Source organism: Streptosporangium sp. NPDC050148 (assembly GCF_055586505.1).
On the sequence record NZ_JBVJIA010000016.1, the window covers coordinates 98,779 to 197,030 of the forward strand.

Consider the following 98,252-nt stretch of genomic DNA (forward strand, 5'->3'; position numbering starts at 1 on the left):
CGACGGCCTACACCGTCTCCGTGGTGGCCAGGGACGCGGCCGGCAACTCCTCGGCCGCCTCCGAGAGCACCTCGTTCACCACGACCGAGGCCCCGGAGGAGGACACCGTGGCGCCCACGCGGCCGGGCAAGCCCGTCGTCTCGGCGATCACCGGCAGCGGCGCCACGCTGAGCTGGACGGCCTCCACCGACAACGTGGGCGTCAGCGGCTACGACGTCTACCGGGGGACCACGAAGGTCGCCACCGCCACCGGCACCTCCCACTCCCTCACCGGCCTCACCCCGGCGACGGCCTACACCGTCTCCGTGGTGGCCAGGGACGCGGCCGGCAACTCCTCGGCCGCCTCCGAGAGCACCTCGTTCACCACGACCGAGGCCCCGGCCGGCGGCTGCGTCGCCACCTACAAGGTGGGCAGCAGCTGGCAGGGCGCCTTCCAGGGCGAGGTCACCGTCAAGAACGAGGGCACCTCGGCGATCACGGGCTGGACGGTCACCTGGAGGTTCCCGAACGGCCAGACGATCAACCAGCTCTGGAGCGGCACGCACACCCAGACGGGAGCGGACGTGTCGGTCAGGAACGTGGGCTGGAACGGCGCGCTCGCCCCGAACGCCTCGACGTCGTTCGGCTTCACCGCGAGCCAGAACGGCACCAACGGCGTCCCCACTCCGGTGACCTGCACCACCGGCTGAGCTCCGGCCCGCGGTGCCACCCGTCGCGGGCCGGGACCTCGCCTTCCCAGGTCCCGGCTCCGGTGATCCGTGCCGCGGGCCGGGCCCCCGTCCTCCCCCGGGTCCCGGCCCCGGTGACGCGCACCGCGGGCCGGGCCCTCTCCTTCCAGACCTCCCCGCACCTCGGCCCCGGTGATGCGCACCGCGGGCCGTGACCCCGCCCCTCCGGACCTCCCCACCAGATCCCACCCTCCCCAGACCCCGGTCCCGGTGATGCGCACCGCGGGCCGGGATCTCGTCCCGGAATCCCGGCGACGGCTCCCACGAGCCGCCGTCCCCACGCCCCGGCCGGGCGCGACGACCCCTCCGCCCGGCCGGGCACTCTCCACCAGAGGTAGGTCATGCGAACACGACTGGCGCTGCTCGCGGCGCTCTTTCTCTCGTTCTTCGTCTCGATGTCCCCCGCCCACGCCGCCGTCGGCCTGCACGTCAGCGGCACGAAGATCGTCGAAGGCAACGGCACCCCGTTCGTGATGCGCGGCACCAGCCACGCGCACACCTGGTACGCGAGCCAGACCGGTTCGTTCGCGGACATCAAGTCGCTCGGCGCGAACGCCGTCCGGGTGGTCCTCAGCGGAGGCCGGTGGACCGCCAACAACGCCGCCGACGTGGCGAACGTCGTCTCGCTCTGCAAGCAGAACAAGCTCATCTGCGTGCTGGAGAACCACGACACCACCGGCTACGGCGAGCAGAGCGGCGCCTACACCCTCGACCAGGCCGTGGACTACTGGATCGGCGTCAAGAGCGCGCTCGTCGGCCAGGAGGACTACGTCGTCATCAACATCGGCAACGAGCCGATCGGCAACAACGCCACCACCCCGAACTGGACCCAGGCCACCTCCGCCGCGATCACCCGGATGCGCAGCAACGGGTTCCAGCACCTGCTGATGGTGGACGCCCCCAACTGGGGCCAGGACTGGAGCTTCACCATGCGCGACAACGCGGCGACCGTCGCCGCCGCCGACCCGCAGCGCAACACGGTCTTCTCCGTGCACATGTACGGGGTGTTCGACACGGCCGCCGAGGTCACCTCCTACCTGCAGGCGTTCCAGACCGCGGGACTGCCGCTGGTGATCGGCGAGTTCGGCTTCAACCACTCCGACGGCAACCCCGACGAGGACACGATCATGGCCCAGGCCCAGGCCAGGGGCATCGGCTACTTCGGGTGGTCGTGGAGCGGCAACGGCGGTGGCGTCGAGTACCTGGACCAGGTGACCAACTTCAACGTCGCCAACCTCACCCCCTGGGGAGAGCGGCTCTTCAACGGCGCGAACGGCATCGCGCAGACCGCGGTCGAGGCCACGATCTTCGGCGGTACGGGAACCCCTGACACGCAGGCCCCGACCAGGCCCGGCACCCCGGCCGCGTCCCAGATCACCTCCACCGGCGCACGCCTGACCTGGACCGCCTCCACCGACGACCGCGCCGTGAGCGGCTACGACGTCTACCGAGGAACCACCAAACTCGGCTCCTCCACCACCAACTCCATCACCCTGACCGGCCTCGCGGCCCAGACCGCCTACACCGTCCACGTCGTGGCCCGCGACGCCGCCGGCAACACCTCCACCCCCTCGGCCACCACCACCTTCACCACCACCTCCACCCCGCCCACCGGCTGCACCTCCACCTACCGCACCGCGGGCTCCTGGCAGGGCGGCTTCCAGGGCGAGGTCACCGTCACCTGCACCGCAGCCGTCACCAACTGGAAGAGCGTGCTGACCTACCCCGCGGGCGTGAACATCACCCAGAGCTGGAGCTCCACCCTCTCCGCGGCCGCGCCCGTCTTCACCTTCACCAACGCCGGCTGGAACGGCTCCATCCCCGCCGGGGGATCGACCACCTTCGGCTTCATCGGCACCTGGAACGGCACCGGAGCCCCGCCCACCCCCGTCATCTCCTAGTCCTCTCCTGGTCCTCTCCTGCTCCTCCCTCGCGAGCGGCTCCCACGGAGCGGCTCCCCCGGCGGGGTCCCGTACGGCGACGCACCCGTACGGGACCCGCCCGGACGACGGCGGCTCCCTCGCGGAGACCTTCCACGCGGCTCCCCAGGGCACGGCTCTCCCGGGGAGCGCGTCCGGTGAGGGACCGCCAGGAGCCCGGTCCGCCGGGCAAGGGGGCACGGCCGGCCGCCGTGCCCCCTTCCTCGGTTCCGCCTCAGACCTCCCCGCCGACCTCCCGATCGCAGTTCCCGGCCGGATCTCCCCGGCCCCGAGAAAGGACCCCCCGTGTCCGGTTTCCGCACGGCGCTCAGGGCGGCCGCGGCCGCCCTGATCCCGATCGCCACGGCCGCCATGGCGGTGCTCCCCGCCACACCGGCCCATGCCGACTCCCCCCTGCGCGAGCACGCCGAGGCGCGCGGCAAGTTCATCGGCGCCGCGCTCGCCACCGGCCCCCTGGCGAACGAGAGCGTCTACCGCGACATCGCGGGAGGCGAGTTCAACCAGATCACCGCGGAGAACGCGATGAAGTGGACGGACACCGAACCCAGCCAGAACCAGTTCACCTGGGCCGGCGCGGACGCGATCGTCGACTTCGCCACCCAGAACGACCAGCAGGTGCACGGGCACACGCTGGTGTGGCACAACCAGACACCCGACTGGGTGCAGAGCCTCGGCGCCGACGCCATGCGCGCGGCCATGCAGAACCACATCGCCAAGGTCGTCGGCCGTTACGCCTCCAACCCCGCGGTCGTCTCCTGGGACGTGGTGAACGAGGTCTTCGACGACAACGGCAACATGCGCACCTCGTTCTGGTACCAGAAGCTGGGCGAGAGCTACATCGCCGACGCCTTCCGCGCCGCGCGGGCCGCCGACCCCGACGCCAGGCTCTGCATCAACGACTACAACGTCGAGGGCGTCAACGCCAAGAGCACCGCGATGTACAACCTGGTCCGCTCGCTGCGGGCGGCGGACGTCCCGGTGGACTGCGTCGGCTTCCAGGGCCACCTGGCCATCCAGTACGGCTTCCCGGGCCAGGTGCAGGAGAACCTGCAGCGTTTCGCCGACCTCGGCGTCCAGGTGCGGTTCACCGAGATCGACATCCGCATGCAGACACCGCGCGACGCCACCAAGGACGCCCTGCAGGCCACCTACTACACCAACATCGTCAAGGCCTGTCTCGCGGTGCCCCAGTGCGCGGGCATCACGCTGTGGGGCTTCACCGACAAGTACTCCTGGGTCCCCGACACCTTCTCCGGCCAGGGCGCGGCCCTGATCTACGACGAGAACTACGCCGCCAAACCCGCGTACACGGCGGTGCACGACGCCCTGGCCGGGGGGACCGGCACCCCTGACACGCAGGCCCCGACCAGGCCCGGCACCCCGGCCGCGTCCCAGATCACCTCCACCGGCGCACGCCTGACCTGGACCGCCTCCACCGACGACCGCGCCGTGAGCGGCTACGACGTCTACCGAGGAACCACCAAACTCGGCTCCTCCACCACCAACTCCATCACCCTGAGCGGCCTCGCAGCCGAGACCGCCTACACCGTCCACGTCGTGGCCCGCGACGCCGCCGGCAACACCTCCACCCCCTCGGCCACCACCACCTTCACCACCACCTCCACCCCGCCCACCGGCTGCACCTCCACCTACCGCACCGTGAGCTCCTGGCAGGGCGGCTTCCAGGGCGAGGTCACCGTCACCTGCACCGCAGCCGTCACCAACTGGAGAACCACCCTCACCTACCCGGCCGGGGTGGGCGTCACCCAGAGCTGGAGCTCCACCGTCTCGGGTGCCGGAACCGTCTTCACCTTCGTCAACGCCGCCTGGAACGGCTCCGTCCCCGCCGGGGGCTCGACCACCTTCGGCTTCATCGGCACCTGGAACGGCACCGGCGCCCCGCCCACCCCCGTCATCTCCTGACCGCCGTCCTTTGAACGCCGTCCCCTGAGCACCGTCACCCGACCCGGCCCCGCGCGGATCCCACCGGCCCGCGCGGGGCCGTGTCATGCGGATCGCGTGTCATGCGGGCCGTGTCGTGACCGTGTCGCGCGGCTCGCCGGAGCGGACCGCGTGCCGTAGGGGCCTCGCGCGGGCCGTGCCGCGCGGGCCGTGTGCCGTACGGTCCGGGGGCCTCGCTACGACGGGCCGGCCTCGATGCCGTGTTCCCGCAACGCGGCGATCATCCAGCGGGACAGGCGCAGATGGCCGAGGAGGGTGGGGTGCACGCCGTCGGGCAGGACGGCCCCGCGACCCCACCCCCGGCCGTGCGCGTCGAGCACGTCGAGGGGATCGAGGAAGGGCACCTCCAGCCGTTCGGCCGCGATCGCGACGGCCTCCCTGATCCGGTACGCCCACGGCGGCGCCTTGGCCACCCAGATCGGGCCGACCATCACGATCCCGGTGTGCGGCCACCGCCGCCTGATCGACTCCACCAGCCGGACGGCCGCGTTCTCGATCCTTGCGGCCCTGATCCGGCGGTCGTTGCGCCCGCCGGAGACGATCACCAGATCGGGCGCGGGACGCCAGGCGAGCTCCTCCTCGAAGGAGCGCTGGAAGGTCCGCCCCACCCTGCCGGGGTTGACGTAGCCCGTCCCGGCGGCACCCGCGGTGACGAGCTGCCAGCCCAGCTCCCGGGCCACCCGTGCCGCGTAGCCGTTCCATCCCCGTACCGGACCGGAGCCGACCGTGAAGCTGTCACCGATGACCATGACGAGCGGGGCCCGGGACGGCGGCATGGTCACGGCGGAGGAGGGGTGCGGCGTACCGCCCGGGACCGGTACGGCCGTGCCGGTCACAAGGCTGCATCCCGGGACGAGACAGGAGATCAGCACGAGGAACGCGACCGCGGGCGCCCACGGTCGTCTGTGTACGGGCGCGCGCATGCCACCTCGGGAAACGTCGGACTGCCGACATGATGGCAGATACCCGTCGGTTGCCGTGGCCGGAAAGCCGCATCCTCGGGAAGGATCCGGGACGCGGGCCGCGTCTTGATCCACCAGACGACGTACATGAGTACTCATCGGGTGAAAAACCGGGTTTGGGAGTGTCCGTCATGGGCGGGCGGTTCTCGCTAAGCTCGCGAGCCATGGCGGCATCCCTCTGGCGCCGGGTGGCCGGGAGGCGGGCCGTGACGGCCGTGCTCATCCTGGCGCTCGGCACGTCCCCCACCCTCGCGTCCCCCGTTCTCGCCTCCGCGGCCCCCTCGGTGCCCGCGTCCCCCGTCCCGGCCTCCGTGGTCGCCCTCCCCGGCTCCCCGGCGACCTCGGTGGCCTCGGTGTCCACCAGGGGCTCCGTGACCTTCGGGGGCTCCGTGACCTTCGGGGGCTCCGTCGGCTCCGTGGGCCTCGCGGGCTCCGTGCCCGCCGCCGTGCGGGCCGGCAGGGTGACGAGCACGACGGTCCGGCTGGAGCTCCGGCAGGACGGCGTACTGCACGTCAAGGAGGAGGTCGTCTTCGAAGGGCCCCCGCCGTCGCGGAGCCTCGTCGGCCGGACCCGCCACGACGACACCGACGACCGGCTCTACCCGGTCACCGGCCTCAAGGGCGATGCCACGCTGGCCGACGGCGCCATCACCCTGAAGGGCACCGGCAAGGCCACGCTGGAGTACGACGTCGGGGGCACCGTCACCCCGATGGCCGGCGCCCAGGAACTGCGCTGGTACGCCGTGGGCGGCTGGTCGGTCCCGGTCGAGCGGGCCAAGGTCGTCGTGAACGGCCCGGCCGCGATGCAGAGCCTGTCGTGCTTCGCAGGCCCGCCGACCTCGGCGATGGCCTGCACCGAGGCGTCCATGGACCACACCGGCGTCACCGGCGAGTTCGGGCAGCAGGGGCTCGGCGCCGGAGAGGTCCTCACCGTGGTCGTCGGCTATCCCGGCGACGCCAGCAAGGGCGCACCGGTCCTGGAGCGCCGCTTCGAGCTGTCCAACGCCTTCGCCGTGAACACCGTCACCGGCGGCGCGCTGGCCGCCCTGCTGCTCCTGCTGCTCGGCGGCCTCGCCCTGCTGTACTGGACGCGGGGACGCGACGCCCGCGTGGTCGGCCACGAGTCGGGGTCGCTCAGCGGCGTGCGGGACGGTCACTTCGCCCCGCCGGACGGCGTCCGTCCCGGCCAGATCGGCACCCTGATGGACGAGCAGGCCGACGTGGTGGACGTGACCGCCACGATCGTCGACCTGGCCGTGCGGGGCTACCTCAGGATCGACGAGCAGCCCCGGCAGACCTACCAGACGCCCGACTGGAGGCTGGTGCGGCTGCCCGGCGGACAGGTCACCTCGCTGATGCCGTACGAGCGGGAACTCTACGACGCCATCTTCGACGACCGCGACGCCGTGCTGCTCTCGGAACTGCACGGCTCGTTCGGGGCCAAGCTCGGCAAGGTCCGCGAGGCGCTCTACCGCGACGTGGTCTCGCAGGGCTGGTTCGCCCGCCGCCCCGACACGGTCCGTACCCGCTGGACGACCGCGGGCGTGGTGCTCACCGTGCTCGGCGTGCTGGCCACGGTCGCGCTGGCCTGGTTCACCACGTACGGGCTGCTCGGCCTGGCGTTGATCATCGCGGGCGCGGCCCTGGCCGTCGGCGGCCAGTACATGCCCGCCAAGACCGCCAAGGGTGCGGGGGCCCTCGCCCACACGCTGGGGTTCAGGGAGTACCTGTCCACGGGCGACATCGGCCACGACGTCCCGGTGGCCCAGCGGGTGGAGCTGTTCTCCCGCTACCTGCCCTACGCCGTGATCTTCGACAGCGTGGACCGGTGGGCCCGGGTGGTCTCCTCGGTCACCGGCGACGGCCAGGAGGCCGACCACCTGTACTGGTACCACGGCCCGGCCGAGTGGGACCTGTCCAGGTTCGCCGACTCGATGCGCACGTTCACCATGACCACCTCGGGAGCGATCTCCACCACCCGGCAGTTCCGCTCGCTCTGACGCCCCGTCCCCGCCGTCCTCCCCGGGACGGCGGGGACGACGGCGACGGGGGCGACGGGGGCGGGAGGGTCAGCGCACCCGGATCTCGCCCACCGGGCGCCCGCCGCCGAGCACGCTCACGGTGGCGAGCTCGTCCAGCTCGGGTCCCTCGAACCCGAGGGCGGTCAGGGCCGTCACCGTGGCCGGGACCACGGCCCGCTGGCCGCCGTCCTCGATCTTGACGGTTCCCGCGCGCCCGTCGGTGTGGGCGAAGGCCAGGAACGCGTCGGCGCCGCCCTTGACCATCAGGCCGGGGACGGCCCGCATCAGCCGGGCCTCCGGCCGGCCGGTGCCCGAGGTCCACTCGGGATGGGCGCGGAACGCGTCGGCGACGCGGCGCTCCGGGGTGCCCGGTCCCGCCGTGACCATGGCGCGGAACCCGCGGGTCACACCGAGCATGGAGACGAAGAACAGCGGGGCGCCGCAGCCGTCCACCCCGCCGGCCGCGATCCGCTCCCCGGTCAGCTCCTCGATCGTGGCGCGCACGGCCCGCTGCAGCGGGTGGGCCTGGTCGAGGTAGGTCTCCGTCGGCCAGCCGTTGACCACGCAGGTGGCGAGCATCGCCGCGTGCTTGCCCGAGCAGTTCATGTGGACCCTGGCCGGGCCGTTCCCCGAGCGCAGGACCGCGTCGCGGGTGGTGGCGTCCAGCGGCAGGTCCTCCGGGCAGCGCAGCGCGCTCTCGTCCAGCCCGGCCCCGGCGAGGATGCCGCGTACCCCCTCGGCGTGGAACGGCTCCCCCCAGTGGCTCGCGCACGCCAGCGCGAGCGCCTCCCCGGTCAGGCCGAGCCCGGCGCGGACCATGGCGAGGGCCTGCAGGGGCTTCACCGACGAACGCGGCGAGGCCAGGGCGTCCACCGCTCCGTGCACCCTGACCAGCGACCCGTCGGCGGCCACCGCGAGCACCCTGGCCCGGTGGACCGACTCCACGAACCCCGACCGGACGACATCGACGAACAATGACTCAGCAGACACCGTTGTCTCCTTTCGCCCAGAGTCTAGGCAGGGGGCACGACACGGGATGATGGGGACATGCGTGCTGTGGTGCAGCGGGTGAGTTCCGCGTCGGTGACGGTGGACGGTGTGACGGTCGGGGCCGTCGACGAGCCCGGACTGCTGGTCCTGGTGGGCGTGACCCACACCGACACCCCGGCGGAGGCGTCCAGGCTCGCCGCCAAGCTCTGGGGGCTGCGGATCCTCTCCGGGGAGAGGTCCTGCTCCGACGTCGGCGCGCCGCTGCTGGTGGTCAGCCAGTTCACCCTGTACGGCGACGCCCGCAAGGGACGCCGCCCCACCTGGCAGGCCGCCGCGCCGGGCCCGGTGGCCGAGCCCCTGGTCGAGGCGGTCTGCGCGGCGCTGCGCGAGCTGGGCGCCCGGGTGGAGACGGGGGTGTTCGGCGCGGACATGAAGGTCGCCCTGACCAACGACGGGCCGATCACCCTGATCCTGGAGGTGTGACCGCCTCGGCCCCGGCCGGTCCGGAGCACGACAGTACCCGGCCGGGTCCGGGACAGGACCCGGCCGGTCCAAGGCGTGACAGGACCCGACCGGTCCGGGACGGGTCAGGGCCGGGTCAGGGCCGGGACGGGCGTCGAGCGGTCAGCGGATGCGGCGGCGCAGCGCGGGGTCGATCTGGACGTTGCGCCCGGCGTCCGGCGGCACCACCACCTCCTGGGAGGCGGCCACCCCCCCGGCCTCCAGCGTGGCGTCCACCGGCACGGTCCTCTTGATCACGGCCAGCGCGACCGGACCCAGCTCGTGGTGGCGCGCCGAGCTGCCGACGGAGCCGACCTCCGTGCCGTCGTGGGTCACCGGGGCACCGTGCCTGGGCAGGGTGTCGACGCTGCCGTCCAGGTGCAGGAAGACCAGACGCCGTGGCGGGTGGCCCAGGTTGTGGACCCGCGCCACGGTCTCCTGCCCCTTGTAGCAGCCCTTGTTGAGGTGCAGGGCCGTGCCGATCCAGCCCACCTCGTGCGGGATCGTCTTGTGGTCGGTCTCGAAGCCCAGGCGGGGACGGTACTCCTCGATCCGCAGCGCCTCGTACGCCCAGAGCCCGGCCAGGCCCAGGCCGACCCCGACCGCCAGCAGCTCGCGCGGGAGCAGGAGGTCCTGCCCGATGACGACGGTCCCCTCGGGCGGTACGGGACGCGCCTTCGCGCCCACGGAGACGACGGCGTAGCGCTCGGTCACGTCGGTGACCTCGACCCTCAGCATGAACCGCATCCGGTCGAGGAAGGCGGCCAGCGCGGCACCGGTGCCCGGCTCGACATGGGCCCACACGGCCTCGCCGTCGTCGACGAGGACGAGGTGGTGCTCCACCCGGCCCTGGGCGTCCAGCAGCAGCGTCTCGGTCGGCCGGCCGGGTTGCAGGTCGTCGAGTTTCTGCGAGGTGAGGCTGTTGAGCCAGCTCAGGCGGTCGGGCCCGGCGATCCGGACGACCTCGCGGTTGCTCCGGTCGACCATCGCCTCCCCGGCGAGCAGCGCGCGCTGCTCGGCGAACGGGTCGCCGTAGTGTCCGGCGACGTCGGCGTCGGGGGCCTCGGCCGCGACCGCGCCGGGAGTGTCCAGCAGAGGGCTTCGCATACCCCCAGCCTACGAGGCCCCGCCGGGAGCGACGGCCGCGGCTCAGCGGCAGTCGCGGCAGCGACCGAAGATCGTCAGGTGGTGCACGTCGGTGGCGAACCCGAGCTCGGTGTCCAGGTGGGTGACGAAGTTCTTCACCAGGTCCGGGCTGACCTCGCTGATCTCCCCGCAGCCGCGGCAGACCAGGTGCACGTGGTCGGCCTCGGCCGTCAGGTGGTAGGTGGGGGCGCCGTGCCCGAGATGACTGTGGGTGACCATGCCGAGCTCCTCCAGGAGCTCCAGGGTCCGGTAGACGGTCGAGATGTTCACCCCGCGCGCGGTCTCCCGCACCCGGGCACAGATCTCCTCGGGGGTGGCGTGCTCGCAGTCCTTGACCGCCTCAAGCACCAGCTGGCGTTGCGGGGTGACCCGGTAACCGCGCGCCCGCAGTTCCTCATGCCACGACGTCTCGGTCATGGCACGAGTCTAAGAGCACCGGGGCCCTGCTCGCCGTCGTGATCACCGGATCTTCGGCCCTCTTCCCCTCCGGCCTCGCGGACGGTCCGCGCGGTGCCGCGGGCGACCCCGCGGGCGCTTCGGAACCGCGCCGCGACCGGCCTCGTGAGCGGCACCGCGGCCGAGGGAAACGCCTGGTCAGGGGCGGGTCTGAAGATCTTTACGGCCGATGTGGATATTCATTTGCCCTCGGGCCCAGGATTTCATAACGTACAGGCACGCCGAAAGGAGGTGGTCCGAACAATGGTTGATCATAGTTGGGCTAGCGAGGTGGCTGTCCGCTAGGACGCCGCGACCGGACTCTGTCCGGGCGTCTGGCGACGTTCGGCGAATCCAAGACAATCACCGGAACCCCGGGCCGCCGGAGGGCGGGAGCGATCCCGCCTGTAGTCCACCGGCCCCCCTGCCCGGCAGGGGGAAGTGGCCCGGGGTTCTTCCCTTTCCGGCCTTCCTTCCGTAGGCGGCCCCACACTCCGTAGGCGACCGGCCGAACGCTCCGCGGCCCCGCGCCGTCACGACGGTCCCCCACGCGCGGTCACTCCCGGAAGCCGGGGTTGGCGCAGTGCAGCGGGCGTTCCCCGCCCAGCACCCTGACGATGTCCTCGCAGATCATCCTGGTGTGGTTGATCTCGGTGTCGTAGGTGGACGCGCCCACGTGCGGGGTCAGCACCACGTTGTCCATGTCGGTGAGCGGATGACCGGGCTCCAGCCACTCCCCGGCGAACCGGTCGAGACCCGCACCGGCCAGGTGCCCCGTCTTCAACGCCCCCACCAGCGCGTTCATGTCGTACAGGTACGGGTCGGCGGTGTTGACGAAGATCGCTCCGGTCTTCATGGCGGCGAACTGCGCCGCGCCGACCAGCGGGCCCGCCGACGCCGGGGCCTGCACCGAGACCACGTCGGCCTGGGCCAGCAGGACGTCGAGACCGTACCGGTTCTCCTCGGCCTCGGGGTCGTACACCATGACGCGCATGCCCAGCCCCTTCATCCGCCACGCCAGCGCGCGGCCGACCGCCCCGTAGCCGATCAGGCCGACGGTCCGGCCGGCGAGCTCCCAGGCGCGGTGCCGGAGGCGGGAGACCGCGCCCTGCCGGATCTCCCGGTCGCCGACCGCCACCCGGCGGGTCACCGCGAGGATCAGCGCGAGGGTGAGCTCGGCGACCGCGTCGGCGTCCCGCCCCGGGGCGCAGACCACGGGAATGCCCCTGCCGGTGGCCGTGACGAGGTCCACGTTCTCCGCGTCGCCGCGGGCGCACCCCACGACCAGCAGTGGAAGGTCCAGGACCGGGCCGGCCACCTCGTCGGCCTCGGTGACGAGGATGCGCGCGCCGGTGTCCGCCAGGCGGCGGGCGAGGTCGTCCGCCCGGTGGGGGCGGTGCTCGGCCGGGTCGTAGTGGACGTCGACCAGTTCCCTGAGACGGTTCCATTCCGGACCCCGCATGGGCGCCAGGACGAGCGCTCGTGGCTTCACCGCACCTCCCTGTTTCAGGAAATTTTGGTACTCGGAGCTTTCCACGAACGTCACGCAGAGTCTCAGCAGTGACTCGACCGTCATCAACCTCTCACCGGCCGCCCACGGCGGGAACGCCGGGCGCAGTGAGTTCCAAGGAGACCACAAGAGCCCCGGCCCATGATGGCGGCGCACGATCACCGACGAACGGAGAACGACGATGTTCCGGTCATCCACCCGCGTGACGCTCGGCGGCGCGCTGCTCGCGGGGACACTGCTCACGGGCGGCGCCGCCCACGCCGACGAGCCCGCCCCCAACGTGCGGGTCTCCCTGCTCAGCATCGTCGCGTACGAGCTGGAGGAGAGCGGGCACGACGAGATCTACGTGATCGCCCAGAAGGACAAGACGGTGAAGCGGGTCTTCCCGTACAACGACGACGACCTGTCGGTCGCGCGGTTCGACTGCGTCCACGTCGCCGGAGACGCCTGCCCCGAGGGCACCAACACCAGGTCGGTGAACTCGGGTTCGGCGACCTTTCCCGCGAACGGACGGCTCCTGATGGTCGCGCTCATGGAGGACGACCACATCGGCGACGACGTGCTGATCAACGTGCCGCTCTGGCCGAAGCCGATCAGCGAGACGCAGTACCAGCCCCACGAGGCGAACATCAACGGTTACCACTACCGGTTCGTCTTCCGCCTTGAGCCCACCTACGCCTGACGGAGGATCACATGCGCACGCTCCTGTCCGGAGTCGCCGCCACGGCCGCCGCACTGTCACTGGCCGCGTTCCTCGCCGCACCCGCCCAGGCCGCGGCCGATCCCGGCGAGCGGAAGGTCCGGCTGAAGTCCGGCGCGCCCGTCGCGGGCGAGCTCGTCCTGGTCCTCGGCTCGCTCGAGGCGTTCGACCTGGAGGAGAAGGGCCAGGACGAGGTCCGCGTCGAGCTCAAGGACGGCCAGGACAAGTACTACATGTGGCCCACCAACGGCGAGGAGGCCGAGACCAGGCTCGGATACTGCTGGACCTGGACGAGTGCCGCCGCCAAGTGCTCCGGAAGCACCTACAGGTCCGCCGGGCCGTACACCCGGCTGACCGTGACGCCGGGGGCCTCGTTCACCATCGAGGTCTGGGAGGACGACCACATCGGCGACGACCTGCTGCTCAGCATCCCGGTGATCGCGAGCGGCGAGCCCCAGGCCGTCGAGGGCAGGTCGACTCCCGGCAAGGGATTCAACTACGGCCTCACCGCCCGCATCGAGGTCGCCTCCTGAGGGACGTCGCGGGCCGGACCTCGTCAGGCCCCGCCGAACGGGACGGCGTCCCCCGGGCGCCGTGCCCTCCCGGGGCGGACGTGATCTCCGGGTCACCCCGCCCCCCTCGTCCGGCACCCGGGTCCCGGGGGGCCTGCGGTCAGTGCTCGCCCCGGGGCGGGACGCCGAGCTCGGCGCACGCCTCGCGGTAGAGCCGCACCACCTCGGCGCGGACCTGCGCGCGCTCGGTCAGCCTGGTGCCCCACGGGACCCGTACGGTGACCTCCCGCCCGTCGACCACGGCGGCGAACTCGATCGCCTCGGCGTCGACGCCGGTGGTCGTCGCGGCGGTGGCCTCGGGCCGCCCGCCCAGGGCCCGGCAGATCAGCAGCGCGTCGTCGGCGTGGTCGTCGTTCATGTGACGCCTGATCGCCTCGACCACGTCGGGGGTGAAGGGAGTGTCCATCCCGGAAGCCTAACGACGGGTCGTTCCCGGGATCGCGAGGCGTCCGACCTGATGCGTCCTGACGTAGATAATCCACAAGGAAACCAGTTGGTAGACTGAGGCACATGATCGCCATGGCAGTCACCCGCACCGAGCCGGACCTGTCGTTCCTGCTGGACCACACCGGCCACGTCCTGAGGACCCGGATGGCGGCGGCGCTCGCCGACATCGGGCTCACCCCGCGCATGCACTGCGTGCTGGTCCACGCCCTGCAGGAGGAGCGCACCCAGATCCAGCTCGCCGAGCTCGGCGACATGGACAAGACCACGATGGTCGTCACCGTCGACGCCCTGGAGAAGGCCGGGCTCGCCGAGCGCCGGCCGTCCCGCACGGACCGGCGGGCACGGATCATCGTGGTCACCGAGAAGGGCGCCCAGGTCGCGCGGCGGAGTCAGGAGATCGTCGACGGCGTCCACCGGGCGATCCTGGACTCGCTGCCGGGCGACGAGGCCGAGGTGCTGGTCAGGGCCATGAGGCGGCTGACGGAAGGACACCTGGCCACCCCGGTCGAGGCCCCGCAGGCGGCCCGGAGGGCACGGCAGAGCACAAAGTAGATCCGACAAGGATCGTCTACAACAAAACTATCTGCTACGGTCTCTCCTGTTCCCTCTCGGACAGGAGACGACCATGTCACCCACCCCTTCCTCCCTGCCGGACCCGGCCGGCACCGGCAGGTCACGCTGGACGGCGCTCGCCGTCCTGTCGGCCGCGATGCTGATGACGATCCTGGACGGCAGCATCGTCACCGTGGCGATGCCGGCCATCCAGCGGGACCTGGGATTCTCACCCGCCGGGCTCAGCTGGACGGTGAACGCCTACCTGATCGCCTTCGGCGGGCTGCTCCTGCTGGCCGGCCGGCTGGGGGACCTGATCGGCCGCAGGACCATGTTCCTGGCGGGCAACGCGGTCTTCACCGCCGCGTCGCTGCTGGCCGGGGCCGCCGGCGGGCCCGGCCAGTTGATCGGCGCCCGGTTCCTGCAGGGCGTCGGCAGTGCCATGGCCTCCTCGGTCGTCCTGGGCATCCTGGTGACGCTGTTCACCGAGCCGCGCGAGCGCGTCAAGGCGATCGGGGTCTTCAGCTTCACCGGTGCCGCCGGAGCCTCGATCGGCCAGGTGCTGGGCGGGGTGCTCACCGACGCGCTCAGCTGGAACTGGATCTTCTTCATCAACCTGCCGATCGGGCTGGCCACGATCGCGCTGGCGATCCGGGTGCTGCCGAACGACCGCGGGGCCGGGCTCGCCGCCGGAGCCGACGCGCTCGGCGCCGTGCTGGTCACCGCCGGGCTGATGCTCGGCATCTACACCGTGGTCAAGGTCGAGCGGTACGGCTGGCTCGCGGCGCACACCCTCGGCCTCGGCGCGCTGTCGCTCGCGCTGCTGACCGCGTTCTTCGTCCGCCAGGCCACCGCCAGGACCCCGCTGATGCCGCTGCGCATCCTCCGCTCGCGCAACGTCGTGGGCGCCAACCTCGCGCAGATGCTGACGCTCTCGGCCATGTTCGCCTTCCAGATCCTTCTCGCGCTGTACGTGCAGAAGGTCCTGGGCTACGGCGCGCTCGACACCGGCCTGGCGATGCTGCCCGCGGCGGTGTCCATCGGCGGCGTGTCCCTGTTCGTCTCCGCCCGGCTCAACACCCGCTTCGGCGAGCGCACGGTGCTGGTGGCGGGCCTGGCGCTGCTGCTCGGGGCGATGGGCTGGCTCAGCCGTGTCCCGGTGAACGCGGACTACGTCACCGACCTGCTCCCGGTGATGCTGCTCATCGCCGGTGGCGGGCTGGTGCTGCCCGCGCTGACCTCGCTCGGCATGTCCGGTGCCCGGGCCGACGACGCGGGCCTGACGTCGGGGCTGTTCAACACCACCCAGCAGGTCGGCATGGCCGTCGGTGTCGCGGTGCTGTCCACGCTGGCCGCCTCGCGTACCGGGGAGCTGCTGGCCGCCGGTCAGGGCCAGGCCGCCGCGCTGACCGGCGGCTACCGCCTGGCCTTCACCGTCTCCGCGGCCCTGCTGCTCACCGCCCTCGTGGTCGCGCTCCTCACGCTGCGCCGCCCCGGGACCGACGCGGCCGAGGGGACGGGCGGCACCGCCCGGGACACCACCGCGGCGGGGGACGTCACCGCCCGGGACACCGGCACCGGGGACGCGGCTCCCGGACGGCCCGCGGCCCGGTCGAAAAGCGCCTGACAACGCCTGGCAGCGCCTGGCAGCGCCCGACGACGACCGCGAACGGCCGGTGGCCGGGACCGGCCCGCGACACCGGCGGCGCCCCCGGCCGGTTCCCGCGGATCAGCTGTCGGGGACGAAGTCGCCCACCCGCTTGAGCTCGGCCGAGATGTGCGACTGGAGCGGCTGCCCCATCGCCGCCATGTCGTAGGCCCACATCAGGTTGCCGTTGACCAGGCCGTACAGGCGGTGGCCCGCGGTGTACTCCTTGGCGGTCGCGGTACGGGCCACCACGTCGGTCTGGAGCTCGATCTTGTGGAAGACCACCTCCCCGACGTAGATCTCCACGATGCCGGTGGGGTGGGACAGGCACACCTCCAGCTGGCGTCCGGGAAGCTGGCGCCAGAAACCGGTCTCGGTGCCCAGCGGGCGGACCTTGGCGCCCGCCTCGTCGAGCAGCCAGGTGCGGCTGGTGTAGGTCAGGAACGGCTTGCCGTTGTGACCGAAGACGATCTCCTGGCCGAAGTTGAAGCTCTCGATCGTCGGATATCCCCCGACTCCGGCGCCCTCCCACCTGCCCACGAGGAAGGCGATCGGCTCAAGATCGGGATGAAGTTCGGGAACGTCCATGGGTCCGAGCCTAGAGCCGCCCCGGTACGGTTCGCGCCCGCGCGGGGGACCCGCATAGGCTTCGCACATGGCACGATCACTGGTGATCAAGGTGACCGCCGGCGAGGACGCACCCGAGCGCTGCAACCAGGCGTTCACGGTGGCCGCGGCGGCGTTGGCGAGCGGGGTCCCCGTCTCACTCTGGCTGACCGGCGAGGCGTCGTGGTTCGCCCTCCCCGGGCGGGCGGAGACGTTCTCCCTCCCGCACGCGGCCGGGCTGGACGACCTGCTCGGCGCGGTCCTGGCCGGTGGCAGGGTGACGCTCTGCACGCAGTGCGCGGCGCGGCGGGAGATCACGGTCGACGACGTGATCGAGGGGGTCCGCATCGCGGGCGCCCCCACGTTCGTCGAGGAGGTCCTCGGCGAGGGCGTCCAGGCCCTCGTCTACTGAACGGCGCCCACCGGCGAATCCGGCTCATCGCGGTCGTGGGTGTGGTCGCGGCCCGAGGCCGCCGGCGACCGGCGGCGTTGTACACCGTCACTCTGGGTATGGGAGGTTCTTGGCGTGCTCACCTTGGTGACCGTGGCCCCGCTGGTCGACTATCCCGGTGCCGTGCCGACCGAGCCCGTCGGACGCGCCCTGGTGACCGAGCTGCTGCAACGGAACGTCGCCACCCGAGTCCTCGCCGAACCCGGTACGGGCGACTGGCCGAGCCAGGTGGAACTCGTCCCCGGTTGCATCACGCGGTGGGAGGAGACACCGGACGTCTTCGACGGGGTCGGCACGGTGTTCCTGGCGGGGGCGGACCCGGCGACCGTCCACGGCGCCCTTGAGCTCGCCCGATCCCGTGGTGTCGCCAAGGTGGTGAACTTGTCGTCGCACGGCCCCGACATCGAGATCACGCTGCCGCCGGAGTACTGGCATTGGCTGGCGGTGGAGGTGGTGGTGGAGCGGTCCGGCATGGCGTGGGCCCATGTCGTCCCGTCCGCGGTGATGGCCGCGACGCTGACCGGTACGTACCCCCTGGCAGGGGGAAGCTGGATCAGCCGGATCGCGCAGCGGCGCCCGATCCGCGTGCCGTACGCCGACGCCAAGGTGCCGCTGATCCACGAGAGCGACCTCGCCGAGGTCATCACACACGTCCTGCTGGGCGAACGTTTCGACGGCCGTCGGGTCCACGTGGCCGGCCGACCCGTCAGCGCCGTCGAGCGCGTCCAGGCGCTGCGCGACGCGACCGGGCTGCCGATCGTGCTCGACGAGGTGAGCGTGGAGGAGGCGCCTGCGGTACTCGGCTCGATGGGCATGGGAGACCACGACATCGAGCATCTTCTGGCCACACTGCGATGGTTCAGCGAGCACGACGACGACACTCACAAGATCGCGGAGGGGCTGCTCGGTCGCCCGTTGCGCAGCTTCACGACCTGGGCCCGCGAGCACGCGGCGACGTTCGCCACCGGCCAGGGCTCGTCCTGGGCGTAGAGGGTTCCCCCTCGGAGACGGCCACGGCAGGTCCGCGGTGAATGCGGTCACGCGTACCGGAGACGGGCCGTTCCGGACGCGCGGGACCGCGTCCGGTCCGGCCCCGGGCCCACCGCCTCAGCCCGGGCGTACCGCGGCCAGGCGCTCCTCGCGGAGCCGCTCGAACCAGGCGTCGTCGATCGGCGGAAGCTGGGCGCCCACCGCCCAGGTGAGCAGCAGGTCGGCGAGGCCGGGGTTGCGGGCCAGCGCGGGGCCGTGCAGGTAGGTGCCGACGATCTTGCCGATGTGGCAGCCCTCGGTGCCGTCGCCGTTGCCCGTGCCCACCGCGGTACGCGCCAGCGGCCGGACGCCCTGTCCCAGCCGGGTGACGCCCATGTGGTTCTCGAACCCGGTCAGCGTCGGGATGCCGAGCACCGGGTCGGCGTCCCCGGCCAGCTCCCCGACCGCCCGGCCCTCGCCCCGGCCGCTGGCGATGTCGATCAGGCCGATGCCGTCGACCGGCTGGCCCTCCTCGCCGCCGAACGTGGTGCCCATGATCTGGTAGCCCGCGCACACCGCCAGCAGGGCCGCTCCCCGCTGGACGGCCCGGTGCAGGCCACCGTCGCGGCGGAGCCGTTCCGCGGCCAGGATCTGCGGCCGGTCCTCGCCGCCGCCGATGAGGTAGATGTCACCGCTCTCCGGGACGGCGTCGGCCGAGCGCACGTGCGCGGTCTCGACCGGGATGCCGCGACGCCGGGCGCGCTGCTCCAGGACCAGGACGTTGCCCTGGTCGCCGTACGTGCTCAACAGGTCCGGGTAGATCCAGACGAGGCGCAGGGCGCTGTCAGACTGCACGACCGAACTCCGATCGAATCTGCTGGAAGGCGGTGTAGTTGGCGATGACGTCGACCTTGCCCGGCGGCTGCGCGCCGAGCGCCTGTTCGAACGAGCCGACGAGCTGGAACGGCACGTCGGCGACGTCCAGCCGGAGCGCGAGGTCCAGCCTGCGCTCGCCGGTCACGAACACCGGCCTGCCGCGCAGCACCCGGTAGTCGACGTCCCACAGCCACGACGTGTCGCGGCCGTCGGGCCCCTGGGCGTTGACCGAGAGGATGACCGGCAGCGAGGGGTCGAGCACGTCGAAGGCCTCCAGCCAGCCGGCCGGGTTCTTGGCCAGCAGCAGCCGGGCGTGCCGGCCGTCGCGCTCCACCGTGGTGTAGCGGCCCGCGACCGACCTGACCTCGCGCAGCCGGGGCAGCGCCCGCTCGACCGGCAGGCCGAACGCCTCGGCGGTGGCCAGCGCGATCGCCGCGTTGGCCCGGTTGGCGCGCCCGGGGAGCTGGATGTCCAGCACCCAGCGCCGGCCGCGCGGGTCGACGACCGCGTCGTCGTCGAGGACCCAGGACGGCTCGGGGCGGCGGAAGGTGCACTCGCGGCAGGCCCAGTCGTTCTCCCCCGCGACGGAGGGGGCACCGCTGCCCACGCCGCCCGGCGGGACGTACTCCATGCCCTTGCGGTCGAGGGGGCCGCCGCACTCGGGGCAGCACCAGGAGTCCTCCTTCCACGGCTGCCCGGCCGACACCCAGGTGACCGAGGCGGCGGTGGAGGCGCCCCAGGTCACCAGCGGGTCGTCGGCGTTGGCGATGACGTGGGTGTTCCTCCCGGCCAGCGCCCGCCGCCACTTCTGGGCGAGCAGCCAGATCTCCCCGGCCCGGTCCATCTGGTCGCGGCTGAGGTTCATCAGGCAGATGACCCCCGCGCCGGTCGTGTCGATCACCTCGGGCAGGTACTTCTCGTCGACCTCCAGCACGCCGTACGGGGCGTGCTTGGCCGACGACAGCGCCGAGACGTGCCCGGCGGGCATGTTGGCGCCGAAGGCGTTGGTGGCGACGTCGCCGAGCTCCGACAGCGCGGAGGTGATGAGGCGCGTCGTCGTGGTCTTGCCGTTGGTCGCGCTGACCAGCACGAGCTTGCGGTCGTGCGCGAGTTTGCGCAGCAGGTCGGGCTCCAGGACCAGGCTGACCCGGCCCCCGATCACCGACCCGTCCCCGCGTCCGGTGACCCGGGACAGGGTGGCGGCCGTGCGGCCCAGAGCGGTCGCGAGCTGCGCCCGCAGCGGAAGCTGAGTCATGCCGTCTCCTCGCGTGGCGACCGGTCGTGGAACGACCCCGCGGCCCGCGGGCCCCGCCCGGGGACCGGGATCGCCGAATCGTTCATGCCGCAGATCCTAGCCCTGCTTCGGTACCTCCACCTCCGGCCGCGCGCCGTACGCCCGCCCGGAACGGATCATCGGGCCGGACGGGAGCGGAACGGGCCACCCCGGGCCACCCCGGACCACTCCGCGCCGTCCCGGGCCGTCCCGGGCCGTCCCGGGTCCGCGGACGGGACGCCTCACCGTTCGGCGAAGGCGAGCTCGGCCGGTTCCGGTGAGCCGCCGTCGAACGGCAGGACGAACCGGCGCGGCCAGGACAGCACGCTCTCCAGCCAGCCGGCCCCCATCGTCTGGGCCACGTGCCGGAGCCGTTCGGCCGGGTCGATGCCGATCGTGACGGTGTCGACGTCGCGGTCCACCCCCTCGCGCTCGTCGTCGCCCAGGATCGCCCGCCAGGCCAGTTCCCGGTTGCGGTCCACCTCCATGGACAGGGGGTGGTGGCGCAATGCCTTGGCCCGGTGGCCGAGCAGTTCCGAGGCGCCCGAGGCGCGGCTGAACAGCGCGTACTCCATCACCGGTGCGGCTCCGCGCGGGTTGGGCGCGGGCCGGCCGTAGGGGAAGAGCCGGTCCACCTCGTGCAGCCACCGCACCTGCGGGATGACCCACGCGGGTCCCGGCCGCTCGCCGGGCTCGCGGTCGGGGCCGAGCAGCCGGGTCGCGACCGCGGCGACCTGCTCGGTGAGCGTGGCCGGGTCGCCGACGGTCCGCAGCGACCACGCGCGCCGGCCCACGCTCCGTTCCACCGTCGTGGCCAGCAGGCACTCGCGGCGCCGCGCGGGCAGCTCCGACCACAGGTCGGCCAGCGCGCGCGGCACCCCCGGCACCGGGCGGTTGGTGCAGAACGCCAGCACCAGCGTGTCGGTCCAGATCCGCAGCCAGGCCCACTCCGGCGCCTCGGCGAGCAGGTCGGCCTCGCGCAGCTCGACCAGCGTGCACGCCCGGCCCTCCTGGCACTCCTGCCCGCACGCGGCCGAGCGGCGCCCGCAGATCGGCGGCAGGTGGCCGGGCACCGGGCGCTCGCGGTCCTCGCCCAGCGGCACCTGGATGCGCAGCGGCCGGTCCATGCCGTCGGCGAAGACCGCGGCGACCCCCGGCGGGAGCGAGACGACCTGGCGCGACTGCTCCTCGCTCAGGTTGGTCGCCGCGCCGACCAGGTGCCGGTCGTCCTCGGCGGGCAACCGGTGGATGACCTTCAGCGCGGTGTTCTTCACCACGTCGGAGACGAGCTTGGTGGGGATCTGCTCGGCGACCACGATGCCCTCCCCGTACGCGCGGATCTCGGCCAGCATGCCCGCCAGCAGCTCGACCGCGTGCGTGCTGGCCCGCCCGGCGCCCCGGTCGCGGAGCAGCCGGTGCGCCTCCTCGATCACGATGACGTGCCGCAGCCCGCTGCTGCGCTCCTTCCTGGCCCGCATCCGCAGGTGCTCCACGATCCGGATGATCAGCGTGCCCATCAGGAACGCCTTGTCCTCGTCGTTGGCGACGTCCTCGATGGCGAGCACCACGTTGCGCTGGAGCAGGTCGCCGATGTCGGCCGGGTGCCCGCCCTCGAAGAACCGGCCCGCCGAGCCGACCCGCAGCGACCGGAGCCGGAGCGAGATGAAGCCCTCCACGTCGGCCTGGACCTCCCGGCCGTATCCGATCTCCTTGATCACGTCCATCGCGTGCCGCTGGAGCTGTTCCAGGGTCGGCACCGCGGGCCGCACCGCCGCGCCGGGGGCCGCCCAGCCGGTCACCACGTCCCAGCCGTTGGCCTCGTACACCCGCTGCAGGGCCAGCGACATGATCTGCGGGAACGGCTCCTCGGCGTCGAAGGCCGCCATGAACAGCGCCCGCACCATGTCGATGTGCGCCTGGACCGGGTAGCCGGGTTCGGGGGCGAGCGGGTTGACGCTGAACGGCACGCTCTCCGGGGCCGAGGGGTTGATCACGGTCACCGGGGCGAGGTGCTCGATGCGGCCGCCCATCGCGGCGTACTCGGACTTGGCCGGTTCGATGGCCAGCCACGGGATGCCCGCGCCGGTGAGCTGCTCCAGCAGGTGCCGCACGGTCTGGGACTTGCCGGAACCGGTGGCGCCGGTGACGAACGCGTGCCGGTTGAGGGTGGCCAGCGGGACCTTGAACGAGCCGACCGGCCGGTCCTGGCCGTCGAGGATCGACCCGAGCTCGACGGTCAGCGCGCCGGGCACGGTGTCGGCCTCGCTGGTCACGTCGAAGAAGCCCGCGTCGAGCACCCGCACGCCCGGGACCTCCCGGTGCGGCAACCCGGCGAGGGCGGCCAGCGCCCCGGCGGTGGCCGCGAACGGGGCCGCGGCGCCGTCGGCCGGGTCCTGCAGCGTCGTCGCGAGTGCCTCGGCGAACCCCAGGACGGGACCGGACAGCGCGCTGCGCAGGCGGTAGGGGTGGTGGCTCATCTCGGCCGAGCCGACCAGCACCGGGGCGATCTGGCGCAGCTCGTCGGGTCCGGCGGCCCCGGCCAGCACCCGGACGTTCCACAGCCCGGCCTCGCGGAAGGCGTCCAGCTCCTGCATGCGCCGCTCGGCCCGCTCGGCGTCGTAGCGGGAGCGCTCGGAGGCGTCGCCGTACTGCCGCAGCACGTTGAGCTGGGTGCGCAGGTGCGCGACCTCGGCGTCCAGCAGGTCGGTCTGCTCGGCCACCACCAGCCAGGCGAACGGCCGGGACATGAGCGTGACCAGCGTCGACTCGAAGAGCGTGGGCCGCCTGATCTCGTCGGCGTCCGGTTCGCGCCGACCGCCCAGCGGCGGGGCCTGCCGCCCGGGGCAGACGGTCCAGGCCAGGTCCGACAGGTCGCGGAGCCACTCGTCGCCGATCCGCACGCCGCGGGCGCCGCCGGGGAAGAGCAGCGGCTCGGGACCGGCAGGGACGGGCTCGGGCTCGGCGGTGGCGGCCCTGCGGGGCGGGCGCGGCGGGGTCAGCGGCCCCGCGTTGGTGATCAGTTCCAGCGGGGCGCCGGATCCCCGCGAGAGCCAGCCGACCACGAAGGGCCGGCCGCGCTGGGCCGTGGAGAGCACGGCGGGCAGGACGGTGACGAAGTCCCACTCGGCCGAGGAACTGCGCGAGGGCGCCGTGATCGCCTGGATTCTGTACCAGGGCCCGGTCAGGGCATGGGGCGGACGGGACACACTTGGCTGCATTTGGTCTCCACCCGGGGGACCCGGCTCCAGGCCGGAGGGTTGACGCTTCACGGATCGCTCCGCCGTACCGGCCGACGCGTGATCGGGGGTGGGCCACCCCCGTGACCACGGTCGAACCTGACTCGGGGCTCGCACCTCCGCATTGACCATCCCATTACGACATACGGACGCCCCCTTGGCGTACCCACCGGCCCGGCCGTCGTCTCATCGGCGGCGGCGCCAGTCGAGCCTGGCCGGGGGCGGGCCGAGGTTGGGCGGCGCGTCCTCGAACGGGTTCGGCTCGTGCGGGTCGGGCCGCCTGCCCTGTGCCCGCTCCAGCACGGCGTCCCTGATCTCGTCGAACTCGCCCAGCGTCGTCCTGGGGAAGGTCAGTATCGCCGGGTTGGCGTCGGCGAGGCGGACCCTGCGGCCCTCGGCGGTGGCGTCGGTGACGATCACGGAGGTGGTGGGGAGCTGCTGGAGCTGGTGCGGCTCGACCAGGAACTCCCTGGAGCGGTGGAGCACCCGCTCGGTCTCGCCCATCGCCTTGGTCGCGCGCCGGCCCCACTCGGTGGACTCGGTGATGTCCTCCTTGAGGTCGGCGGGTGTCGTCTCGCGCCCGTCCTCGCCCTCCTCGGCCTGGCCGACCGTGGAGACGTAGCCGCCGTCCATCCCGGCCCCGGCGGCGCTGATCGTCTCGGTGAGCTGGGCGAGCTCCAGGCGGTGCTCGGTGCCGACGTGCTCGCTGGCGATCCGGGCGTCCTCGGCGTTGCCCAGCCGCATGAACGTCACGGCCGCGTGCCCCCGGCCGAGCCGCTCCCGTACGGTCGGGGTGAGCGAGCGGTAGGTGAGCACCAGGCCGGTCCTGGAGGTCTCGCAGGCGTCCATGAGCCGGTCCAGCACGTCGCCGCGGAGCTTGTCCGCGCCCGCCACGATGATCGTGTGGTACCAGGGCCGTTCGGAGGCGGGCGACTGGCGCAGGATGTGGGTGAGCGCGGTGGCCACGTAGGTGCCGAGGACCCGGTTGCCGAACACACCCGCCTGGCGGTCCATCGACACGACCCGCAGGCGCGCGGGCGGCAGGCGCACCGCCTCCGAGCCCAGGGTCTCCAGCTTGCGCAGCTGTGACTCCAGCGCCCACGCCCGCTCGATCACCACCCGGTCGCTGACGCCCCGGCCGAACAGGGTGCCGATCCGCTCCAGCTGGGTGGCGGTGATCAGGCCGAGCCGCAGGTCCTCGCGCGGGTCGCCGACCTGGGCCAGGGCGCGCAGCGCCGCGGTGACCTGGTTGATCGTGGCGCTCTCGCCCAGGACCTCCAGGACGCGCTCCAGGATGGCGTTGTCGAACGACAGGTCCCTGGTCGTACGGTGCTCCTCGCTGACGCTCACCACGTGGGCGAGGACGTCGGCGAAGGCCTCGGGGGCCAGCGTGGCGCCCAGGTCGAGCCGGGGCAGGTCGACCGGGAGCACCCAGACCAGCGGTTCGTCGCCGCCCCTGCGCGCCAGCTCGATGAGGTCCTTGGCTACCGCGCCCTCCGACAGGTCGAGCACGGTCAGGTGGCCGCCGCTGTAGAGGCGGGTCGCGCCGAGCAGGGTGATCAGCGCCGACCAGCCGGGCAGGGTGCCTCCGGCGACGTCGATCCGGTCGATCTCGTCGGGCACGGCCACCGCGTACCAGGTGAGCTGGCGGTCGTGCCGCTCCTTCTTCTCCGCCCACTCGCGGTAGCGGGCGGCGTGCTCCTCCTGGGCGAGGAAGAGCTCCCTGTCGCGTTCCTCGCGCAGCCGGTCCCCGGCCGCCTCGCGTTCCCTGATGCGGTGGCGGACCGCCCGGTCGCCCTGGTGCACGGCGTAGCTGCAGAACGCCGCGATGCCACCGGCGGCGATCACCCCGACCGCGGCGAACGACCAGCTCAGCATCTCGGTGACGCCCAGCACGAGGATCAGCGTGGCCAGCCCCGCCATGAACGCGCGCACGATCCTGACCGGCCGGTTCAGCAGGTCCTCGTTCAGGCGCTCCCTGCGGATCCACTCGGGATCGACGGGCTCGGGAGGGTTCTCCAGCGGGGAGGGTCGCTTGGGGGCCGGACCCGGATCAGGGTGCAACAAGGCATACTGCCAGCCCAGGTAGATCCGGTCCGCCTGGAGCTGCGCATGCTCGGGATGCACGTCCGCCACGGAACCTCCGCCATCGGGCTCATCGGAAGCCTCGGAGACAGCGTAAGAGTTCGACCTCCCATTCGGGCAGCGTTCCCGCCAATCCGCTGCATTTTCCCCGGGTTCACCCGTGCTTAAGGGATAAATGAGGCGGATGGGACGGACTCACCGATTACCATCGTCTCCCATGACTGCCTCCCCGGAGGATCCCCCCGAGGGGTCCACCCGCCGGCGGCGTCCCGTCGCGGTCCCCCTCGCCGCCCTGACGGCGGCCTCCTGCCTGGCGATCGTCGCCGCCCTCGGCGGCCTGGCGACCGCTCCGGACCGTCCGCCCAAGCGGCTGGGACCGGGCGCCACCCTGGACCAGGAGCAGTTCACCACCCGGTTCGTCGAGTCCCGGACGGTGAGCGAGCCCGGCGCGTTCGGCGGCCCGGCCAAGCGCCTGCTGGAGATCGAGCTCGAGGTCGTCAACAAGGGCGAGGAGACCGCGTCCATGGGGCTGCCGTACAGCGGCGGGCCGGGCGGCCCGTCCTTCGGCTCGTCCCTGCTGGCGATCACCCCCAGAATCGGCGGGAAGTACGGCCCGTCGGTGTCCGGCCCCGGCGGGGAGGGCGGTCAGCTGCACCCGGCCCTGCCCGCCAGGGTCGTGGTCGCCTACGAGCTGGCGGAGGGGCAGAAGGCCCCCCGGGAACTGACCATCGACGTCGGCAGGTACGAGTTCAGGGAGGGGATCACCCTGACGCCGGGCTGGCACCTGGTGACCAAGGGCGAGGGCGACAGGCTGAAGCCCGTGACCGCCGCCCGGGTGACGCTCCCCGTCGTGCCGAAGGGAACGCGCTCGTGAGCACCCCCGTCCGCCCCCACCCGGAGACGGGACCGCGAACGGAGTCCCGGGAGGGACCGGGGACGCCCGGCCGCCGCGACGGCGAGCGGCCGGGCCGGTGGCGCGCCGCGGGCGCCGTGCTCACCGGGATCGCGCTGGCGGTCGCGGCCGTGGGACTGCACGCCTTCGGCGCGGGCGTCTCCGACCACGACGCACCGCTCACCTGGACCGGGAGCGTCGGCGAGAACGTCACCGGCTCCCGCTTCTCCGCCCGGGTCAAGGCGGTGCACGCCGCCCGGTCCATCGCGAACGCGCCCCCGGGCGGCTCCGGGGACCCCCCTGACGAACAGAAGCGGGTCACCACGAAAGGGATCTTCGTCATCGTGGAGGTGGGCGCCACGGCGACCCGGGAGCCGCAGCGGCTGGGCGCCCCGGTGCTGCTGGCCGACAGCGGGCGCGGCTACGAGGCGACCGACCGGATGGAGGAGACCTCGACCATCGTCCACCCCTTCGTCCAGCCGGGCTGGTGGACCGAGGGCGTGGCGGTCTTCGAGATCCCGCCCGGGGAGCTGGCCGGCTCCCGGATCGTGCTCGCCCCCCAGGGCGGTCTCATCGTCGAGCCGAACGGGCCCGAGATCGAGATCGACCTGGGGCTGGACGAGGAGGCCGCCAAGCGCCTGATCTCGGCCGCCAAGGACGTCTACACGCCGGCCGGCAGGGGGTGACGGGCCGATGGGAACGCCGTACCGGGGCACGCCGGGGAACGGGCCGGAGCGCGACTGGTTCTCACCGGAGCGGGAGCCGCGGCCCACGCGGGGCACGACCCCGGCAGGGGGCGGGACGCCCACGCAGAACAGGGCTCCCGCATGGGACGGGGCTCCCGCATGGGACGCGACACCCTCGCGGGACGCGACGGCCGGCCGGGACGGGGCGCCCGTCCGGGACGAGGCGCCGTCCCCGGGTGAGGCGTCCGCCCGGTCCCGCGGGCGTCACGCGGGCTCGCGTCCGCGCGGGCGTACCGCGCTGCGGACCGCCGGGGCGGCCGGGGCCGTGGTGCTCGCCCTGGCCGCCTCCACCTGGAACGGCTACACCGTCTACAGGGACACCCACCCCCCGGACAGGATCCTGACGGTCGCCGCGGGGGCCGAGGCGACCCTGATGCGGGTCTCCTGGAAGGTCACGGTCAAGGAAGTGGACGACCTGCCCGGCCAGAAGCCCGCGCCGGGCCGCACATGGCTCAAGATCAAGGTGACCAGGACCTCCCTGGACGCCGAGGGCGTCAGCCGGCGCGGCGAGCCCGGGGTCGAGATCAGGCATCCCGACGGCCGCGTCTGGAAGGCCCTGTCCCAGGGCGACGACGTTCCCGACGAGGTCAAGGACCACAGGACAGGAACGCCCTACTCCTACGACCTGGTCGGCATGGTGCCCGCGGGGGTGGCCGGGCAGGTCGAGGTCCACCTGCGCCCCTCCACGGCCCGCCTGGTGGAGGGCGAGTCGGTCAAGGACATGTTCGCCAGGAGCGCGAAGGAGGAGATCCCCCAGGACCGGGTGCTGCGCTTCACCCGGTGAGCGCCCGGCCCGTCTCCCGGCTCCGGGTGGCCGCGATGTCGAACGTGGCCGCCAGCAGGCAGACGGTCAGCACCGCCACCACCAGGTCCCGCAGGAAGCCCGTGGGCCCGCCCAGCGCCACCCAGACGAACGGCTCCTCGCTACCGATCAGCATCCGGACGCCCCGGTCCGCGTGGTCGGCCGCCACCCGGATCCCGACGTGGCACAGGCAGAACAGGCCGAAGAGCGCGGGACCGCCCCGGGTGACCAGCCGGAAGGCGTTCACCGGGGGGATCCACCGCTCCTGGAGCCCCATCGTGGCCTGGCTCATCGTGGTGCGGGTCAGGCGGTGCGAGCGCTCCACCCGGGTCGCCACGTCGTCGAGCCGGGTCCCCCGCACGACCGCGCGGGTGTCCTCGGCGAAGGCGCCGTAGACGAGCGAGGCCACCGTCAGCCAGGTGAGCGGGACGATCAGGCCCTCCACCACGTGCGGCCAGACGTCGCCGACCGCGTGCGAGAACGTCTTCCACCACGGCAGGCTCTCGCGCGCGTTCTCGGCCCAGCCCTCGACCGCCGACACGACGGCCCGGTGGTCGAGCCAGTCCGAGCGCGCCTCGGCGAAGGCGAACAGCGCGTTGAGGCTGTAGAAGGCGAAGGCCAGCTCGAAGAAGGTCGCGGCCACGCCGCTCCCGGTGACCCTGCCGTTGGCGTGCCACCAGCCGAACAGCGTCCTGAGCAGGTACGCGACCACGGCGATGGTCAGGGAGATCCGCGGGTCCAGCGCGATCAGGCCGGTGCCGCCCTCGATCTCCCTGCCGGCCAGGCTGCCGGCGAGGTCCTGGTCGATCCGCCTGGCCGTGTCCACCGCGATGAACTCCCGGGCGTCCGCGCTCTGGAAGCCCCAGGCGAGGTAGATGGTGGCGAAGACCAGGGTGGCGCGGTTCAGCGCGCCGAACATGCCCTCGTCCGCCTCGCCGTCCTGGCGCCGGGCCCGGATCTCCCGCAGCGCCCCGCGCACCGAGTGCAGCATCCCGGCCATGACCACGAGCTCGGTCAGCACGATCAGGGTGAACAGGAACATGGTGACGACCAGCCGCACCTGCCGGTGGTCGCCGTGGGAGACCTCGCTGGCGGCCACCATCAGCAGGGCCCGGACCACCCGTCCCATCGAGAACCAGACGACCAGCGACAGGGCGCCGGCCGCGAGGATCCCGAGCATGTGCGCGGGCAGCGAGGACGCCGAGAGCGGGGCCGGCTCCCGTCCGGCGGCCCGCGACGGCGCGGGCGGCGCGGAAACGGACGGAACTGGCGGCATGACAGACCTTCCGGACACCCGATGCATCGTAGGGCCCCGGCCTCACCGGCCACAGGAAAACCGCCCGACGCGGCGGAGGGCTCAGCGGACCAGGCTCCACGCCGCCGCCGCGATGTCGGCCGCGGGACGGGGCGGATGCTCCCCCAGCCAGTACGTGGCGATCCCGACCAGCGCGCCCGCCACGTGATGGGCGTGTATCTCCGGCGGCACGTCGTCGTGCCCGGGAGGCCTGGAGCCCGCCGCGAAGGGGTCGCCCAGCCCCGCGGCCAGGGCCTCGTGCAGCCGCGCGCGGAACCGGGCGCTGCCGTACGGACCGAGCATCCGCCGGTACAGCCCGGCGCGTTCCCCGATGTGCTCGAACAGGGCGACCAGCGACGCGGGCACCGGCCCCGGCTCCCGGTAGGGGCACCGCGCGGCGTCGGCGGCCAGCTCGGCGACGGCGGTCTCCATGGCGTCGAGCACCAGGTCGTCACGGTCGCGGTAGTGGACGTAGACCGTGGCCCGGTTCACCCCGGCCAGCTGGGCGATCTCGGCGACGGTGATCGAGTCGGGGTCGCGCGCACCGGCCAGCTCCAGCACGGCGGAGCGCAGCCGGGCCCGCGTCCTGCGGATTCTCGGATCGTCTGCGGGCATGCCGCCAAGCCTAAACGACATGTGTCGAATAAACGACGCCTGTCGTGTGTTGCAGAGGCCATGAAGCGCATGGAGATCTGGGCGGACCTGGTCTGCCCCTGGGCCTACGTCGGCAAGCGACGCCTGGAGAAGGCCGGACTCGGCGAGGACGTGGAGGTCGTCTGGCGGCCGTACCTCATCGACCCGATGGCCCCGATACCGTCCGAGCCCCTGGAGGACGCCCTTCGCGACCCGGTCGCCGAGGGCGCGCTGCGGGCCTGCCACCCCACCCTGACCCCGGCCGAGAACCGGGCCCGCGTATCGAACGCCGCCGCCGCCGAGCGGATCGGTGAGAGCACCGGCGACGCCGCGCCGCGGCAGGGCGCGGTGTGGCGGGGCGCGGTGTGGCGGGCGAACACGTTCGACGCCCACCGGGTGATCGCCCTCGCCTACGGGCGGGGCGGCGCGGCGCTCCAGGACGCGGTCGTCGAGCGGATCCTGCGCGCCCACTTCACCGAGGGCGCCGACATCGCCGACCGCGCCACCCTGGCGGCGCTCGCCGCCGAGGCCGGCCTGGACGGCACGGCCGAGGCGCTGGAGCGCGGCGACGGCACGGACGAGGTCCGCTCCGAGCTGCTGCGCGGCAAGGCCCACGGCGTCGCCACCTCACCGACCTTCGTGGTCGGCGACACCGCGGTCACGGGCGCGCAGCCTCCGGAGGTCCTCGCCGGCCTGGTACGCGACGCCGCTCCGCCGAGGGAGATCCCCGACGAGGTCCGGTGGCTGCGCCAGGCCGAGGCGCTGCTGGGTCTGCGGGACCCGCTCGGTGCCCTGCGGACGCTGCAGCCGCTGCTGGCCGAGCACGGCGACGACCCCGCCGTTCGCCTGCTGGCGGCCCGCGCCTACTTCGGCTCGGCCCAGCTCGGCCGGGCGAGGGAGACGCTGGAGTCGCTGCTGGAGCGCGCCCCCGGCGACCACTACGCCCGCTTCCTGCTCGGCAGGACGCTGGAGCGCGCCGGGCGGCACGGGCAGGCGCTGCCGCACCTGCGCCTGGCGGCGGCCATGTCCCCCGAGCCCGACTACGCCGACGCCGTACGGCGGGTGGAGGACCGCCTTCCCGCCTGACCTTCCGACCGCCTTCCCGGAAAGACGGGAAGGCGGGAGGCGGGAACGAGCGGAAGAGTGGGAAGACGGGAACGAGCGGAGGAGCGGGACGGCGGAAGGCCGCGGGCCACAGGCATGAAAAAAGGCCCCGCATCGCGCAAGGACCGGCACCCCCCGAGGGGGTACCGGTCCTTGACGAGGTGAACGGGTCCGGCCCTGCCGGGTCAGACGCTCACGGCGAGCTGGGTGACCTCGCCCAGGCGCGCCTGGGCGGGGATGTCCTTGCTGACGCCACCGCCCGCGATGATACGGACGGTCCAGTCACCGGGGGCGGCGAAGAAGCGGAAGACGCCCTCGTCGGACACCACCACCTCACCGGTGAACTCGCCGGCGTGGTCGAGCAGGCGGGCGTACGCCCTGCCGGCGCCCGAGACCACGCCCTGGATCACGGCCTGTCCCGCGAGGTCGATCCCGGCCGGAATCGCGGCCGTCTGTTCCGGAGCTGCGCATCCCTGAGTCATTAGCGGGCCTCTCCCAGTTCGATCGGCACGCCTACCAGCGAGCCGTACTCGGTCCACGATCCGTCGTAGTTCTTGACGCTGGCCTGGTCGAGGATCTCGTGGAGGACGAACCACGAGTGCGCGGAGCGCTCCCCGATACGGCAGTAGGCGATGGTGTCCTTGGAGAAGTCGACGCCCTCGCCCTCGTAGAGGGCCTTGAGGTCCTCGTCCGTCTTGAAGGTGCCGTCGTCGTTCGCGGTCTTCGACCACGGGATGTTGCGGGCGGTGGGAACGTGGCCGCCGCGCTGCGCCGCCTCCTGCGGGAGGTGGGCGGGCGCGAGCAGCTTGCCGGTGAACTCGTCGGGCGAGCGCACGTCGACCAGGTTGAGCTTGCCGATCGCGGCGACGACGTCGTCACGGAAGGCACGGATGGACAGGTCCTGGTCCTTGGCCTGGTAGTTCGTCGCGGGACGCTCGGTGACGTCCTTGACGAGCTCGCGGGAGTCGAGCTCCCACTTCTTGCGGCCACCGTCGAGGAGCTTGACGTTCTCGTGACCGTAGAGCTTGAAGTACCAGTAGGCGTAGGCGGCGAACCAGTTGTTGTTGCCGCCGTAGAGGACGACGGTGTCGTCGTTGGAGATGCCCCGGGACGACAGCAGCGCCTGGAAGCCCTCACGGTCGACGAAGTCACGGCGGACCGGGTCCTGGAGGTCCTGCTTCCAGTCGATCTTCACGGCGCCACGGATGTGGCCCGTGTCGTAGGCACTGGCGTCCTCGTCCACTTCAACGAGTACGACACCGGGGGTGTCGAGGTTGGCCTCGACCCAGTCGGCGTCGACCAGGACGGCGGAGCGGCTCATTTTTGATCCTCCGGGATCATCGTGCGGCGGGTGGTAGACGACGAATGATCAAGTACATCTCGCAGCCGAGGCAGAGCCCGAAAGCGGCGTTGAGAAAGGCGGCGAAGAGTGCCGCGGCGGTGGCGCCGAGGGCCAGCGGCGTGATCTGTGCGACGTATCCGACCAGGCCGACCAGGGCGAAGGCGAGTCCCACCGCCTGCGCGAAGCGCGGCGGCGAGGCGTCCTCCACCTGCCGGGGAGGACTCTTCACCAGAGCCCTGAAGACCGTTCCGTACGGCGACAGGCCGGCGACGCCCAGTGCGAACACCACGGCCTGGGCGGCCAGCAACCACGGGTTACCGGTGACCAGGACGAGCGCGAGCACGACGGCGGTGACGGCCGCGGCGAAACGGAGAGCTCGGGGATCGGCTTGCATCGCGTGATGCTCCCTGAAGGGTCGTGCAGATCGGTGCGGCTCGAACGGCCGCTTGAGATCGCCCTCAGGAAACGCGACAGAGCGCGGTGGTCACGCGGCAGAAATCAACCGCGCGCCGCTTCGTGAGCAGCTCTGTCGTCGGGTTCATGCCCATGACATTACCCCGGCGTCCCGCCATCTGTCACATCCCCGTCCAATTTCTGAGACAAGATCGTTCGGTGGACGGTAGGGTGCCCCGCTCACTCGCCCACCGCCGCCCCCAGGGCGCCGATCACGTCCGCCTTCCTGGGCTGGCCGGAGGCCCGCCGCACCACCCGGCCGGACGCGTCCAGGACGAGGACCGTGGGGGTGCGCATGATGTTCAGCGACCGGACCAGGTCGAGACGGGACTCGGCGTCGACCTCCACGTGCGCGACGCCCGGCACCATCCGGGCCACCTCGTCGAGGATCCGCCGGGTCGCCCGGCACGGCTGGCAGAAGGCGCTGGAGAACTGCACGAGGGTCGCGCGCTCCCCGAGCTCCATCTGCAGGTCGTCCGCGGTGAGCCGTTCCACCCCGCCCCTCGCCTTCCGCACCACGCCGTCGCGCCGCCGCACCAGCACGCCCGCGAGCGTGGCCAGGGCGAGCGTGACGGCCAGTACCGTCCACCCGGTCATGACGAAGGACAACGCGCCGGGGCCCCGCCCGATTCCCGCGGACGGGCCGGTGCCGGCCGGCGGACGATCAGGGGACGATCAAGGGACGGGGAGGGTGATCAGCACCCGTCCCCGGGCGGTGGCGATCTCGAACGAGGTGATGCGCTCGGGCGGGATCGTGGTCGTCGTCACGAAGGCGCCCGAGGCGTCCTGGGCGGCCCCGCCGACGGTCCACACGCCCGCCGTCTGCCTGAGGCCGCCGTCACCGAACACCCTCAGCCGGCAGCGGGTTCCGTCGGCCACCCCGGTGAGCACGACCCTGACCGTGGTGACCCCCCGCGCCACGGACGCGGTCGCCACCGCGCGGACCGCGCCGCGCTGATCCGCCGCCCGCACCTCGCTCGGCGCGAGCATGATCTGCGACTCCGGGTCGGACGGGCGGGACCCGGTCGAGGACGGCGAGGACGACGGCAGGGGCCGCCGCGACGACGGCGAAGGGGGCGACGGGGGCGACGAGGGCGACGAGGGCGCGGCCTTGGTCGGGGCGTCGTCCTGGGACGATCCCGGGTCCCGCAGCGTCTCCCCCTGCTCCCGGCCTCCGCTTCGGGCGTCCGCCCCCTGGTCGGCCTCCGTCTCCCCGCCCGCGGCCGGGTGCGGCGCGGAGACCGCCGTGCCGACGTCCTGCTGGGACTGGGAGACCGTCCACAGGGTCCCGCCGCCGAGCCCGACCACCAGCACCGAGGCGGCCAGCGAGAGCATCAGCCGGTTCGTACGGCGTCGCCTGACACCGGCGCTGAGCAGCCGGTCGAGCACCGCGCCGGGCGGGCTCGCCACCTGCGCCACGTCGTCCTGGGACACCTTGCCCAGGAACGTGGCCACCCCGGTCAGCTCCTCCAGCTCCGCGCGGCACCGGGCGCACCCGGCGAGATGGGTCTCGACCGGCGCCCGCTCGTCCGGCTCCAGCGCGCCGAGGGCGTAGACCCCGAGCGACATCCGTACTTCGTCACAGGTCGTCGTCATGGCGCGAGCCCCCGCTCCTCCAGCGCCAGCTTGAGCGCCCGAAGCGCGTAATACGTGCGCGATTTGACCGTTCCGGCGGGGATGCCGAGCGCGTCGGCGGCCTCCCGGACGGACTTGCCCTGGTAGTAGACCTCGGCCAGCACCTCGCGGTGCTCGGGCCTGAGCGCGGCCAGCGCCTCGGCCACCGCCCACGACTCCACGGCCCGCTCCAGCTCGTCCTCGGCGGGCACCACCGCGAGCGCCTCGTCGCCCGTCTCCGGCGGGCGCGAGCTGCGCGCGCGGTGCTGGTCGACGACGAGGTTGCGGGCCACCGTGAACAGCCAGGCGCGGATGGATCGTCCGGTCAGCGCGTCCGGGTGGCGCCAGGCCCGCAGCAGTGTCTCCTGCACGACGTCCTCCGCCCTTCCCGAGTCTCCCGTCAGCCGCAGCACGTAGCCGTAGAGCGGCCCGCCGTGTTCGTCGAAGAGCGCCCTGACGAGCTGCTCGTCGGCGGTTCCGGCTTGGCTCACACCCTCACGACGTACGCCGGGGCGATCCGGTTCAGACACGGGACACGGTCAGCCGCGCAGGGGCACGTCGGAGGCCGTCCCCGAGATGCGCAGCCCTCCGGGGACGACCCGGACGTCGGTCAGCTTGAGGTTGTAGGGCAGCTTCCCGAGCGGGATGCGGTAGTTGAGGAACCGGTTGGGGTCGGGCACCGCGATGCCGCCGCCCAGGGTCACCTTCTCCGCGAGGAGCTGCAGGCCGCCCTGGACGATCTCCACCTTCATGGTCGCCTCGGCCGGCACCTGCTGTCCCAGCACCGTGATCTCCCCCTTGATGAGGAGCGCGTCGCCCGCGACGCTGACCTTGACCCCGCGCGGCGCCCGCTGGTTGAGCGCCCGCACCGGGACCACGACCGCCCCCTCCACCCGCTCGGCGCGCATGTCCACCTGCTGGGGGCGCATGACGAGGTCCTCCAGCCGCGCGGTGACGCCGTGCAGGGTGAAGTCGACGCTGGAGAGCGCCACGCCCGAGATCGTCATCGCGCCCGCGGCGACGTCGACCCTCTCGTAGCGGCCGGCGATCGCCTGGGTGAGGAAGGGAATGCCCGCGATGGTCACCTCGGGCGGGGCGGACAGGTCGTACTTGGCCGTCGCCTGCCGGGCGATCTCACGCTGCACCCCGGTGACGGCCACCCGGTCCAGGACCGCGACGAGGACGAGAAGCAGGACCAGAAAAGCGATGAGCTTACGCATCCGACTCCCTGTTCACTCTCCGGCTCCGGGGTGAGGCCGTGGGCGTGATCTCCCCTGGCCATCCTGTCCGAAACGACGCCCAGGTGGTAGCCTCCCGCGGCTCAGCCCCCCGCGAAGGGGGGCAGCACCTCCACCGTGGCCCCGTCGGCCAGGACGACCGTCCCGTGCGCCCGCAGCCCCACCGGATCCCCGTTGACCAGGAACGACGACCGTCTCACCACGCGGGCGAGCGCGTCACGGCCCGATGTGATTTTGGTCATCAACTCGTCGAGGGTGGCGGCCTCGAACGGCTCCTCCGCCACGCCCGCCGCCTCCTTGGCCGCCGCCCAGTACCTGACGATGCCCGTCGCCATCTGTGAATCATCTCCTTGACCGCACGCAGGGTTACCACGCCATTACGGCGAATTCACCTGGAGAACCCGTGTTCATCAGGTGGACGTTCGCTGAACGCTTCATCCCCGTGGGTTATCCTCACCTACTACGGGACCTGGGCAATGTAGCCCCCGGGTCCTTACGTGTTTGTACGGCTTATTGCCGGCATGACGCGGGAAGGAGACATCGTGAGCAATCTCCTGCTGCTCACCAACGCCCTCGAGCCCTCGACCGAGGTGCTTCCGGCGCTGGGACTGCTGCTGCACTCGGTACGGGTCTCGCCGGCGGAGGCGTCCGCCCTGCTCGACGCCCCGCCCGCCGACGCGATCCTGGTGGACGCGCGCCGCGAGCTCGTCCAGGCCAAGAGCCTGTGCCGGCTGCTGCGGACCACGGGTGTCGCCTGCCCGCTGGTGGTGATCGTCACCGAGGGCGGCCTGGCCGGGCTGACCGCGGAGTGGGGTGTCGACGACGTCATCCTGGACACCGCCGGTCCCGCCGAGGTCGAGGCACGGCTCCGGATGGCCGTGGGCAGGCTCAGCCTCTCCGCGGCCGAGGACGTCCCCGACGAGATCCGCAACGGCGACCTGTCGATCGACGAGGCCACCTACACCGCCCGGCTCCGCGGCCGCGCCCTGGACCTGACCTTCAAGGAGTTCGAGCTCCTGAAGTACCTGGCGCAGCACCCGGGGAGGGTCTTCACCCGCGCCCAGCTCCTCCAGGAGGTCTGGGGGTACGACTACTTCGGCGGCACCCGCACCGTGGACGTCCACGTCCGGCGGCTCCGCGCCAAGCTCGGCGCCGAGTACGAGGCGCTGATCGGCACCGTGCGCAACGTCGGGTACCGGTTCGTGCCCGAGCGCGGCAACGAGCCCGTCGACGAGCGCGAGCCCGCCCACAACTGACGGCCGGTCCACGGCCCCGCACCCGTCCCGTCGTTCCGTGCCCGGTCACGTGCCGGCCACGGGCCCCCGCCCGCCCGGTGGGCGCATCGGCGCGCCCGGGGCGTGACCGGGCCTCGCCCGCCCCGCGTCGGGCACACACGTCCGCCGTCAGTCAGGCGTCAGGCGGGCACGTCGGGCGTCAGGCACGCACGTCCGGCGGGGCACCGGGGGTGACCAGCCCCGACTCGTAGGCGAAGACGACGAGCTGCGCCCGGTCCCGGGCCCCGAGCTTGGTCATCGACCGGCTGACGTGGGTCTTCACGGTGGCGTGGCTGATCGTCAGGTGCTCGGCCATCTCCAGGTTGGACATGCCGGTGGCCACCAGGGCCATGATCTCGCGCTCCCGCACGGTCAGGCGTTCCAGACCCGGTCCGGCCACGGGCCTGGGCGGGGTGGACACGTACTCCTCGATCAGCCGCCGGGTCACCGAGGGCGAGAGCAGCGCCTCCCCCGCGGCGGCCACCCGCACCGACCTCAGCAGCTCCGCGGGTTCGATGTCCTTGACCAGGAAACCGCCGGCCCCGGCCCGCAGGGCCGCGAAGACGTACTCGTCCAGGGCGTAGTTGGTCAGGATCACCACCCGCACCGCGTCGAGCTCGGGGTCGGCGCCGATCCTCCTGGTGGCCTGGATCCCGTCGAGCAGCGGCATCCTGACGTCCAGCAGCGCCACGTCCGGCCGCAGCGCGCGGGAGAGCTCGACGGCCTCGACGCCGTTGCCCGCCTCGCCGACGACGACGATGTCACCGGCCGTCTCGAGCAGCGCGCGGAACCCCGCCCGGATCAGCGCCTGGTCGTCGGCGAGCAGCACCCTGATCACCGGCGTCCCCTCCCTGACGGCTCGGGCGCGGACGGCGGCGTCCCGGTGACGGGGGACCCGGCCGGGAACGGACCGGTGAGCGGCAGCTCGGCCCGGACGGCGAACCCCCCTCCCGCACGCGGCCCGGCCGTGAACGACCCTCCGACGGCGACGGCCCGCTCGCGCATCCCGATCAGCCCCATTCCCTGCGTGACGACCCCCACCTCCGACGCCCCGTCGTCCTCCACGGAGATCACGATCGTCCCGGGCCGGTACTCGGTGGTCAGCGTGATCGACGCGGGCCCTGCGTGCCGGAGCACGTTGGTGAACGCCTCCTGCGTGATGCGGTAGGCCGCCCGGTCGACGACCGGGGGCAGGTCCCGCGGCTCCCCCGTGACGAGGACCTTGACCGGCAGCCCCACCGCCTCGGCCCGGGCGACCAGGCCGGGCAGCCGGGCGAGTCCCGCCCCGGGATCGTCCGGGTCGCCCTGCCGCAGCACCCCGAGCGTGGCGCGGAGCTCGTACATGGCGTCGCGGCCCGCCTCCCTGATCGCGGCCAGCGCCTCCCGGGAGCGCCCGAGGTCCGAATCCAGCAGGTGCGCGGCCACGGAGACCTGGACGTTGATGACCGAGATGCTGTGGGTGAGGCTGTCGTGCAGTTCCTGGGCGATCCACAGCCGCTCCTCGCCCGCCCTGCGCAGGGCCGCCTCCTCGCGGGTGCGCTCGGCCTCGGCCGCGCGCCGCTCGACCTCCTCCAGGTAGGCGCGGCGGTTCCTGGTCATCTCTCCGACGACCACCACCGCCACCACCCAGCCGCTGATCAGGGAGAGTCCTCCCGGAGGGGCGGGGTCGACGTCGGAGAGCGCGATGAGGCCGTAGATCCCCACGCCCAGCGCGGCGGCGAGCGCGATCGCCAGGCGGCGCCGTCCCATGGAGGTGGCCGTGTAGATCGACATCAGCGCGGGCGCGGCGGTGAAGACCCCGGGGTACCGGCAGGCGTAGTAGGCGAGGGCACAGCCCACCGTGATCACCCCCACCGTCGCGGGCCTGCTCCGCCGCACCGCCAGCGGCAGTGCCGACGTCATGATCAACGCGATGCCGAACACGTCCAGCGGGCGCTCCGGCGAGCCCGAGGTGGACATCTGGCCGTAGACGCCCGCGACGATCCCCGTCAGCACGCCGAACGCGATCAGCGCGTCGGCCCTCCCGATCCTCACCCTGACACGGTAGGACAGGGTCTCCCGCCCGCCGACCGGCACGAGGAGGAGATCGGCGTACATCCCCGGTGGTACGCACCGGACCCGCGGCCCGCACACCGCGCGGCCTCTGCCCGCGGGACACCCCTGAGGGCCGGGCACGCCCCCCGGGAGCCATGCCACGGAATCCCCGAAGTGTCACAGGACCACCCCCTGGGGGCCGGGCACGCCCTGAGGCCCGGACACACGTGGGGCCCGCCGGACGTTTCTCCGGCGGGCCCCACCCGCGGGCCTCGACTGCGGGGTCGTACCTCAGCGCGTACGCGACGCCGTGCCCGCTCCCGTCCCGGCCGGCACGGCGCGCCGCGTCCCGGTGGAGCGCCGCTCCGGCCCGGACGGGCGCACCGCGTGTCCCGCAGGTGTCACGGCACGACCGTGATGTGGCCGGGCACCGGCGGGGCGATCGTCGGGTTCGCCGCGAAGTAGGCGGTGAAGGCGTCGATGTCCAGCGGGCCGCTCCACAGGTCGGTGCCGTCCCTGAAGGCCAGGAACGCGTCCCCGCCGCCGACCAGGAAGTTGTTGGCCGCCACCCGGATCGTCTGGGTGTCCGTCACGTCGACGCCGTCGATCTTCATGTTGGAGACCTTCGAACCCCACGGCGCGCTCGCGCTGTAGGTGTAGGTGAAGTTCGACGAGGGCTGCAGGATCTTGGTGAACGCCTGGGCGTTGGGCCCGCCGGTGAACTGCTGCTCCAGCACGGTCTTGAGCTGGGCACCGGTGAGCGTGACCACCTGCGTGAGGTTGTTGAACGGCTGCACGGTGAACGCCTCGCCGTACGTCACCACGCCGTCGCCCTCACCCGCGGGCGAACCCGCGTAGTTCAGGGACGCCCGTACGCCACCGGGGTTCATCAGGGCGATCTGGGCGTTGCCGCCGGTCCTCGTCGCGGCGAGCTGGGCGTCGGCGATGAGGTTGCCCAGCGGGGACTCCCCGGAGGCCACGGCGGTGTTGGTGATGTCCGCGGTGATCCTGCCGATCGGCCTGTTGGCCACCGGCGCGACACGGTCCTTCCACGTCTGGACGAACGCGGTGATCTCCGGGTCGGGGGTGACGGTCCTGGTCACGACCTGGTTGTCGGCCACGACCGTGGAGCGCACCACGTCACGGGTCCTGACGTCCACCTGGAAGTCGACCTTGGTGATCACGCGGCCGAAGGAACCGCCCTGGCTGTACAGGCGCTTGGCGCCCTTGGGGTCGGACACCGTGCACAGGTAGGCCTGGTGCGAGTGACCGCTGAGGATCATGTCGACCTCGGCGTCCACCTGCGTGGCGATCCGGTTGCCCGCGCCCGGCTGGGCGCTGCAGGCGTCCGGCGACTGGCCTGCGGTGACCTGGTCGCCCTCGTGCACCAGCACGACCTGGGCCTTGATGCCGACCAGCTTGAGCAGCCTGGACGCCACGTTCGCGGCCTTGACCTCGTCGATGAACTCCAGGTCCTTGATGCCCTCGGAGGTGACGATGCTCGGGGTGCTCTGGGTGACCAGGCCGATGAAGCCGATCGGCACGCCGTTCATCCAGCGGATCGCGACCGGGGGCAGCGCGGGGATGCCGTACTGCCGGAGCAGGTCGCGCAGCGCGCCGGTGTTCTTGCCGCCCAGGGCGTCCAGCGCCTGCTTCTCCGCGGTCTGCGTCGGCCGCTTGAAGATCACGTTGGCGCCGAGGTAGGTGAACTTCGCGCCCTTCCACTCACCCGCGGGCGAGCAGCCGTCCACCGGGTGGCAGCCGCCGTTCATGATGCGCCGCAGCTCGGCGTAGCCCTCGTCGAACTCGTGGTTGCCCACGGCGGAGGCGGTGACGCCGATCTTGCCGAGGAACTCCACCGACGGCTCGTCGTGGTAGGCCGCGGAGATCAGGGGGGTGGCGCCGATCAGGTCGCCCTGGGCGACCTTGAGGGTGTTCTTGTCCGACATCTGCTTGAGGTGCGTGGCGGCGTACGCGGCGCCACCGGCCTCGACGGTGGCGCCGGTCTCGTCGACCATGCGGCCGGAGGACCCGGTCGGAGGCTCGAGGTTGCCGTGGAAGTCGTTGAGGGAGAGCAGGCGGACCGGCACCGTCTTGGCGGGCTTGTTGCCCGCCTCGGCTGGTCCCATCGCGAGCACCAGACCGGCCCCGGCGAGCACGCCCGCCATCGCCAGCCGCTGGAAGGAACGAGACATCATGAACCACGACACTAGGGGGACCTTCTGACCGTGGAACGTCCGAGAGATAACGATTCACCGGATCGCTACATGGCGGCTTTTGCCAGTCCCCGACGTACGCGGGACCGGCACGCCCGCCTAGAGTCCACATCTTGACATCCTCTCCTCCCTGGAGGGAGGGGATTCCCACGGTCGCTCGTGAGGGTTCCTGCTTCACTGCCAACCGCCCGTCAGAGAGGACTCTCTGTGAGGTCTTACGTCAGCTCCACAGGCGTTTTATCTCTCCGCCAGCCCGGCGGCGAGGATGTTCTTCGCGGCGTTCACGTCCCGATCATGGTACGCGCCGCAGGCGCACACCCACTCACGGGTGCCCAGTGGCATGGATGGCTGGATGGTTCCGCACGCCGAGCACAGCTTCGACGAGGGGAACCAGCGGTCCACGGCCAGCAGTTTCCGCCCGTACCACTGTGCTTTGTACTCCAGCATGGTGCGCATCTGTCGCCAGGAGGCGTCGGAGATGGCGCGTGCCAGGCTCTGGTTTTTCACCATGGTGCGCACGGTGAGGTCTTCGATCACGACCGTTTGGTTCTCACGGACGAGACGCGTGGTGACCTTGTGCAGATGATCGCGACGCCGATCGGCGATACGAGCGTGAACGCGCGCCACCTTGAGCTTCGCCTTGTGCCGGTTCGCCGAACCCTTCTCCGTGCGCGAGAGGTTCCGCTGGACCTTGGCGAGCTTGCGGCGGTCGGCCCGCTCGTGCCGGGGGTTGACGATCTTCTCCCCGGTCGACAGCGTCGCCAGTGCCGTGATGCCCGCGTCCACGCCGACCGTGCCGCTCGCGGGGGGAAGTGGAGGAATGCGGTCCTCACACAGGATCGACACGAACCACCGCCCGGCCGCGTCCTTCGACACGGTCACCGTGGACGGCTCGGCCCCCTGGGGCAGGGGGCGCGACCACACGACGTTCAGCGGGCCGTCCATCTTGGCGAGGGTGAGTTGGCCGTCTTTCCATCGGAAGGCGCTACGGGTGTACTCGGCGCCGGCCCGCGACGTCTTGCGGGATTTGAACGTCGGATATTTTGCCCGCTTGGCGAAGAAGTTCGCGAACGCCGCCTGCAGGTGGCGCAGCGCCTGTTGCAGCGGGACCGAAGACACCTCGTTCAAGAACGCCAGGTCCTCGGTCTTCTTCCACTGCGTCAGTGCGGCCGAGGACTCCACGTAGGAGACCTTCCGGCCCTCCACGGTGTAGGCGCGGCTGCGGTGTTCGAGCGCTTTGTTGTACACCAGGCGAGCACAGCCGAACGTGCGAGACAGTATTTCCGCCTGCTCGTCCGTCGGGTGGAAGCGGAACCTGAAGGCCCGCTTCACGATCTGCGCCACGCCTCGCACAATACGACAGGATCACTTAAATGGTGGGTGGAACGGGTCGTGCGGGTCCAGGCCCGCTCAGGCACCAGAGCGCCTTCGCGCTCCCGTTTTCTTTCCGGTCTGAAGGCCGCAGTATCCACAGGAGTTATTCGATGAACGCGCGTGTGGAACACCGGGGATCGCTCGGCGGCGCCGAGGTGGCCGCGATCCTCGAGGTGGCGGAGGCGGCCACCGAGGCCGACGGGGTCGGACCGCTCAACGAACAGGCCTTGCTGCACCTGCGCTACGGAGGCGACGAGCGGATCGGGGCGGTGCTCCTGTACGAGGGGGACGACCTGGTGGGCTACGCGCACGTGGACCCGGCCGATCCCGTCGAGGGCCCGGTCGGGGAACTGGTCGTCCACCCGGCCTTCCGGCGGCGCGGGCACGGGGCGCACCTGCTGCGGGCCGCGCTCGACCGGGCCGGCGGGCGCCTGCGCCTGTGGGCGCACGGCGGGCACCCCGCGGCCGAGGCTCTCGCCCGGTCGGCGCAGTTCGAGAAGGTCAGATCGCTGTGGCGGATGCGCCGCCCCCTGTCCGGCGACCTGCCCGGTTTCGAGCTCCCCGAGGGCGTACGGCTGCGCACGTTCGAGCCCGGCGGTTCCGACCCGGAGGCGTGGGTGGCGCTCAACGCCCGGGCCTTCGCCCACCACCCCGAGCAGGGCGCGTGGACGATCGAGGACCTCCGGCTGCGCCGGCACGAACCGTGGTTCGACCCGGACGGTTTCTTCCTCGCCGTACGGCAGGACGGCCCCGGGGGCGGCGACCGGCTGGTGGGCTTCCACTGGACCAAGGTGCACGACGACGGCGACCACGCCCACGAGCCGATCGGCGAGGTGTACGTGGTCGGCGTCGACCCCGACGAGCGGGGAGGCGGCCTGGGCCGGTCGCTGACCCTGGCGGGCCTGGAGTACCTGCGGTCGCGGGGCCTGGGCCAGGTGATGCTGTACGTGGACGAGAGCAACCCCTCGGCGATCCGCCTGTACGAGAAGCTCGGCTTCACCCGGTGGGACGTCGACGTGATGTACCGGCGGTAGAGCGCGCCGTCCGCCGTGCGGCTCCGTGACGACGGAACGCCGGCCGGGAGGGATCCCGGCCGGCGTTCCCGCACGGTCGTCGGCGAGGGCCTCCGCGGGGCGGCGCGCCCGCCCCGGCCCTCGCGGCCCGCTACTCGACCATCCAGTGGAGCGCGAAGTAGGACAGCGCGGCGACCAGCGCGGCGGCCGGGATCGTCAGGATCCAGGCGGTCACGATGTTGCCCGCGACACCCCACCGCACGGCCGACAGGCGCTTGGTGGCACCGACGCCCATGATGGCGCTGGTGATCGTGTGGGTGGTCGAGATGGGGGCACCGAAGCCGATGGCCGCGGTGTAGAGCACGGTCGCCGCGGCGGTCTCCGCCGCGAACCCCTGCGGGGGGTCGAGCGCGATGATCCGGCGGCCCAGGGTTCGCATGATCCGCCAGCCGCCCGCGTAGGTGCCGAGCGAGATGGCCGTGGCGGCCGAGAGGATGACCCACTGCGGGATCGGGTCGCCGTTGTTCTGGTACCCGCCGACCACGAGGGCCAGGAAGATGACGCCCATCGTCTTCTGGGCGTCCTGGAGACCGTGACCGAGTGCCATCGCCGCTGCGGAGACGGTCTGCGCGAGCCGGAACCCGCGGTTGGTCTTCGAGGGCTGGGACCTGCGGAACCCCCAGAGAATGGCGATCATGATGAGCCCGGCGAGGCTGAAGCCGATCAGCGGGGACAGGATCATCGGGATGACGACCTTCTCCAGCACCCCGTCCCAGTGGACGGTGCTCGCCGAGGCGATCGCGGCGCCGACCAGGCCGCCGATCAGCGCGTGGCTGCTGGAGGAGGGGAGGCCGAAGTACCACGTGACGAGGTTCCAGGTGATCGCGCCGATCAGTCCGGCCCCCACGATGACGAGGCCGTGACTGCCGTTCGGGGCGTCGATGATGCCCTTGCCGACCGTGGCGGCCACCTGCGTACCGAGATGCGCACCCAGGAAGTTCATGGCCGCGGCCATGAACAGCGCGGCCCTCGGCGTCAGCGCGCGCGTCGAGACGGAGGTCGCGATCGCGTTCGCGGCGTCGTGGAAGCCGTTGGTGTAGTCGAACACCAGCGCCACGACCACCACGCCGATGACGAGTGCGAGCGTGAGATCCACTTAGCTTTCCTTGACCGCGATCGACTCGATCGTGTTGGCCACGTGCTCGAAGGCGTCGGCGGCCATCTCGAGCTGGTCGATGACCTCCTTCATCTTGAGGACGGTCAACGCGTCGTACTCCCCGCCGAAGAGCTTGGCGAGAAGGCGGCGGTAGACCTGGTCGGCCTGGTTCTCCAGCCGGTTGATCTCGATCCAGTACTCGTTCAGGTTCTTCATCGAGCGCAGCCTGGGCATGGCCTCGGCGGTGAGCTCCGCGGCGCGTTCCAGGACCTCGACCTGCCGGACGACCTCCTTGGGAAGGTGGTCGATCTGGTACAGGACGATGAGGTCGGCGGCCGCCTCCATGTAGTCCATGACGTCGTCGAGGTTCGAGGCGAGGCGGTAGATGTCCTCGCGGTCGAAGGGGGTGATGAAGCTCTCGTTGAGCCGGTTCATGATCGCGTGAGTACGCTCGTCACCGGCGTGCTCACAGGCGCGCATCTTCTCGGCCAGGGCTTCCCGGTCCGATCCGTCACTGATGATCTCTACCAGCAGACGGGACGCTGTGACGAGGTTGTTCGCCGAGTCGGCGAACAAGTCGTAGTAGCTGTCCTCACTCGGTGTGAGACGCAGGCGCACGTCGTTCTCCAGATGTGCGGGGATGGTCCGCAGAGAAGGGTACGGGTTACCAGCGGAAATGCGAACTTCACCCGCTAGACACGCACTCTTCCTCATGTCGCTACCCGGCGCATACCCGGAGACACTCGGCTTGAGGCAGCCTGGAGGGCAACTTTCCGTGACCGTTTTGCTGGTTTTCGGCCACATTATGCCGAAGCCAGGTCACGTATAGGACTCTCTCCGGGAAGCCCGTCCGGCGCGTCGCCCGTGCCGTCCTCCGGGATCCCCGATTTCGGCGTGCCTGACGGAGATCCACGGAGGTCGGCCGGGGTCCGCGATCGCGCACGACGAGCAGGGTGATTTCCATCACGACCTGCCGTCCCGCCGCGTCCCGACCTTCCTCCGGCAGGCGTCCTTCCCCCGGCAGGCCGTCCCGCTCCCGGCCGATCCCCGGTCTCCGGTCGTCCGTTTCCGGCCGGGCGTCCCGGGTTCCCGGTCGCGTGCCCACGTCACCCGGCGCCCGCGCCCTCGCTTCCCGCTTCGCGGCCGTGCGCCCCTTCGGCCTCCTGGCCCCTGTTTCGCGGCTTTTGGTTCCCTTGCCCCTCGAACTTACGGCTGTCCCTCGAACCTACGGCTGCGCAGCCCTCGACTCCCGGTTCCTCCCCTGCCCTCGGCTTCCGGCTTCCCGGGCCCTCGGCTTCCGGCTCCTCGGCTTACGGACCGCTGGTTCCCGGGTTTCGGTCGCCCCGGATCTGGTGACCGTCAAATGGGCGTCCGGTGGAAGTTCAGGTACGAACGGCTCGGCGTCGGCCCCCGCTGCCCCTGGTAGCGCGACCCGTACTTCTCCGAGCCGTACGGATACTCGGCCGGAGAGCTGAGCCGGAACAGGCAGAGCTGGCCGATCTTCATCCCCGGCCAGAGCTTGATCGGCAACGTCGCGACGTTGGAGAGTTCGAGCGTGACGTGCCCGCTGAACCCGGGGTCGATGAATCCGGCCGTGGAGTGGGTGAGCAGGCCGAGCCTGCCCAGCGAGCTCTTGCCCTCCAGCCGCGAGGCGAGATCGTCCGGCAATGTGACGACCTCGTACGTACTGGCCAGCACGAACTCCCCCGGATGCAGGATGAACGGCTCACCCTTGTCCGGCTCCACCATCCGCGTCAGATCGGGCTGCTCGACCGCCGGATCGATGTGCGGGTACCGGTGGTTCTCGAAGACCCTGAAGTAACGGTCCAGGCGTACGTCCACGCTGGAGGGCTGGATCATCTCCGCCTCGAAGGGGTCGATCCTGACCCTTCCGGCCTCGATCTCCGCGGCGATGTCACGATCGGAAAGCAGCACGTGAGGCAACCTACCAACGCCACGCCCCTGGGGCGGCGGCGCTCCCGCACCTCGGGATGCCGAGAATCTCGCGCCGGGGAGGTCCAGAGCCTCCCGAGTTTCCGCTAGAGTGGTCACGCGGCACACCGCACGCGGGTGTAGTTCAATGGCAGAACATCAGCTTCCCAAGCTGACAGCGCGGGTTCGATTCCCGTCACCCGCTCCACTCACAAAGGCCCAGGTCAGGATGCGAATCCGAACCGGGGCCTTCGTCGTTTCCGGGGCCGATTCTCACTCGCGTGCCAGATTCGTGCCAGATCAGTTGATCTCGACCCCGGCAAGGGGCGGATCATGGCCGTCATCCTTGGGCATGAGCCCTTTCTTGACGATCTCCCCCAGTGCGTCGGCGATGGCCCGATCCCGATCCTTGGCCGTGTGGAGATCAAAGCGGCGGTGCGGCGCGCCACCGCACGGCCCAGCGTCGCGGATCCCGGCCGCGCAGGCGGCCTGGAGGCCGGTCACGGCCGGGGCCGCACTCGGGCCGCGCACCGACCGCCGACCCCGCCGTACTGGCCATCAATCGCCGTACCCGGGCCGCCCCGCCGGCCTAATCCGGATCACGTCTGCTCACCCCGCCACGGCAAATCTCAACCATGCACACCCCAGCGGTCCAGGCCCGTATAGACGAACGCGGTCCGGCACACAGGAGCGGACATGCACTCCGCCTCTCCCCTGTAGAACGCCACCAGCGAATCCGGCCCCCTCCACCAGGTATCCACCAGCCCGGCCACCTCCTGGACCGGCTCATGACCTTCGAGCCGGATCGCTTCGACCTCATCACCTGTAACCTTCACGATCTTCTTGGCGCACACGCCCGCGTGATAGGCCAAGGCCACCGACTCCACCCAGCCCTCGACCGTTGCATGCAGCGGCACCCAACGCTCACCGTCAACACCGAGCTCACCACCAGGCCCGATCATGAAGGAATAAGGAACCGCCGTCCGCTGCACACCGGCCTCGAACCACCACCCCCCAGCCGGTGAACCTTCCGGGGTATCCGGACACAAGATCCGAGGACCACCGTCGTAATGCGGAGCCGGAGGAAGCACAAGCCCACCCCAGCGAGCCGCATACTCCGCGACCCGATCAATCTCACGTTCCGGGACACCCGAGGAGAGCCAACCATCCCGGCACTGATCAACCTTTAGGGAGGCCACCCGCAAGCCATGAGCCTGGACAAAGCTGCGTGCCCTGCGAGTGAGTCCTTGAGGAACATCGACGGGGTAGAGAGCCATTCGGCGACATTACAACGCCTCCGGCGGGGGGACTCCGGCTCCGGGATGACCACTGAGGGCGTGCCCATCACCGCCGGCCTGTCGGTGGCTGAGGTAGGGGTCTGCTCATCTCGTCTGCCCTCGACCCGGGACAAGCCGAGCGGACCAGGGGCGGGCGGGTCGACGGCAGACGGGATGAGCAGGCGAGCGAAGGCTTGCGCAGGTGCGCCCAGTCCGGGAATCCTGCGGTCATGCTCACTGTGCGGCAACTCCTCGACTACCTCGGAGACCTACCTGACGACACCCCCGTGGTGATCGATGTTCGCCCAGGAGACGAGTACGTACGCACCGAAGACATCATCATCACGGACGAGGACGTAGCCGGGAAGCGCACCCCCATCGGCGTACAACTCATGACGCGCAAGGTCCAACGCGACGCCATTCAGCAAGAGCTGATCGACCTACGTGCAGCCCTCTGCTACACCCTGGGCAAGTACCACAGCAAACCAGGCCCGCAAGGAATAACAATCCTCTCTGTCCTTTCTGACCAGGAGATCTTCCATGAGATCCGAAGACTCCGCCTGATCGCCGAGTCCGTCGAGCAGCAGAGCTCAGGACCGTCACCGCCGGGCCATTAACGGGCCATTAGACAGGGTGACGAGGGGGCAACCACGGTCACTCACGACCGGCCGGACGTCCAGCTCGGCCGTCCCACCTGCCGTACTCGATGCACTTCCCAAGCTGACAGCGCGGGTTCGATTCCCGTCACCCGCTCCACGCTTCAAGGCCCAGGTCAGGGATGCATTCCCGACCCGGGCCTTCGTCGTTTCCAGGGTCGTTCGATCTTCTCGGGCCATTGGCTCTCGTTGCTCCCACCGCTCCGTCATGCTCGTCATCGCGCGCAGCTCAGACCTTGATGACGGTGACGCGTCCGCCGCACAGGGCGGCAAGGTCCTCCGGGTCGGAGGTGAGAACCGTAACGGGGCCGGGGGCGGCGAGGGCGGTTGCGCTGAGCATCGCATCGATGGCGTACGTGTGCCCGTGCAGGCCGGCGCCGGACAGAAGTGCGGCGGCGTGGCGGGCGATCGGTTCGGTGACCGGTTCGACGACAAGTCGGGACAGCGACCACTCCAGAGCCGGCCGGTTGATGCGGGGGTGGACCACTTCGACGAGGGTGGCGGCGGAGGTGATGACGCGGAGATCGTCGGCGCGGGCGAGGGCGAGCCATGTGGTGACCGTGCGGTCACGCAGGACGACTTTGGCCAGCCCTTCGCTGTCGAGGACCAGCGTGCCGCCGGGGGTGGCGGGAGAACGGGTCATGCAGCGTCCGTCCCACCATGGGCCTGTCCCTGCCGTGCCTGGTTGAGTTGGTCGCGCAGTGCCCGGACTTCGTCGTCGGCAATGGGGCCGTGCTCGGCCTCGGCGACCTGGATGAGTTCACTGAGGTTGTCGCGCTCGATCTGGCGGGCGACGGCGGCGGTGACGTAGGCAGACAGACCGGAAGGGCCGCTCCGGGACCGTGCGGCCTCCGCGATGTCACGCGGCATGGTGATCGAGTACTTACCGGTAGGCTCACTCATGCTCTTTATCCTACCTGTCATGCTACCGACAGCGATGGCCATGCCTAGCGGGAACCGAGCACCAGGTCTGCCCCACATCCACTTCTCGATCTTGGAGGCTGCGCGTCCGATCCCATTTCGCGCACACGCTTCGTCCTGTAGGTCTCCCAACGGCTGTGACCCATCATGCGCTCCTCTCGAACACGTGCATGGTGGTCACGTGCTCTGCCTCACACCGCTTCTTACCAACGATCGCTCGGTCGATATCGGCGGTCCGCACCTCACCCTGTGCGTGCGGAGAAAAGGCCACCTCCCGACGGAAGGTGGCCCTCTGGGAAAGAGCGACGATCAGGTCCGAGCGGTCACCAGGGTCACCGCTGTCTCCGAGTGGACGCCGGTCTCGTCCGTGCAGTGCGCCAGGTTCGCGCGTACGGCGGCCGTGAGGTCGGCGCGACGCGAACCGATGTACGGACCGACCGCGGAGAAGTCGAACAGGCAGCAGATCGCGTCGGGCCCGCCGGGAACGGTGACCGGCAGCGTCCACTCGTGGAGTTCGACGTCGACGAAACCGGCCTCCTTCGCCAGGGTGGCGACCTCGATCCCGGGCAGGGACCACGGTTCCTCGAAGAGGTCCGCCCTGTCGGGGCCGAGGACGGTGGCGACGGCGTCGTACAGGGCACGGAAGAGCGGGTTGCGGTGCAGCGGCTGCCAGGTGGCGATGGCGATCCGCGCGCCGGGACGGGCGGCCCGGCGCATCTCGGCCAGCGCCGCGCCACGGTCGGGAACGAACTGCAGGACCTGCTGCATGGTGATCAGGTCGAACGCCTCGTCGGAGACGTGCAGCGGGGTGGCGCCGCATTCCACGTACTGGATGGGGGCGCCGTCGACGGCGGGTGGTTCGGCGGCGAGGGCGAGCATGGCGGGGTTGAGGTCGGTGCCGACCACGGCACCGGTGGGGCCGACCGCCCTGGCCAGCACCCGCGCGACGGTGCCGGGGCCGGTGCCGACGTCGAGCGCCTTGGTGCCGGGGGCCGGCGCAAGCGCCTCGACCAGGTGCTCCGCCCACGGCTGGAAGATCGACGGGAGCAGGATGTCCTTGTACGGCCGTACCTGGCCGACGTCGAAGGAGGTGTCCGCGGTCACGGCTGTCCGGGACCTGGTGGCCGTCTCCAGGGTCTCGGCGAGGATGTCGACCTCGTCGGGAGAGTTGTACAGGTAGAACGAGGCGCGGATCGCGGCGGGGACGCCGAACCGGCTGCACGCGAGCTGCGCGCAGTGGTTGCCGGAACGAACGGCGATGCCCGCCTCGTCCAGGCTCGTACGCATGCGCTGCAGCGGGACGCCGTCCACCACGAACGACAGCAGCGGCAGCCGGTTCGCGGTGCCGGTCGGGCCGATGAAGCGGATGCCGGGCACGTCGCCGAGCCGGTCCAGGGCGTACTCGATCAGGGTCTGGTCGTGGGCGGCGATCGCGTCCATGCCGATCCCGCTCAGGAAGTCGCAGGCGGCGCCGAGACCGACGGCCTGCGCGACCGGGGGTGTGCCGGCCTCGAACTTGAGCGGGGGCGCGGCGTAGTGCATGGAGTCCACCGTGACGTTCTCGATCATCTCGCCGCCGCCGAGGAAGGGCGGGAGCGCTTCCAGGAGTTCGTACCTGCCCCACAGGGCGCCGATTCCGGTGGGTCCGCACATCTTGTGGCCGGAGAACGTGACGAAGTCGGCTCCCAGCGCGGTGACGTCGATGCCGAGGTGCGGGACCGACTGGGCCGCGTCGACGACCATCAGGGCGCCGACCTCGTGCGCGCGGGCGGCGATCGTCGCGACCGGGTTCACCGTGCCCAGGATGTTCGAGGCGTGCACGACCGTGACGACCTTGGTCCGCTCGTTGATCTTCTCGTTCAGGTCGGAGAGGTCCAGGCGGCCGTCGTCGGTGATGCCGAGGTATCTGACCTTCGCCCCCACCCGTTCGGCCAGCAGCCGCCAGGGGATCAGGTTGGAGTGGTGCTCCATCTCGGTCAGGACGATCTCGTCGCCGGGGCCGATGCGGAGCGGTCCGTCCGCCCAGATGAAGGAGTTGGCCAGCAGGTTGACGGCCTCGGTCGCGTTCTTGGTGAACACGATCTCCTCGGCTCGCGGTGCGCGCACGAACGTGGCGATCGTGCTTCGCGCTCCTTCGTACAGCTCGGTCGCCTGTACGGCCAGCCGGTACACGCCCCGGTGCACATTCGCATTGGTGCGGATGTAGTAGTGGTTCAACGCGTCCAGGACAACGGCGGGCTTCTGTGTGGTGGCGGCGCTGTCGAGGTACACGGGTGGGCGGGAACCGTCAGGGGCGGTTTCGAAGAACGGGAATTCCTTCCGAATCGACTCGACGTCGATCGCCATCGTGGTCTCCTCCTGCCGAATGGTGTAGCGGCAGTGTCGGCGGAGCCCGACCGGCTGAATCCAACTGGAGTTGCATCATGGTGAACCCCCCAGAATAACCCACATTACAGGGGGGTATGAATGGCAAGAAGTTGCCGTCGTTTCCTGCCACCGGGGGTCTCGAATTCCTCACCTAATGTGGCGGCATGGCCGGCGATTTCTTGGTTGACGGCGCGCGGATCATGGCCAGGCGCCGCTCGCGTGGCCTTACCCGGAGAATTCTGGCCGACCTGGTCGGCTGCAGCGAGGAATGGCTCCGCCTGGTCGAGAACGGGGTGAGACCCCTGGACCGGCTGTCGACCATCATGCGGATCGCCGAAGTGCTCCGCGTCGAGGATCTCTCCGAGCTCGTCGGCGGCCGGGCGAAACTCCCGCACGCCTGCGACCACGGCGAATTCGACGAGGTCGGGAACGCGCTGCTGCTGCCCGGCCGGTTCACCGGCGAGGCACCCGAGAGCGTGCCGCGGGTGCAGCGCCACGTGATGACGGCCTGGGAGGTCTGGCAGCGCTCGCCCCACCGCTACACCGAGACGCGCCGCCGCCTGCCCTCGCTGCTGTCGATGGCCGACCTGTCGGCCAGGGCCGCCACCGGCACGGACCGGGAGGCCGGTACGGCCATCCTCACCCAGACGTACCGGCTGTTCGCGGCGCTGCTGCGAAGCTGCGGCCAGCACGCGCTGGCCCTGGTCGCCGCCGATCGCGCGGTGGCCTCCTCGGCGGGCTCGGCCATCACCAAGGCCGAGGTGGCGGGCGTGCTCGTCTCGCTCGGCCGGTACGCCGACGCGCGCTGGCTGTGCCTGGCGGTGATCGACGACCGGCCCGAGTCGCCGGAGGTCACCGGGCTCTGCTACCTGACGGCCGCGCTCGCCGCCGCCGAGGAGAGCGACGTGCTGCGAACCGAGGAGCTGCTGAACCACGCCCGCAAGATCGGCGACCGGCTGGGCCCGGAGTTCGCACTGGAGGTGGACCTGCACCGGGTGGCGGTCGCGGTCCGGACGGGCCGGTACGCGCAGGCGATCCGCCTCGCGGCGGGCGTCGACGCCGACCGCCTCCCCGACAAGGACCATCAGGCGCGGCACCTGCTGGCCGTGGCCACCGCGCACGCGATGGACGGCGATTCGGGCGCGGCCATGGCCCTGCTGTGGCGGATCGTCGAGGGCTGCCCGGAGGAGCTGCGGTTCAACGCGGACGCCGGACCGGTGCTGGCCCGGCTGCGGGCGATGGACTGCGAGTCGACCCGGGGGGAGCTGCGGGAGATGACCCGGATCACCGCTTGACTCGTCAACGTCGGGGCACGGAGGACGCGGTACGGGTGACCGGGTTCCGGCTCGGGCTGCCGGAGGTCATCGAGGTGCACACGCATCTCTCGCCCCCGGACTCGCGGATGCCTTCCCGTCCGCGAACCGACCGCAGGCCGGGCGTGGCCGGAGTGTGGGCGTGAGGGACTCATCCGTCCAGGAGCATCGGACCCGATCGGGATGCTCGGCCGAGCCCGGCCGTGTTAGGTCTTGAGGATGGAACCCGACCTTATGACCGATGAGCGGCTGCGCGATGTCCTCGATGAGCTCGTCCGGAGGGAACCGCTCTTCCATCGACCCGAGTTCGGAACGACAAGGGCGGATTTCGAGGCTTTGACTGCGCCGGACTTCTGGGAGACGGGGGCGTCAGGAAGACGTTACAGCCGTGCGTACGTGCTCGACGCCCTGGAGGAACGCCACAAGGATCCGCCGGCCGAGGAGTGGAAGACGTCCGATTTCCATTGTCGGGAGCTGGCCGCCGACGTCTACCTACTGACGTACACCTTGGTCCTCAATGGGCGGGTCACACGACGAGCCACGATCTGGCAGCACGGTTCTCGTGGATGGACGGTTCTCTATCATCAGGGAACCGTCGTTCAAGAACCCGGTGCCAACGACACATGAAACTTTCTCCCTCGGCAGCTCTCGAATGAATTCGAGTAATCGTCGCCGCGGGGCCGGGTTTCACCCGTCGTCGACGACCACGGGACTCGACGGCTTGGATGGATTTCACCCATGACCGGGCTTCGTCGGCAGGTATCGCGAGTTCGCCTTGATGAAGAAGTACGGCTTCCTCTTCGTTTCCTCGAACCTTCAGCCGGCGCTCCGCTGTCATGACACACCCCCTGTTCCCGGTCAGGGAACAGGGGGCGTGCCTTCGGCCGGCCGGGACGGGTGTCCCGTCCTCGCCTTCCGCCTTGCCGGCCACGCCGTCCGTTCGTCGATCCGGACGGCGATCACGTGGCTCCGGCTCAGTTGAAGGGATTGTCGTAGATGCCGCTGCTCTTGGTACGCGTCATGTGCTGATATCCGTTGCTGCTGCTGAACCAGCCCGCGGTCACGTCGAAGCTGAGGTTGTAGACGGCGCTGCCGGCGTTGACGTCGGCGCTGTACAGGGCCACCAGCTGGCACCCGGCAGCCGAGGTGTTACCGGTCCAGACCGGGGAGCCCGCGGGCGAGCCGTTGACCTTGATGGAGAAGTACGGCTGGGGATAGGAACCGCTCTGCCAGCAGAGATTCAGCGAGTAGCGGTACCTCGTGTTGGAATCGTCGAACGCGACGGTCCCTTCCAGTCGGGCCAGCTGCATTCCGGATCCGTCGTTGGCGGTCACCTGAACATAGACCTGCTGATCCGGGCCGTACGCGGCATGGGCGGGTGTGACGGGCAGGAGAATCGCGGCCAATGCCGTGATGGCGAGTGCGATCGGCGTCGTCAGGCGACGTCCCCGCGAGCGTTCGGTCAATTCACACCTCATCATTCAAAAGTGCTGGACCACCCGGAGGTTATAGAACAGATCTTGGACCGTCCAGCATGGCGATTTGAGGCCCGGCCTCAAGGACACCTCACGTATCATTGGTCACGCGACTCTGTCGCGAACAGGAAATACACGGAGACGCGATCTACGAAACTTCAGATTGGCCGCTGAAAGTTTCACTCTCATCGACCTCGACGGCCTGAATGGTCCCGGCAAGGAGGGGGCAGGGCCTTGATCATGTGCCAGAGGCGTGCCGGAACAGGCAGGAAACAACGGCCACTCACGGGAATTCGCGGTCAGATCAGCTCGCCTCACGCAACGGCTGGAACCGGACACTGAGCCGCATCTCCAACGCCTCCGCAAGTCTTTCCACCATCGGGATCGTCGGCATCGTCCCGCCCGCCTCGAACCGCGCCACCGCGGGCTGCTTCAACCCGGCGCGCTCGGCCAGTTCGGCCTGGGTCAGCCCGAGCTGTTCGCGGCGCAGCCGTACCGCCTCACCAAGCTCGAAACGGATCCGCGCCGCCTCATATACGGCTCCTGCGCCGGGACGACTCATGATCTCTTCCCGCTTGCTCACTCGCGTGCCAGATCCTTTGATCTTGAACGCGGCGAAAGGGAAGATCATCTGCACTGTCGAGCGAGAGGAGGTTCACGTCCTGAGCGAGCCCCGGCGGCAACCCACGGCGTTCCGGGTGGCCATGACCGTGTTCAGCGGCGCTGCGCGCGGTCACCGGGCCGTCAGCGTCTCTTCGCCTTCCGCACCCACCGGCAACCCCGTGCCGACGTCGAGCACGAGGCGGTGGTGACCGTGGTAGGCCAGGTGGCCGAGGTGGCGAGCGTCCGACGATCCGGGACCGCGTCCGTGCGGTGTCAGTGCTCCGGCGTCTCGTACCGGTCGATGTGGGCACGGAACCAGTCGAGCGCGAAGCGGTGTGAGGCGATGCCGTAGTCGAGCGTCGCGCGCTGGTGGGTGGCGAGGTCGCGGTGCTCCTCGGGGATGTCCGGGATGCCGAGGTGCTCGTCGAGGGCCGAGAGGGTGGCGAGGTCGGCCTCGATGCGCGCCGTGATGCGGCGGAGCGCCGGTACGCGTTCGGCCGGCTCCAGCAGGCCGAGGAAGTAGAGCCTGGCCAGCGCCGCGGTCTCCAGATCGGGCCCGGTCAGGTCCCCCGTCATCCACGCGTGGAACTCCCGGCGACCGGCGTCGGTCAGGCGGTACACCTTCCGTCCCCGGCCTCCGGCCTCGACGCTGGCGACCTCGATGAGCCCTCGCGTGAGCAGGGTGTCCAGTGCGCGTTTGATGCTGCCGGAGCTGGCGCTGTAGAAGAGCGCGATGCCGGCCTCGAATCCCTTGATGAGGTCGTAGAAGGTCTGCGGGGCGATCAGGAGCAGACCGAGGATCACGTGGGCCACCGGTCGAGTCTATTGACTCTCATAGACATGTCTATTAGACATGTCATCATCCCCGAGAGGTGATGCTCATGGACACGGCGGTCGTCACGGATGCCGGCCGGCCGCTTCGGCCGGTGGAGGGCATGGCGCCGAAGGGGCACCGTGAGAAAACGCAGACAGGGGACGTTCACGTGACATCGCCGCTCGCCACGACCCTCGCCCACGACAATCGCGTTCCCGACGACGTCGACGCGAGGTTGACGCGCCTGCTGGAGAGCCTCGTCGCGCAACGCGGCGTGCACCACGCCAACGTCGCCGTCACAAGCGGTGACGGGGAACGGCGCTGGTCCGCCGCCTCCGGGCCTGCCGGTGCCGACGGTCGCCCACTGCGTCCCGACACCCCGTTCTTCATCGCGAGCGTCACCAAGCGTTTCATCGTCACGCTGGTGCTGCAGGCGCACGAGCGCTGCGAACTCGAACTGGCAGCGCCGATCGGCGACTATCTGCCTGCGGAGACGATCGACGGGCTTCATGTCCTCAGGGGGATCGACCTGACGTCCGCGATCACGGTGCGCCACCTCGCGAGTCACACGTCCGGACTGCCGGACCACTTCGAGAGGCGCGGTGGAGGCCCCAGCCTGTACGAGCGCCTCGTCGCCGGTCAGGACGTGGCCTGGACCTTCGAGGACACGATGCGGGCCACGCGCGAGCAGCGCCCGCACTTCGAGCCGCAGGACCTCACGGCCGCCCGGCAGAAGGCACGCTACTCCGACACCGGCTTCCAGCTGCTCATCCGCATCGTCGAGACGGTGACCGGGCGGCCGTTCGCCGAGCTGCTGACCGAAAGGATCCTCGGTCCGCTCGGCCTCATGCACACCTGGCTCCCGGGCCATCGCCCGCCGGACCCTGCGACCGCGACGCCCTCACCGCTTCATGCGAAACAGCGTCGCGTGGAGCTGACCTCGATGATCGAGTCCTCCAACGACCTGTTCAGCACCACCGGCGATCTTCTCGCCTTCCAGCGAGCGCTGCTCGACGGCGACCTCTTCGATGACGCCTGTTCACTGGAACTGCTCACCGAGCGGCGCAACCGGCTGCGCAACATCCCCATCCTCCGGTACGGACTGGGCACCATGTTCTTCCGGGTCGGCCGGCTCATGTCGTCGGGGCGCCGCCCCGTCATGCTCGTCGGCCACTCGGGAGTCACCGGGACCTGGCTCTTCCACTGTCCGGAGCTCGACCTGCACCTGGCCGGCACCGTCGACCAGACCAGAGGGCAGGCCGTCCCCTTCCGGTTCATGGCGCGCTGCCTGGACGCCTGGAGAAGGTGAGGGGAAAAGCCCCTTCTCCTGGCGTCCCGAGCACGCGGGGCGACCGGTCCGAGGTACCGGACCGGCCGGCCGCACCCGGATCGGGATGCCGTCGGCGGTGCGCACGACCCGGCCGGCGCCGTTGACCGATCGACGCGGCCCGGGCGGGGCCGGCAGGGTGTTCCCATGTTCTTCGTCACGGGCGTGATCGACGGCGTCCCGGTGCCCTGCCTGTCGGTCGCCCAGCAGGTTCACTTCCATCAGGGGTACGAGCCGACCGACCGGGACCGTCACGACATGGCCCGGCTTCGCGACGTGTTCGGGGTCGCGACGCACTTCTGATCTCCCGACCGGTGTGCGCGCCGGAATGACGAACGAACCGGACGCCGTCCATACTCGTCTCGCCCTCATCGTGTGCCCCTCAGAAGGGAGACGCGGGCACTCCCCCTCTCGGGTCACGCGGTGGCGCTCGGCGGTCTGCCGCCGAAGCGCCAGAAATGTACCTCCGTGCGGCCGTCTCCGGCCGGGAGCATCGCCGCGGCGGCCTGCGGGTCCGGCGCCTCCACCATGGCCGCCCGGCCGAGTCGCGCCTCGCCGTCGAGATCGAGCAGCTCGCCGTACAGGATCGTGTGTTTCGACGTGAGCGGCGCGGGGGCGGAGTCGCCCGTGGTGATCACCAGGAACCGGCCATGGCCGTCGACGGCCTCGGTGAAGTCCCACATGGTGCGGCCCTGGAGGGTGCGGAAACGGCAGAGCAGCACCGACTCGAAGACACCGGCGCGGTGGTACGGCTCCTCGTAGGCGAACCTGCGGGCGGCCTCGGCGTCCGGGAGGTCGACGATGTGCAGGCTGCCCGTCGACTCGGCGTCGTCGCCGTCACCGCTCAGCGTGGGTCCGCGGGCGATCAGGAGCCTCCCGTACCCGTCCATGAAGGACCAGTGGTCGTCGTTCAGGCTCATCTTGAGGTCGAAGGCGCCGGGGCGGTCGCGGCCGTACACGAAGTACTCCATGGCCGGTCAGGCTAGATGATCGCGGCGCCGGGGGATGACCGGTGGGAGGGGAAGGCCGGTGGTCGCCATGACGACCATCGGATTCGTCGGCAATCGCCGTCGTCCCGTTTCGCCGGCCGGATGTCGAGAATCACGACGTGGCTTCTACCACCTTCCGAGGACGCCGTCCGGCTCCAGGAAGAAGTGCATCGTGACCCTCACACCTCCCTCGCCCCCGCAGGACGACCGGCGCACGGCCGCGCCCGCGGAGCGGTCGTTCCCGGCCCGCGCCGCCGGCGTCTCGTCGATCGCGGGCATCGCGTTCCTGCTCCTGCTGGCCCTGCTCCACCTCATCCGGCCCGACGTCTCGACGAGCTGGCAGACGACCAGCGAGTACGCGCTCGGCGACCTCGGGTGGCTCATGACGGTGGCGTTCCTGCTGTCCGCGACCGGCTACGGGGCCCTGGCGATCGCGCTCCTCGCCCGGCCCCGGCAGCTCCCCGCCCGGATCGGCGCGGTCGTCCTGGCGGTCGTGGCCGCCGGTACGGTCGTCGGCGGCGTCTTCGTCACCGATCCCCTCGGCACCCCGCAGGATCGGCTGTCCACCACCGGCACGCTGCACGGGCTCGGTGCCGGCCTCGCGCTGATGTTCCTTCCGGTCGCGGCGCTGCTGATCGCCTTCGGGCTCGCCCGCGACGGCTCGTTCTCCACCGTCAGGCGCGCGCTGTGGTGGAGCGCGGCGCTGCCTTTCGCGGCGCTGGTCATGTTCATGGTCGCCCAGGCCGTCCTGCTCGGGGCCGGTGACGGTGGCTTCGGCCCCGACGTCCCGATCGGATGGCCGGAACGGATCCTCGTCCTCGCGTACGCCGCGTGGCAGATCATCGTGGCGCGGATCGTCTCGCGCCGGACCGGACGGTGAGACGGGACGCCTCCGCAGGCACGCGGCCGGCGTGCCCGTGCTCCCACGGCCCCCTCAGCGGATCGCGGCGATGCGGGCGACGGCCTCGGTGAGGGTCCGCGGGGAGCAGCCGAAGTTCAGCCTGGCGAACCCGGCGCCCGCGGAGCCGTAGCGGTGCCCGGCGTTCAGGGCGACCCGGGCGGCGTCGAGGATGTGCGCGGCGGGGTCGTCTCCCCAGCCGAGGGCGCGCAGGTCGATCCAGGCCAGGAAGCCCGCCTCCGGTGGTCCGTAGCGGGCCTCGGGGAGCGACTCCGCCAGCAGCTCGCCCAGCAGCCTCCGGTTGTGGTCGAGGATGGCGAGGGTTCCGGCGAGCCATCGGTCACCGTCGTTGAACGCGGCCACCGTGGCGATCACCCCGAGGTGACCGGTGCGGTAGAGGGAGTGCGCGGGCAGGCGGTCGACGTACCGCCTGGGTGCCGGGTCCGCGGTGACGACGACGGCCGCCTTGAGCCCGGCCAGGTTCCAGCCCTTGCTCGCGGACAGGAACGAGAACCCCCGGCGCCTGGCCGCGTCCGACACCTCCAGAAAGGGGACGAACTCGGCCCCGGGGAGGACGAGGGGGGCGTGGATCTCGTCGGACAGCACGTGGACGCCGTACCTGTCGGCCAGCCCGGCGAGCGCGACCAGGTCCTCGCGTGGATGGACGAGCCCGACGGGGTTGTGCGGGTTGCACAGCAGGTACGCCGTGGCGCGGTCGGCGAAGGCGCGTTCCAGGGCCTCCAGGTCGAGCCGCCGTCCCCGCGGCCCTTCGGCCAGCGGTGCCTCGACGACCTGGGCTCCGACCTCGCGCACCCACCAGGCGAACGGCTCGTACACCGGCGGGCTGATCACCACGCGGTCCCCGGGGCCGGCGACGCGGCGCAGGACCTCGACGATGCCGATCCCGACGTCGGCGACGGTGCGCACGCCGTCGGTGTCGATCTTCCAGTCCCAGGTACGCCGGGCGTAGCCGCTGACCGCGTCCGCGAGGTCGCGGGTCGGTGCCGCGTAGCCGGTGTCCGACCGGTCGACCGCCTCGTGCAGGGCCCTGGCGATCGGCTCGGCCACCGGGAGGTCCATCTCCGCCACCGGCAGGGGCAGGACGTCGTCGGGGAAGGTCCGCCATTTCGCGCTGCGGCGCTTGCGCAGCTCCGCCAGGGAGGGGATCACGAGATCGTCCATGATGAGGGCTCCTGAAGGCCGTGCGGAAAGGGGTGTGCCGGGGACGGGCTCTCCGGGATCCGTCCCCTCGATGATCGGTTCCGCGTACGGCGTCCCGCTTCCGATAAAATGACAATTGATGTCGGAAATCCGCCACACCCCGGCCGCGATGACGGGCCTGCGTCCCCTGCCCGCCGGTGCCGGGATCGACGCGCACCGCCACGACGAGAACCAGATCGTCTACGCCGGTCGCGGCGTGCTGTCCGTCATCACCGACGCGGGGAGCTGGATCGCCCCCGCCACCCGGGCCATCTGGATCCCCGCCGGGGCCGTCCACGAGCATCGCGCCTACGGTGACACCGTCCTGCACCTGGTGGGACTGCCGGTGGAGGACAACCCGCTGCGCCTGGACCGGCCCGCGGTCATCGGCGTCGACCCGCTGCTGCGCGAGCTGATCATCGCCTACACCGGGCAGCCCGGCGGCCCGGCCGCCGAGCGACTCCGCCTGCGGGCCGTCCTGCTCGACCGGCTCCGCCGTTCCACGCAGCAGCCCGTCCACGTGCCCGCCGCCAGGGATCCGCGGCTGGCCGCGGTGTGCGCCGTCCTGCGCGACGATCCGGCCGACGACCGGACCCTGGCACGGCTCGGCGCCGAGGCCGGCGTCAGCGACCGTACGCTGAGCCGGCTCTTCAGGGCCGAGTTCGGGATGAGCTTCCCGCAGTGGCGCACCCAGGTGCGCCTGCACCACGCCCTGCGGCTGCTGGCCGAGGACGTCCCGGTCACGGTCGTCGCGTCCCGGTGCGGCTGGGCCTCCAGCAGCGCCTTCATCGACGTCTTCCGCCGCGCCTTCGGCCACACCCCCGGCACCCACCGCGCGCACCGCTGAAGGAGGGCGGCCCCGGACGTCGAGCAGGTCCGCAGGCCGTGTCGCGTACGGCCTCCGGTCCAGCCCCTCGTCCCTCGCCGATCACGATCTGCGGCTCCCCTCCCGGGCGAGGGCGGGGCTCGGACGGACCGCTCCCCCATCACGCAACCGATGGTTGCGCGATGAGGCGCCGGCGCGTTACAGTGAAGTGCAACCAAACGTTGCGCATAGAGAGGTGAAGAGCATGGAGTACGGCAGCATCGAACGCGAGATCCACGTCGACGCCTCGCCCGAGGTGGTCTTCGAGGTCGTCAGCCGTCCCGAGCACATCTCGCAGTGGTGGACCGACGACGCCCACTTCGAGACGAAGCCCGGAGCCGTCGGCGAGTTCGTCTGGGGCGACAGGGGCGACGTCGCCCCGATGACCGTGGTGGAGGCCGAGCCGCCCCGGCTGTTCTCGTTCCGCTGGGGCTACCCCGGCGGCGAGGTCGACGACACCGTCCCCTCGCTGCTGGTCGTCTTCGAGCTCACCCCGTCGGGCACGGGCACCACGATCAAGCTCACCGAGTCCGGGTTCCGGGAGATGGGCTGGGAGGCCGCCAAGCTGGAGGAGCAGTACGGCCAGCACGTCACCGGCTGGGACACCTTCGTCCCCCGGCTCGGGGAGTACGTCACGCGGCTGGCGTCGGCCTCGTGACCGCGACCGTCGACGACGACCTGTGGTCCGCGGTCGGTGACCCGACCCGTCGGCGGATGCTCGACCTGCTCCTGGCGGACGGCGACGGCACCGCCACCAGCCTCAGCGAGCGGCTGCCCGTGACACGGCAGGCCGTCGCCAAACATCTCGGCGTCCTCGACCGCGTCGGCCTGGTGCACGCCACGTCCGCCGGCCGGGAGAGGAGATACCGGGTGGACGAGGCGCAACTCGCCCGCGCGGTCGCGCAGCTGTCGTCGGTGGGGGCGTCATGGGATGCCAGGCTCCGGCACATCAAGTGGATCGCCGAGGCCGTCCAGCGCGCGAAGGACCAGCGCGACGCGCGGCAGTGAGATCCATGAAGATCGTTCGAGAATCAACACGGGGAAGAGGAACAACGATGGTGGACATCCTGCACAGGGTCGCGATCAAGTCGTCTCCGGCCGAGGTCTACGCGGCCCTGACGACCGTCGAGGGGCTCGCCGGCTGGTGGACGACCGACACCCAGGGGAAGGGGAGCGACGTCGGCGGCATGCTCCGCTTCCGGTTCCCGAACGGCGGGTTCGACATGAAGACCCTCGATCTCGACCCGGACAAGCACGTGCTCTGGGAAGTGGTCGAGGGGCCCGAGGAGTGGATCGGCACGCACGTGGACTGGAACCTCTCCCAGGCCGACGACCACACCGTCATCCTCTTCAAGCACATGGGCTGGAAGGAGCCGGTGGAGTTCATGCACCACTGCAGCACCAAGTGGGCGACCTTCCTGCTGAGCCTGAAGTCGCTGGTCGAGGACGGTAAGGGCACTCCGGCCCCCGACGACATCAAGGTCGACAACTGGAACTGACGTCCCGCTCGGCCCGGCGGGGGATCCCGGGTCGGCCGTAGCGTCACGGGGGCCACGACGGCACCTCCACCGGTGGCATCGCCGCCGGTGGAGGTGCCGTCGTGTCGTGGCCCGCGACCATCGGTGCCGGCGCGTGGCCGGCCGGCGCCGGGACGGCCGTCGCACCCCCGCGCGGCCTGCAGGCAACGGGTCAGCGGCGGGTCAGCTCCATGATCCAGTTGGTCACCCAGGTCACTCCCCCGTCCAGCGAGAACGCCTGCTCCCAGCGGGCGGACCGCTCGGTGACGTCCGACCAGACGAAGCGCGCCCGCACCTGTCTCCCGGCGTGGGTGTCGTCCCCGTGGAACTCGCCCCGGCCGTCGGTGAAGCGGCCGACGACCGGCGGGAACAGCGTGCCGGTGCGGCTGTTGGACCAGTACAGCGACCACTGCTCGCGCTCGACGTCGTACAGCCGCAGGGTGAGCCCGGTGAAGCCCTTGGTCGGGAACGTGATCTCGTCGAAGCTCGCCCCGCCCTCGAAGTGCCGGGAGGCGCGGCTGACGGCCGGGAACTCCTCCCACTCGCTCGTCTCGTCGAGGAAGTCCGTACGCCGCCGGTTGGCGACGTCCCAGGTGCCGGCGAGGAAGTCGAAGTCGTTCACGGGCGGTCTCCCGTGGTGCCCTCGGGGAGCGAGTCACCGACGTAGGCGTCCAGGTCGGGGGAGTCGGGCGCGAGCACGTGCCGTACCCAGGCGTCGCGTTCGTGCAGGACGGGCGGCAGCTCCCAGACGCAGCCGATCAGCGACCGCTCCAACCGGACGAAGTTCGCCGGGTCGGTGTCCGGGCAGCCCAGCACGGGCTGGCCCGCCACCGCCCCGCCGAAGTGCAGGGCGTTGTCCCACACCCAGCTGTACGCGTTGATGTACGCCCCGCTGTCCCCGCCCCGGTGGAGGACGACGAAGGTGGCCGGTGGCGTGCCGTCCGGTTCGGGAAGCAGCTCCGGGAGCATCGCGTACGCCGCCTTCTCGACCGACGGATCGATGCCGGAGGGGTCGGCGGTGACGTGGTAGCGCTTGACGCGGCGGCCCCCCACCTCGATCGGGGGCGGCACCCGCAGCAGTTTCTCGGTGAAAGCCATGGCTGGACCGTAGGGCCGGTTCACTGACATCTTGTGTCAGTGAAGTCCAGCCGGCTCCTGTCGATCCTGCTGCTGCTCCAGACCAGGGGCCGGATGACCGCCGCCCAGCTCGCCGGGGAGCTGGAGGTGTCGGTCCGGACGGTCTACCGCGACGTCGAGTCGCTGCACGGCGCGGGCGTGCCCCTGTACGGGGACGCCGGCCACTCCGGCGGCTACCGGTTGCTGGCCGGCTACCGCACCCGCCTGACCGGCCTGAACACCGGCGAGGCCGAGGCGCTGTTCCTGTCCGGCATCCCGGGCCCCGCGGCCGACCTGGGGTTCGGCTCGGCGCTCGCGACCGCCCAGCTGAAGCTGCGCGCGGCACTCCCGCCCGAGCTGCGCGCGCAGGCCGACCGGATGCGCTCCCGCTTCCACCTCGACGCGCCCGGCTGGTACGCCGGGGACGACGACGTGCCGTACCTGCCGCAGGTCGCCGACGCGGTGTGGCGCGGCCGGGTGCTCGACGTCCGCTACCGCCGCTGGAAGGAGCCGACCGACGTCGACCGGCGCCTGGAGCCGTACGGGTTGGTGCTCAAGGCCGGTCGCTGGTACGTCGTGGCCGGGCCGGGGCCGCGGACGTACCGGGTCGACCAGATCCTCGGCCTCACCGTGCGGGACGAGGAGTTCGAGCCTCCCGGTGACTTCGACCTGGCCCGCCACTGGGAGGGGTACCAGGCCGGCTTCCACGCCCGCCTGTACCGGGACGAGGCGGTCGTCCGCCTCTCGCCCGGCGCCGCGTCCCGCCTCACCGGCGCGGCCGCCCGGGCGCTGGACGACACCGGGACCGCCGAGCCTGACGGCTGGATCCGCGCGCTGCTGCCCATCGAGTCGATCGACCACGCCCACGGGGTGTTCCTCGCCATGGGCGCGGACGTCGAGGTCCTCGGTCCCCCGGAGCTGCGGGCCCGCCTCGCCGAGACCTCCCGCGCCCTGGCGGCCCGCTACGCCTCCGGCTGACCGCGCCGGGATCATCTCGGTGGATGACGCCCGCCGGGTACGCGCAGAATGGGGTGCGTGATCGACATCAACGCCGGCCTCGTGCGCGCCCTGGTCTCCGAGCAGTTCCCCCGGTGGGCCCACCTGCCGGTCGAGCCCGTGCCCCGCCAGGGCTGGGACAACCGGACCTTCAGGCTCGGCGACCGGCTGTCCGTGCGCCTGCCGAGCGCCGAGGGGTACGTGGCGAGCGTCGAGAAGGAGGACCGCTGCCTTCCCGTGCTGGCCGGGCACCTGCCGTTGCCCGTACCGGCGCCGGTCGCGACCGGGCGCCCGGGGGCCGGCTATCCGTTCCCCTGGTCGGTACGGCACTGGATCCCCGGGGAGACCGTCGACGGAGCCGCGGACGTCGACCGGGCCGAGCTGGCGCGCGATCTCGGGGGCTTCCTGACCGCGCTCCGCCGGACCCCCGCGGAGCGGGGACCGGCCGCGGGCCGTCACTCCTTCTTCCGGGGCTGCCATCCCAGCGCCTACGGCGACGAGGTCGAGGAGTCCCTCGCCAGGCTCGGGGACGGCGTCGACGCCGCCGCCTGCCGGGCCGTCTGGGCGAGCGCGCTGACCTCGGCCTGGCCGCTCCCGCCCGTGTGGTTCCACGGGGACGTCGCCGCGGGCAACCTGCTCGCCACCGGGGGGAGGCTCAGCGCGGTCATCGACTTCGGCACCTGTGGCGTCGGTGACCCCGCATGCGACCTCGTCATGGCGTGGACCCACTTCGCCGGGGACGAGCGGAAGATCTTCCGGGAGGCCGCCGGTCTTCCCGACGACGCCTGGCGGCGCGCACGCGGATGGGCACTGTGGAAGGCCCTCGTGACCATGGCCGGCCTGTCCGGTCCCGACAGCGACGGGGTCCAGGCGCGCACCCTCGTCCAGGTCCTGGAGGACCCGGTCGTGGACCGGCCCTGAGCCGCGGTGCGACGGCCGGGCCGGGACCGGTCGTGAGGGTCGGACGGGGAAGGGGCGCGTTCGATCGCGCGCCGGTCCGGGCGAGCGGGAGGAAGTCAGCAGGTCACCGCTATAACAGTATTGACTTATATAAGCGGATACTGGTATAGTCGGACCCGTGAACGCCTTCGACGTTCTCGGTGATCCGGTCCGGCGCAGGATCTTGGAGTTGCTCGTCGACGGTGAGCAGACCTCCGGCCTGATCACCGCGACGATCCGCGAGGAGTTCGCGATCTCTCGATCGGCGGTGTCGCAGCATCTGCGCGTGCTGCGGGACAACGGATTCGCGACGGTCCGGGCGGAGGGCAACCGACGCCTGTACGCCCTGGACCCCGCACCGTTACGGGAGATCGACATGTGGCTGGAACGCTTCCGCCGGTTCTGGGGCCGGCACCTCGACGCGCTGGCCGTCGAGATCTCCCGCGGCGGGCGCGAACGCCGCTCCCCCACGGACCCGGACACGACGACCGGGGGCCCGGACACCACGCCCGGCACCCCGCACACCTAGGAGAAGGTCATGCTCGACATCATCGCCCAGATCAACGCCATCCACCGCGAGGTCGGCACCCGGCCCGGCGACGGCGGCGGGGACGGCGAGGACGTCGCCGTCCTGCTGCGACGCGACTACGACGCCTCTGCCGAGGAGGTCTGGGACGCCCTGACCGACCCCGACCGCATGAAGCGCTGGTTCCTGCCGGTCAGCGGTGACCTGCGCGCCGACGGCGACTTCCAGCTGGAAGGCAACGCCGGCGGGAGGATCCTGCGCTGCGAGCCGCCCCGCCTGCTCAGGGTGACCTTCGGGGGCGAGAGCAGCCTGGTCGAGGTGCGCCTGATCCCGGCCGGAGAGGGCACCACCCTCGAACTCGAGCACACCGTTCCCCTGGCGATGGTGGGCAGCGGTGCGGGCGCGCTCTACGTCGGGCCCGGATGGGACAGCGCCCTTCTGGCACTGGACCTCTTCGTCGGCGGCGAGAACGGCCCCGACCCCCTCACGGTGGCGGACTCGCCGGAGGGCCGGGAGTTCTCCCTCCGGTCGGTGCGCGCGTGGACGGCCACGGTCGAGGCCTCGGGCACCGCGGGTGAGGCCGACACCGCCGCCGCGGTCGAGGCCGCGCTCGCGCAGTTCGCCCCGGAAGAGGGCTCCACGTCCTCCTGAACACGGGCGTTCCACGACCGGGGCCCGGATCGGGAGGTCGTCCCCGATCCGGGCCCGGTCGTTTCCGGTGTCCGTCAGGCGTCCGGTCCCGGTGGACCCCGATGGGTGGGGGCGATCCGGGCGGGCCTCGTCATGTCGCCGGCGGTCCTCCGCTCCCCGCTCGCGCGGGGAGCGGACGGGTCACTCACCGGCTGCCGGGCGGCCCGCTCCCGGGCCGCCTCGCACTCACTGCTGCGCGGCCTGCTCCTGAGCGGGCTGCTCCTGGGTAGCCTGCTGCTCCTGGGTCGCCTGCTCCTGAGCGGGCTGCTCCTGAGCGGGCTGGTCCTGGGTGGCCTGCTGGTCCTGGGTGGCCTGCTCCTGCGCCGCCTGCTCCTGCGCGGCCTGGCGGACCCGCTCGATCTGCGCCTTGGTGACGTTGAGGGTGCCGAACTCCTTGACCGCCTGGTAGTAGGTCCAGGCGAGACCGTCACAGGTGGTCTTGGAGACGCCGGAGTATCCAGCGCAGACCTGCTTCATGTCGAAGTGGAAGGCGTTGTCGATGCGCGCCTTGTTCGCCGGGAACCGGCTCACCGCCTTGTAGTTGCGGTAACCGAAGTCGTGACGGCGGCACGGCATCCGGAAGTCGAAGCCGAGCGGCTGGTCAGGGCTGGTCGAGCACAGGTCGGTCGACCAGTCGAACCCGTAGCCCGCCCAGGCTCCCTGGTTCTGCCAGGCGGCACGCCAGCTCGAAGCGCTGGCCGCCGTGGGCTGGGAGAAGTTGGAGAGCGCGGCGAGCTTCTGCTCCAGCGTCACGGCGTGAGCGGGGAGCGCCAGTCCGAGGGATGCGGCGAGGAAGAGGGCGACGGTTGCCAGGGCGCGTTTGACCATGGTCTCTGCCTTTGTCCGGGGGGTGTGCCTCGTGGGCGGCAGAAATCTGCCACGGCCAACAATGCGGCGAAACGGCCGTGAACACCGAAGCAGATCTTCGTCAAGATCAACACCGGTGTTCGTTAACGGTCGCTCTTTACAGGGATGACAGCCTGTTGTAAGAGCGCATCCCGAAGGGACGAGCGGCTCGACCGGGCCTCGGCGCACGGTCGCCCATCGCGGACTCGACTTCCCGGAAAGTCCCCTTTCTCACCCGCGGGGCCGACTTTCCCGGACAGCCCGATCATTCGTGGGGACCGGCCGTCGCGGGCCGCCCGCTCACTCGCGCGAGCCCGCGGCGGGGACCCGGCCGCCCTTCTCCCGCCGGGAGGCGCGGGCCCGCCAGAGCGGGTAGAGGAGCGCGGTGAGGACGCAGAACAGCGGCGTCGGGTTGCCGACCACGAACGTGGCGAGGACGTAGTCGAGAACGGGTGCCAGGAGCACGAAGCCGGGCACCCAGGCCGGTGGCGCGGGAGGTTTCACGGGCCTCGTTCCCCAGGGGGTCCGCTTCCACGGCTTGGCCACCGACACCCACGCCTGGAAGGCGATGGCCGAGACCATGAGCAGCGTCGCCCCGAGGAGGACGGGGTCGGCGTCGCGCGTACCGTGAGCGAGCGCCGTGAGCCTGGGGCCGAGCAGGAAGATGCCCGCGTAGAGCTGGGAGAGCGTGATGGCGAACTTGACCAGCACCCACCAGTACTGGAAGTAGCCCCACCGGGTCATGGCGGACAGCATCAGCCCGGTGAAGGCGGAGGCGTTGGCGAAGTGCAGCAGCACCTGGGTGTCGAGCAGTTCCGCCATCGCGTAACCGCTGTCGTCACCGGAGGACATCGCGTAACCGCTCAGCGCGAACAGGGCGAGGGCCTGGCTCATCCAGGCCACCGAGGTCACGACGTGCGACCACACGAGCAGATGGCGGGCGGTGGGGGTCACCGTCAGCACCCCTTCCATAGGCAGATGGACTACATGTAGCCAATCTACCTATGGTCGGTACGGGTGACACCGGGATGCCGGGTGGCCGGCCTATCCGGCCGCGCCTCCGCGCCGGGACGCCAGGAACGCGACCAGGCCGACGCCCAGGAGGAGGGCGGGCAGGAGCAGCAGGGAACCCACGACCCACAGGCCGCTGTCGTCCGACAGGGCGGCGTCGACCGACCAGGCCAGCCACGTCACCACGGCGACGGCGGCGGTGCCGAGCACGGGGTGACCGCGCCGGCCGGCGACGACGGCGAGAATCCCCAGGACGATCACCAGCCCCGCCACCTGCCAGGTCTGGTACGGGCCGCTGACAGTGCCGTCCGGCGCGACGTCCCGTTGCCGGTCCCATCCCAGCCAGGCCAGGTAGTTCACCGCGGACGCCACGGCCAGGATCACACCGGTCCGGACGCCTGTCGCACCGCGCCGGGTACGGGGGGCTTCGCCTTCTGTCACGATCTTCACGCTTCCTTCGGCGACGGTCGCCTCCGACGATGTGCACCGCCGGATCGCGACCACGGGGATTCGAGAGGGCGGTATCGTACGCCGGAAACGGCCGGAGATGGGTGATCGTCCTCAGATGTTGAGTGGCGAGCGGGTCGACGGCGCCTCCCGGCTCCCGGCTGCGGCCCGGACGGAGATCTGGCCGGACGGGGACCGCCTCCGGGCCCGCGTACCGTGGACCTCGTCGACGGAGCGGAGGACGAGGGCGAGATGCGACACCGTGAACGCGCCGGGTGGCCCGGAGCGGCCCGAGCCGGCGTCCACGACGAGGCGCGCGAGCGCACCGCACCCCGCGGAGTCCCCGCGTGACCGGGTCCGGCCGGGTCCTCTACGTCATCGTGTGCGCCGCGGGTGCCGCCGGTGGCGTCGGCCGTCTCGTCACGCTCGCCCAGGACGACGGGTGGATCGTCCAGGTCGTCGCCACCCCGTCCGCCCTGGGCTTCGTCGACGTCCCCGCCCTGGAGACGCAGACCGGCCGTCCCGTGCGCAGCCGGTACCGCACGCCGGACGAACCCAAGCCGCCGCGGGCCGATGCGATCATCGTCGCGCCCGCGACCTACAACACCGTCAACAAGTTCGCCCAGGGCATCGCCGACACCTATGCCCTGGGCCTGCTGGCCGAGGCCCCGGGCCTGGGGATCCCGGTGGTCGTCCTGCCGTTCGTCAGCGCGGCCCTGGCCTCCCGTACGCCGTTCCGGCACAGCGTCGAGCGGCTCCGCGCCGAGGGCGTGCGCGTCCTGTCCGGCCCCGGGGGGTTCGAGCCCGGCGAGGGTTCCGACGCGGATGTCGGCGGCGACCACCCGTGGCACTTCGCCGTGAGCTCCATGCGCGAGCTGACGTCGCGACCGTCGGACGGGCCTGCGTGAACGCTTTGACGTGAGCGGCCCCAGCTTGAGCCGTCATGGCATGAGTCGTCCCGGCATGAGCGGTCACGGTGTGAACGGCCGCGGCGTGAACGGGCCGATCCCGGCCTGCGCACTTCCCGGAGCGAGCACTTCCCGGCGCGAGCGGAACGGTCCCCGCGGGAGAGCCCGGCCCGCCCGTCGTCGGGCCGGGCGGTCAGTCGCCGGTGTCGTCGTCCAGGACGTAGCGCAGGTAGAAGTCCGGCTTGGCGAGGAAGCGCCGCCAGTGGTCGACGATCTGGAGGCTCTCCCACTCCCTCGGCCGGATGCCGTCCTCGCCGAGTTCCAGGATGCGCGCGCCGGGGAGGCTGGTCAGGATCGGTGAGTGGGTGGCACAGATGATCTGCCCGCCCTCGCGCGCGGCCCGGTCCATCAGGCCGACCAGCCGCAGGCAGGACTGGAACGACAGGGCGGCCTCCGGCTCGTCCAGCAGGTAGATGCCCGGCCCCTTCACCATGTGCTCCAGCACGGTGAGGAACCCCTCCCCGTGGGACTGCTCGTCGGGGTGCTCCTTCCAGTACCCGGGCAGGCCCGACACCCCGCGTCCCAGGTTGATCAGGGTCTCGGCGCGGAGGAAGAACACCCGCCGCTTGAGCCGGGGCCCCCGGGTGAGGCGCAGGCCGGTGACGGTGAAGTCGGCGTCGAGGACCCCGCCCAGCTCGGTGACCGGGCCCGTACTGGCGTAGCGGGTGCCGGCCTTGCCGCCTTCGGAGTTGACGCCGCACACGTCGGCGATCGCCTCGACGATCGTGGACTTCCCGGAACCGTTCTCCCCCACCAGGAAGGTGACCGGGACGGTGAGGTCCAGACCGTGTTCGGCGAGATGCCGCACGGCGGGCAGGGTCGCGGGCCAGCCGGACGGTGGACGGGGGACGCTCAGGCCGGTGAGGAACACGGACCCTCGCGGTCACGTCCGGGCACGGGCCGCGCCCGGTCTCCCTCCGGCCGGTACGGGTGGCGTGCCACGTCCGGCTCGTACGGGCGGAGGGCGCCTCTCACGCGAAGAAACCGGCCAGCGCGGGGGCCAGCACCTTCTCGGACACGCCGTGCCACTCGCCCGGAAGGGTCAGGTGGCGCCCCCGGGGAAGGGCCGCCGCCACGTCCGCGGCCCAGCCGCGCAGACGCTCGTCGCTGGACGAGCTGTTGATCACCAGGGTCGGCACCGTGACGGACCGGAGCGTGGCGGCGGAGACGGCCGACGTCATCCGGCTGTCGTAGGCGAGCGTGTGCGCGATGCCCTCCAGCGCCGGGAAGAAGGGCGCCTGCCGCAGCCCCGCGACGATCTCGTCGGGGACGCCGATGCTCCTGTGGAAGTGCTCGACCGCGTCGGCCCGGCGACCGGAGGCGACGAGCTCGTCGATCTCGGCCGCGAGGTCACCCTCCCCCTGCGCCCCGTCCTTCCGAGGCCCGCTCCCGCGCGACTCGTCCTCGTGCGATCCGTCCGCGTCACTCCCCACCCCGTCCTCCCGCGACGGCCGGTCGAGGGTGATCGGCGGTTCGAGAAGCGAGAGCATCGTGATCGGCAGCCCGGCCGCCGCGCCGAGCAGGCCCAGGGCCGCACCGGAGGAGAACCCGTGCACGAACGCCGGCTCCCCGGCCGCCTCGATCACGGCCGCGAGGTCCTCCACCTCCCGCTCCACCGCGTACGGCAGGGTGTCGCCGCTCTCGCCGCGCCCGCGCCTGTCGTAGGTCACGACCGTGAACCCGTCGGCGAGGCGTTCGGCGAGCGGGCCCATGGGACCGAACCCGCGGAACCCGCCCGCCGCGTCGACCAGCACCAGCGCCGGCCCCGCCCCCGTCCGCTCGAACCCGATGCGCGTGCCGTCGCGGGACGTCGCCGTCGCCATGGTGCCCCCTTCGTCCGGTGGCCCCCGACGGTACCGGGTGCCACCGACAGAACCGGGCGCGGGCACGCGCGACGGACCGACGCCGCCGGCCCTGGCGGGGAAGGTCACAACCCGGCGCCGCCGGTCGCGTCGATCACCCTGCCGGTCACCCATCGGGCGTCGTCGGAGGCGAGGAACGCCACGATGTCGGCGATGTCCTCCGGCTGCCCGACCCGGCCCAGCGCGGCCAGCGACGCGGCGTGGGCCTCGGCCTGCGCGTTGCCCCGCAGCCACCCCGCGTTGACGTCGGTGTCGACGATGCCGGGGGCCACCGAGTTCGCGGTGATCCCCCGCGGGCCCAGTTGCTTGGCGAGGTTGAGGGTGAAGGTGTCCAGGGCGCCCTTGGTGGAGCCGTAGGCGATGATCTCCGGCATGGCGAGGCGGGCCGCGCCACTGGAGATGTTGACGATCCGCCCGCCGTCCCGCAGCCGCCCCAGCCCCTCCTTCACGATGAAGAACGGCGCCCGGACGTTCACGGCGAAGACCTCGTCGAACCCCTCCTCGGTGAGCGAGGCCAGGTCCGCGCTGCGGCCGATACCGGCGTTGTTCACGATGATGTCGACGCCTCCGCCGGGCGCGTGCTCCGTGATCCGGGCGTCGAAGGCGGCCCAGAGCGTCGCCGCGCAACCGCGCGCGCCCAGTTCCGCCTGGATCGCGAAGGCCCGGCCGCCGTCCTTGCGGATCCGCTCGACGACCTCGTCCGCCGCGGTCTCGTCGCGGGCGAAGGCGACGGCCACCACGGCGCCGTCCCGGGCGAGCCGCTCGGCGATGGCCCGTCCGATCCCCCGGCTGCCGCCGGTGACCAGCGCGACCTTGTCCTCCAGTGCGTACATGCCGACCGCCCTTCTTTATTGAGTGACCTACCAACAAATACGGTAGCACCATTTCTTGGTGAATCGCTCTAGAATGTGGGCATGGGGACGACAGGCGCGGCACGGGGACGTCCGCGCACATTCGACCGCGAGGCGGCCCTGGCCGTGGCCGTCCGGTTGTTCTGGGAGCGCGGCTACGAGGCCACCTCCGTCGGCGAGCTGAGCGAGGCGATGGGGATCAGGCCGGGCAGCCTGTACGCCGCCTTCGGTGACAAGCGGTCGCTGTTCAGGGAGGTGGTGCGCACCTACGGGCGCTCGCCCGTCGGCGCGTTCGTGGGCGTGGCCCTGGAGGAGGAGCCCACCGCGTACGGCGCGTTCGCCCGGGTGCTGCGCGAGGCCGCGGCGACCTACCCCGACCCCTCCCACCCGGCCGGCTGCCTGACCATCAGCGCGGCGACCAACGTCACCCCCCAGGACGCCGACGTCGAGGCGTTCCTGCGCGACCTGCGCAACGCCAACCTCTCGGTCTTCGAGGCCCGCCTGCGTACGGCGCAGCGGGAGGGCGAGCTCCCCGCCGACGCGAGTCCCCGCGCGCTGGCCGGGTACTTCGCCGCGGTCGTCCAGGGGATGTCACAGCGCGCCCGGGACGGCGCCGGCGCGGCCGAGCTCGCCGAGGTCGCCGAGCTGGCCCTGAGCGCGTGGCCGGGACGCGAGCCGGGCCCGCCACGCTGACGCACGGCCTGCGGCGGTCCTTCCTGGCGCCGCGTCCGGCGGGGAGGGGACGCCGGGATCAGGGGCCGAGGGCCCGCCGGACCTCCTTCTCCAGCACGGGCGCCAGGCTCCGCATGAAGGTGGCGGTGATGTGTCCCTTGTCGGAGTAGACCATCAGGTTCCCGATGACCGAGGGGCAGCGGTCCCGCGGGCAGAGCAGCGGGGTGAGGTCGGCGAACGTCACGTTGGACGGCGGGCGGCGGAGCCGGGCGGCCGGTGAGACCGCGGCGAGGCTGTGCCGCTCGTCGTCCACGCAGGCCCCGGGGCCCTTGACCTCGACGCACTCGGGCGGGTCGAAGGGCATGCGGGGCGTGTCGCGGATCGCCAGCACCTCCACGCCCATCGCGCCGAGCTGCCGCCACCGCTCGACGTACCCGCCCGGGAGCGTCTCGCCGCGCTCGAACGGGCTGGAGATCGTGGCGGTGGTGACCAGCAGGTCCGGCTCGATCCGCCGTACCTCCGCCATGACGTCCCGCTGCCACCGGTCGCAGGAGGGGTAGGCCCTGCCCTGGTAGCGCTGCGGCTTCGTGGAGAGCGCGCACGCCCCCTTGGTCATGTTCACCACCTGCCAGCCGTTGGCGTCGGCGATGGCGTGCAGGGCCGGGAACCAGTGCGCGGCGTGCGAGTTGCCGGCCAGGACGATGGTACGGGTCGGGTTCGCGGCGCCGTACCGGCAGGTCAGCAGCTCGTCGCGGCCGGTGACCTGGTTGCAGCCGTCGGCGTAGGTCCGGGGGCGGTCGCGGGCGGCCACGGCCGGGGCCGGGACGATGCCGCCCTCCTGCCGGACCTGGTCGTCCTGCCGGGACGTCCACACCCCGGCGACCACCAGCACCGGGAGCAGGCACGCCAGGCCGATCGCCGCCGGGCGCGCCGTGCCGCCCAGGGGGATCCGGCCGGTGAGCGCCGTGGTGGCCGCGGCGAGGACGAAGGAGGCGACCAGGATGAGGGCGATGCCCTTGGGACTCGCCGCGGTACGGCCGGTCTGCGCCAGGTAGAAGATGAAGATCGGCCAGTGCCACAGGTACAGCGCGTAGGAGATGCTCCCCACGTACATCATGGGACGCAGGGTGAGCAGCCGGTCGGCGCCGAACGCGCTGCCGGTCACCCCGGCCACGATGATCATCACCCCGGCCCCGGTCGGCCACAGGGCCGCGTACCCGGGAAAGACCGTGGAGACCTGGAGCAGCAGCCCGCACGACACCAGCCCCGCCAGGCCGATCCAGCCCAGCGCCACCCGGACCGCGCCGGGGGGCCGCAGGTACGGCAGCACGACCGCGAGCATCCCGCCCAGGGCGAACTCCCACAGCCGGGCCCCGGTGTCGAAGTAGGCCCACCGCTGGTCGGCCGCGGTCCGCACCACCGAGTACGCGAGCGAGGCGGTGAAGACCAGCGCCGTCACCCCGAGGAACGCCGCCCGCGGGCTCCGGCCGTGGCGCGCGGCCACCGCGGCCGTCAGGGCCAGCAGGACCGGCCACAGCACGTAGAACTGGCCCTGGACGGCCAGCGACCAGAAGTGCTGCACCGGGCCGGCCGCGTTGCCCCCGGCCAGGTAGTCGACGGCCGCCGACGCCAGGTGCCAGTTCTCGTAGTACAGCGCGGAGGCGAACACCTCGGCCAGCGTGTCGTGCCACCGGGTCCGCGGGAGCCAGAGCAGCGTCCCGGCCAGCACGCCGAGCAGCACCAGGGCGACGGTCGGCAGGAGCCGCCCGGCCAGGCGCGCGGCGAACGCGCCGAACTCCACCCGCCCGCGGCGCTCCACCGTGCGCAGCAGGGAGCCGGTGATGAGGAAGCCGGTGAGCATCAGGAACACGTCCACGCCACCGGACACCCGACGCGGCCAGATGTGGTAGATCACCACGAGCAGGACGGCGACGGCCCGCAGCCCCTCGATCTCCGGCCTGCGCTCGCTCCGCGTCCCTGCCCGCGCCGCCCGTGCCGCCGACCGGCCGGTGGGCAGGACGTCCACGGGAGCCGACACCCTTCACCTCCGCGCTGGATGACGGGCCCCGCCGCGGGCACCCGGCCCGGTCGCGCCGTCATGCCACGGGCATCCGGCCCGGTCGTACCGTCATATCGTCAGAAGAACCTATACCTCCCGGCCCGGGCGACGAGCGGTGTCGCGTCCTTCCGGGCCTCCCGGTCCGCGGTCCGCCCGGAGCCGGCGAGGCCGCGCGACGGGCGCGCGAGCACCGTCGTCACCGTGCGGCGGGGACCTTCCAGGCAAGGAGGATCGTCGGGACGGTTCATTCCGGAGGCGTGAGGCCGTCCGCCGGCCGGGGGTTCACCGGATCATGGCGTCGCGCGGGCGGGCACCGGTCTGCGGCGCGCGGCCCGGACGGCGTCGCCCTGGGCGAGCACCTCCAGGGGGCTGGCCAGCACCCTGGCGAAGGCGAGCTCGGCGGCGCCGATCAGGGTGGCGTCGTCCCCCAGGGCCGAGGTGCGCAGCAGCGCCTTGCGGGAGATCATCAGCACGTTGGCCTCCACCCGGTCGCGGACCTGGGCCGCCGCCCCCGGGTAGACCTCGCGCAGCATCCCGCCGAAGATCACCATGCCGGGGTTGAACAGGTTGATCAGGTTCGCCACCCCGATGCCCAGCCAGTCACCGATCCGGCGCAGCGCGTCCCGGGCCCTGAGATCACCGCGGTCGGCGGCCTCCACCACGGCCCGCACGCCCTCGCGGCCGAAGAGGTCGGCGGAGCGGCCGGCCGCGTCGATCAGGGCCTGCTCGCCGACCTCCGCCTCCAGGCAGCCCTGGGAGCCACACCCGCAGGGCCGCCCGTCGTGCGGGTTCACCATCATGTGCCCGAGCTCGCAGCCGTACCCGCCGTCACCGTCCAGCAGCTTGCCGCCGACGATGATCCCGCCTCCCACGCCGACGTCGCCGTGCAGGTAGACCAGGTTGTCGAAGCCGACCCCGGCGCCGCGTTCGTGCTCGGCCAGCGCTCCCAGGTGGGCCTCGTTGCCCACCGCGACCGGCAGCCCGAGCCCCAGCCGGTGGCCGAGCTCGGTGCCGAACGCCTGGTCCACCCAGCCCATGTTCGGCCCGAAACGCACCATCCCGTCGCCGGGCCGGATCATGCCGCAGTACGCCGCCCCGACGCCGACGCAGATCGCCTCCGGGCTCGCCTCGCGGTGCAGCCGCCGGGCGAACCCGGCGAGCACCCCGACCACGTCGTCCAGGTCGGCCCCGGCGCGCGGCCGGACCGCCTCCATCCGCTCCAGGACCGTCCCGCCCAGCCCGACCCTGGCCGCGACCAGCCGGTCCACCCGGACGTCGAAGGCCAGCACGTACACCCGGTCGGACTCCGGCCGGACCACCAGCGAGGGCCGGCCCGCCCTGCCGGTGTCGGTGGGACGTTCCTCGCGCACCAGGCCCGCCGAGGTGAGCTCGGCGGTCAGCGCCATGATGGTGCTCCGGTTCAGGCCCATCCGGTCGGCCAGCACCGTACGGGAGACCGGCCCGCCCAGGTGCACCTGCCGGAGCAGGGCGCCCAGGTTGTGCCGGCGGATCTCCTCCTGGGACCGACCGGCTTTCAGCATCGTGGGGATCCTGACGACTCGGGGACTGTCATCCTGCTGCGCCACCTCGGGACAGGAGGCTCGCACCGCCCGCGGGCGGCGGGACGAATCCTGTCACGACGCGAGAATACCAATCGGCGCCCGCCCGGCACCGTCACGAGGAGGGCGGGATCGCGTGTGACTCCCGCGTGACGCCGGGGGACGCGAGCACCGGGGAGCCCGCCGGTCCCCCTCGTCCAGGGCGAGGAGGGACCGGCGGAGCGATGGGGCCGTCTCAGCCGAGCAGGCTCTCGCCGATCCAGCCGTCCGGGGGGCACCCCGGCGGGATGGCGAAGACGGCCGAGCCGATGGGGGTCGTCCACTCGTTGAGCAGGTCGGCCTCGGCCAGCCTGCGCTGGACGGGGACGAACTGCCGGTCGATGTCGGCCTGGTAGGAGGCGAACAGCAGGCCCGAGTCGGCGTGCCCGTCCGGGGTGAGCCCCTCGTCGTAGTTGTAGACCCGGCGCAGCATCCGCATGCCCGGATCGGCGACGTGGGCCCGCCGGATGTGCGCCTGCTCGGAGATGACGGGGAAGCCGATCGCGTTGAGCCTGGTGAAGTCGGCCTCGTCGCGCTCGTCCCGCCCGGTGAGCGGGGCGCCGTTGTCCAGGCGGCGCCCCACCGTGAACTCCTTCCCGACCCGGTCCACGGCGTCCCACGTCTCCATCTCCGCCCGGATGCGCCGCAGCACCAGCGTGGTGCCACCGCGCAGCCAGGCCGGGCCGTCGCTCACCCAGACCGCCCGGTCGAAGTCGGGGGTGCCCGGGAGGGGGTTGACGGTCCCGTCCAGCTGTCCCATGACGTTGCGCTGGGTCAGCCCGGCGGCGTGGGTGTACGCGCCGCGCCGGAAGCCCCGCTGGGTCCAGCGGACCTTCGCGAACGCGCGGGCGTCCTTGACCGTCATGCGCAGGGCGTGGGTCAGGGTGAGGGCGTCGTCGGCGCAGATCTGCAACAGCAGGTCCCCGCCGCTCCACTCCTTGCGCAGCCTGTCGACCTTGAACGCGGGCAGCGGCGCCACCTGCCCGGGACGGCGGTCGGCCAGCCCGGCCGCCGTGAAGAGGCCGGGACCGAACCCGAAGGTCACCGTCAGCCGCGAGGGCAGGACGGCGAGCTCGGGCTCGGTGTCGGCCAGGGCGGGCCTGCCCTGGGTCAGCCGCCGGGCGTCGTCGGTGAGCAGCCGCATCATCCGCCCCAGCGCCTCGCGGCCGACACCGGGCAGCAGGTCAAGGCCGACGAAGACCCCGTACGTCTGCGGCGGTGTCGCGATCCCCGCCTGGTGGACGCCGTCGAACGGTTCCGTCACCAGGCCGCCGGAGCCGTCGGAACCGCCCGGGACGCGGGAGACGCCCGAGGGCGCGGGGGACGCCGCGGCGGGCCGGGGGGCGGCCGGGGGGAGGACCTGGTCGGGCGCGCACGCGGCGAGGGCGCCGGCCGCGGTGGCGGCGCCCCCCGCGAGCAGGCCTCTGCGACTGAGTCGAGGTTCCCGCATGAGCTCTACTCCGTTTCCCGGTCAGCCGTCACCCTTGTCCCCCTTCGGGTGCTTGCCGGGCTCGTAGTGCTCCTCGCCGCCGGCGAACTCCTTGCCGATCGCGGTGAACTCCAGGGTCCCGCCGCCCTTGAGGGTGAGGGTGAAGGGGATCCGCGCTCCCGGCTTCACCTCCTCGGTGACGCCCATCAGCATGATGTGGTCGCCGCCGGGCTGGAGCCGGTGGGTGCCCCGGGGCGGGATCACGAACCCGCCCTCCTTGGGCCTCATGATCATCTTTCCCCCGGATTCGACGACCTCGTGCAGCTCGATCACCGGCGAGAGCGGGGAGGTCCCGGAGACGACCGTCACCTCGGCGTCGGTGGGATTGACCAGGGTCCCGAAGGCGGCGCTCATCCCCTTCGGGGCGGTCTTCACCCAGGGGTCGGTGATCGTCAGCGTGGCGCCGGGAGCGGCCGCGGCGGAGGTCGTGGAGCTCGCGGAGCTCGGGACGGCGGCCGGTGCCGTGCCGGCCGGGGCTCCCTGGGGGGCCGGGGACCCCTCGGACCCGCACGCGCCGAGGACCGTCACGGCCGCGATCAGGATCCCCGCGGAGACGGCGCGGCGGATCGGGGCGGGGGTGGTACGTCGAGCGGACATGGTGATGCCTTTCTTCCGGCCGGACGGCCGGCGGGACCCGGCGGAACGCCGCCGAGGAGGCCGCCGGGCGGACGGCCGGGATCGTCACGATGGTTCGGTGCGCCGGGCGGCCGGACGGCCACGCGCGCGCCCCTGCCGTACACACGTGGCCGGACGGCGCATGAGAGCGGTCCCGGGGTCACGCGGGCGGCCCTGCGGCCGTACGAACGGCCGGGGCGGGGACACGAGCGGCCGGAGCGGCGGCATCGGCGAAGGCCCGCGCGGGCGTGCGCGCGGGAGGAGGGAACGGGCCCCGGGTGACCCGGTGGGTCAGCCGGAGACGGCGGTGACGGTCGCCGGGGGGCCGCGCCTGCTGACGGCGTGGCGCAGCACGGCGGAGCGGAGGACTCCCGGCTCGGCCGTGCCCGTGGCCGGGAACGGGACGTGCACCGGGGTGACGAACACGATCAGCACCCGGCGGAGCCGCACGCCGAGCCTGCGCAGCAGCGCCCACAGGGCCGCCTCGCCGCGGGCCATCCACAGCCCGGTCAGCCCGACGGCCCACCCGTGCGCCACCAGCATGCCCAGACCGGGCAGCAGCCCGGAGTGGACGTGTCCCATCACCTCGGCCGGGGACGTGGCGTGCGCGAGGGAGAACAGCACGTGCAGGACGGCCTGCACGCCCGCCAGCAGCGGCAGGATCGTCGCCGTCGTGCGCTCGCGTCCCGAGACGGCCAGGGCCGTCGCGAAGGCCACGGCGAGGGCGGCGGCGGCACCCGGCGCGGAGACCGAGCCTCCCGCGAGGACGTGCGCTCCCACGCTCAACCCCAGGCAGACCACGGCGAAGACGGCGGCGCGCGCGGAACGGAACGTCATGTCCGCTCGCGTGGCGGCCGGGCCGGTCGTACTGGAGGTCACGGGAGACATCCTCTCAGCCGGGTGGCCCGCCGTGAAGATCGGGTCGGTGGACCGTGGGGCCCGGCCCGGCACGCAGGCGCGGTCCCGGAACGGTCCCCGCCCTCACGGGTCCCGTGGCGGGAGCCCTTCCGGGCGCGGGAGCCCCCTTCGGGGGCCGGAGCCGTACCCCCTGTAAAAAATCATGAAAAGAATCCGGGCGGTCTGTCGAATCGGCCCGGTCCCGTTCGAAGCCTGGTCACAAGGGCCGGAAGAAACAGCGGACCGGCCCCGGACAGCTGAGGAGACAGGCCATGACCCAGCAGACGACGGGTACCGGCGACAGGAGGGTCACGGGCCGGAGGATCGGCGACCCCGCGCCGGGCGTCACGACGTCGCTCCTGGCCTTCGGCGTCATCGCCGGGCCGGTGTACGTCGTGGTCTCGGTCGCCCAGGCGCTGACCCGGGAGGGTTTCGACCTCACCCGCCACGCCTGGAGCATGCTCGCCAACGGTGACCTCGGATGGATCCAGATCGCCAACCTCGTCCTGACCGGGCTGGCGACCGTCGCCTGCGCGGCCGGCCTGCGCCGGGCCCTCACCGGCGGGACCGGCGCGACCTGGCTGCCCCGGCTCGTCGCCGCGTACGGGGTGAGCCTGATCGGCGCGGGGATCTTCCCGGCGGATCCGGGGCTGGGGTTCCCGGCGGGCACGCCGGAGGGGCCGGGCCCGGTGAGCTGGCACGGGACGCTCCACTTCGTCGTCGGCGCCGTGGGCTTCGTGTGCGTGACCGTGGCCTGCCTGGTCGCGGGGAGCAGGTTCGCCGCCGAGGGTCGCGGGGGATGGGCCCTGTACTCGCGGATCACCGGCGTGATCTTCCTGGTGACCTTCCTCGGCATCGCGGCGGGCGGCGGGGCCACCTGGTCCATCATGACCTTCATCACCGGGCTCGTGGGCCTGTGGGCCTGGCTCGCGGCCCTGTCGATCCACCTCCGCGGGCGCGTCTCACCCGGACACGCCTGACCCTGACCGGCGCCCCGCACGCCGGAGAACACCCCGTCCGTCGCCCGGCACCACCGACACCACCGAGACCACCGTCGCCCGGCACCACCGACACCACCGTCGTGCGACACCACCGAGAACACCGAGAACCACCGTCGAAGAAGGAGACGTCCGATGCGCTACCTGGTCACCCTGAAGGTCCTCAACCAGCCCACGACCCCGCCGCCCGCCGAGCTGATGGAGGCCATCACCATGCTCGGCGAGGAGGCCACCCGGGCCGGCGCCCTGCTGGACAACGGCGGGCTGGCCCCGCGCGCCGAGGGCGCCCGGGTCGAGCTGGCCGGGGGGAAGCTGACCGTCACCGACGGCCCGTTCGCCGAGGCCAAGGAGATGATCAGCTACGCCCTCTACCAGACCCGGTCGAAGGAGGAGACGATCGAGTGGACCTCCCGCTTCCTGAAGCTGCACCGCGACCACTGGGAGGGCTGGGAGGGCGAGGCCGAGGTGCTGCGCGTCTTCGGTCCCGAGGACTTCGCCGCCCCGTCCTGACCCCGTCCCCTCCGGCCGTGCCGCCGTCCTGACCGGCGGCGCGCAGTGGCGGCGCCCCCGCCGTACCTCGCGATCGCGCGGCGGCGGGGGCGCCGTCGCGTGTGGGGGACGGCGTGATTGGATCGGTCGTCATGGGGGTCGACGATGCTCACCGGAGGGTCGAGGCGGTCTGGCGGATCGAGTCCGCCAGGGTGATCGGCGGCCTGGCCAGGATCGTGAACGACATCGGGCTGGCCGAGGAGCTGGCACAGGACGCCCTGGTCATCGCGCTGGAGCAGTGGCCGGTGGACGGGGTGCCGGACAACCCCGGCGCCTGGCTGATGCTCACCGCCAAGCACCGGGCCATCGACCTGCTGCGCCGCAGGAACACCTACGAGCGCAAGCTGGAGGAGGTCGGCCGGGACCTGGAGCTGCGCCGGTGGGCGGCCGAGGAGGAGGTCGAGGACGCTCTCGACGACCCCGTCGGCGACGACGTGCTGCGCCTGCTGTTCACCGCCTGCCATCCGGTGCTGCCGGCCGAGGGACGCCTGGCGCTCACCCTGCGGCTGCTGGGCGGCCTGACCACCGGGGAGATCGCCCGCGCCTTCCTGGTGCCGGAGCCGACCGTCGGGCAGCGGATCTCCCGGGCCAAGCGCACACTGGCCGACAGGCGGGTGCGGATCGAGATGCCCCCGCCGGACGAGCTGGGCGGCAGGCTCTCCTCGGTCCTGGAGGTGGTCTACCTCGTCTTCAACGAGGGGTACTCGGCGACCGCCGGTCACGACTGGACGCGCCCCTCGCTCTGCGAGGAGGCGCTGCGCCTGGGACGGATCCTGGCGGGCCTGATGCCGGACCAGGCCGAGGTGCACGGCCTGGTCGCGCTGATGGAGATCCAGGCGTCCCGGCTGCGGGCCAGGACCGGGGCGGACGGCGGGCCCGTCCTCCTGCTCGACCAGGACCGCAGGCTCTGGGACCGGCTGTTGGTACGCCGCGGGCTGGAGTCGCTCGAACGCGCCGAGTCGCTCGGCACGCTGGGGCCCTACGGCCTGCAGGCCGCGATCGCCGCCTGTCACGCCCGCGCGTCGTCCGCCGACGACACCGACTGGGAGCGGATGGCCGCCCTCTACCGGTTGCTGGTCCACGTCTTCCCCTCTCCCGTGGCCGAGCTGAACCGCGCGGTCGCGGTGGGGATGGCGTACGGCCCGGCGCGGGGGCTGGAGATCGTGGAGAGGCTGACGGCGGAGCGCGCGCTCGCCGGTTACCCCCAGCTGCCGGCCGTACGGGGGGATCTGCTCGCCAGGCTGGGCCGCCTCGACGAGGCGCGCGCGGAGTTCGGGCGGGCCGCCGGGCTCACCCGCAACGAGCACGAGCGCGTCCTCTTCCTGGCCCGCGCGAAGGATCCGGAGGGCTGACGTCCGGGCCCGGGGTCCGGGACGTGGCGCGACGGAGCCCGGGAGCCCGAGGAACGGGGAACGGGAACGGGGACGGGGAACGGGGACGAGGAAGGGGAGGGGAAGGGCCGGGGGCCCGGCCACCGAGGGCACGGAGATCGTACTCACGAGTAACTAAGTAACCGCGCCCATGTGCCGCGCACGGATCGCGCCGACGATGGTGGCATGACACGACCGGTGAAGAACACGACGACGACGGCCTTCTACGCCCAGGCCGTCATCTCCTTCGGGCTGTCGGTGACGGCCCTGGCGATCGGCATCACGTACCTGCCCGTGACCGTCTGGGTCCGGTCCTTCATGGCCCTCGGGCTGCTGTACGTGGTGACGTCGACCTTCACGCTGGCCAAGTGCGTGCGCGACCGCAACGAGGAGGCCGCGGTCGTCAGCCGGGTCGACCAGGCCAGGCTGGACAAGCTGCTGGCCGAGCACGACCCCTTCAAGAACGACTGATCCCCGGGCCCCGTCCCGCTCGGGGCGCACCGGCCGGAGGCGCACCCGCTCACTGTCGACAGGTAAGCGGTTCCCGCCCGGCGCTACCCTGGTCCGATCACCCGCGTCCCGCGTACGGGAAGGTCCGGGCGGGAGACAGGAGGTGTCGGGTGGCCAGGCCGTCGGACACCAAGGCGCGCATCCAGGCGGCCGCGAGGGAGCTCTTCGCGGAGAGGGGCGTGCAGCGGACGAGCCTGCGCGACATCGCCGACCGGCTGGGGATCACCAAGCCCGCGCTCTACTACCACTTCACCTCGCGGGAGGAACTGCTCCGGAGCATCGTCCAGCCGCTGATCGACGACATCGACGCCTTCCTGGACGAGGCCGAGGCGGACGCCCCGCGCGACCGGCGCGCTCTCCTGCAGACCTACTTCGACATCATCTTCCGGCACCGCGAGGTCACCGCGATGGCGGTGCGCGAGCTGGCCGCCCTGGCCCACCTCGACCTGGGACGGCGCGTGACGGTCTGGCGGCGGCGGCTCGTCGCCCTGCTCCTCGCACCGGACCCCGAGCCCGATCTGGACGCCCGCGCCCGCGCGATCGTGGCCATCGGCGGCCTCTCGGACTGTACCGTTGAGTTCGCCGACGTCCCGGCCGAACGGCTCGGCCCTCCGGTGGTGGTGGCCGCCGCGCCGGCGGCGCTCGGCGCGGACGCGACGGATCCGGCGGCGACGCGGGCCTGAAGGAGGCCCGAGGGACTCCGGTGTGCGTTCGCAACAATGATAAACGTCACAAAAACATCAAAGGCATCTAAAGTTAACTCATGGTGACTCACCGTACGGCCGTCGTCCCGCTCGACTCCGAAACCTCCGGCGTGTGCCTCTGTGGTCACCGGGCCGACTACGTGATCGAGACGCGCTGGTTCTCCGGCCGGCACTCCCGTGACCCCGTCTGCTCCCCGCACGTCACCGCGGTCCTTCAGGGGATCGCCAAGCAGAACGCCCGCCGTGACGGGGGATGAACGGCAGGTGCCGGGGGACCGGGATCCGCATACCTGGTAAGACGGGGGGAACGCCCGCCCTGTGAACCGCGGGTCTAAGGAGCCTTTCCATGCCACCCGAAGATGCGAAACCCCTCTCCATATCGGCCGACACCTACGGTGACGCCATCGTCGTCCGGGCGAGCGGTGAGCTCGACTACGACTACGCGCGCGTCTTCCGCAGAGAGCTCACCCGGGTGTGGGACATGGGTGACGGCCTGCCGTCGCCCGCGGCTCCGCCCCCGTCCGCCCCCGAGACCCCGACCATCTTCCCCGGAGCCTCCCCCCTCCTCGCGGAGCCCTCCCCCACGACCTCCTCCGTGGACGGCCCCCTCGCCCCGGAGCGTCCCTTCTCCCCCGGGCACCGGTTCGCCCCGGAGACCTCCCTCTTCCCTGAGCGCCCGTTCCCCGGGGAGCGGCACTTCTCCTCGGAGCGCCCGTCACCGCTGGAACCGGGCGTCCCGTCGCCGTTCTTCCCCGCAGGCCCGCCACCGGTCTCTCCCGGGAGTCCGCCACCCGTCTCTCCCGGCGACCCGCCGTTCTCCCCCGGAGACCCGTCGCCCCTCTCCCCGGGCACCCCGCCGCCCCTTCCTCCCGATTCCCCGGAGCCCCCGCCCCCGCCCGCCCCTCCGGCGCCCCCTTCCCCGGACTCCCCTTCCCCGGACTCCCCGGACGTGCCGCCGTCTTCGGAGACGTCCCCCGGCACCGCGGGCGGGACGACGACCCCGGCCGCACCCCCCTGTCTCATCCTGGACCTGACGGGGATCACCTTCTGCGACTCGACCGGGCTCGCGGAGCTGCTGTGGAGCCTGCGCCGGAGCCAGGAGACCGGGACGCGCCTCGTGGTGGCCGGGGCGAGCCGGACGTTGCGTCACATGCTGGCGACCACCGGGCTGCTGACCTATTTCACGATGGCCGACTCCGTGGAGGAGGCGCTGCGCGAGGCAGGGACGAGCGCGGCCGGGGAAGAGCGGGTCCCGGAGGAGCAGGTCCCGTCCCCTTGACCATGACGGGGCCGGACGAGGAGAGCGGCGGCACCGGCACCGCGGGCCCCAGCGGCCCGAAAAGCCGCCCGGGGAGCACCCGAAAGGCGTCCACGGAAGCCTTAATACGTATGTCGTTAAAACGCCCCCATTGGCCTTACAACTGAGTCAATATCTTCTTACGGGAAAATCCACTCTTCGTCGAAAGTGGGGGTCCCGATGCGGAAGACACCGCCGCGGGCGACCGCGGAAGCACCGCCCGAGGCTCCACCCGCGCCGCCCGTGGAGCCCAGGGAGTTCGTCAGCCTGCTGGCCGTCGACTTCACCGGCACCTACCAGGTCTACCTGGCGGCCAAGGACGAGCGGATCAAGATGACCCGGTTGTCCATGAGCCTGCTCGCCGCCCCGTTCGCCGCCGCGGTCGCGCTGGCGAGCGCGAAGGTGGTCAGGCCGGACGCGCTGGCCGCCTGGGAGAGCGTCCCGTGGTACCTGTTCGCGACGGTCGCCGCGTTCGGGCTGCTCAACGTGCTGCCCTTCCTGCGGCTGATCGAGGCGGTCAACGCGCACATGAGGACGGCGCGGGCGCTCAACAACTTCCGACTGCTGTACGTCCTTCCCCTCAAGGACCACTTCTCGACCCTCGGCTGGAGTCCGAACCTGCCGGTCGATCCCCGCTATCCGGAGACGTACGCGCCGCTGGCGTGGCCGGGGATCAACGTGATGATGCTGGCACTGGTCAACGGCTCCTACATCGCGGTCGGCGTGCTCGGGCTGATCGGGGCCGAGCCTACCCCGGCCCTGCTGCTGGTGATCATCGGGTTGCTCGCGCTGATCCACTATTTCGTCTACTACGTGCGCGCCAACGTCTCCCGGCAACGCCGGCTCCCACACAATCCCTACCATTTCCCCAACGTGGAGACATGAATGCCCGACCTCCTCAGGTTCGCGTCTTGTGGGGAGACGTGGATCTGGCTGATGCGACACGTGACGGACAGCGGCGGTCCCGCCCTGGACGACCGCGGCCCGATCATCGAAGCCCCGGCCGTACTGTTCGAGATCAACGCTCTGAGCTGGGACGATCCCATCCTGAGATGCCACGGCGACCCGGGGAAGATCCCGCTGTACGCCAGCAAGTTCAGTGAGCGGTCGATCGTCCCGCCGTTCAAGTACAGCTACGGGGGACGGCTGCGGCAGTTCCTCGGCGTCGACCAGCTCGGCTGGATCTCCGACGTGCTGCGCTCCAAGCCGTACACCAAGAGCGGCTGGATCTCGCTGACCGCTCCCGGCGAGCCTCCCGACGCGGTGCCCTGCCTGACCAGCCTGGCCTTCCGGCTCCGGGCCGGGCGTCTGGTCATGACCGCGGCCTTCCGGTCGCAGAACGCGTTCACCTGCTATCTCAACTACGTGCCGCTCCGCGGGATCCAGAGGGAGGTCGCGGACGGCCTCACCGTGGGCTGCGGGCCGATGCGGATCTTCGTCGACGTGCCGCACATCTACACCGCGGACGAGGAGCGGGTGAGAAGGATCCTCCGGCCCGCGGAACGGGCCGGCCCCAAGGGAACGACCGGGCCGAAGGGGAAGCCCGGACCGAAGGGGACCGGCGCCCGGCTCCGGCCGGCACAACTGCCCCGGCCGGTGCCCTGAGCCGGACGGCACCCCGGCCCGGGCGGTGACCCGGCCCGGGCGGTGACCCGGGCCAGGGGCCGATCCGGGTGCCCTATCCGAGCGCCCCATTCGAGCGCCCGATCCGAGCGCCCGATCCGGGGAACGTCCGGCCCCGCGGGGTCTCACGGCCCGTGACCGTGCTCGTGGGAACCGTGGGCGTCCTCGGCCGGGGTGGTGGCCCCGCCGGCCTCCGGGTCCGGGGCGGTGACCGCGGTGAACACGGCGGTGCGCACGGTCCCGGCGTGCTGGAAGTCCAGGAAGAGACGGTACGTCCCGGAACTGGGCACCTCGGCGTAGAAGGTGATGTCCGGGCCGGGCGCGGTGCGCCCGTCACCGGGCGCGCCGTCGGGGTGCACGTGCAGGTAGGCCAGGTCCCCGTCGCGGAGCGCGACCAGATGGCCGTACGCGGCCAGGTAGGGCTGCAGGTCGGTGACGGGCCGGCCGTCCTCGGCGATCGAGAGCGTGAGCATGCTGGTACGCCCGGCGACGAGGCCCCCGGTGAGGGTGACGGTGTAGTCGCCCACCTTCGCGGTCCCGGCCGGAACGGCGAGCGGTTCCGGCCGGTAGTCCCCCGCGACCGACAGGTCCATGCCGAGCGTCATGGCCCGGCCGCCCTCGGGGGCGAAGTCGGCGAAGGCCCGGTACTCCCCGGCGGAGGGAAGCTCCAGCGGGACCGACCAGATCCCGCCCCCCTTCTGGACGGGGTGCAGGTGCTGGAATCCGGTCAGGTCGCGGCGGACCACGATGAAGTGCAGCTTCTTGTCGTGCTGGACCGCGAACTCGTCGACCGGGTGACCGTCGGGACCGATCACCGAGAAACGGAAGTCGGTCCGCTCACCGGCCTTCACCTCGTCCGTCTCCGGCAGGAGGCTGTACCCGCCCTGGGAGATCTGGAGCCCGCCGGGCACGACCGGCGCCCGCGCCGTCGGCTGCGCGGTGCCGGGCGGCGCGGCGTTCCCCGCGTCCGGCGCGGCACCGTGACCGGTGTGCCGCCCCGCACCCTGGCCCGCGTCCCGGTCCGCACCCTGGGCGGGGCCGCGGGTGGCCTCCACCGTGCTCGCGACCGACCCGGCCATCCGGCCCGTCCCCAGGGCGCCGCCGAACACCACGACCAGCCCCAGCGCGTACGCGCCCACTCTCATCGCGCCGTTCATCACCCTCCTCATACCCTTAGGGGGTATTCGTCCGTTCATCCACGGTGTCCCGTCACCACCCTTTCGAACGGCCCCGGAGGGCATCGAGAACGCCGGTCTCCGTGACACAGGATGGCCGATGCGCACGGTGCCGAGGGGGCGTACGGGAAATCGGGCACCGGTGACGCCCTCGCCTCCCCGGGGAGGCGAGGGGGCCGGGAGCGTCAGGAGGGCAGGTGGCGGATCCGCTCGGAGGACGGGTCGTAGAGGGGTTCCGCGACGACGGCGGCGTCCGTCCAGACGCCGGTGACGCCGACCTCCACCCGGTCTCCGGGTGCCGTGCCCGCGGGCAGGTAGGCGTAGGCGATCGAGCGGTCGACGCGGTGGCCGTACCCGCCGCTGGTGACCCGTGAGACGGGCAGGCCGCCGGAGCGGACCGGCTCACCGCCGAGGCAGACCTGCCGCGGGTCGTCCAGGACCAAGCAGAACAGGCGCCGCGCGGGCGCGGCCCCTGCGGGGGCACCGGAAGCGCCCGAGGTGCCGGGGGTGCCGGGGGTGCCGGGGGTGTCCGCGGTGTCGGGGGTGCCGGGGGTGCCGGGGGTGCCGGGGGTGTCGGCGGTGTCGGGGGTGCCGGGGGTGCCGGGGGTGTCGGCGGTGTCGGCGGTGCCGGTGTTCGAAGGGCCGCGGGAACCATGGCCCTCCAGGGCGGCGCGGCCGAGGAAGTCCTTGTCGCGGGCGACCGCGAAGCCCAGGCCCGCCTCGTACGGCGTGGTCTCCGGGGTGATGTCCAGCCCCCAGACGCGGTAGCCCTTCTCCAGGCGCATCGAGTCGATCGCGCGGTACCCGGCCGGGCGCATGCCGAACGGCGTCCCCGCCTCCATGAGCGTGTCCCACAGCGTCAGCCCGTACTCGGCGGGGCAGTACAGCTCCCAGCCGAACTCGCCCACGAACGTCACCCGCTGGGCCAGTACCGGGACGTTCCCCACGCTGATCTCCCGGGCCCGCAGGTAGCCGAAGGTCAGGTCGTCCGGGCAGACCGAGCCGAGGATGTCGAGGGCCCGCGGGCCCCAGAGGCAGTAGCAGGCGTGGGCCGAGGTCACGTCGCGGACGTCGAGGCCCTGGCCGCGGAGCCAGGCCGCGTCGTGGACGCCGAACGCGGTGCCGGTGACCAGGCGGAAACGGTCCTCGGCCAGGCGGGTCACGGTCAGGTCGGCCTCGATGCCGCCCCGCGCGTTCAGCAGCTGGGTGTAGACGACCGAGCCCACGGGCCGGTCGATCCGCCCGGCGCACGCCCGCTGCAGCCCCTCCAGCGCACCGGGTCCCGCGACCTCCAGCTTGGAGAACGAGCTCTGGTCGAACAGCCCCGCGGCGTCCCGGGTGGCCAGGCACTCCCGGCGGACGGCCGGCGACCAGACCCGCCCGGCCCATCCTTCGGGACGGTACTCCGAGCCGTCGTCGCCGTCCCGGCCGCCGCCGTCCCGGCCGCCGCCGTCCCGGCCGTCGTCACTGTCCCGGGCGGGGACGCCGGACGTGTCACGGTCGCCGGACGTGTCCCGGCCGTCCGGGGTGACGCCGGAGCCCCCCGGGCGCGCGTTGGACTCGAACCAGTTGACCCGCTCCCAGCCGGACTTCTCGCCGAACGCCGCCCCCAGCTCCACGTGCCGTACCCAGGCCGGGGAGCGGCGGAGCGGCCGGGCCGCGGTGCGCTCCTCGCCGGGGTAGACGATGTCGTAGTACGTCGAGTACGCGTCCAGGGCCCTGGCGCGGGCCCAGGAGGCCGAACGGGCGTGACCGGAGAAACGGCGCAGGTCCATGGCGAACACGTCGTACTCGGGCGAGCCGTCCACGATCCACTCGGCCATCACCTTGCCCACGCCGCCCGCCGCGGCCAGGCCGTGCACGCAGAACCCGGCCGCCGCCCACAGTCCGCGGACCGGGGTCTCGCCGAGCAGGAACTCGCCGTCGGGGGTGAACGCCTCGGGGCCGTGGACGACCTTGACGATCTCGGTACGGGCCAGGCCGGGAACGCGCCGCACCGCCGAATCCCACGATTCCTGAAATTTCGGCATATTCGGGGAAAAGAGGGTTCTAGGCTCCTGCAGCGGCTCGGCCGTATCCCATATCTCAGGGTCACGGATATATCCGCCGACCAGAATCCCGCCGCCCTCCTCCCGAAAATAAACAATGTTGTCCGGATCCCGCACCGTGGGCATGAAGGAGGAGACCTCGAAAGGCTCGGTGACGACATACTGATGCTTGATCGGCACGACCGGGACGTCCACCCCGGCCAGCCGCCCGACCCGGCCACTGGCCGCGCCCGCCGCGATGACCACGGTCTCCGCCTGGACCGACCACTCCTCGGTCTCCCCGGCCTCCCCGTCGCCCCGCGCGAGCCGTACGCCGGTGATCGCGCCGCCCACCACATCGAGCCCTGTCACCCGGGTCCCGGTGAGGATCCGCACGCCCAGCTTCTGCGCCCCGGCCGCCAGCGCCCTGGCCAGCAGCGCCGGGTCCAGCCAGCCGTCCCCGGGCAGCCAGAGCGCGGCCCGCACGTCCTCGACGTTCAGCAGCGGGAGCCTTCGCCCCGCCTCGGCGCCGGAGAGCATCTCCAGATCGAGCCCGTAGGTCTCCGCGGCCCCGGCCAGGCGCAGCGACTCCTGCACCCGTTCTGGCGTGGTGGCCAGCCGCAGGCCGCCGACCCCGTGCCAGCCCGGGTCCAGACCGGTGAGCTCGGCCAGCTCGGGGTACAGGCCCGCCGAATACATGATCATCTTTGTCTGGGTGACGGTGGAGCGGAGCTGACCCACGAAACCGGCCGAGTGCCAGGTCGTCCCCTCGGTGAGCTCGTGCCGTTCCACCAGCAGCACCTCGGTCCAGCCGAGCCGTGCCAGGTGGTAGGCCACGCTGCACCCGGCCACCCCGCCGCCGATCACGACCGCCCGCGCAGAGCTGGGAAGTTTCAAGGTTCGCAACCCCTCTGTAACACCGTGCTCGCAAAATCGGATCAATGGTCTGAAGGTAGGCCAAAGGAGGGCAGCATGCCAGATCTCCGGGCGGACGTCCGCGCATGGGCCGGGCAGCCCGTGACCGAGACGCCGATCAAGGGGGGTCTCAGCCACCGGATCGTCCGTCTCGACGCGGCGGACGGGCGGCGATGGCTGCTGCGCGTGCTGGACCCCCGGGTGTCCGAGGCCGGCCTGGGCATCCCGATCGAGCAGGAGATCGCCAACACCGTGCGCGCCGCCGACGCCGGGATCGGCGCCAGGGTGCTGCACCGCCTCCCCGACGCCCTGGTGCTGGAGTACCTCGACGGCGTCACCCTGGACGCGCACGCGGTACGGCGGCTCCCCGGCCCGATCGCCGCGGCCTGCCGCCGGCTGCACGCCGGCCCCCGGTTCGTCAACGACTTCTCCATCTTCCGCAAGCTGGACGAGTTCCTCGCCCTGTGCCGTACCCACGAACTGGACGTACCCGACGGCTACCTCGACCGCCTTCCCGCGGCCGCGGAGATCGAACGGGCGCTGGCCGCCGATCCGCCGCCCACGGTGCCCTGCCACAACGACCTGCTGCCGGAGAACCTCATCCGCTGCGGCGACGAGGTCAGGATCGTCGACTACCAGCTGTCGGGGAACAACGACCCGGCCTTCGAGCTGGGCGACATCGCCGCCGAGGCCGACTACGACCCCGACCTGACCGCCCGGCTGGCCCGCGCCTACCTCGGCGCCGACGACCGGCGGTTCACCGCCCGGGTCAGGCTCAACCTGATCATGTCCAACCTGACCTGGACGCTCTGGTTCGCCGTGCACCACGGACTGTTGAGGGAGCAGGCGGCCGACGCCGACTTCGACTACCGGGCCGAGGCGGCCGACAAGTTCTCGCAAGCCGTACGGGACCTGGACGACCCGGGGTTCGGACGGCTCGTCGATCACGTCCGGGGCGCGAGCCCCGGATCTTCACACCCCCCGCACCACCATGCAAGGAGGCTTGAATGACCAAGCCCACATCGGTCGACGAGGACGCGAAGCGGCTCGCCGAACTCGGTTACAAGCAGGAGCTGTCCAGAACCTGGAGCGGCTTCTCCAACTTCGCCATCTCCTTCTCGATCATCTCCATCCTGGCCGGCTGCTTCACCACGTTCGGCCAGGCGTGGAACAACGGCGGCCCCATCGCCATCTCGTGGGGCTGGCCGCTGATCTCGATCTTCATTCTGATCATCGGGCTCTGCATGTCGGAGCTGGTGTCGGCCTACCCGACCGCGGGCGGGATCTACTGGTGGGCCGCGAAGATGGGCAGGCCCGTGCACGGCTGGTTCACGGGGTGGTTCAACCTCATCGGGCTGATCGCGGTGACGGCCTCGGTCGACTACGGCTGCGCGACGTTCCTGAACATCACCCTCAACCGGTTCCTCCCGGGCTGGGACCCCAACCTGAACAACGCGTTCATCCTGTTCGCGGTGATCCTCGTCCTGCACGCGCTGATCAACATCTTCAGCCACCGGCTGATCTCGACGCTGCAGAACGTCTCGGTCTGGTGGCACGTGTTCGGCGCCGCGGTGGTCGTGCTGATCCTGATCTTCGGTCCGGACGCGCACCAGTCGATGTCGTTCGTCTTCACCGAGACGATCAACAACTCCGGCTTCTCCGACTCGTCCTACTGGTTCTACGTGCTGCCGCTCGGCTTCCTGCTGACCCAGTACACGATCACCGGGTTCGACGCGTGCGCGCACGTGTCCGAGGAGACCCAGGGCGCCTCCACCGCCGCCGCCAGGGGACTGTGGCAGTCGATCTTCTACTCGGCGATCGGCGGCTGGATCCTGCTGCTGGCCTTCCTGTTCGCGGCCACCGACGTGAACGCGATCAACGAGGCGGGCGGCTTCGTCGGCGCCATCTTCGACAGCGCGCTCCCCGGCAACCTGGCCACGGCGATCTTCGCGATCTCCACCATCGGCCAGTTCTTCTGCGGCATGAGCTGCGTGACCTCGATGTCCCGGATGACCTACGCCTTCTCCCGGGACGGCGCCATCCCCGGCTGGCGGCTGTGGTCGAAGGTGGACGCCAACCGCACCCCGGTCAACGCGATCGTCTTCGGCTGCGCGGTCGCGCTGGTCCTCACCCTGCCCGCCCTGTACGAGGCCCCCGGCGGGGTGCCGCTGGCCTTCTACGCGGTCGTCTCGGTGGCGGTCATCGGCCTCTACATCGCCTTCGCGATCCCGATCTGGCTCCGGCTGCGGATGGGCGACCGGTTCCAGCCCGGCCCCTGGACGCTGGGACGCAAGTACAAGGTCATGTGCTGGATCGCCCTGATCGAGATCGTGATCATCTCGATCTACTTCATCATGCCGCTGGTGCCGTCCGCGGTGCCGTTCAGCGACGAGTTCACCTGGACCTCGGTGAACTACGCACCGATCGTGGTCGGCGTGATGGTGCTGGGCGTGGGCCTGTGGTGGGTGCTGTCGGCCCGGCACTGGTTCACCGGCCCGCGCCGCACGGTCGACATGGCCGAGGCGTTCGACCCGGCCGGACCGGCGGGCACGACCGGCGGGGACCCCACCGGCTGACCCGCCGTATCCCGTGACGGCCCGGCGCGGTTCCCCGGGGAGCCGCGCCGGGCCGTCACGCGCCCTTGGACGTCCCGGACGTCCCGGACGTCCCGGACGTCCCGGACGTCCCGGAGATCCCGAAGGTCTTGCAGGTCCTTGAGCCCCTGGGGCCGCGGAAGGGACGGTCAGACCGCCTCGAAGGCCTCGGCCACGGCCGCCCGTACCCGGTCCATCGCCGCGGCGTCCGGGGCCTCCCGGCGCATGGAGGTCATGTCCACCTCGGGCATGCCGCAGGCCACCGCCCAGCTCCACGGGGTCAGGTCGCCGTCGACGTTGAGGGCGAACCCGTGGCTGGTGACGCCGCGGCTCTGGCGCATGCCGATGGAGGCGATCTTGCGTCCGGTCTCGCTCGTCCACACGCCGGTCAGCAGTTCCGAGCCCGGCGGCGTGTCGCGGCGTTCGGCCGGGACGCCCAGCGCGCCGAGCGCGCGCACCAGCCTCAGCTCGACCTCTCGGACGTAGTCGACGATCCCCTCGCCCTCACCGAGCTTGACGATCAGATACCCGACCAGCTGGCCGGGGCCGTGATAGGTGAGCTGCCCCCCGCGACCCGTGCTCACGACCGGGATGCCGTGAGACGGGTCGGGCAGGTGGCGCTCGTCGGTCCGCCTGCCCACGGTGTACACCGATGGGTGGCTGAGCAGCCAGAGCGTGTCGGAGCACTCGTCGCGCTGCCGCAGACCGACCAGGTCGGTCATCCGCTCCATGGCCTTCTCGTAGTCGACCAGGTCATCCTGGACCAGGGACAGTGGGCGTCGCCTCATGCCCCCAGCCTATTTTCAGTAGCGAACCGCCGGCGCCTTGGGGACGAAGATCCACATGAGCACGTAGGCGACCCAGAGCGGTCCCGGGATGAGCGAGAGCAGCAGCCAGAACACCCGGACCAGGGTGGGCGGCATGTTGAAGGTCTCGGCGATCCCGCCGCAGACGCCGGCGATTATCTTGTGGTTTCTCGAACGGTGCACGATGTCTCTCCCCGCCTCGGTGTTCTATGTCTCTTCAAACGAGTGGCCGCCTTCTGCCCGTTCCCGAGACACCCCTGAGAAAACCCTGACAGGGTCGGCCCCATAACTTTTCGCCCATCTCAGCCGAGATACGTCTAGGCGATCGGGTTTGGTCACGGTACGTTCCGCCATGTACAGCAACAGGGAATTCCCTCCCGTTCCACCCTAGGAGCGTTATGCGCCTGAGGTTCCGCCGCACCATGGTCCGGACCGCCACCCTGGTCACGGCCATCACCCTCCCCCTCGCCTTCACCGTCCCGGCGAGCGCGGCCCCCGCGACCACCGGCCCCGTCGTCTCCGACGTGCTGGCCAACGTGTTCGCGACACAGATCAAGGGGAAGAACGTCCAGAAGCACCTGGACAAATTCCAGGAGATCGCGACCGCCAACGGCGGCAACCGGGCCGCGGGCACGCCCGGTTACGACGCCTCCCTGGCCTACGTGCAGGACAAGCTGCGCAAGGCCGGATACAAGACCTCCACGACCGACGTCGAGTTCCCGCTCGGCTGGCAGGAGTTCAGCCCCCCGGTCCTGGAGCAGACCGCCCCCGAGGCGAAGACCTACGCCACCCCGGCCGACTTCGTGACCGTGGTCTCCTCCGCCGGCGGCGACGTCACCGCCCAGGTGCAGGTCGTCGACGCGGTCATCCCGCCCGCGCCGACCCCGAACACCTCGACCGCGGGCTGCGAGGCCTCCGACTTCGAGGGCTTCGTCGCGGGCCGGATCGCGCTGATCCAGCGCGGCACCTGCCCGTTCATCGACAAGGCCACCAACGCCAAGGCCGCCGGCGCGGCCGGAGTGATCTTCTTCAACGAGGGTCAGCCGGGCCGTACCGACCCGCTCGTCTTCGACATCATCGAGTGGCGCTTCGACATGCCCATCGTGATGGCGAGCACGGCCGTCGGCCTGGACCTGGCCGACAGCCCGAACACGACCGTGCACCTGAAGGTCGACGCCAGGACCGAGGTCGGCCGTACCAAGAACCTGATCGCCGACTCCCGCTGGGGCAAGTCCGGCGAGATCGTCGCGGTCGGCGCCCACCTGGACAGCGTGCCCGAGGGCCCCGGCATCAACGACAACGGCTCCGGCAGCGCCGCCGTCCTGGAGACCGCGCTCAAGCTGGCCCACGTGCCCACCAAGCACCGGCTGCGCTTCGCCTGGTGGGGCGCCGAGGAGCTCGGCCTGCTCGGCTCCGAGCAGTACGTCGCGGGCCTGTCGCAGGCCGAGCGGGACAAGATCCGGCTCTACCTGAACTTCGACATGGTCGCCTCGCCGAACGACGGCACCTTCCTGTACGACGGTGACGACTCCGACGCCGAGGGCGCCCCGGCCGGCCCGACCGGATCGGCCGAGATCGAGCAGCGCCTGGCGGCGTTCTACGCCAAGCGCAACCTGCCCTTCGAGGGCACCGACTTCACCGGCCGCTCCGACTACGGCGCGTTCATCGCCAACGGCATCCCGGCCGGCGGCATCTTCACCGGCGCCGAGGGCATCAAGACCCCCGAGCAGGCCGCGAAGTTCGGCGGCACCGCCGGTGTCGCCTACGACCCCTGCTACCACTCCGCCTGCGACGGCATCACCAACATCAACGCCGCCGCGCTCGAGCGCAACTCCAAGGCCGTCGGTTACGCCACCGCGTTCTACGCCTACGACCTGACCGGCATCCCCGACCGCAACGCCGCGGCGCTCGCCAAGAGCTCCGCGAGCTCCGCGAGGTTCATGACGGCGCCCGAGGGCGCCGCCCGCTAGCGAGCGGTCACGCGAACGCACCACGGTTTCACGGCGCGCCTCCGCACAGGGGGGCGCGCCGCCCGGGGGACCCCCCACCCTCACATCCGAGGAGCATGATGCGCAAACTGTGGACCACGGGCATGGCGGCGATCCTCGCCATCCCCCTGGCTTTCACCGCCCCGTCGGCGTCAGCGGCCGCCCCACCGGACATCTCGCTGACCGCCGTCAAGGCACATCTCACGCAGTTCCAGTCCATCGCCACCGCCAACGGCGGCAACCGGGCCCACGGCCGTCCCGGCTACCTGGCCTCGGCCAACTACGTCAAGGGCAAGCTGGACGCGGCGGGCTTCACCACCACCCTGCAGTCGTTCACCTACGGCGGCGCGACCGGCTACAACGTCATCGCGGACTGGCCCGGAGGCGACACCAACAACACCCTGATGATCGGCGCCCACCTCGACAGCGTGGCCTCCGGTCCGGGCATCAACGACAACGGCACGGGCAGCGCCGCCATCCTGGAGACCGCGCTGGAGGTCTCCCGCCAGTCGCTGGCGCCGACCAGGCACCTGCGCTTCGCCTGGTGGGGTGCCGAGGAGCTCGGCCTGCGAGGCTCCCAGGCCTACGTGAACGGCCTCTCCTCCACCGAGCGGTCCAGGATCAAGGGCTACTACAACTTCGACATGGTCGGCTCGCCCAACCCGGGCTACTTCCTCTACGACGGCGACAACTCCGACGGCGTCGGCTCGGGCCCCGGCCCGGCGGGCTCGGCGCAGCTGGAGGCGACGCTCCAGGCGTACTTCAGCTCGATCGGCGTGGCCACCCGGGGCACCGACTTCGACGGCCGCTCCGACTACGGGCCCTTCATCGCCGTGGGCATCCCGGCGGGAGGCACCTTCACCGGCGCCGAGGGCACCAAGACCAGCGCCCAGGCCACCCTGTGGGGCGGCACCGCGGGTCAGCCCTTCGACCCCTGCTACCACCGCGCGTGCGACACCATCACCAACGTCAACGACACCGCGCTGAACCGGAACTCCGACGCCATCGCGTACGCGGTGTGGACGACCGCGGTCACGACGCCACCGCCGCCCGCCATCTGGCAGGACACCTTCGAGACGGCGACCGGCTGGACGGCCAACCCGTCCGGCACCGACACCGCCACGGCCGGCGCGTGGGAGCGCGGTGACCCCGAGGCCACCACCTC

102 protein-coding genes and 1 tRNA gene are annotated in these 98,252 nt (G+C 71.7%); 47 read left to right on the forward strand and 56 right to left on the reverse strand.

Annotated features, from left to right (window positions below; translation table 11 throughout):
* The 3 genes from ACZ6RT_RS19600 to ACZ6RT_RS19610 form a co-directional block, all read left to right on the forward strand.
* Positions 1–689 (forward strand): cellulose binding domain-containing protein (locus ACZ6RT_RS19600; protein WP_470155140.1); only part of this gene is annotated, 689 nt, incomplete at its 5' end.
* Positions 690–1,069: 380 nt separating this feature from the next.
* Entirely contained in the window at positions 1,070–2,629 is a 1,560-nt protein-coding gene (locus ACZ6RT_RS19605; RefSeq protein WP_470155142.1) for a cellulase family glycosylhydrolase, read from the forward strand.
* Between the two features lie 324 nt (positions 2,630–2,953).
* Positions 2,954–4,591 carry an endo-1,4-beta-xylanase gene (locus ACZ6RT_RS19610; RefSeq protein ID WP_470155144.1) on the forward strand — a complete coding sequence of 546 codons (1,638 nt, stop codon included), beginning with the start codon at positions 2,954–2,956 and terminating at the stop codon, positions 4,589–4,591.
* Between the two features lie 215 nt (positions 4,592–4,806).
* Here ACZ6RT_RS19610 and ACZ6RT_RS19615 read toward each other — a convergent pair whose 3' ends face one another.
* Entirely contained in the window at positions 4,807–5,553 is a 747-nt protein-coding gene (locus ACZ6RT_RS19615) for an SGNH/GDSL hydrolase family protein (RefSeq protein ID WP_470155146.1), read from the reverse strand.
* A 203-nt stretch (positions 5,554–5,756) separates the two neighbouring features.
* Here ACZ6RT_RS19615 and ACZ6RT_RS19620 point away from each other — a divergent pair, with 203 nt between their 5' ends.
* The gene (locus tag ACZ6RT_RS19620; protein ID WP_470155148.1) at positions 5,757–7,592 is read left to right on the forward strand and encodes a DUF2207 domain-containing protein; all 1,836 of its coding nucleotides are present in this window, start codon (positions 5,757–5,759) and stop codon (positions 7,590–7,592) included.
* A gap of 69 nt (positions 7,593–7,661) precedes the next feature.
* Here ACZ6RT_RS19620 and ACZ6RT_RS19625 read toward each other — a convergent pair whose 3' ends face one another.
* Positions 7,662–8,603 (reverse strand): asparaginase, encoded by a 942-nt coding sequence (locus tag ACZ6RT_RS19625; protein ID WP_470155150.1) that lies wholly within the window; start codon positions 8,601–8,603, stop codon positions 7,662–7,664.
* A gap of 57 nt (positions 8,604–8,660) precedes the next feature.
* Here ACZ6RT_RS19625 and dtd point away from each other — a divergent pair, with 57 nt between their 5' ends.
* Complete coding sequence (gene dtd / locus ACZ6RT_RS19630; protein ID WP_399185644.1) at positions 8,661–9,086, forward strand: D-aminoacyl-tRNA deacylase; 426 nt, start codon at positions 8,661–8,663, stop codon at positions 9,084–9,086.
* A gap of 141 nt (positions 9,087–9,227) precedes the next feature.
* On the opposite strand, the gene ygfZ is transcribed toward dtd, so the two are convergent.
* The 3 genes from ygfZ to ACZ6RT_RS19645 all read right to left on the reverse strand — a co-directional run bounded on the left by ygfZ (position 9,228) and on the right by ACZ6RT_RS19645 (position 12,177).
* Positions 9,228–10,211 carry a CAF17-like 4Fe-4S cluster assembly/insertion protein YgfZ gene (gene ygfZ / locus ACZ6RT_RS19635; protein WP_399185643.1) on the reverse strand — a complete coding sequence of 328 codons (984 nt, stop codon included), beginning with the start codon at positions 10,209–10,211 and terminating at the stop codon, positions 9,228–9,230.
* Positions 10,212–10,253: 42 nt separating this feature from the next.
* Positions 10,254–10,667: a Fur family transcriptional regulator gene (locus ACZ6RT_RS19640; protein ID WP_344890344.1), complete on the reverse strand. Its 414-nt coding sequence runs from the start codon at positions 10,665–10,667 to the stop codon at positions 10,254–10,256.
* A gap of 574 nt (positions 10,668–11,241) precedes the next feature.
* Entirely contained in the window at positions 11,242–12,177 is a 936-nt protein-coding gene (locus ACZ6RT_RS19645) for an NAD(P)-dependent oxidoreductase (protein WP_399185642.1), read from the reverse strand.
* A 199-nt stretch (positions 12,178–12,376) separates the two neighbouring features.
* Here ACZ6RT_RS19645 and ACZ6RT_RS19650 point away from each other — a divergent pair, with 199 nt between their 5' ends.
* Both ACZ6RT_RS19650 and ACZ6RT_RS19655 read left to right on the forward strand, forming a co-directional pair.
* Positions 12,377–12,877 carry a hypothetical protein gene (locus ACZ6RT_RS19650; protein WP_470155153.1) on the forward strand — a complete coding sequence of 167 codons (501 nt, stop codon included), beginning with the start codon at positions 12,377–12,379 and terminating at the stop codon, positions 12,875–12,877.
* An 11-nt stretch (positions 12,878–12,888) separates the two neighbouring features.
* Positions 12,889–13,428: a hypothetical protein gene (locus ACZ6RT_RS19655; protein WP_470155154.1), complete on the forward strand. Its 540-nt coding sequence runs from the start codon at positions 12,889–12,891 to the stop codon at positions 13,426–13,428.
* 139 nt (positions 13,429–13,567) lie between these two features.
* On the opposite strand, the gene ACZ6RT_RS19660 is transcribed toward ACZ6RT_RS19655, so the two are convergent.
* On the reverse strand, positions 13,568–13,873 hold the full coding sequence (locus ACZ6RT_RS19660) for a DUF2470 domain-containing protein (protein WP_470155156.1): 306 nt from the start codon (positions 13,871–13,873) through the stop codon (positions 13,568–13,570).
* Positions 13,874–13,977: 104 nt separating this feature from the next.
* Between ACZ6RT_RS19660 and ACZ6RT_RS19665 the strand changes: the two genes are divergently transcribed.
* Complete coding sequence (locus ACZ6RT_RS19665; protein WP_399185638.1) at positions 13,978–14,466, forward strand: MarR family winged helix-turn-helix transcriptional regulator; 489 nt, start codon at positions 13,978–13,980, stop codon at positions 14,464–14,466.
* A 73-nt stretch (positions 14,467–14,539) separates the two neighbouring features.
* Positions 14,540–16,093 carry an MFS transporter gene (locus tag ACZ6RT_RS19670; protein WP_470155159.1) on the forward strand — a complete coding sequence of 518 codons (1,554 nt, stop codon included), beginning with the start codon at positions 14,540–14,542 and terminating at the stop codon, positions 16,091–16,093.
* Positions 16,094–16,195: 102 nt separating this feature from the next.
* Here ACZ6RT_RS19670 and ACZ6RT_RS19675 read toward each other — a convergent pair whose 3' ends face one another.
* Positions 16,196–16,702, reverse strand: coding sequence for a heme-binding beta-barrel domain-containing protein (locus tag ACZ6RT_RS19675; RefSeq protein ID WP_344890359.1), 507 nt, complete (start codon positions 16,700–16,702; stop codon positions 16,196–16,198).
* A gap of 67 nt (positions 16,703–16,769) precedes the next feature.
* On the opposite strand from ACZ6RT_RS19675, the gene ACZ6RT_RS19680 reads away from it, so the two are divergent.
* Together ACZ6RT_RS19680 and ACZ6RT_RS19685 are read left to right on the forward strand one after the other, a co-directional pair.
* Positions 16,770–17,132, forward strand: a complete 363-nt coding sequence (locus ACZ6RT_RS19680; protein ID WP_470155161.1) for a DsrE family protein — start codon at positions 16,770–16,772, stop codon at positions 17,130–17,132.
* A 114-nt stretch (positions 17,133–17,246) separates the two neighbouring features.
* Positions 17,247–18,161, forward strand: a complete 915-nt coding sequence (locus ACZ6RT_RS19685) for an SDR family oxidoreductase (RefSeq protein WP_399185636.1) — start codon at positions 17,247–17,249, stop codon at positions 18,159–18,161.
* A 117-nt stretch (positions 18,162–18,278) separates the two neighbouring features.
* On the opposite strand, the gene ACZ6RT_RS19690 is transcribed toward ACZ6RT_RS19685, so the two are convergent.
* The 4 genes from ACZ6RT_RS19690 to ACZ6RT_RS19705 form a co-directional block, all read right to left on the reverse strand.
* On the reverse strand, positions 18,279–18,995 hold the full coding sequence (locus tag ACZ6RT_RS19690; RefSeq protein ID WP_470155164.1) for a type 1 glutamine amidotransferase: 717 nt from the start codon (positions 18,993–18,995) through the stop codon (positions 18,279–18,281).
* Positions 18,985–20,271, reverse strand: coding sequence for a DUF1727 domain-containing protein (locus tag ACZ6RT_RS19695; RefSeq protein WP_470155166.1), 1,287 nt, complete (start codon positions 20,269–20,271; stop codon positions 18,985–18,987). The genes ACZ6RT_RS19690 and ACZ6RT_RS19695 overlap by 11 nt, the downstream gene beginning before the upstream one ends.
* 260 nt (positions 20,272–20,531) lie before the next feature.
* Positions 20,532–23,507, reverse strand: coding sequence for an ATP-binding protein (locus ACZ6RT_RS19700; protein WP_399185634.1), 2,976 nt, complete (start codon positions 23,505–23,507; stop codon positions 20,532–20,534).
* Positions 23,508–23,711: 204 nt separating this feature from the next.
* Positions 23,712–25,652, reverse strand: coding sequence for a hypothetical protein (locus ACZ6RT_RS19705; RefSeq protein ID WP_470155168.1), 1,941 nt, complete (start codon positions 25,650–25,652; stop codon positions 23,712–23,714).
* Positions 25,653–25,827: 175 nt separating this feature from the next.
* On the opposite strand from ACZ6RT_RS19705, the gene ACZ6RT_RS19710 reads away from it, so the two are divergent.
* Genes ACZ6RT_RS19710 through ACZ6RT_RS19720 form a run of 3 tightly spaced genes read left to right on the forward strand, consistent with a single transcriptional unit; the run spans position 25,828 to position 28,032 of the window.
* Positions 25,828–26,484 carry a hypothetical protein gene (locus ACZ6RT_RS19710; RefSeq protein WP_470155170.1) on the forward strand — a complete coding sequence of 219 codons (657 nt, stop codon included), beginning with the start codon at positions 25,828–25,830 and terminating at the stop codon, positions 26,482–26,484.
* A complete protein-coding gene (locus ACZ6RT_RS19715) occupies positions 26,481–27,188 on the forward strand; it encodes a hypothetical protein (protein ID WP_470155172.1) in 708 nt (235 codons plus the stop codon). Before ACZ6RT_RS19710 ends, ACZ6RT_RS19715 begins: the two co-directional genes overlap by 4 nt.
* Positions 27,189–27,195: 7 nt before the next feature.
* Positions 27,196–28,032 carry a hypothetical protein gene (locus ACZ6RT_RS19720; protein ID WP_470155174.1) on the forward strand — a complete coding sequence of 279 codons (837 nt, stop codon included), beginning with the start codon at positions 27,196–27,198 and terminating at the stop codon, positions 28,030–28,032.
* Here ACZ6RT_RS19720 and ACZ6RT_RS19725 read toward each other — a convergent pair.
* On the reverse strand, positions 28,022–29,326 hold the full coding sequence (locus ACZ6RT_RS19725) for a hypothetical protein (protein ID WP_399185629.1): 1,305 nt from the start codon (positions 29,324–29,326) through the stop codon (positions 28,022–28,024). The genes ACZ6RT_RS19720 and ACZ6RT_RS19725 overlap by 11 nt on opposite strands.
* Before the next feature lie 81 nt (positions 29,327–29,407).
* Positions 29,408–29,959, reverse strand: a complete 552-nt coding sequence (locus ACZ6RT_RS19730) for a TetR/AcrR family transcriptional regulator (RefSeq protein ID WP_470155176.1) — start codon at positions 29,957–29,959, stop codon at positions 29,408–29,410.
* Between the two features lie 60 nt (positions 29,960–30,019).
* Between ACZ6RT_RS19730 and ACZ6RT_RS19735 the strand changes: the two genes are divergently transcribed.
* Entirely contained in the window at positions 30,020–31,063 is a 1,044-nt protein-coding gene (locus ACZ6RT_RS19735) for a DsbA family protein (RefSeq protein WP_470155177.1), read from the forward strand.
* 203 nt (positions 31,064–31,266) lie between these two features.
* Here the strand turns inward: ACZ6RT_RS19735 and ACZ6RT_RS19740 are convergent, their stop codons facing one another.
* From ACZ6RT_RS19740 to ACZ6RT_RS19780, 9 genes are all read right to left on the reverse strand, one after another.
* Complete coding sequence (locus ACZ6RT_RS19740) at positions 31,267–31,563, reverse strand: DUF1416 domain-containing protein (protein WP_344890394.1); 297 nt, start codon at positions 31,561–31,563, stop codon at positions 31,267–31,269.
* Positions 31,563–32,402 carry a sulfurtransferase gene (locus ACZ6RT_RS19745; protein ID WP_399185626.1) on the reverse strand — a complete coding sequence of 280 codons (840 nt, stop codon included), beginning with the start codon at positions 32,400–32,402 and terminating at the stop codon, positions 31,563–31,565. Before ACZ6RT_RS19745 ends, ACZ6RT_RS19740 begins: the two co-directional genes overlap by 1 nt.
* Before the next feature lie 16 nt (positions 32,403–32,418).
* A complete protein-coding gene (locus tag ACZ6RT_RS19750) occupies positions 32,419–32,817 on the reverse strand; it encodes a DUF4395 domain-containing protein (protein ID WP_470155179.1) in 399 nt (132 codons plus the stop codon).
* A 64-nt stretch (positions 32,818–32,881) separates the two neighbouring features.
* Complete coding sequence (locus ACZ6RT_RS19755) at positions 32,882–32,995, reverse strand: putative leader peptide (RefSeq protein ID WP_470155181.1); 114 nt, start codon at positions 32,993–32,995, stop codon at positions 32,882–32,884.
* A gap of 61 nt (positions 32,996–33,056) precedes the next feature.
* Positions 33,057–33,473 carry a TlpA family protein disulfide reductase gene (locus tag ACZ6RT_RS19760; protein ID WP_470155182.1) on the reverse strand — a complete coding sequence of 139 codons (417 nt, stop codon included), beginning with the start codon at positions 33,471–33,473 and terminating at the stop codon, positions 33,057–33,059.
* A gap of 78 nt (positions 33,474–33,551) precedes the next feature.
* A complete protein-coding gene (locus ACZ6RT_RS19765) occupies positions 33,552–34,472 on the reverse strand; it encodes an anti-sigma factor family protein (RefSeq protein ID WP_470155184.1) in 921 nt (306 codons plus the stop codon).
* Positions 34,469–34,981: a sigma-70 family RNA polymerase sigma factor gene (locus ACZ6RT_RS19770; RefSeq protein ID WP_344890407.1), complete on the reverse strand. Its 513-nt coding sequence runs from the start codon at positions 34,979–34,981 to the stop codon at positions 34,469–34,471. Before ACZ6RT_RS19770 ends, ACZ6RT_RS19765 begins: the two co-directional genes overlap by 4 nt.
* A 48-nt stretch (positions 34,982–35,029) precedes the next feature.
* Positions 35,030–35,710 carry a DUF2993 domain-containing protein gene (locus tag ACZ6RT_RS19775; protein WP_399185622.1) on the reverse strand — a complete coding sequence of 227 codons (681 nt, stop codon included), beginning with the start codon at positions 35,708–35,710 and terminating at the stop codon, positions 35,030–35,032.
* Positions 35,711–35,811: 101 nt separating this feature from the next.
* Positions 35,812–36,063: a MoaD/ThiS family protein gene (locus ACZ6RT_RS19780; RefSeq protein ID WP_399185621.1), complete on the reverse strand. Its 252-nt coding sequence runs from the start codon at positions 36,061–36,063 to the stop codon at positions 35,812–35,814.
* 207 nt (positions 36,064–36,270) lie between these two features.
* On the opposite strand from ACZ6RT_RS19780, the gene ACZ6RT_RS19785 reads away from it, so the two are divergent.
* Positions 36,271–36,984, forward strand: coding sequence for a winged-helix domain-containing protein (locus ACZ6RT_RS19785; RefSeq protein ID WP_399185620.1), 714 nt, complete (start codon positions 36,271–36,273; stop codon positions 36,982–36,984).
* A 178-nt stretch (positions 36,985–37,162) separates the two neighbouring features.
* Here ACZ6RT_RS19785 and ACZ6RT_RS19790 read toward each other — a convergent pair whose 3' ends face one another.
* The 4 genes from ACZ6RT_RS19790 to ACZ6RT_RS19805 form a co-directional block, all read right to left on the reverse strand.
* Complete coding sequence (locus ACZ6RT_RS19790) at positions 37,163–37,840, reverse strand: response regulator (protein WP_470155186.1); 678 nt, start codon at positions 37,838–37,840, stop codon at positions 37,163–37,165.
* On the reverse strand, positions 37,837–39,036 hold the full coding sequence (locus ACZ6RT_RS19795; RefSeq protein ID WP_470155188.1) for a sensor histidine kinase: 1,200 nt from the start codon (positions 39,034–39,036) through the stop codon (positions 37,837–37,839). The genes ACZ6RT_RS19790 and ACZ6RT_RS19795 overlap by 4 nt, the downstream gene beginning before the upstream one ends.
* A 401-nt stretch (positions 39,037–39,437) precedes the next feature.
* On the reverse strand, positions 39,438–41,234 hold the full coding sequence (locus tag ACZ6RT_RS19800) for a bifunctional metallophosphatase/5'-nucleotidase (protein ID WP_399185617.1): 1,797 nt from the start codon (positions 41,232–41,234) through the stop codon (positions 39,438–39,440).
* Positions 41,235–41,489: 255 nt separating this feature from the next.
* On the reverse strand, positions 41,490–42,596 hold the full coding sequence (locus ACZ6RT_RS19805; RefSeq protein ID WP_470155190.1) for an RNA-guided endonuclease InsQ/TnpB family protein: 1,107 nt from the start codon (positions 42,594–42,596) through the stop codon (positions 41,490–41,492).
* 140 nt (positions 42,597–42,736) lie between these two features.
* Between ACZ6RT_RS19805 and mshD the strand changes: the two genes are divergently transcribed.
* The gene (gene mshD / locus ACZ6RT_RS19810) at positions 42,737–43,660 is read left to right on the forward strand and encodes a mycothiol synthase (protein WP_470155192.1); all 924 of its coding nucleotides are present in this window, start codon (positions 42,737–42,739) and stop codon (positions 43,658–43,660) included.
* Positions 43,661–43,790: 130 nt separating this feature from the next.
* On the opposite strand, the gene ACZ6RT_RS19815 is transcribed toward mshD, so the two are convergent.
* The 3 genes from ACZ6RT_RS19815 to dcd all read right to left on the reverse strand — a co-directional run bounded on the left by ACZ6RT_RS19815 (position 43,791) and on the right by dcd (position 46,730).
* Positions 43,791–44,795: an anion permease gene (locus ACZ6RT_RS19815; RefSeq protein ID WP_399185614.1), complete on the reverse strand. Its 1,005-nt coding sequence runs from the start codon at positions 44,793–44,795 to the stop codon at positions 43,791–43,793.
* On the reverse strand, positions 44,796–45,413 hold the full coding sequence (locus ACZ6RT_RS19820; protein WP_030924556.1) for a DUF47 domain-containing protein: 618 nt from the start codon (positions 45,411–45,413) through the stop codon (positions 44,796–44,798). It lies immediately after the preceding gene.
* Between the two features lie 741 nt (positions 45,414–46,154).
* A complete protein-coding gene (dcd, locus tag ACZ6RT_RS19825) occupies positions 46,155–46,730 on the reverse strand; it encodes a dCTP deaminase (RefSeq protein WP_470155194.1) in 576 nt (191 codons plus the stop codon).
* A 131-nt stretch (positions 46,731–46,861) separates the two neighbouring features.
* On the opposite strand from dcd, the gene ACZ6RT_RS19830 reads away from it, so the two are divergent.
* Positions 46,862–46,935, forward strand: a tRNA-Gly gene (locus ACZ6RT_RS19830).
* 92 nt (positions 46,936–47,027) lie between these two features.
* Here ACZ6RT_RS19830 and ACZ6RT_RS19835 read toward each other — a convergent pair.
* The gene (locus ACZ6RT_RS19835; RefSeq protein ID WP_470155195.1) at positions 47,028–47,231 is read right to left on the reverse strand and encodes a hypothetical protein; all 204 of its coding nucleotides are present in this window, start codon (positions 47,229–47,231) and stop codon (positions 47,028–47,030) included.
* Positions 47,232–47,356: 125 nt separating this feature from the next.
* Positions 47,357–47,689 carry a hypothetical protein gene (locus ACZ6RT_RS19840; RefSeq protein ID WP_470155197.1) on the reverse strand — a complete coding sequence of 111 codons (333 nt, stop codon included), beginning with the start codon at positions 47,687–47,689 and terminating at the stop codon, positions 47,357–47,359.
* 545 nt (positions 47,690–48,234) lie between these two features.
* On the opposite strand from ACZ6RT_RS19840, the gene ACZ6RT_RS19845 reads away from it, so the two are divergent.
* Positions 48,235–48,621 carry a hypothetical protein gene (locus tag ACZ6RT_RS19845; protein ID WP_470155199.1) on the forward strand — a complete coding sequence of 129 codons (387 nt, stop codon included), beginning with the start codon at positions 48,235–48,237 and terminating at the stop codon, positions 48,619–48,621.
* A gap of 268 nt (positions 48,622–48,889) precedes the next feature.
* Here ACZ6RT_RS19845 and ACZ6RT_RS19850 read toward each other — a convergent pair whose 3' ends face one another.
* From ACZ6RT_RS19850 to ACZ6RT_RS19860, 3 genes are all read right to left on the reverse strand, one after another.
* Positions 48,890–49,303, reverse strand: coding sequence for a type II toxin-antitoxin system VapC family toxin (locus ACZ6RT_RS19850; RefSeq protein ID WP_470155200.1), 414 nt, complete (start codon positions 49,301–49,303; stop codon positions 48,890–48,892).
* Positions 49,300–49,563 carry a CopG family transcriptional regulator gene (locus ACZ6RT_RS19855; RefSeq protein ID WP_470155201.1) on the reverse strand — a complete coding sequence of 88 codons (264 nt, stop codon included), beginning with the start codon at positions 49,561–49,563 and terminating at the stop codon, positions 49,300–49,302. Before ACZ6RT_RS19855 ends, ACZ6RT_RS19850 begins: the two co-directional genes overlap by 4 nt.
* Positions 49,564–49,890: 327 nt before the next feature.
* The gene (locus ACZ6RT_RS19860) at positions 49,891–51,927 is read right to left on the reverse strand and encodes a SufS family cysteine desulfurase (protein ID WP_470155203.1); all 2,037 of its coding nucleotides are present in this window, start codon (positions 51,925–51,927) and stop codon (positions 49,891–49,893) included.
* A 185-nt stretch (positions 51,928–52,112) separates the two neighbouring features.
* Between ACZ6RT_RS19860 and ACZ6RT_RS19865 the strand changes: the two genes are divergently transcribed.
* Both ACZ6RT_RS19865 and ACZ6RT_RS19870 read left to right on the forward strand, forming a co-directional pair.
* Positions 52,113–53,243: a helix-turn-helix domain-containing protein gene (locus ACZ6RT_RS19865; RefSeq protein ID WP_470155204.1), complete on the forward strand. Its 1,131-nt coding sequence runs from the start codon at positions 52,113–52,115 to the stop codon at positions 53,241–53,243.
* Between the two features lie 237 nt (positions 53,244–53,480).
* The gene (locus ACZ6RT_RS19870; protein WP_470155205.1) at positions 53,481–53,888 is read left to right on the forward strand and encodes a nuclear transport factor 2 family protein; all 408 of its coding nucleotides are present in this window, start codon (positions 53,481–53,483) and stop codon (positions 53,886–53,888) included.
* A gap of 347 nt (positions 53,889–54,235) precedes the next feature.
* On the opposite strand, the gene ACZ6RT_RS19875 is transcribed toward ACZ6RT_RS19870, so the two are convergent.
* The 3 genes from ACZ6RT_RS19875 to ACZ6RT_RS19885 all read right to left on the reverse strand — a co-directional run bounded on the left by ACZ6RT_RS19875 (position 54,236) and on the right by ACZ6RT_RS19885 (position 56,152).
* Complete coding sequence (locus ACZ6RT_RS19875; RefSeq protein ID WP_399185607.1) at positions 54,236–54,571, reverse strand: hypothetical protein; 336 nt, start codon at positions 54,569–54,571, stop codon at positions 54,236–54,238.
* A gap of 469 nt (positions 54,572–55,040) precedes the next feature.
* A complete protein-coding gene (locus ACZ6RT_RS19880; protein ID WP_470155275.1) occupies positions 55,041–55,367 on the reverse strand; it encodes a helix-turn-helix domain-containing protein in 327 nt (108 codons plus the stop codon).
* 245 nt (positions 55,368–55,612) lie between these two features.
* Positions 55,613–56,152, reverse strand: a complete 540-nt coding sequence (locus ACZ6RT_RS19885) for a PadR family transcriptional regulator (protein WP_470155207.1) — start codon at positions 56,150–56,152, stop codon at positions 55,613–55,615.
* 170 nt (positions 56,153–56,322) lie between these two features.
* Here ACZ6RT_RS19885 and ACZ6RT_RS19890 point away from each other — a divergent pair, with 170 nt between their 5' ends.
* The gene (locus tag ACZ6RT_RS19890) at positions 56,323–57,462 is read left to right on the forward strand and encodes a serine hydrolase domain-containing protein (protein ID WP_470155209.1); all 1,140 of its coding nucleotides are present in this window, start codon (positions 56,323–56,325) and stop codon (positions 57,460–57,462) included.
* Between the two features lie 165 nt (positions 57,463–57,627).
* Positions 57,628–57,783: a nucleotidyltransferase domain-containing protein gene (locus ACZ6RT_RS19895; protein ID WP_399185604.1), complete on the forward strand. Its 156-nt coding sequence runs from the start codon at positions 57,628–57,630 to the stop codon at positions 57,781–57,783.
* A 113-nt stretch (positions 57,784–57,896) separates the two neighbouring features.
* Here ACZ6RT_RS19895 and ACZ6RT_RS19900 read toward each other — a convergent pair whose 3' ends face one another.
* On the reverse strand, positions 57,897–58,451 hold the full coding sequence (locus tag ACZ6RT_RS19900; RefSeq protein WP_470155211.1) for a YciI family protein: 555 nt from the start codon (positions 58,449–58,451) through the stop codon (positions 57,897–57,899).
* Positions 58,452–58,641: 190 nt separating this feature from the next.
* Between ACZ6RT_RS19900 and ACZ6RT_RS19905 the strand changes: the two genes are divergently transcribed.
* Entirely contained in the window at positions 58,642–59,349 is a 708-nt protein-coding gene (locus tag ACZ6RT_RS19905) for a DUF998 domain-containing protein (RefSeq protein WP_470155213.1), read from the forward strand.
* 54 nt (positions 59,350–59,403) lie between these two features.
* Here the strand turns inward: ACZ6RT_RS19905 and ACZ6RT_RS19910 are convergent, their stop codons facing one another.
* Positions 59,404–60,549 carry a MalY/PatB family protein gene (locus ACZ6RT_RS19910; protein WP_470155215.1) on the reverse strand — a complete coding sequence of 382 codons (1,146 nt, stop codon included), beginning with the start codon at positions 60,547–60,549 and terminating at the stop codon, positions 59,404–59,406.
* Positions 60,550–60,667: 118 nt separating this feature from the next.
* Here ACZ6RT_RS19910 and ACZ6RT_RS19915 point away from each other — a divergent pair, with 118 nt between their 5' ends.
* The 4 genes from ACZ6RT_RS19915 to ACZ6RT_RS19930 all read left to right on the forward strand — a co-directional run bounded on the left by ACZ6RT_RS19915 (position 60,668) and on the right by ACZ6RT_RS19930 (position 62,931).
* Entirely contained in the window at positions 60,668–61,414 is a 747-nt protein-coding gene (locus ACZ6RT_RS19915) for an AraC family transcriptional regulator (protein ID WP_399185600.1), read from the forward strand.
* A gap of 223 nt (positions 61,415–61,637) precedes the next feature.
* Positions 61,638–62,090, forward strand: a complete 453-nt coding sequence (locus ACZ6RT_RS19920) for an SRPBCC family protein (RefSeq protein WP_470155216.1) — start codon at positions 61,638–61,640, stop codon at positions 62,088–62,090.
* Complete coding sequence (locus ACZ6RT_RS19925; protein WP_470155218.1) at positions 62,087–62,440, forward strand: ArsR/SmtB family transcription factor; 354 nt, start codon at positions 62,087–62,089, stop codon at positions 62,438–62,440. Before ACZ6RT_RS19920 ends, ACZ6RT_RS19925 begins: the two co-directional genes overlap by 4 nt.
* A 47-nt stretch (positions 62,441–62,487) precedes the next feature.
* A complete protein-coding gene (locus tag ACZ6RT_RS19930) occupies positions 62,488–62,931 on the forward strand; it encodes an SRPBCC family protein (protein ID WP_470155220.1) in 444 nt (147 codons plus the stop codon).
* 190 nt (positions 62,932–63,121) lie between these two features.
* Here the strand turns inward: ACZ6RT_RS19930 and ACZ6RT_RS19935 are convergent, their stop codons facing one another.
* Positions 63,122–63,571, reverse strand: coding sequence for a hypothetical protein (locus ACZ6RT_RS19935; protein WP_399185596.1), 450 nt, complete (start codon positions 63,569–63,571; stop codon positions 63,122–63,124).
* A complete protein-coding gene (locus tag ACZ6RT_RS19940; protein WP_470155222.1) occupies positions 63,568–64,047 on the reverse strand; it encodes a hypothetical protein in 480 nt (159 codons plus the stop codon). Before ACZ6RT_RS19940 ends, ACZ6RT_RS19935 begins: the two co-directional genes overlap by 4 nt.
* 39 nt (positions 64,048–64,086) lie before the next feature.
* Between ACZ6RT_RS19940 and ACZ6RT_RS19945 the strand changes: the two genes are divergently transcribed.
* The 4 genes from ACZ6RT_RS19945 to ACZ6RT_RS19960 all read left to right on the forward strand — a co-directional run bounded on the left by ACZ6RT_RS19945 (position 64,087) and on the right by ACZ6RT_RS19960 (position 67,177).
* Positions 64,087–65,043, forward strand: coding sequence for a helix-turn-helix transcriptional regulator (locus ACZ6RT_RS19945; RefSeq protein WP_470155224.1), 957 nt, complete (start codon positions 64,087–64,089; stop codon positions 65,041–65,043).
* Positions 65,044–65,100: 57 nt separating this feature from the next.
* Positions 65,101–65,982, forward strand: coding sequence for an aminoglycoside phosphotransferase family protein (locus ACZ6RT_RS19950; protein WP_470155225.1), 882 nt, complete (start codon positions 65,101–65,103; stop codon positions 65,980–65,982).
* 157 nt (positions 65,983–66,139) lie between these two features.
* The gene (locus ACZ6RT_RS19955) at positions 66,140–66,529 is read left to right on the forward strand and encodes an ArsR/SmtB family transcription factor (RefSeq protein WP_470155227.1); all 390 of its coding nucleotides are present in this window, start codon (positions 66,140–66,142) and stop codon (positions 66,527–66,529) included.
* Between the two features lie 9 nt (positions 66,530–66,538).
* Positions 66,539–67,177, forward strand: a complete 639-nt coding sequence (locus ACZ6RT_RS19960; protein WP_470155229.1) for an SRPBCC family protein — start codon at positions 66,539–66,541, stop codon at positions 67,175–67,177.
* 225 nt (positions 67,178–67,402) lie between these two features.
* Here ACZ6RT_RS19960 and ACZ6RT_RS19965 read toward each other — a convergent pair whose 3' ends face one another.
* The 3 genes from ACZ6RT_RS19965 to ACZ6RT_RS19975 form a co-directional block, all read right to left on the reverse strand.
* Positions 67,403–68,044 carry a phospholipase gene (locus tag ACZ6RT_RS19965; RefSeq protein ID WP_470155231.1) on the reverse strand — a complete coding sequence of 214 codons (642 nt, stop codon included), beginning with the start codon at positions 68,042–68,044 and terminating at the stop codon, positions 67,403–67,405.
* Between the two features lie 318 nt (positions 68,045–68,362).
* On the reverse strand, positions 68,363–69,034 hold the full coding sequence (locus ACZ6RT_RS19970; RefSeq protein WP_470155233.1) for a hypothetical protein: 672 nt from the start codon (positions 69,032–69,034) through the stop codon (positions 68,363–68,365).
* 72 nt (positions 69,035–69,106) lie between these two features.
* Complete coding sequence (locus ACZ6RT_RS19975; protein ID WP_399185588.1) at positions 69,107–69,514, reverse strand: hypothetical protein; 408 nt, start codon at positions 69,512–69,514, stop codon at positions 69,107–69,109.
* 353 nt (positions 69,515–69,867) lie between these two features.
* Between ACZ6RT_RS19975 and ACZ6RT_RS19980 the strand changes: the two genes are divergently transcribed.
* Entirely contained in the window at positions 69,868–70,428 is a 561-nt protein-coding gene (locus ACZ6RT_RS19980) for a flavoprotein (RefSeq protein WP_470155235.1), read from the forward strand.
* Between the two features lie 193 nt (positions 70,429–70,621).
* Here ACZ6RT_RS19980 and ACZ6RT_RS19985 read toward each other — a convergent pair whose 3' ends face one another.
* The 3 genes from ACZ6RT_RS19985 to ACZ6RT_RS19995 form a co-directional block, all read right to left on the reverse strand.
* Positions 70,622–71,359: an AAA family ATPase gene (locus ACZ6RT_RS19985; RefSeq protein ID WP_399185586.1), complete on the reverse strand. Its 738-nt coding sequence runs from the start codon at positions 71,357–71,359 to the stop codon at positions 70,622–70,624.
* Positions 71,360–71,459: 100 nt separating this feature from the next.
* The gene (locus ACZ6RT_RS19990) at positions 71,460–72,311 is read right to left on the reverse strand and encodes an alpha/beta fold hydrolase (protein WP_470155237.1); all 852 of its coding nucleotides are present in this window, start codon (positions 72,309–72,311) and stop codon (positions 71,460–71,462) included.
* Positions 72,312–72,415: 104 nt separating this feature from the next.
* Positions 72,416–73,183 carry an SDR family oxidoreductase gene (locus ACZ6RT_RS19995; RefSeq protein WP_470155239.1) on the reverse strand — a complete coding sequence of 256 codons (768 nt, stop codon included), beginning with the start codon at positions 73,181–73,183 and terminating at the stop codon, positions 72,416–72,418.
* A gap of 81 nt (positions 73,184–73,264) precedes the next feature.
* Here ACZ6RT_RS19995 and ACZ6RT_RS20000 point away from each other — a divergent pair, with 81 nt between their 5' ends.
* On the forward strand, positions 73,265–73,894 hold the full coding sequence (locus ACZ6RT_RS20000; RefSeq protein WP_470155241.1) for a TetR/AcrR family transcriptional regulator: 630 nt from the start codon (positions 73,265–73,267) through the stop codon (positions 73,892–73,894).
* 58 nt (positions 73,895–73,952) lie between these two features.
* Here the strand turns inward: ACZ6RT_RS20000 and ACZ6RT_RS20005 are convergent, their stop codons facing one another.
* From ACZ6RT_RS20005 to ACZ6RT_RS20025, 5 genes are all read right to left on the reverse strand, one after another.
* A complete protein-coding gene (locus ACZ6RT_RS20005) occupies positions 73,953–75,911 on the reverse strand; it encodes an acyltransferase family protein (protein ID WP_470155242.1) in 1,959 nt (652 codons plus the stop codon).
* Between the two features lie 311 nt (positions 75,912–76,222).
* Positions 76,223–77,473: an ROK family transcriptional regulator gene (locus ACZ6RT_RS20010; protein ID WP_470155244.1), complete on the reverse strand. Its 1,251-nt coding sequence runs from the start codon at positions 77,471–77,473 to the stop codon at positions 76,223–76,225.
* A 253-nt stretch (positions 77,474–77,726) separates the two neighbouring features.
* A complete protein-coding gene (locus ACZ6RT_RS20015; protein WP_470155246.1) occupies positions 77,727–78,980 on the reverse strand; it encodes a Dyp-type peroxidase in 1,254 nt (417 codons plus the stop codon).
* 21 nt (positions 78,981–79,001) lie between these two features.
* On the reverse strand, positions 79,002–79,616 hold the full coding sequence (locus ACZ6RT_RS20020) for a copper chaperone PCu(A)C (protein ID WP_470155248.1): 615 nt from the start codon (positions 79,614–79,616) through the stop codon (positions 79,002–79,004).
* A 309-nt stretch (positions 79,617–79,925) separates the two neighbouring features.
* A complete protein-coding gene (locus ACZ6RT_RS20025; RefSeq protein ID WP_470155249.1) occupies positions 79,926–80,513 on the reverse strand; it encodes an MFS transporter in 588 nt (195 codons plus the stop codon).
* 290 nt (positions 80,514–80,803) lie between these two features.
* Here ACZ6RT_RS20025 and ACZ6RT_RS20030 point away from each other — a divergent pair, with 290 nt between their 5' ends.
* From ACZ6RT_RS20030 to ACZ6RT_RS20070, 9 genes are all read left to right on the forward strand, one after another.
* Positions 80,804–81,511 (forward strand): DUF998 domain-containing protein, encoded by a 708-nt coding sequence (locus ACZ6RT_RS20030; RefSeq protein WP_470155251.1) that lies wholly within the window; start codon positions 80,804–80,806, stop codon positions 81,509–81,511.
* Positions 81,512–81,664: 153 nt separating this feature from the next.
* On the forward strand, positions 81,665–82,039 hold the full coding sequence (locus ACZ6RT_RS20035) for a YciI family protein (protein WP_399185576.1): 375 nt from the start codon (positions 81,665–81,667) through the stop codon (positions 82,037–82,039).
* A 131-nt stretch (positions 82,040–82,170) separates the two neighbouring features.
* Positions 82,171–83,430: an RNA polymerase sigma factor gene (locus ACZ6RT_RS20040; RefSeq protein WP_470155253.1), complete on the forward strand. Its 1,260-nt coding sequence runs from the start codon at positions 82,171–82,173 to the stop codon at positions 83,428–83,430.
* 204 nt (positions 83,431–83,634) lie between these two features.
* Positions 83,635–83,919, forward strand: coding sequence for a YiaA/YiaB family inner membrane protein (locus ACZ6RT_RS20045; protein ID WP_399185574.1), 285 nt, complete (start codon positions 83,635–83,637; stop codon positions 83,917–83,919).
* A gap of 149 nt (positions 83,920–84,068) precedes the next feature.
* Positions 84,069–84,641: a TetR/AcrR family transcriptional regulator gene (locus tag ACZ6RT_RS20050; RefSeq protein ID WP_470155255.1), complete on the forward strand. Its 573-nt coding sequence runs from the start codon at positions 84,069–84,071 to the stop codon at positions 84,639–84,641.
* Positions 84,642–84,721: 80 nt separating this feature from the next.
* Positions 84,722–84,919 carry a hypothetical protein gene (locus tag ACZ6RT_RS20055; RefSeq protein ID WP_399185571.1) on the forward strand — a complete coding sequence of 66 codons (198 nt, stop codon included), beginning with the start codon at positions 84,722–84,724 and terminating at the stop codon, positions 84,917–84,919.
* Positions 84,920–85,008: 89 nt separating this feature from the next.
* Positions 85,009–85,941: an STAS domain-containing protein gene (locus ACZ6RT_RS20060; protein ID WP_470155257.1), complete on the forward strand. Its 933-nt coding sequence runs from the start codon at positions 85,009–85,011 to the stop codon at positions 85,939–85,941.
* A gap of 198 nt (positions 85,942–86,139) precedes the next feature.
* On the forward strand, positions 86,140–86,844 hold the full coding sequence (locus ACZ6RT_RS20065; protein WP_399185569.1) for a hypothetical protein: 705 nt from the start codon (positions 86,140–86,142) through the stop codon (positions 86,842–86,844).
* 51 nt (positions 86,845–86,895) lie between these two features.
* The gene (locus tag ACZ6RT_RS20070; protein ID WP_399185567.1) at positions 86,896–87,564 is read left to right on the forward strand and encodes a hypothetical protein; all 669 of its coding nucleotides are present in this window, start codon (positions 86,896–86,898) and stop codon (positions 87,562–87,564) included.
* Positions 87,565–87,707: 143 nt separating this feature from the next.
* Here ACZ6RT_RS20070 and ACZ6RT_RS20075 read toward each other — a convergent pair whose 3' ends face one another.
* On the reverse strand, positions 87,708–88,739 hold the full coding sequence (locus ACZ6RT_RS20075; RefSeq protein ID WP_470155260.1) for a hypothetical protein: 1,032 nt from the start codon (positions 88,737–88,739) through the stop codon (positions 87,708–87,710).
* A 203-nt stretch (positions 88,740–88,942) separates the two neighbouring features.
* The gene (locus tag ACZ6RT_RS20080; RefSeq protein WP_470155262.1) at positions 88,943–91,681 is read right to left on the reverse strand and encodes a GcvT family protein; all 2,739 of its coding nucleotides are present in this window, start codon (positions 91,679–91,681) and stop codon (positions 88,943–88,945) included.
* Positions 91,682–91,756: 75 nt separating this feature from the next.
* Here ACZ6RT_RS20080 and ACZ6RT_RS20085 point away from each other — a divergent pair, with 75 nt between their 5' ends.
* Both ACZ6RT_RS20085 and ACZ6RT_RS20090 read left to right on the forward strand, forming a co-directional pair.
* Positions 91,757–92,710: a phosphotransferase gene (locus ACZ6RT_RS20085; RefSeq protein ID WP_470155264.1), complete on the forward strand. Its 954-nt coding sequence runs from the start codon at positions 91,757–91,759 to the stop codon at positions 92,708–92,710.
* Positions 92,707–94,275: an amino acid permease gene (locus tag ACZ6RT_RS20090; RefSeq protein WP_470155265.1), complete on the forward strand. Its 1,569-nt coding sequence runs from the start codon at positions 92,707–92,709 to the stop codon at positions 94,273–94,275. Before ACZ6RT_RS20085 ends, ACZ6RT_RS20090 begins: the two co-directional genes overlap by 4 nt.
* A 167-nt stretch (positions 94,276–94,442) precedes the next feature.
* Here ACZ6RT_RS20090 and lipB read toward each other — a convergent pair whose 3' ends face one another.
* Together lipB and ACZ6RT_RS20100 are read right to left on the reverse strand one after the other, a co-directional pair.
* Entirely contained in the window at positions 94,443–95,081 is a 639-nt protein-coding gene (lipB, locus tag ACZ6RT_RS20095) for a lipoyl(octanoyl) transferase LipB (RefSeq protein ID WP_399185562.1), read from the reverse strand.
* A 15-nt stretch (positions 95,082–95,096) separates the two neighbouring features.
* The gene (locus ACZ6RT_RS20100; RefSeq protein ID WP_386238611.1) at positions 95,097–95,282 is read right to left on the reverse strand and encodes a PspC domain-containing protein; all 186 of its coding nucleotides are present in this window, start codon (positions 95,280–95,282) and stop codon (positions 95,097–95,099) included.
* 215 nt (positions 95,283–95,497) lie between these two features.
* Between ACZ6RT_RS20100 and ACZ6RT_RS20105 the strand changes: the two genes are divergently transcribed.
* Together ACZ6RT_RS20105 and ACZ6RT_RS20110 are read left to right on the forward strand one after the other, a co-directional pair.
* On the forward strand, positions 95,498–97,069 hold the full coding sequence (locus ACZ6RT_RS20105; protein ID WP_470155267.1) for a M28 family metallopeptidase: 1,572 nt from the start codon (positions 95,498–95,500) through the stop codon (positions 97,067–97,069).
* A gap of 95 nt (positions 97,070–97,164) precedes the next feature.
* Positions 97,165–98,252, forward strand: a 1,088-nt coding sequence (locus ACZ6RT_RS20110; protein ID WP_470155269.1) for a M28 family metallopeptidase, incomplete at its 3' end; no start/stop codon positions are given.

What these genes read in the sequence shown, in the direction of transcription:
- ACZ6RT_RS19605 (WP_470155142.1), top strand. Translation starts at nt 1,070, where the DNA reads ATGCGAACACGACTGGCGCTGCTCGCGGCGCTCTTTCTCTCGTTCTTC.
- ACZ6RT_RS19615 (WP_470155146.1), bottom strand. Translation starts at nt 5,553, where the DNA reads ATGCGCGCGCCCGTACACAGACGACCGTGGGCGCCCGCGGTCGCGTTC.
- ACZ6RT_RS19620 (WP_470155148.1), top strand. Translation starts at nt 5,757, where the DNA reads ATGGCGGCATCCCTCTGGCGCCGGGTGGCCGGGAGGCGGGCCGTGACG.
- dtd (WP_399185644.1), top strand. Translation starts at nt 8,661, where the DNA reads ATGCGTGCTGTGGTGCAGCGGGTGAGTTCCGCGTCGGTGACGGTGGAC.
- ygfZ (WP_399185643.1), bottom strand. Translation starts at nt 10,211, where the DNA reads ATGCGAAGCCCTCTGCTGGACACTCCCGGCGCGGTCGCGGCCGAGGCC.
- ACZ6RT_RS19640 (WP_344890344.1), bottom strand. Translation starts at nt 10,667, where the DNA reads ATGACCGAGACGTCGTGGCATGAGGAACTGCGGGCGCGCGGTTACCGG.
- ACZ6RT_RS19650 (WP_470155153.1), top strand. Translation starts at nt 12,377, where the DNA reads ATGTTCCGGTCATCCACCCGCGTGACGCTCGGCGGCGCGCTGCTCGCG.
- ACZ6RT_RS19655 (WP_470155154.1), top strand. Translation starts at nt 12,889, where the DNA reads ATGCGCACGCTCCTGTCCGGAGTCGCCGCCACGGCCGCCGCACTGTCA.
- ACZ6RT_RS19660 (WP_470155156.1), bottom strand. Translation starts at nt 13,873, where the DNA reads ATGGACACTCCCTTCACCCCCGACGTGGTCGAGGCGATCAGGCGTCAC.
- ACZ6RT_RS19665 (WP_399185638.1), top strand. Translation starts at nt 13,978, where the DNA reads ATGATCGCCATGGCAGTCACCCGCACCGAGCCGGACCTGTCGTTCCTG.
- ACZ6RT_RS19670 (WP_470155159.1), top strand. Translation starts at nt 14,540, where the DNA reads ATGTCACCCACCCCTTCCTCCCTGCCGGACCCGGCCGGCACCGGCAGG.
- ACZ6RT_RS19675 (WP_344890359.1), bottom strand. Translation starts at nt 16,702, where the DNA reads ATGGACGTTCCCGAACTTCATCCCGATCTTGAGCCGATCGCCTTCCTC.
- ACZ6RT_RS19680 (WP_470155161.1), top strand. Translation starts at nt 16,770, where the DNA reads ATGGCACGATCACTGGTGATCAAGGTGACCGCCGGCGAGGACGCACCC.
- ACZ6RT_RS19695 (WP_470155166.1), bottom strand. Translation starts at nt 20,271, where the DNA reads ATGACTCAGCTTCCGCTGCGGGCGCAGCTCGCGACCGCTCTGGGCCGC.
- ACZ6RT_RS19700 (WP_399185634.1), bottom strand. Translation starts at nt 23,507, where the DNA reads ATGCAGCCAAGTGTGTCCCGTCCGCCCCATGCCCTGACCGGGCCCTGG.
- ACZ6RT_RS19710 (WP_470155170.1), top strand. Translation starts at nt 25,828, where the DNA reads ATGACTGCCTCCCCGGAGGATCCCCCCGAGGGGTCCACCCGCCGGCGG.
- ACZ6RT_RS19720 (WP_470155174.1), top strand. Translation starts at nt 27,196, where the DNA reads ATGGGAACGCCGTACCGGGGCACGCCGGGGAACGGGCCGGAGCGCGAC.
- ACZ6RT_RS19725 (WP_399185629.1), bottom strand. Translation starts at nt 29,326, where the DNA reads ATGCCGCCAGTTCCGTCCGTTTCCGCGCCGCCCGCGCCGTCGCGGGCC.
- ACZ6RT_RS19730 (WP_470155176.1), bottom strand. Translation starts at nt 29,959, where the DNA reads ATGCCCGCAGACGATCCGAGAATCCGCAGGACGCGGGCCCGGCTGCGC.
- ACZ6RT_RS19735 (WP_470155177.1), top strand. Translation starts at nt 30,020, where the DNA reads ATGAAGCGCATGGAGATCTGGGCGGACCTGGTCTGCCCCTGGGCCTAC.
- ACZ6RT_RS19740 (WP_344890394.1), bottom strand. Translation starts at nt 31,563, where the DNA reads ATGACTCAGGGATGCGCAGCTCCGGAACAGACGGCCGCGATTCCGGCC.
- ACZ6RT_RS19745 (WP_399185626.1), bottom strand. Translation starts at nt 32,402, where the DNA reads ATGAGCCGCTCCGCCGTCCTGGTCGACGCCGACTGGGTCGAGGCCAAC.
- ACZ6RT_RS19750 (WP_470155179.1), bottom strand. Translation starts at nt 32,817, where the DNA reads ATGCAAGCCGATCCCCGAGCTCTCCGTTTCGCCGCGGCCGTCACCGCC.
- ACZ6RT_RS19755 (WP_470155181.1), bottom strand. Translation starts at nt 32,995, where the DNA reads ATGGCGGGACGCCGGGGTAATGTCATGGGCATGAACCCGACGACAGAG.
- ACZ6RT_RS19760 (WP_470155182.1), bottom strand. Translation starts at nt 33,473, where the DNA reads ATGACCGGGTGGACGGTACTGGCCGTCACGCTCGCCCTGGCCACGCTC.
- ACZ6RT_RS19765 (WP_470155184.1), bottom strand. Translation starts at nt 34,472, where the DNA reads ATGACGACGACCTGTGACGAAGTACGGATGTCGCTCGGGGTCTACGCC.
- ACZ6RT_RS19775 (WP_399185622.1), bottom strand. Translation starts at nt 35,710, where the DNA reads ATGCGTAAGCTCATCGCTTTTCTGGTCCTGCTTCTCGTCCTCGTCGCG.
- ACZ6RT_RS19780 (WP_399185621.1), bottom strand. Translation starts at nt 36,063, where the DNA reads ATGGCGACGGGCATCGTCAGGTACTGGGCGGCGGCCAAGGAGGCGGCG.
- ACZ6RT_RS19800 (WP_399185617.1), bottom strand. Translation starts at nt 41,234, where the DNA reads ATGATGTCTCGTTCCTTCCAGCGGCTGGCGATGGCGGGCGTGCTCGCC.
- mshD (WP_470155192.1), top strand. Translation starts at nt 42,737, where the DNA reads ATGAACGCGCGTGTGGAACACCGGGGATCGCTCGGCGGCGCCGAGGTG.
- ACZ6RT_RS19840 (WP_470155197.1), bottom strand. Translation starts at nt 47,689, where the DNA reads ATGATCGGGCCTGGTGGTGAGCTCGGTGTTGACGGTGAGCGTTGGGTG.
- ACZ6RT_RS19845 (WP_470155199.1), top strand. Translation starts at nt 48,235, where the DNA reads ATGCTCACTGTGCGGCAACTCCTCGACTACCTCGGAGACCTACCTGAC.
- ACZ6RT_RS19850 (WP_470155200.1), bottom strand. Translation starts at nt 49,303, where the DNA reads ATGACCCGTTCTCCCGCCACCCCCGGCGGCACGCTGGTCCTCGACAGC.
- ACZ6RT_RS19855 (WP_470155201.1), bottom strand. Translation starts at nt 49,563, where the DNA reads ATGAGTGAGCCTACCGGTAAGTACTCGATCACCATGCCGCGTGACATC.
- ACZ6RT_RS19860 (WP_470155203.1), bottom strand. Translation starts at nt 51,927, where the DNA reads ATGGCGATCGACGTCGAGTCGATTCGGAAGGAATTCCCGTTCTTCGAA.
- ACZ6RT_RS19865 (WP_470155204.1), top strand. Translation starts at nt 52,113, where the DNA reads ATGGCCGGCGATTTCTTGGTTGACGGCGCGCGGATCATGGCCAGGCGC.
- ACZ6RT_RS19870 (WP_470155205.1), top strand. Translation starts at nt 53,481, where the DNA reads ATGGAACCCGACCTTATGACCGATGAGCGGCTGCGCGATGTCCTCGAT.
- ACZ6RT_RS19875 (WP_399185607.1), bottom strand. Translation starts at nt 54,571, where the DNA reads ATGCAGCTGGCCCGACTGGAAGGGACCGTCGCGTTCGACGATTCCAAC.
- ACZ6RT_RS19880 (WP_470155275.1), bottom strand. Translation starts at nt 55,367, where the DNA reads ATGATCTTCCCTTTCGCCGCGTTCAAGATCAAAGGATCTGGCACGCGA.
- ACZ6RT_RS19895 (WP_399185604.1), top strand. Translation starts at nt 57,628, where the DNA reads ATGTTCTTCGTCACGGGCGTGATCGACGGCGTCCCGGTGCCCTGCCTG.
- ACZ6RT_RS19900 (WP_470155211.1), bottom strand. Translation starts at nt 58,451, where the DNA reads ATGGAGTACTTCGTGTACGGCCGCGACCGCCCCGGCGCCTTCGACCTC.
- ACZ6RT_RS19910 (WP_470155215.1), bottom strand. Translation starts at nt 60,549, where the DNA reads ATGGACGATCTCGTGATCCCCTCCCTGGCGGAGCTGCGCAAGCGCCGC.
- ACZ6RT_RS19915 (WP_399185600.1), top strand. Translation starts at nt 60,668, where the DNA reads ATGTCGGAAATCCGCCACACCCCGGCCGCGATGACGGGCCTGCGTCCC.
- ACZ6RT_RS19920 (WP_470155216.1), top strand. Translation starts at nt 61,638, where the DNA reads ATGGAGTACGGCAGCATCGAACGCGAGATCCACGTCGACGCCTCGCCC.
- ACZ6RT_RS19930 (WP_470155220.1), top strand. Translation starts at nt 62,488, where the DNA reads ATGGTGGACATCCTGCACAGGGTCGCGATCAAGTCGTCTCCGGCCGAG.
- ACZ6RT_RS19940 (WP_470155222.1), bottom strand. Translation starts at nt 64,047, where the DNA reads ATGGCTTTCACCGAGAAACTGCTGCGGGTGCCGCCCCCGATCGAGGTG.
- ACZ6RT_RS19960 (WP_470155229.1), top strand. Translation starts at nt 66,539, where the DNA reads ATGCTCGACATCATCGCCCAGATCAACGCCATCCACCGCGAGGTCGGC.
- ACZ6RT_RS19965 (WP_470155231.1), bottom strand. Translation starts at nt 68,044, where the DNA reads ATGGTCAAACGCGCCCTGGCAACCGTCGCCCTCTTCCTCGCCGCATCC.
- ACZ6RT_RS19970 (WP_470155233.1), bottom strand. Translation starts at nt 69,034, where the DNA reads ATGGAAGGGGTGCTGACGGTGACCCCCACCGCCCGCCATCTGCTCGTG.
- ACZ6RT_RS19990 (WP_470155237.1), bottom strand. Translation starts at nt 72,311, where the DNA reads ATGGCGACGGCGACGTCCCGCGACGGCACGCGCATCGGGTTCGAGCGG.
- ACZ6RT_RS19995 (WP_470155239.1), bottom strand. Translation starts at nt 73,183, where the DNA reads ATGTACGCACTGGAGGACAAGGTCGCGCTGGTCACCGGCGGCAGCCGG.
- ACZ6RT_RS20000 (WP_470155241.1), top strand. Translation starts at nt 73,265, where the DNA reads ATGGGGACGACAGGCGCGGCACGGGGACGTCCGCGCACATTCGACCGC.
- ACZ6RT_RS20010 (WP_470155244.1), bottom strand. Translation starts at nt 77,473, where the DNA reads ATGCTGAAAGCCGGTCGGTCCCAGGAGGAGATCCGCCGGCACAACCTG.
- ACZ6RT_RS20015 (WP_470155246.1), bottom strand. Translation starts at nt 78,980, where the DNA reads ATGCGGGAACCTCGACTCAGTCGCAGAGGCCTGCTCGCGGGGGGCGCC.
- ACZ6RT_RS20020 (WP_470155248.1), bottom strand. Translation starts at nt 79,616, where the DNA reads ATGTCCGCTCGACGTACCACCCCCGCCCCGATCCGCCGCGCCGTCTCC.
- ACZ6RT_RS20030 (WP_470155251.1), top strand. Translation starts at nt 80,804, where the DNA reads ATGACCCAGCAGACGACGGGTACCGGCGACAGGAGGGTCACGGGCCGG.
- ACZ6RT_RS20035 (WP_399185576.1), top strand. Translation starts at nt 81,665, where the DNA reads ATGCGCTACCTGGTCACCCTGAAGGTCCTCAACCAGCCCACGACCCCG.
- ACZ6RT_RS20040 (WP_470155253.1), top strand. Translation starts at nt 82,171, where the DNA reads ATGGGGGTCGACGATGCTCACCGGAGGGTCGAGGCGGTCTGGCGGATC.
- ACZ6RT_RS20045 (WP_399185574.1), top strand. Translation starts at nt 83,635, where the DNA reads ATGACACGACCGGTGAAGAACACGACGACGACGGCCTTCTACGCCCAG.
- ACZ6RT_RS20055 (WP_399185571.1), top strand. Translation starts at nt 84,722, where the DNA reads ATGGTGACTCACCGTACGGCCGTCGTCCCGCTCGACTCCGAAACCTCC.
- ACZ6RT_RS20060 (WP_470155257.1), top strand. Translation starts at nt 85,009, where the DNA reads ATGCCACCCGAAGATGCGAAACCCCTCTCCATATCGGCCGACACCTAC.
- ACZ6RT_RS20065 (WP_399185569.1), top strand. Translation starts at nt 86,140, where the DNA reads ATGCGGAAGACACCGCCGCGGGCGACCGCGGAAGCACCGCCCGAGGCT.
- ACZ6RT_RS20070 (WP_399185567.1), top strand. Translation starts at nt 86,896, where the DNA reads ATGCGACACGTGACGGACAGCGGCGGTCCCGCCCTGGACGACCGCGGC.
- ACZ6RT_RS20075 (WP_470155260.1), bottom strand. Translation starts at nt 88,739, where the DNA reads ATGAACGGCGCGATGAGAGTGGGCGCGTACGCGCTGGGGCTGGTCGTG.
- ACZ6RT_RS20085 (WP_470155264.1), top strand. Translation starts at nt 91,757, where the DNA reads ATGCCAGATCTCCGGGCGGACGTCCGCGCATGGGCCGGGCAGCCCGTG.
- ACZ6RT_RS20090 (WP_470155265.1), top strand. Translation starts at nt 92,707, where the DNA reads ATGACCAAGCCCACATCGGTCGACGAGGACGCGAAGCGGCTCGCCGAA.
- lipB (WP_399185562.1), bottom strand. Translation starts at nt 95,081, where the DNA reads ATGAGGCGACGCCCACTGTCCCTGGTCCAGGATGACCTGGTCGACTAC.
- ACZ6RT_RS20105 (WP_470155267.1), top strand. Translation starts at nt 95,498, where the DNA reads ATGCGCCTGAGGTTCCGCCGCACCATGGTCCGGACCGCCACCCTGGTC.